The sequence below is a fragment of the Cohnella sp. GCM10027633 genome (assembly GCF_042675445.1).
Lineage (GTDB): Bacteria > Bacillota > Bacilli > Paenibacillales > Paenibacillaceae > Cohnella.
The window spans coordinates 1-115,343 of record NZ_JBHTGV010000006.1; the positions used below are offsets into that span (position 1 = coordinate 1).

Genomic DNA, 115,343 nt, shown 5'->3' on the forward strand with positions numbered 1-115,343 from the left:
ACCGCCTGTTCTTTAAACTCTTCGTTGTAATGCTGTCTTCTCTCACTCATGCCGGACACCTCTTAATTCTTGTTGAGTTTATTATCTGTTTGCGCTTATGAGGTGTCCACTTTTTATTCTAGTTGCAGTGACAGCGTTATTCCGACGATCGGCAGCCATTCGGCGATTTAGCGTTATGTGGCGGCGTTATTCCGACGATCGGCAGCCATTCGGCGATTTAGCGTTATGTGACAGCGTTATTCCGGCGATCGGCAGCCGCTCCGCGATTTAGCGGTATGTGGCGGCGTTATTCCGGCGATCGGCAACCATTCGGCGATTTAGCGTTATGTGGCAGCGTTAAGCGTGACTTTTCTTCATAAACGCCAAAAAAGCGGCGCGGGAGTCTCCCCCGCGCCGCATCTCGTCACTTGCCGCCATCGTTGTCCGCGAACTTCGCGCCGCCGGCTCCCGCATGGAGCACCGACCCCGCAGGCGCCGCGGCGAAGGCGTCCGCCGCGACCGGCAGCTCTCCGAACTGCCAATCCGCGTCCGCATGGATCATATGCTCGCCGAACACGTGGCGGAACACTTCCTCGATCCGGTCGACCGGGACGACGCGAACGCCTTCGAGTCCTTCGAAGATCGCCTGCCAATTTTCCTTCGGAATGAGCACCGTCTCTACGCCCGCCTGCAGCGCCGCTTCCACCTTCGCGATGACGCCGCCGACCGGCTTGACCGCGCCGTGAATACTAACTTCGCCGGTCATCGCCAGCTTGTTGTCCACCGGCTGCCGGATGAGCGCGGACGCGATCGCGACCGCCATCGCGACGCCCGCGGACGGTCCGTCCACCGGCGTTCCGCCGGGGAAGTTGATGTGCAGGTCGAAGTTCTCCGGTTGGAAGCCGTTGCGACGCAAGATCGTCAGCACGTTGTCGAGCGAGCCCTTCGCCATGCTCTTGCGGCGCAGCGTGCGTTGACCGCCCCCGAGCTCTTCTTCCTCCACGACGCCGGTAATGTTGTATTGCCCCCGCCCGTGATGCGCGGGAATGGCCGTTACTTCGATCTCGAGCAACGCGCCCATGCTCGGTCCGTAGACGGCGAGGCCGTTCACGAGGCCGATCTGCGGCTTCGCGGGCACTTTGCGTTCCGGACGCGGAGGCAGCTGGCTGCTGTTGACGACCCACTCGATGTCGGACGCGCCAAGCTCCTCGCGGCTTTCCGACAGCGCCAAGCCCGCGGCGAGTTGAATAATGTTTACCGCTTCCCGGCCGTTCGTTGCGTATCGTTTGACGACCTCGAGCGTCTCCTGGCGCGGTACGAAGCCGATTTTCTGAATCGCGTTCTCCGCGATCTGGCCGATTTCGTCGGGCAGCAACGGCCGGAAGAACACTTCCATGCAGCGGCTCCGAATCGCGGGAGGCAGCTCGGACGGCGAACGCGTCGTCGCTCCGACGAGCCTGAAGTCCGCGGGCAGTCCGTTCTGGAAAATATCGTGGATATACATCGGGATGTTCGTGTCTTCCGCGTGGTAATACGCGCTCTCCAGAAACACTTTGCGATCCTCGAGCACCTTCAGCAGCTTGTTCAGCTGGATCGGATGCAGCTCGCCGATCTCGTCGATGAACAGAATGCCGCCGTGCGCCTTCGTTACCGCGCCCGGCTTCGGCTGCGGAATGCCGGCGACGCCCATCGCGCCGGCTCCTTGATAGATCGGATCGTGCACCGATCCGATGAGCGGATCGGCGATTCCGCGCTCGTCGAACCGCGCCGTCGTCGCGTCGATCTCGGTGAACTTCGCTTCCATGCGAAAGGGAGACAGCTTGTTCTTCTTCGCTTCCTCGAGAATGACGCGGGCCGCCGCGGTTTTGCCGACGCCCGGAGGGCCGTAGACGAGCACGTGCTGCGGATTGCTGCTGCACAGCGCCGCCTTGAGAGCGCGGAGCCCTTCCTTCTGTCCGACGATGTCCGAGATCGATACCGGTCTCGTCTTCTCGGCGAGAGGCTTGGTCAGAGAGATCGAACGCAGCTTGCGAAGCTTGTCCATCTCTTTGCGCGACTCCCTGTCGACCGCGCTGCGATTGGTTTTCTGGTTACGCAGCAAATTCCAAAAATAAATGCCGATGACGACGGCGAAAAACACTTGAACGAGCATAAGAATGGTGCTTAATGTCATCTGAATCCGTCCTCCCCAATCGCGCCTTGCTTCGGTTCCATGGCGCCGCATGCGGTGTAATGGCAACAACAAAAAACCGGCCCCGGGCTATACTTGGTAGTATTGCCCGAATACCGGTTAATATAGTCATTCAGATTTCCAACAGCTCGCGGATATCTTCCTCCGTGAGCGACGAGATCGCCGCGTCTCCGGACTGGATTACCTCGTCGATCAAATCTTTTTTGCGTTGCTGCAGCTCCAGCATCTTCTCCTCGATCGTCCCTTGCGCCACGAGCTTGATCACCTGCACGACGTTCTTCTGTCCGATCCGGTGCGCCCGGTCCGCGGCTTGCTGCTCGACGGCCGGATTCCACCACAGATCGAACAGGACGACCGTGTCGGCCCCGGTCAAGTTCAGTCCCGTTCCGCCCGCCTTCAGCGAGATGAGGAACATATCCCTTTCCCCGTCGTTGAATTGCTGGCACATGTCGATGCGATTGTGCGTCGGCGTCGAGCCGTCGAGGTAAAAGTAAGAGAGCTCGCGTTCGTCCAACTGCTTCCGGATAATGTCCAGCATCGAAGTGAACTGCGAGAAGATGAGCATCCGCTTGCGGCTGCCTTGGCATTCCTCGACGATCTCGAGCAACTGCTCCAGCTTGCCGGACGTCCCTTCGTAGCCTTCGATGAACAAGGCGGGATGACAGCATAGCTGCCTGAGCCTCGTCAGCCCGGCCAATATCCTCATCCGGCTTCGCTGGAAGCCGTTGTCCGCCAAATCCCGCGCGATGTCGTTCTGGAGCTTCTCCAAGTAGACCATGTACAGCTGCTTCTGTTCCAGCGACAATTCCGACGGCTGCACGCTCTCGATCTTATCCGGCAGCTCCTTCAGCACCTCGCTCTTCAGGCGGCGGAGAATGAACGGCTTGATGATCCGCGCGATCTTCTCGCGGGGAAGATCCGCGAACGCCTTCCTCCCCCCGAACAAGCCCGGGAATACGACGTCGAAGATCGACCACAGCTCGTCGAGGGAATTCTCGATCGGCGTCCCGGTGAGGGCGAACCGCTGCGCGGCGCGCAAGCGGCGAACCGCGTGAGCCGTCAACGACGCATGGTTCTTGATCGCCTGGGCTTCGTCGAGGAACAGCGCTCGGAACCGCTGCTTCTCGTACCATTCGATATCTCTTCGCAGCAGCGGATACGACGTGATCCAGACGTCCGCGGAAGACAGATCGACCATCCTCTCGCTGCGTTCCTGCCTGTCTCCGGCGGCGACGACCGTGCGGACGCCCGGCGCGAACTTCTTGAACTCGCGCTCCCAGTTGTAGATGAGGGACGCAGGCGAGACGATGAGGACCGGAGCATGCTTCGGCGTCTCCCGGAGCTCCGCGGTTTCCTCCGATTGATCGGAGTCCGCGCGCTTCCGCTCTTGCAGTTCTGCCACGACGTAGGCGATGCTCTGAATCGTCTTGCCGAGTCCCATATCGTCGGCGAGAATGCCGCCAAGCCCGTAATAGGACAACGTCTTCAGCCATTGGTAGCCGTACTTCTGGTAATCCCGAAGAATCGGATCCAGCTCGGCGGGCAACTCGAAATCCAAGTTGTCCGGGTTGCGCAGATTGTCCCACAGCTTGCGCAGCGAGCGACCGAGCTGCACGCCCGGCGTCGCCCCGAATTGATCCATGAGCTGGAATCCCCGCACGGCGGGCATCCGTAGCCGGTTGCCGTTCATATCCGGCTTCGTCAGATCGAGCTCGTCGAACAGACGGTGGATTTCCTTGAAGCTGTCTTGCTCCAACGACAAGAACGCGCCGTTCGAAGTGCGGTAATACTTCTTCTTCTCGACCAGGTTCCGCAGCAACTTCTGAATCTCTTCCGTATCCATGCCTTCCATGTCGAACGACACTTCGAGCCATTCCGTATGCGGATCGACGTCGAGTCGGGCTTTGGGCCGGTATTCTTCGGCTCGCGTGATGTCCTTCACCGACGCGGTCGAATAGATCGCGACGTCGTTCGCGAGCAGAGGCAACAAGCCGAACAGGAAGTCGTAGATGTCGTCCTCTTGATCGAGATAGACGTCCTTGCCGTTAAACTTGAAGGCTGCTCTCTCGATGAGCGACATGATCCGGTGCTCCCGTTCGACGTCCCGCATCAGAATGACGTCCGGACGCGAAGTCTGCGTATCGGACCTCGGCAGCGGACGGATGACAATGTCGTCGTAGACGTATTCGAGGCTGGCTTGCAGCTTGTGATCCTGATAATCCAGGTGCATCCGGGCTTGCAACGGCGGATTGACGATCCGATCGGCGATCTGCGGCGAGATCTCCACGTCCATGAACGGCTTCAAGCCGCGAACGACGCGCTCGAGGAACGGCTCGAGCTGATCCGGCTGAATGAGCAGCCGAGTCCGATTCTCGTAGTGGAACATGCGCTTCACTTCCGACATTCGCTTCAGTTGCTCGCCGTCCGCCAAGAACAGCATGCCGTTCACGACGGCCGTGCCGTAGTTGTCGAGGAAGATCGCGTTCTTGAGCCCTTCGAACTCCAGCTGATACCCCGAATCTCCCGCCCTGTCGAGCTGCGCGAAGATCGGAAGCGTCCCCTCCATGACTCGCATCCGGTGGCTGTTGCCCGCCTTGTCTTCGTAACGCATGTTAACGTGCTCGATTAGAGGCAACATCCGCTCCCAGATCGCCGGAGGAATCATGAGGATCCTCTCCTCGCGGTGCGAGTAAGAGGAGAACGAGTGGAACAGGTCCTTGTAGATCTCCTCGGCGCGCATCGCTTCGATCATTAGCCGAATGAACCGGTCGTCGGCTTCCTTGAAGACATGCTCGAGCGGGTCGTATGCGAAATGCTTCGCGAACGTCATCGGGTTGCGCCCTTCGACGTTGTTCAGGAAGTCTTTCATTCGTTGCACGATATAAAGCCGGGTGACGCCCAGCTTCATCGTCACCGCGAACATCGGACGACTCGAGAAGCCCTGCATCACCCTGCAATTGAACTCCACTTCAAGCTCCTGCGTCAGCTCGGGAATGGCTTCTTCTTCAAGCATAAGCTCCGACTGACGGGTAATATCCCGGTCGAACAAGTAGATGACTTGCTTCGTCAGCTGCGCGTCCTTATCGGATATCTCGACCGGCTGCGAAGATTCGGCCTGCTGCTCATCCTCCGCCAACGCCAGCAGCGCCGCCGCGATATGCGGACAGAAAGCCTCGGTCGCTCCGTAAGCGTCGCAAGTGCACGATGCTTCAATCTTCTCCGGTCCTTGGATCGAGATCTCGACCTCGAACCGGCCGTTCGGGTTCGTCTTCACGACCGCGGCGAATACGCCGCCGGCCGTCTCCTGCTTCAAGGAAGACACCTGACCTCCCCGCAGCATCGCTTCGCCTTGCTTCGCTATCGATTCGGCGCACAATCGTTCGACGGTCGCCCGGTCGAGCAATCGCTTCACTTGTTCCTTGTTGCTAGCCATTACGTATCAACCCGCATTTCCTTCTGACGATTGAATACCAAGGTGAACTCGCTTTTAATGCTTCCGCCCCGGAATCTCGCCGGTTTCGGTATAGACCGCGACGATATGGTCGATTTCCTTCTTCAGCTCGCCGACAAGCTCCGCCTCCGGCACTTTGCGGATCATTTCGCCGTAGCGGAACAGCATGCCTTCCCCGCGAGCACCGGCGATTCCGATGTCGGCTTCGCGCGCTTCGCCCGGTCCGTTGACCGCGCAGCCCAGTACGGACACCTTGATCGGCACCTTCAGCTTCGATATATATTCTTCAACCTCGTTCGCTACCGAGAACAAGTCGATATCCAGTCTTCCGCAAGTCGGGCAGGAGATCAACGTCGGCGCGTCCGTTATGAGATGGAATACCTTAAGCAATTCGCGGGCGGCTTTAATCTCCTCGACCGGGTCCGCGCTGAGCGAGATGCGCATCGTATTGCCGATGCCCTGCGCGAGCAGCACGCCAAGACCGGCCGCGCTCTTCACGGTGCCGGAGAACAGCGTTCCGGCTTCGGTAATGCCGAGATGCAGCGGATAACGGATGACTTCCGCCGCCTTCTGATACGCTTCGATAGCCATCGGTACGTCGGATGCTTTAAGAGAGACGATAATATCGTGAAAATCGAGTTCTTCCAAAATGCCGATATGGAACAGCGCGCTCTCGACCATCGCATCCGCCGTCGGGTACCCGTACTTCTCCAGCAAATGGTTCTCTAGCGAGCCCGCATTAACGCCGATCCGGATCGGGATGCCCCGCTCCTTGCATGCTTTGACGACCGCCTCCACCTTCTCGCGGCGGCCGATATTGCCCGGATTGATACGGACTTTATCGATGCCGTTCTCGATCGCGAGCAACGCGAGCCGATAGTCGAAGTGAATGTCCGCGACGAGCGGAATGCTGATCTGCCGTTTGATTTCCTTGATCGCTTCCGCGGCTTCCTTGTTGTTGACGGTTACCCGGACGATCTGGCAGCCCGCTTCCTCCAGACGCTTGATCTCCGCGACCGTGGCGTCGACGTCCGCCGTCTTCGTCGTGCACATGCTTTGCAAGATTACTTGGTTGTTGCCGCCGATCGTTAAATTTCCCACGCGAACGGCGACGGTATCGGTACGTTTGTACATCTGCGTCATTCTCCCCTGTATAAGCCAAAGTCCACCCCGATGGCTTCGGGGTGGAACCGGCAATTAAGGCGAAACCCGAGCGGCCGAAAGACCATTCGGCTCTCATCCTGCTCCCGTTTACGCGCTCTCTTCTTTTTTCTTGCCTTTCTTCGTCGTCAGCTCCGGCGCCAGCTTATCCTTGATGACCTTCTCGGTCACGAGGCAGTTGACGACGTCGTCGCGCGAAGGCACTTCGTACATGACGTCGAGCATGACGCCTTCGATGATCGCCCGAAGTCCGCGCGCTCCCGTGTTGCGCTTGATCGCTTCGCGAGCAATCGCCTCGAGCGCGCCGCCGTCGAATTCCAGCTTGACGTTGTCCATCTCGAGCAGCTTCTGATATTGCTTGATCAGAGCGTTCTTCGGTTCGGACAAGATGCGAACGAGCGCTGCTTCGTCGAGCGGCTCCAACGTGGAGATGACGGGAAGACGTCCGACGAACTCCGGAATAAGACCGAACTTGAGCAGGTCTTCCGGTTGCGCGAGCGACAAGTATTCGCCGGCCTTCATATCCTTCTGCCCTTCGAGCACGGAGCTGAAGCCGATGACTTTCTTGCCGATCCGGCGTTTGATGATCTGCTCGAGACCGTCGAACGCGCCGCCGCAAATGAACAGAATGTTCGTCGTATCGATCTGGATGAACTCTTGGTGCGGATGCTTCCGTCCGCCTTGCGGAGGAACGGACGCGACCGTGCCCTCGAGAATTTTGAGCAACGCTTGCTGCACGCCTTCGCCCGATACGTCGCGGGTAATCGAAGGATTCTCGGATTTGCGGGCGACTTTATCGATTTCGTCGATGTAGATAATGCCGCGTTCGGCTTTCTCTACGTCGTAATCGGCTGCTTGAATCAGCTTAAGCAAGATGTTCTCGACGTCTTCGCCGACGTAACCGGCTTCCGTCAAGGACGTCGCGTCCGCGATCGCGAACGGAACGTTCAGGATCTTCGCCATCGTCTGAGCGAGGAGCGTCTTGCCGGAGCCGGTAGGTCCTACGAGCATGATGTTGCTCTTCTGGAGCTCTACGTCCTCGATCTTCGCTTGGGAATTGATCCGCTTGTAGTGGTTATATACCGCGACGGACAGCGACTTCTTCGCTTGCTCCTGGCCGATGACGTATTGGTCGAGAATGTTGCGGATGTCTTTCGGCTTCGGAATATCCTTCATATCGAGTTCTTCTTCGTGGCCCAGCTCTTCCTCCACGATCTCGGTACACAGCTCGATACACTCATCGCATATATAGACACCCGGACCGGCGACCAGCTTGCGCACCTGATCCTGGGATTTGCCGCAGAACGAGCATTTCAGTTGACCTTTTTCGTCGCTAAATTTAAACATGTAAACCCTCCTTTGTGAAACAGCTTGAAGTGCGCTTCTTAAGCGCTGGCAGGCGATGCGATCGGCGTCGTGATGACGCGATCGACAAGCCCGTATGCGACGGCTTCTTCCGCGCTCATGAAGTTGTCGCGATCGGTATCGCGCTCGATCTTCTCGTACGGTTGGCCGGTGCGTGCGACGTAGATATTGTTCAGCTTTTCCTTCGTCTTCACGATCCAATCCGCGTGAATCTTAATGTCGGATGCCTGACCTCTTACCCCGCCTAGCGGCTGGTGAATCATGATCTCGCTGTTCGGAAGCGCGAACCGTTTGCCTGGCGCGCCGGCCGTCAGCAGAAGCGAACCCATGCTTGCGGCCATGCCTACGCAGATCGTGGACACGTCCGGCTTGATGAATTGCATCGTATCGTAGATTCCCATGCCGGCCGTTACCGAACCGCCTGGGGAGTTAATGTACAGATGGATGTCTTTCTCGGGATCCTCGGCAGCCAAGAAAAGCAGTTGGGCAATAACGAGATTGGCAACATCGTCGTCAATCGCGCTACCCAGAAATATAATCCTGTCTTTCAAGAGCCTAGAGTAAATGTCGTACGACCGCTCTCCGCGATTCGTCTGCTCGACGACCATAGGTACCAACATGCAACCAACCTCTTTTCTTATTGGACTTCAAATCTCGGTAATATTCTAACACGTTCAAAACCGAATGTCATGTTGACAAGCGCCTGCCGTCGCGGACGCCCTTATTGCTGCGTTGCGTTATGTAAGAGGGGTGAAAAATAAGGCACGCGGGTTACACGTGCCTTATCGTATCGCTTGATGCTGTAGATTTACGCGGTTTTGCTTTGTTCGACGAGGAATTTCACGGCTTTGCGGACTTTCAGGTCGGAGCCCAGGTTGTCCAGATAGCCGTTCGAAGCGAAGATGCCGCGAAGCTCTTCAGCCGGACGGTTGTAAAGCTTGGAAAGGTTCTCCAGCTCTTCCTCGATGTCCGTTTCCGAGACTTCAAGGCCTTCCGCCTTCGCGATTTCTTCGAGAACAAGGTTGTTGCGAACGCGCTTCTCCGCGTCGGTTTTCATTTGTTCCTTCAACGCAGCTTCGTCTTGACCGCTGAATTGGTAGTACATGTCGAGGTTCATGCCTTGCATGCGAAGACGGTTCTCGAAATCCTTCAGCATGTGGGTGATCTCGCTGTCCACGAGTACCGCAGGCACTTCGAGTTCGGCGCCTTCCGCTGCTTTGTCGACGATCGCGAGCTCGCGCGCGCCTTCGAGGTCTTTGGATTTGCGTTCTTGCAGTTTGCTCGTCAAATCCGCTTTGTATTCGTCCAGCGTGTCGAACTCGCTGACGTCTTTCGCGAACTCGTCGTCAAGCGCGGGAACGTTCTTCCGCTTGATCTCGTGCAATTTCACTTTGAACACGACAGGCTTTCCCGCCAAGTTCTCGGCATGATAATTTTCCGGGAAAGCAACTTCGATGTCCTTCTCTTCGGCGATGTTCAGGCCGACGACTTGGTCTTCGAAGCCCGGAATGAACGAGCCGGACCCCAGCTCGAGCGCGTATTGCTCGCCTTTGCCGCCTTCGAACGGCACGCCGTCCAGGAAGCCTTCGAAGTCGATAACCGTGTGGTCGCCCAATTGCGCGGGGCCTTCGTCCACGACCGCGAGCTCCGCATGGCGTTGTTGCAAGCGGTTCAGCTCGGCATTGATCTCTTCGTCGGACACGGATGCGTCTTCTGCAGGCACGACGAGGCCTTTGTACTCGCCGAGCTTCACTTCCGGCTTAACGGTAACTTTCGCTTTGAACTTGAACGCTTGTCCTCTGCCGAATTGCTCGACGTCCACGTCGGGACGGTCGATCGGCTCGATGCCTGCTTCTTCAACGGCTTTCGTATACGCTTCCGGCAGCAAGATGTCGATCGCGTCTTGGTACAGGCTTTCGATGCCGAAACGGGCTTCGAAGATGCCGCGCGGCACTTTGCCTTTGCGGAATCCAGGCACGTTCACCTTTTGAACGACTTTGCGGAACGCTTTGTCCAGAGCGACGGTGACTTGATCCGCGTCGATCTCGACGTCAAGGACGCCGATGTTCTTCTCTATTTTTTCCCAGTTTGCTTTCATATTATGCTTTCCCCTCCGTAACTTCTTGCGCGCGTAATCGCGGCCTTTACATAAACCACTCTATTATAGAACAACATCGAGCGCCATTCAAGATGAACCTTCGCGTCATGAATTTCTCGGCTCCACCGCGTACTGGCGAAGCCACCTGAGCGCCTGTTCGTAACGGAATCGGAGCTCGGCGGTTATGCCGTACTGCTCCCTGATCCATTCGTCGTTCTGCTTGCCGTGCAGCTTCTCCAGCAATAACTGGTGAAGCGCGGCCGCCCACAGGTCGGACACGCTGTCGCTGCCGTCGATCATGCTCCGGTAAGTCGCGGTGCCGTACGCGGATTGGACGCAATCCTTCCACATCTCTTCCGCGAAGTAGCTGAGCGTCGGATCGGACACTTCCGCGGCTTGATGGACGCGATCGAGCACCTCGTGAATGCCCGCGGGAAAATCCGCGAACGCGAGCGGCGTATCGCCCGCTTCGACCGTCAAGCTCTCCCCGTCGCGCCATAGGGCGACCGGTCCGCTGGAGCCTTGCTTGCGCAGCGCCTGCAACGCCTTGAACTGGACGGAAGGCAGGTAAGGTTGCCTTGCCAGCCATTGCTTGAGCGCGTTCTCGATATCCGGGTGCTCCACGTGCATCAGTTGCCCGAGCGCGAGCATCTGTTGTTCCGGATCGTCTCCGTTGTAGAGAGTAGCCAACAACTTCGGTATGTATTCGGTGTCCGTCTGCGCCCGATCGGCGACCTTACGCCTGAGCCAGCCGTCTTCTTCCTGCTCGTCCTCCTCGCCTGCGTCCTCGTCCGCCATCCTGTCCGGACCGAAGTCCGAGGATGCGTCCGGGAACGCCGCGTCCAGCCAGCCGAGCAGCGCCTGCCATTCGGTATGATGGCGCTCGGCGTCGCCGCGGCACTGCAGCAGAAATTCGAGCAAGCCTTTGGCATCGCCGTATCGTTCCGTCTCCAACATCTTCGTCAGCTGGATCTGGTAGTAATCGAGCGTCTTCGGGAACAGGACGAGATTGTCTTTATGTTGTTCCGTCATGGGGAATCCCCCTTCCAAGCCGTTCAACGCGGCATGTTCCGTATCACCGCATTATAGCATGAACGGCATGTCAAATGGAAAATTCCCCGATCGGACGATGCCTCGCGATCGTTGGAAGCGCTTGCCGACCGTTGCCTATTCGGATGGCGGCGTGCTATCATCGACGTAGTCGCATAACGCGCGGGTGTAGTTCAATGGCAGAACGCCAGCTTCCCAAGCTTGAGGCGTGGGTTCGATTCCCATCACCCGCTCCATAATGAATAACTTCTCGCGTGATGGGAAGACGAACCCGAATCCGGGTTCGACCGTCCGTGAAGACTCCTCGAACTACCCGAGTAGGACGCGCGTCGACATCTACCTTATCCGTTCCCGCAGGGGAACCTTTCAATCAAGATGTCGAGTATTCCCATCACCCGCTCCATACTGAAATCGCTTCTCGCGTAACCCGATATTTCCGCGCTATTTTCGCCCACGACGCCGATTTTGCCCCCGTAACACGATACTTCCGCGCTATTCCGCCACGCGAACGATCTCCGCCACGCCCATCCTACGCCCGACCTACCGGCATCGACGCCAAAATCCGCTCCAACGCGAACGTCCGGTACGCCCCTTTGACCGTGTCGAACCCTTTCACCGTGTTCCGATCGACCTTCCGCACGCGGATCTGCCGCTTCGTGATGTTCCCCTTGCTGTCCTCGTAGATCAGTTCGACGATCGCTCCGACGCACTTCTCGATCGGCATTGGATCCGCCTCCTGCAGGAACATTTGTTCCCATTATATAACGAACGTACGTTCTTATCAATAGCCTTTCCGTTTCTCCGCTCCTTAAACCCCTTCCGTTGTCCCTATGCCCTTAAGACCTATTTTTAATCAAAATATGTGGCGCAGGTTACAGAAATCGCCACAACCCCGGTGCTACACTTCGTTGTAGACAAGACAGATAGGATGGATGGAGGGGTACTATGCTCATCGTGCCCGTGGAACAACTGGTCGAAGGAGATTTGCTCGGACGGGGGATCTACGCCGCGGACGGGCGCCTGATGCTGAAGGAAGGCGCTACCTTAAACGACAGGCTGATCGAAGGAATCAAGCGGCTCGGCCAACGCTATATTTTCGTCGCCATGACGGAACACCGGGCGGCCGGAAACGACCGTCTCGATAAAATGGGCAACCTGATCCATTTGACGCAAGAGATGCTGCAACATATTTTCCAATCGATCCGTCAAATGAACGGTTTCCCGATTCGTCCGCTGCTGGAATGGGCCGACCACGTAACCGAGGTCGTCGCCGGGGACCCGGAGCTGACGATCGGCAGCAACGATCTGTACGCTTCCGGCGATTCCGAGCTGGTCTCGCACAGTCTTAACGTCTGCTTCCTGTCGTTGATGACCGCCAAGGCGCTCGGCTACAAGAAAGCGCGGCTCGAAGAAGTCGCCATCGGCAGCCTGCTGCACGACGTCGGACTCGTCCTGCCGCATGACCATACGCTGCTCATGCATCACCCGATGGTCGGCTACGATATGCTGCGCAAAGTGAAAGGCATCCCCGACGGGGCGCTCAGAATCGTTCTTCAGCATCACGAGCAGATCGACGGCCGCGGATTCCCGTACGGCATCCGCGAGGCGCAGCTCGAAGAAGCCGCCCAAATATGCGGAATCGCGAGCGAATTCGATTACTTCTTGAACGATCGGACGGCCGATCGCCTTCCGTCGGAAGGAATCGACATGGTCATGTCGAAGATAGATACATTCTGTTCCTACGCGGTCGCGAGGGCGTTCATCCGATCGTTCCAGCCGTATCCGGTCGGCACGAACGTCATGCTGAACGGCGGCTTGACCGGAGAAGTGCGCGCGGTCAACAAAGCGAACGCCTGCCGGCCCGTCGTGCAGCTCGACAACTCCGACGCGCGGATCGATCTGATGTCGAGCACGACGTTCAAGATCGAGAAGGTTCTTCAACAACGCTAGACCTAAGGGGGTGAGAGGATGCCGATCGATCGACGGAAGCTTCAGGCGTCGATTCCTTTTTTTCGCGATATCGACCCCGTACTTCTGGACCGCATGGCGCCTTACATTCACCAGAAGACGTACCGCAAGGGCGAATTGATTTTCCTCGAGGGCGACTACGGCAACGAGATCTTCTTCATCGGGAGCGGTTCCGTCAGCATCTATACGTTCGACAAGTCGAAAAAGGTCATTCTCGCGTTCCTGCGCGAGGGCGAGTATTTCGGAGAAATGGCTTTGATGAAGCCGGGGCTCGTGCGCTCCGCGACCGCGGAATGCCTCATGCAGACGAAGCTGTACATCCTGCGCAGGGGTGACTTCCAGCTGCTCATCGAGCAAGACCGCAATATCGCCTTCCTACTGCTCGACTATACGATGGAACGGCTGCGGCGCGCGAACCAACAAATCTACGATCTGACGTTCCTGAACGTCAGGACGCGCATGCTCAAGCGCCTGCTCGCCTTGGCCGAGCACGGAGGCCCGATCGAAGGGAACGAATGCACGATCCCGCTGAAGATCACTCACCAGCAGCTGGCCGAGATGGTCGGCGCGGTACGCGAGACCGTATCGAAGGTGCTCCAGGAGCTGCAGGACGAAGGTTTGATCGTCATTCAGGACCGGTTCATCCGCCTCATGAACGTTCAGGAGCTTCGCGATCGTATCGAAGCCGACGCGTAACAATCGAATTCGCGAATTGACAATATAAGCCTTGCGAAGCCAAAACGTTCTGTGATACAATAGCTCTCGCGTGTCCCAGTAGCTCAGCTGGATAGAGCACTCGCCTTCTAAGCGAGTTGTCGGGGGTTCGAGTCCCTCCTGGGACGCGCTTAACCGATCGAATCCTATGAATGAATCGATAGAAACCCCGAGAATCCGCTTAGCGGACCTCGGGGTTTTGGCTTTACCAGGCATTATTATCGGCATGACTCCGGCATTACTCGAACGGATACTTCAAGTTCCATTGCCATCTGATGCTGTCCAGCGTATGCATGAGCTGCGCCGTCTCGTCCTGCGTCATCCCCGCGCTCTCCTTGCGTCCTTCGCGCAGGCAAGCCATCGCTTCTTCCGCCTCGAATACGTAGCCGTGCGCTTGGCGATCATGGGCGAACGCCACCGGCTCTTCGCCGGACACGTGCAGCGTCGCCGATCTCGCAGCCAGAAATTCGGGAACCCGAATGTGCCCCTTCGTTCCGTAGATGACGGCATCGTTCATCATGCCGAGCTGGACCGCGCCGTGGAGCGAAGCGGTGCGCCCGCCGGCGTACTCGAACAGCAGCGAGAATTGCTCGTCCACGCCCGTCTCTCCGATGCGCACGGTGCTCATGATCTTATCGGGCTGCGCCCCGTACACCATCGAGGCGAACGACACCGGATAGATGCCGGCGTCGAGCAACGTTCCTCCGCCGAGCGCGGGGTTGAGCAAACGGCCTTCCGGCTGCCAACCGACGTTGAAGCCGAACTCCGCCTTCACGAGCCGAACTTCCCCGATCTTCCCTTCCGCGAGCCACTCCCGCACTTGGCGGATCGCCGGCAAGTACCGGGTCCACATCGCTTCCATGAGGAAGACGCCGTTCTCCTTCGCGCACGCGATCGCTTCTTCGGCTTCCGCCGCGTTCATCGTGAACGGCTTCTCGCACAGCACCGCCTTGCCCGCCCGAAGGAACGTCAACATGTTCTCCTTATGGATCGGATGCAGCGTCCCTATGTACACGATATCGACTTCGGGGTCCCGCGCCAGCTCCTCCATGCTCCCGTACGCTCTCCGAGCGCCGTAATCCTGCGCGAACTTGCGCGCCTTGTCCAAGTCGCGGCCCGCGACGGCGGCCAATTCCGCGCCCTCCGCATAAGCCAGGTCCTTGGCGAACATGGACGAGATCCATCCCGGTCCCGCGATTCCCCATCTGATCTTTGTTGCCGCCATTCTCCCATCGTTCCTTTCGCGGTTCGTCTATGGCTTTCCTCGTTTATTATCTCATATCGGCCGGTTAACGGGCGCCTGACTCGGTAAAATAAGTGAATAGTCGCTCGGCCAATAGGAACGGAGGCACGAATCTAATGGGAATGTGGCTCATTTACGCGTTATTGTCGGCGGCAACCGCCGCTCTCGTCGCAATATTCGGCAAAATCGGACTCAAGGACGTCGACGCGAATTCCGCCACCGCGATCCGGGCCGTCGTCATGGCCGTCTTCCTGCTCGGCGTCGTCGCCGCGCAGGGCAAGTTCGGACAGCTCGGAGAACTGTTCGCGCAGCGCAAGGCGATGCTGTTCATCTTGCTAAGCGGGGCGGCCGGCGCGCTATCCTGGCTGTTCTACTTCTTGGCGTTGAAGTCGGGCAAAGTGTCGCAGGTCGGTCCGATCGACAAGCTGAGCGTCGTGCTCGCCGTCGTGCTCGCCTACTTCTTCCTCGGCGAACGCATCAGCTACCTGAACGCGGCGGGCGTCGCGTTGATCGCCGTCGGCGTCTTCCTGACGGCGATTAAATAGAAGCGAAAAGGTCGCCCAAGAGAGATGATCTCTCCGGGCGACCCTTTTCTCATGCGGCTATCTCCTTTTTACCGGTTATGCGGCCTTGCCGGACTGTTCTGCGCGGGGTGGAGCTCGTCGCGATTTTTTATGACGTTTTGCGCGAAAGCGTCCCCTTGGTTGGAGTACTTGTTGCCGTTCGTCTTCTTGTACTTCTGCGCCACGCCGCTCGCTCCTCTCGGACTCGGTTAATCGTTCGTGCTTCGCTTAAGATGCCTCCCGAGCGCCTCCGAGATTCCTTCCATGGCGAGCAGACGGGAAGTGAATTGTTCCCTGTCGATCAATCCCAGGTGGTCCGGCCCCGAGAACATCTGCGTCCCGACGTCGGCGTACGCGCTGTGCAGGTTGTTGTCGAACCAATCGATCTCCGCGTCCGCGTCGTTCGCCAGCACGTTCGCCAGCTTGTACGATCCGTCGGCGCCGACGGTGAAATACGCGAAAAATTGCGGGTCTCTCGGGTGTCCCGTGAACACCTCGACCTCGGCGATCCGATGTCCCCCGCGGTCCAATACCCGGCTATAGCGGGCGTCCCGAACCGTCATCATCTCGCTGTTCTCCCCCGATCCTCATCGTAAAATATCCATCGATTCGATATGATGCTTCGTCTCGTCGGTTCCAAGTTCGTGCAGCATTCTGTAAATGTCGTGGATGAGCCCGTCGTAGGTGTCGTCCTCCACGGGATCGCTTACCGTCGGGCTGCCCGAGAACGTGAACGCCGCCGCTTCGTCCGTGCTGGACGTCTCCTCGAACAGCTCCTGCAGCTTGTTCAGCTCCTCCTCGTTCGCGCGAATGACGAGCTCGAACGGAGCCGCTTCCTTGTCCTCGAGCACTTGTCCCGCTCCGACCGAGACATAGTACGTCTTCCTTCCGTGATCCGGTTCATGGGCTTCGGTCATAAGGGCATGGAACCTCCTTTCCCGGTTTCGCTTGCTTGTCCGTAATGTATTTTCTCCCGACGGACATACATTTTATGCCTTATTTCGCATATCATCTGGTGAGGTGAAGTCTCATGTGTGGAATAACCGGCTGGATCGACTGGAACTACGATCTTACGAAGCAGGCGGACACGATCGAGAAAATGACCGAGACGTTGGAATTGCGAGGTCCGGACGCGTCCGGCACCTGGCTGTCGCGGCACTGCGCGTTCGGGCATCGCCGGCTGTCCGTCATGGATCCCGCCAATGGGGCTCAGCCGATGGTGCGAAGGGCCAAGCAAGCCGAGGATCAGGATTGCGTCGTCGTCTACAACGGCGAACTGTATAACGCGCCGGAATTGAAGAAGGAACTGGAGGCGACCGGCTACCGCTTCCGAACGACTTGCGATACCGAAGTGCTGCTGCAAGCTTACGTCGAATGGGGACCCGCGTGCGTCGAGAAGTTCAACGGAATATTCGCGTTCGCGATCTGGCGGACCGACGAGGAGAAGCTATTCATGGCGCGCGACCGGCTTGGCGTCAAGCCGCTTTTTTATCGGCGGGAAGAAGGACGGCTGCTGTTCGGGTCGGAAGCGAAGTCGATATTGGCGCACCCTGACGTGCCCGCGGAGATCGACGCCGAAGGGCTCGCCGAGCTGTTCGTCATCGGGCCGGCCAGAACGCCGGGACACGGCGTATGGCGCGACTTCTTCGAACTGAAGCCCGGACATTGCTTGCAGTACGATCGCAACGGCATGCGAATCTCGGCGTATTGGCAGCTCGAGAGCTCGCCGCACGAGCATGACGAGCAAGAGACGGCCGAGCGCGTCGGGGAACTGCTGGCCGACACCGTGGAGCGCCAGCTCGTATCAGACGTGCCGGTGTGCACCTTGCTGTCCGGCGGACTCGATTCCAGCGCGCTGACCGCGCTTGCCGTCTCGTATTACGAGCGGGAAGGACAAGGCAACGTCCATACGTTCTCCGTCGACTACGTCGACAACGACAAGCATTTCAAATCGCATGATTTTCAACCGAACGCCGACGCGCCTTGGATTACGAGAATGAGCCAACATCTGAGCACCGTGCACCATCCCGTTCAATTCGACACGCCGGAGCTCGTGGACGCGCTGGAAGCGGCCGTGTTGGCCAAGGATCTGCCCGGCATGGCGGACATCGACGCCTCGCTCTACTTGTTCTGCCGGGAAATCAAGAAGGAAGCGACCGTCGCGATATCCGGCGAAGCCGCGGACGAAATCTTCGGGGGCTATCCTTGGTTCCATCGGGAAGAGGCGCTCAAAGCCGAGACGTTTCCCTGGTCGCTCGCCACCGGCATGCGCGCCGGACTGCTGTCGCCCGAGCTTCGCGAGAAGCTGCAGCCGCACGTCTACTTAGCGGATCGCTACTCGCAAGCGGTCGCCGAAGTACCGAACTTGCCCGGCGAAGATGAAGCGCGCGGCCGAATGCGAAGAATGAGCTATTTGAACATCACGCGGTTCATGCCTACGCTGCTCGACCGCAAAGACCGGATGAGCATGGCGGTCGGTCTCGAGGTTCGCGTGCCGTATTGCGATCATCGGCTCGTCGAGTACGTTTGGAACATTCCTTGGGAGATCAAGACCGCGGGCAACCGGGAAAAAGGGATCTTGAGGAAAGCGCTGGAAGGCGTTCTCCCGCACGACGTGCTCTACCGCAAGAAGAGTCCGTACCCGAAGACGCACAATCCGAACTACTTGTCCGCCGTAAGCTCGCGGCTGCTCGACCGGCTCGACGATCCGTCTTGCCCGCTCCTGCCGCTCATCAACGTCGCGCGGGTACGCGAATTGGCGAGCAACGCGGACGCCAGCTCGCATCTGCCATGGTTCGGCCAGCTCATGTCCGGCCCGCAGCTGTTCGCGTACTTGCTGCAAATGGACTTCTGGCTGCGGCACTATAAGGTAAGGCTCGTGTTATGAGGTTCTCGAGGCGCGCTCAAGTCGATACGTCGGCAGGCGCGCCTCTTATCGTCACTATCCCTTCGGGTCAGGAGGTGCTCCCTGACCGAAAGGGATAGTGATCATAAGGAACGCGAAAGGACCGCGGCCCGAGCACATTCGTGCCCGCCGCGGTCCTTCGTTTGTCCAACTTACCTCGACGATCGCAACAGCTCGACCAGCTTCCGAAGCGCCTCGCCGCGATGGCTGATCGCGTTCTTCTCGGCGATCGTCAGCTCCGCCATGCTCTTGCCGTGCGCCGGCACCCAGAACAGCGGATCGTAGCCGAAGCCGCCCTCGCCCCGCGATTCCCGAAGAATGTAACCCTCCGCCGCTCCTTCCGCACGCACGACGCTGCCGTCCGCCGGATCGTACAACGCGAGCGAACAAACGAATCGCCCCGCGCTCAGCGCGTCCGGTCCGCCGCCGGCCACCTCAACGGAAGCGCCGATCGCGGCCAACTCCCGAAGCAGCTTCGCGTTGTTCGACGCGTCCGTCGCGCCCTCTCCGGAATATCGCGCCGAATACACGCCCGGCGCCCCGTCCAGCGCGTCCACGCACAGCCCCGAATCGTCCGCGAGTACGGGAAGCCCGACGATATCGGCGACCGCGCGAGCTTTAATCAGCGCGTTGTCCGCGAACGTCGTCCCCGTCTCTTCGATATCCGGCACGCCCTCGACCTCGCGCAAGTCGCGAACCTCGATCCCGAGCGCGCCGAACGCCTCGCGGAACTCCTTCGTCTTGCCGGCGTTGCACGTCGCGATAACGAGCGTGCCGCCATGCCCGATCATACCTTGCCCCCGCCGATCCGCGCTCCCGCTTCGCCGAGCGTGTCCCGTTGCAGTTCGATGAGCCGCAGAATGCTCTCTTCCGCGAGCGACAGCATGCCGTCCAGCTCCGCCCGCGAGAACGGAGATTCCTCTCCCGTGCCTTGCACTTCCACGAACGCCCGCGCCCCGGTCATGACGACGTTCATGTCGACCTTCGCTTTGGAGTCTTCCTCGTAGTTCAAGTCGACGATCGGCCGCTCCTGCATGACGCCGACGCTGATCGAAGCCAAATAATCGGTGAGCGGATAAGTGCCGAACTTCACATTAGCGTCCAGCTTATGTATCGCCAGCGCGAGCGCGATGTAAGCGCCGGTGATCGAAGTCGTCCGCGTGCCTCCGTCCGCTTGCAGGACGTCGCAATCGAGCGTGATCGTCCGCTCGCCGAGCGCGTGCAAGTTCACGACCGAACGAAGCGCGCGCCCGATCAACCGCTGGATTTCCATCGTGCGGCCGGTCAGCTTGCCTTTGGCCGATTCCCGCTGGTTGCGGGAATGCGTGGCGCGCGGCAGCATCGAATATTCCGCCGTAACCCAGCCTTTGCCTTGCCCTTTCAGGAACGGCGGCACCCGCTCTTCGACGCTCGCGGTGCACAGCACCTTCGTGTCGCCGGCTTCGATAAGCACCGAGCCTTCCGCGTATTTATTCGGATGAAGGGTGACGGAGAAAGATCTCAAGTCACCGGGCTGTCTTCCATCGGATCTCATTATCGTTATATGCCTCCCAGGTACTGAATCTTTCCCATTCTACCAAAGTATCCGCGCAAAAGCACCCCGGAGCGTCTTCTCCCGGTCTGCATGATTCGAGGCGCGCCGGGTAATATATAACCATGGAAACAATTGGTTCAACGCGCGAAGAAGCGCCTCCGCGGCCGGCAGGCTGGGCGGAGGCGCTTGCGGTCCCGTCTTACGGGATCAGCTCTTCAGCGCGTTAATGACCGTCGGGCGCACGACCGGCTGATCGTACGGGCGATCCTTGGAATCGAGGAAGGAGTCGTCGCCGTTCATCACGACTCGCACTTGCGGCGCCCCCGTCGTTTCCGTCATCGTCAGCACGAGAGCTTCCATCATATCGGCGGGAACGCCGGCATTCGCTTGGTGCGCGTCGTCCCTCAGGGAGACGTTCACGGTGTCGGCCAGCCGGTCCAGCTGTTCGATCGTCATCTTCGCGTCCATGACGGGCTTCAGCGCCTTCGCGTCCGACGGGCCCTTGATCAGTTGCTCCAACGCGGCCCGCGCCCGGTCCTGCGATCTGTCGACGACGCGCGTCACCGGAACGAAGTAGCCTTCGCCCGCTTCGGATTGCGCCGAGAAGTACAAGGTAACCGCCATGGAACGGTTCGCAGCGACTCCCTTCGCCTGCTCGACGTTAATGCCGATAGACCGGGTCAGTACGTCGTACACGGGCAATCCGGACGTCGGCAACGCGCGCAGCGGTTGTCCGTCGACCGTGAGCTTCACTTGGTCGATGCCCGGCAGCTCGGTCATCGTCCAGACGAGCGCCTCGAGCAGATGGCGTTCGTCCGCGGCGGCCATGGTCGGCAGAGGAGACGCGATATCGATCGTCATCGCTCCCGCGGCTTCGTCGACTTGGATGCCGCTCACCTGCAAGCCTTCGGGCAACGCGCCCGCGAAACCTTCGGGAAGCTGTTCCTTCAACTGCTCGTCCGCCGTCATCCAATCGATCGCCTGCTGTGCCGCGGCGACCGCAGACTTGTTCTCCATGTCGACGCCCAGCGTCATCGGTGCCAAATACCCGTTCCGGTCCATAAGATATACGGTCAACTGGTCTTTGTTCAGCAAGACGCCTTGCGCCGTTCCGTCCGCTTCACCGAGCATCGACTCTTCCAAGCCGGACGGAATCGGGTCGATGGACGCCCGCGGCTCGTCGTTGCCGTTCTGCGCGCAAGCCGCAAGGACAGGGAGCAGCAGCAGGACGGACGCCGCCATTTTCCGCCTCACGATTCGATCGAATTTCGCTTTCATCTTTTTTCCTCCCGCAGGGACCGCCGTAACATCGCATCCCGATTTGTAGTACTATGTATACGAGCCCTTCGGACAAATATGTATGGTTTGTCCTTCCAGGGTTCGCGATTCGCCCGCGGGCGCATTGACTGCCAAGAAGAGAGGTGTTGTTCATGTCTGAACCGAACGTCTATCGTCTGAACAGCAAGTTCGTCGCCGAGTCGACGGAAGAGTGGCTTACGAAACGCGGCGTTACCAAAGAGCAGATCGGACAGCTCGTCATGCTGCTGCAGAAGGATTACTTCCCGGAGCTGACGCTAGCCGAGTGCGTCGTCAACGTCGAAGCGGTATTGTCCAAACGCGAGGTGCAGAACGCCGTGCTGACCGGCATCCAGCTCGACATGCTCGCCGAAGAAGGCAAGCTGCTGCCGCCGTTGCAGGATATGATCAAATACGACGAAGGGCTGTACGGCTGCGACGAGATACTCGCCCTCAGCATCGTCAACGTATATGGCAGCATCGGATTCACGAACTTCGGCTATATCGACAAATTCAAGCCAGGCGTGCTCAAGAAGCTGAACGACAAGAGCAGCGGGCAGATTCATACGTTCCTAGACGACATCGTCGGCGCGATCGCGGCGTCGGCATCGAGCCGCCTCGCGCATCGGAAGCAAGCCGAACGCGAAGCGGCGAACGGCCCGGTGGACGTCTCCGGAGACTGATCCGACTCGTCGGACCGATCGCCGGTCGGGGATCATGCATCCTAGCGATGTTATTCATCGCAAGCATACAAGAACGGCGGCTAGGGGGTTCGCTCCCCCATAGCCGCCGTTCTTGTTACGCCCGCTCGTATCGAATGATGCCCGCTTCCTCCGCCCGCCGCAGCAATCCGCGCTTCTCGAGCACGATCAAATGCGCGATCGTCTCCGCGAGGGCGAACCGCAGCTGGTGCGCGTTGCTCCGCAGCCGCGAGCCGAACAGCATCTCGCACATTGCGAACGCGGTGACGGAGCCGTCCGAGACGAGCTCGGCCATTCTCGCCAAGCGACGTTCGTGATGCTCGAGCAGCTCCTCTATCCGCTTCGCGAAGTCCGGGAACGGATTCCGGTGGCCCGGGTACGCCATCCCGACGTCGAGACCGCGCATCGCGGCAACGCTGTCCATGAACGACGTCAGCGGATCGGGATCCGCGCCGGGCATCCAGCCGATGTTCGGCGTAATGTCGGGCAGCACTTGGTCACCGCAGATGAGCCGCCGGCCGGACGCGTCGTAGAAGCTAATATGCCCCGGTCCATGGCCGTCTCCGCGAATCATGCGCCAGCTCGCCCCGCCCATTCGCAGTTCTCCTCCCGGCTCGAGGATGCGGACGTCCGCCGGGTGCGGCGCCACCTTGCTCCGGAACGAGACGAGATGCTCCCTCATGTCCGCTTCGAGCTCCGGAGCAAGCCCGTTCGCGAGCAACGCCTGCGTCAGCTCGTCCGAGAACGTCTCCCCTTCGCCCCACAGTCGCCGCGCCGCGTCGAGCGCGACCTGCGAAAGATATACGGCGGCACCGCCGCTCCGCATCTGGAACCATCCCGCCAGCCCGTAATGATCAGGGTGGTGATGGGTCAGCACGATGCGCCGAATCGACGTCCAAGGAATGCCGCATTCCGCGAGCGTATTCTCCCAATAGGCCGTCGTATCGTCCGTCATGAGACCCGGATCGATAACCGTCCAGCCTTGCCCGTCCTCGTCGGGCAGCAAGTAGCCGTTCACCCATTTCAGCGAGAACGGCAGCGGCACTTTCGCTTGCACCCAGCCGTTCTCCAGCCTCGTCCATCCGTTCCCGCCCGTTCGTTCCGTCATTTTCCTCCGCCCTTCCCGACGAGATCGCCGTTTGTCTTACGCCATCGTACCCGAATCGGCAACCGTTGCCAAGCGAACTCTCCCCGGCAGGACCGTCGCTACGTCCGCATCAGCCGATCCGTACCGCCGAGCGAGACGACGTCGGCCGCCCCGATCGCGAACATCGCCGTCCTCAACTCCTTCTCGACGCGGGACAGCCGGGCGACCAGCTTCTCGGCGGAATCGACCGCATCCCGCAGCAGCGCTCTGCCGAACCCGGCCATATTCGCGCCGAGCGCGATCGCCTTGGCCGCTTCGACGCCGGTATGCAAGCCGCCGCTCGCGATGACCGGATAGGACGAGCCGAGCGCAGCCCGGACTTCCCTCACGCATTCCGCCGTCGGTATGCCCCAATCGGCGAACGCGTCCGCCGCTTCGCGGGCGACGGCGTCGGGGTTGCGGAATTTCTCCACCTGGCTCCAGGACGTTCCTCCCGCGCCCGCCACGTCGATGAACGAGGCGCCTGCTTCCGCAAGCCTGCGCGCCGTCGAACCGTCGATGCCCCAGCCGACTTCCTTGACTCCCACCGGTACTTCCAGCCTGCTGCATACCTCCTCGATCCGCTTCATCAAGCCGCGAAAGTTCGTATTGCCTTCCGGTTGGAACGTCTCTTGCAGCGCGTTCAGATGCAGCACGAGCATGTCGGCTTCCGCCAGTTCGACCGCCCGCAGGCAATGGTCGACGCCCATGCCGTAATTCAGCTGCACCGCGCCGAGATTCGCGAGCAAGAGCGCGGTCGGAGCCTCGCGGCGAACCTGGAACGTCTCCGCCAATTGCTCCCGCTCCAGCGCCGAACGCGCCGACCCGAGTCCGATCGCCCAGCCTCGGGCTTCGGCCGCCGCGGCAAGCGTCCGATTGATCCGTCCCGTCGCCGGCGTCCCGCCCGTCATGCTGCTGACGAGAAGCGGCGCGCCGAGCTTGCGGCCCAGGAACGAAGTATCGAGCCGAACGTCCGCGTAATCGATCTCCGGCAACGCCGAGTGCTTGAAGCGATACCGTTCGAACCCGTTGGTCACCCCGCGCCCTTCGACCGATTCCTCCAGCGCGATTCGGATATGATCCGCCTTGCGGTCCGCCGTCCCGTGCCGTCCGTCGACGTTATCCGTCCGCCCGCCTTCGTCTTGTCGCCTCATCTTCTCGTTAGCCCCCGTCCTAATCCTTCTAGGTCAATCACCGATAGATATCTGTCCTCATACAATGGAGTATTCTCGCGAGCCCCCGGGAAGGAGCCTATCAAAGCCTTGCCATGGCAATCGAAACGGTGGAAGGAGTAAGAGAATGTCCACCCCGAAAATCGATGTCCACATCATCAGCTCCAGCATCTTGTCGGATGATGTCCTGATGCTGGCGGAGTCTTTGATGAAGACGTGGAAGATACCGGCCCAGCAGCAAGTCTACCTCCAGTTCGGGTCGTTCCGGCATGCCGTCACGCTCGTGCCCGTCCCCAAGTTCGAAGGCATGCGCATGAGCCAGACGTTGGCGAGACGAATGGGCATCTACGCGGGAACGCCGGTCCGGCTGCGCTACCAGGCGTCCTCGCGAACGTTGTCCATGGGTCCGCTGATCGGCGTGCTCGTTAGCCGAGACCATCCGAACCAGACCGATAAGCCGTTCGGAGACATTACGATGTTCTGCCGGGAGCTTACCGACGCCTGCCGGTCTCAAGGCGCCTACGTGTACTTCTTCACCCCCGGCGCGATCGGAGCGACGCTCTCCACGGTCGAAGGCTGGATCTACACGAAGGGCTGGCACCGCCTGACGCTTCCCGCCCCCGACGTCGTGAACAATCGCCTTACGTCGCGGAAGCTGGAGAATCAGCCGATCGTCCAGAGCTTCCTGAAGGAGATCCGGCACAAGTACAACGCCCACGTCTTCAACGAGAAGTTCCTCGACAAGTCCGAGGTGTTCGACGCGCTCAAGAAAGACGGCTCCCTTCTCAAGTATTTGCCCGAATCGCACTCTCTTCATAACGTGAACCAGCTCAAAAGCATGTGCGCCCGATACAGCTCCGTATTCCTGAAGCCGGTCAGAGGAAGCCTCGGCAAAGGCATCATCCGGATCACGCGAGTCGGTCCGGAAAGCTGGCTGGCGTCGTTCGCGACCGTGAACGGCACGAAACGGCAGTCGTTCAACAACTTGGCGAAGCTGTTCGCCGCCATTGCCTCCAACATGAAGGCGAACCGTTATCTCATTCAGCAAGGCTTGGGACTCATCGTGATCGGAGGCCGCCCCGTCGACTTCCGGGCATTGACGCAGAAGAACTTGACCGGCAAATGGGTCGTCACCTCCATCGTGGGCCGAACGGCGGGCAGCCATCACTTCGTCTCCAATCTCGCGCGGGGCGGCACGCTATCCACGGTCAGGGAGGCGGTCGGCAAATCGAATCTGCCCGCGATGTACCGGGGAGACGCTTCGGCGCGCCTGCAGAAGGCGGCTTTGGACATCGCCCGCGGCATCGACACGCATATCCCCGCCCATTTCGCGGAACTCGGCATCGACTTGGCATTGGACGCGTCCGGCAGAGTCTGGCTCATCGAGGTCAACTCCAAGCCGTCGAAGAACGATAATACGCCATTAACAGAGGGGAAAATCCGCCCGTCGGTGCGGATGATGATTCAATATGCTCGCTTTATCTCCGGATTCTAGAACGTTCGTCCCTACGAATACCCCGCCCGCGCTCGGCGTGCTCGTGTGCGAGCGGGAAGGCGCCGCGCCGTTCGCGGAGGGCGCGTACATTCGCCGGCTCAGCGCGGTCGCCGACCGGATCGGCTTCGCGCTCGTTGCTTTCGCGCCATGGACCTGGGATGCGCGCGGCAACTCCGTCAGAGGATGGGTCTGGAACAAGCGCGAGCAGCGCTGGACCGCGCGGGCGAGAAGCTTGCCCCGCGTCGTCTACGATCGCGCTTGGCCTGCTTCCGAAGCGGAGAGGCGGCGTTTTCAGGTTGCGCTTCGCCGCCTTCGCGAGGCGGTGCCGCTTACGTTCTTGAACGGCCGGTTGCCCCATAAAGGCAAAGTCGGCGAGTTGCTCGCCCGCGAGCCCGAATTCGCCGCCCTCGTTCCGCCGACCGCTCCGTATGCGGGAACGAAGCCGATGCTCGAATGGTTAAACCGCCACGGCGGATCCGCATTCCTGAAGCCCGCGGCGGGAAGCCAGGGCAGGCGCGCGATCGCCTGCTCGCGAGCCAGCGACGGAACGGTCGCGCTGGCGGGCAGAACGGGCGACAACCGGCCGTTCACGGTCAGGGCGGCATCCGAGACGGAAGCGCTCGGCCGCCTCCATCGGTGGATCGGCTCGCGCGCCTATATCATGCAGCCGCTGCTCTCGCTTCATACCGAGCGCGAAGAACCGTTCGACCTCAGGGCTCTTCTGCAGAAGAACGCGCGCGGGCGCTGGACGATTACCGGCATCGCCGCCCGCGTCGGCGCTTCCGGCACGATGACGGCGAACCTGCACGGCGGAGGCCGCGCGCACCCGGCTCGCCGCGTGTTGGAGCCGTTGCTCGGGGAAAAGCCAGCGCTTGCGGTAGAGCATCGCATACGCGAGACCTCGCTAAGGTTAGCCGGCTGGATCGAGGAAACGTTCGGCAGATTCGCGGAAATCGGCCTAGACTTCGGCGTCGACCGAAGCGGCCGTCTATGGTTCCTGGAAGCTAACTCCAAGCCGGGGCGAACGGCAATGGGCTCCGCCGGAGACGAAGCGGCGCGCAGAGCCGTAGAGCAGCCGATGTCATATGCCAGCACAATTCTGCTTCGACAATCTGGGAGGGTCTTTCATGAGTTTGACGATAGCTAACGTCCATTTCACGCAGCAGCCCGAGCGAATCGTATGGTTCTCGAGCCCGCTCGCGAAGCAGTTGAAGCTCGGTAGCCGCAGGTCGGTGAACGTGAAGCTCGGACACGATACCGTGCCGGCCACCGTCAGGACGATCAAGCGCAAGGGCAACCACGTCTATATGTCCGCGGGGCTCAGACGCTCCGTCCGGATACCGAAGTCCGGCAGCGTCTACCTCGCGAACGAAGACGGGGACGAAATCCAGCTTGGCCCGCTGATCGGGGTGCTTACCGACGGCGCGCGTTCCGCGGCGGCCCCGTTCGGCGACCGTACCGGCTTCGTCCGGCAATTGCTGCGACTCGGGCAGAAGCGCGCTTACTTCTTCGCCTTCACGCCGCGCGACATCAACTGGCAGCAAGAAACCGTCAACGCCTGGTTCCTCGACGGCGGAGGCGGCTGGATCCGCAGGGTCGTGCCGTTGCCCGACGTCGTCTATAACCGGTATCCGAGCAGGCGCGCGGAGACGACGATGCCGATCACCTCTCTGAGGGAACGATTCCTCAAGAAGCGAATTCCGTTCTTCAACTGGAGCTTCTTCAATAAATCCGACGTCTACAAGCTGCTCGACAACGACCCGGAAGGGCTGCGCCACTTGCCGGAATCGGTGAACAATCCGTCGCCCGAACGGATCCGGGAGCTGCTCGAGAAGCACCAATTCCTCTACTACAAGCCGACGGCGGGCAGCCTGGGCATCGGCATCTACCGGCTCACCTACCACCCGCGCAGAGGCTACTTCGTCCGATATCGGCGCAACGGGGGCAACGTGCTGCTGCGCTTCAGCAACTTCGCCAGCCTGATGAAGATGCTGCGCGCCAGACACGGCGCCGGCCTGAACAGCTACGTCGTTCAACAGGGCATCCGCCTCGTGGAAATCGACAACTGCCCGATCGACTTCCGCTTCCACATGCATAAGGACGGCAAGAACCAATGGGTCGTCGCGGGCATCGGAGCGAAGAAGGCGGGCCGGGGCAGCGTCACGACCCATATCAAGAACGGCGGCTCCCTGATGACGCCGGAGCAAGCGCTCGGCCGGACGTTCGGAGACCGCTCGGAGACGGTGCTGCAGGAAGCGAAGAACGCCGCCGTCAAGCTGTCCGAAGCGATCGAACGCAACTATTCCCATACGCTCGGCGAGCTCGGGCTCGATATCGGCATCGACCGCGACGGGGAAGTGTGGATGTTCGAGGCGAACGCCAAGCCGGGACGTTCCATCTTCAAGCACCCGGCGCTGCGGGATCAAGGCCGGGCTTCGCTGGAGTATATCTTGGAGCATTGCTTGTACTTGAGCAAGTTCCGGAGGAGGGATGAGGCTTGATCATTCCGAGATCCCTTGACGGACTGCCGCCGGTCGTGGATACGATAGCCGACTTGCCCGTCGTCGCCATTCTTACGATCGACGACGAGCTGCAGCTGTTCCGCGGCAATCGGAGCAACTTCGCGGACTTGCTAGAAACCGGCAAGAAGATGGGCATTACGACGTACGTCTTGACGACGAAGGATCTGAAGCTGAACGCGCCGCGCGTGCTCGGATACACCTACGAGCCGAAGGACGAATCATGGAGCGCCGCTTGGTTCCCTCGCCCGTCGGTTATCTATAACCGGATTCCGCAGCGGGAGGACGAACGCCTCCCGCGGGTGAAGCGCAAGCTTGCCGCGATTAGCCGGCATCCTGGCGTCAAGCTGTTCAACCGGCGGTTCTTCAACAAGTGGTCGCTGTTCCAATGGCTGAACCAAGCCCGCGCGACCCGCCCGTTCATTCCGGATACGAGACAACTTACGCGTCCGGCCGTGCTGACCGGGCTCCTTCGCAAGCATCGGCTTCTCTACTTGAAGCCGGTCCGGGGCAAAGCGGGCGTAGGCATCATGACAGTGAAGGTGCAGCCGGAGAAGAACATGCCCTACCGGCTGCAGATTCAAGAGGAGAAGGGCAGCTCTACCTACCATTGCACGACGTTAAGGCGGCTGTGGATCAAGGTGCTCAAGCAATCCGCCCTGCTCGGCGAGCCTTACATCGCGCAGCAAGGCATCGTGCTCGCGTCCGTCAAGGACCGTCCCTTCGATCTGCGTGCGCTCGTGCAGAAGAACGGGCAAGGCCGGTGGGAGCTGACCGGCATCGGCGCCAGGGTGGCGGGGGATTCCAGCATCACGACCCACGTCCCTCGCGGCGGTTATATCGAAGATCCGGAGCGGCTGCTTACGTCGATTTTCGGTCGCGAGCGATCGGTCAAGGTGCTGAGCAAAGTACGCGAGACGACGTTGACGCTGGCGCGCCAGATCGAGCGCGCCTCCCACACGCGGCTATGCGAGATGTCCATGGACCTCGGCATCGACGACACCGGGCACGTCTGGTTCTTCGAAGCGAATTCCAAGCCGATGAAATTCGACGAGCCGCACATTCGAAACAAGTCGCTTGAACGAATATTCCAATACAGCACATTCCTTCATCAGAAGAAGAAGGAGTCCAAAGGGGGCGCCGCCTTGTGAGCGTCATCTTGACCTACCGGCTGCTCGATCCGGCGGAATGGGAGAAGCAGCGGTTCCAACTGCTTCGGTTCGTTCGACGCCACGGCGAACGCCGGATATCCGGCCGCGCCTGGCAACGGCTGCTGCTCGCAGGCGAATCGGAGCTGTCTCGTCCAGGCGCGGCGATCGCCGTCGCGTACACGCAAGGCGGCTGCCCGGCGGGCGTCGCCTACGCCGATCAATACGGCGACGACGTCTGCCTCGTCGCCGTGCATCCCGCGCTGCGCGGACGCGGCGTCGGCCGCACGCTGCTACGCTCGCTCGCGGAGCCGTGGGAGCGGCTCGCGTGCAGCGTCGCCATCGACAACGCCGCCAGCGTGGCGATGTGCTTCGCCGCCGGACTCGTCGCCGTCGGCCTCGAGACCGGCCCGACCGGCAAGCCGACGCTACGCTTCGTCTGGCGGCAAGGCGAGAGCGACGGGCAATCGGCGGAACGCGAAGAGAGCGGCGGCGCCGCCCTTCGTTCGCCTAACGACGGCCCTCCTTCGCAGCCGGCTTCCAAGGCGCGGAGGTGACCGCGGTGGCGCAACCGGTTCTCGGCATTCTGACTTTGTACCTGAACGATAACAAGATGCTGGAAGAACGTCCCGTCTACGAGAAGATGATCGCCGCGGGCAAGCGGATCGGCCTGCACGTCTTCGTCTTCACGCCCCAAGACGTCGACGATGCCAACGGCAGGATCCACGCCCTCACGTTCAAGCCGGAGACGGGGAGCTGGAGCCGGAAGTGGGTGAAGTTCCCCCACGTCATCTACGACCGGTGCCGCATCCAGAAGAGCTATCGCTTCCAGCAACTGCTCGCCTTCCGCAAGCGGTACGGCCATCTCCTGTTCCTCAATCGGCCGCTGCGGAACAAGTGGACGATATACCGGACGCTTGCGAAGGTGTCCTCGTTCCGCAACCATCTGCCCTTGACGAAGCTGTACCAATCGACGGAAGACGTGACGTCGCTGCTTCGCAAATATCCGACCGTCTACGTGAAGCCGATCAACGGCACCGGCGGACGCGGCATTCTTCGCATCGACCGCAGGACGGACGGCTCGTTCCTGCTGCAAGGCCGCAATCACTCGCGCAGCATCGTGAAGCCCAGACAAGTGCCGGCGCAGAGCCTGCCCGGCGCGATACGGGGCTGGGATATGCGCGGGGATCGCTATATCGCGCAGCAGGGTCTTAACATTAAGCTGCCGAACGGACGCGTCCACGATTACCGGATGCTCGTGCAGAAGAACGGCTCCGGCGTATGGGAAGTGACGGGCTGCGCCGGCCGGATCGGTCCGTCGGGCAGCATCACCTCCAACCTGCACGGCGGAGGGCAAGCGGCTTCGATGAATTCCCTGCTGCGCCAGTGGGTAAGCGGCGAATCGACTGTCGCCCAGATTAAGGCTACCGCGGAGACGTTCGGCGTGAACGTCGCGCGGCACTTGGAATCGACGTTCGGCGCGCTCTGCGAGCTGGCGCTCGACCTGGCCATCGACCGTAGCGGCAAGATCTGGCTGCTCGAGGTCAATCCGAAGCCGTCCCGCGAAGTGTTCAGCAAGGCGGGAGAACGCGACGTCTACCGGAAGGCGATCTTGCGCCCGATCGAATACGGCCTATGGCTGTACCAACAGCGCAAGGGCTCGCAGAGCCACAAGTCGTCCCACTCATCGACGGAACATCGCACCGGACTCGTCTCTCCCGGCGCCGAGCACAAGACGGTCGGCGGGCGGACGCAAGGCGCGGGTCATCGGGCGACCGAAGCCGAACGCCTCGTCTATACGATGGGCGCGGAATACGGCGACGATATCTACTCCTAAACGCAACGAGGACTTACCGTCAGGTCGGATCAACGACCTGGGGTAAGCCCTCGTTATTACGCGTATGGCCCGAACTACTCCTCCAACAATTCCAGCAACTCCGGGATTGCGCCGATTACGGCGTCGGAGCCGTCCAGCTCGCCTTCCCGTTTGAACCCGGCGTAGTCGCAGCCGACGACGAACAGGCCGTTCTCCTTGCCCGCTTCGACGTCGGACGAGCGGTCTCCGACCATCCACGCCGACTCGATCTCGTACTTGTCGAGCAGCAAGCGGACCAAATCCACCTTCGACGCCGTCGCGAATTCACCGGCGCTGTACATCGCCTCGAACAGCTGGCCGATGCCCCGTCCGGCGGGCACGCCTTTGACGTACGGCTCCAGCCCGTTGCTGGCGATGAACAGCCGAACGCCGCGCCGATGCAGCTCGGTTAACGTCTCGGCCACTCCCGGGTACAGATGACCTACGCCGCCGGAGAGCTCCTCCAGCTCGTATTGCAGCATCAGCTCGTTCGCCCGCTCGTGGGCTTCCGGCGAGCCGTCCGGCATGACCTGCTTCCAGATGTCGGACAGCAGCATGCCGAGCGAGCCGAGCAGCCTGTCTATCGGCGGCGCTTCGGCTCCGTACAATCCTTCGGCGTGCAACTGCGCGAACAGGCGGCGATGCACCGGCCCCAGCAACGTCTCCGTCTGGAACAGCGTACCGTCCAAGTCGAAAATCATCGCTTCGGGCTGTTTGCGTTTTACCATATGTGCGACTCTCCCTCGATGCGGATATGCGTATATTCGGATATGCGGTTATAACCTCTCCCCATCATACCGGATTGTCATCCGCCGTCAAAGGGAAACAGCAGCTTCTGGTTCTCCTTCGCGTACATGTTCTCCTTCGTGATGACCTGCGAGCCGGTGTCGATCATCGGCTCGACCTTCTTGCCCTTGCTTGCGCTCACCGCCGTACGCACGGCGAGATAGCCCATATTGAACGGCTTCTGCACGACGATCGCCTGAATGATGCCTTCCTCGAGGAACGCGACCTCGTCCGTCGAGCTGTCGAAGCCGACCATCTTGATGCCCCTCGAAGCGGCATGCTCCCGCACCGCCTTCGCGGCGCCGACCGTCGTCGGCTCGTTCAGGCAGACGATGCCCTTCAGATCGGGCATGTCGGCCAGCAGTCGGCTCGCGATATCGAAGGCGACCGTCTCGGAGGAGTTCGAGTAGTACGTCTCCTCCGCGACGTTCGTCGCGCCCGCCGCCCGCAAGCTGTCGCGCGCCCCCCGCTCCCGCTCGATCGCGGTGGCGGACACTTTGACGACGCTGATGATCGCGATGCGGTCGTCCTTGCCGATCACTTGCATGAGCGCATCGCCCGCTTGCTTGCCCGCCTCGTAATTGTCCGTCGCGATGAAGCTCTCGGAGATGCCGCCGTTCAGCCCGGAATCGACCGTCACGAGCGGAATGCCCGCGGCCCTGATCTTCTCCGCGACGGGAACGATCCGATTGTAGTCCGAGGCTGCGAGCACGATCGCCTTCGGCTTCGTCTCGATCGCCTTCTCCAGCAGCGCGATCTGCCCGTCGATATCGGATTCCGACACGGTGCCGACCGTCTGGATCTCTTCGCCGAATTCCTTCGCCGCGGTTAGCGCCCCTTGCCCGAGCACCTGCCAGAAGTCGATTCGCCCGTCTATCGTCTTCGGGACGAGCAGGATCGGCTTATCCTTGTCCGAGTCCGGGACGACGAGCGCATACAGCCCGAACCCGATCGCCGCGCACAGCGCGAGCGCCGCGAGTCCCCACCTCATGAAATTGCGCATTCCCTGACGCCTCCCTAGACGATTTGCGGAATTCGAAGCGTTACGGTCGTTCCTTCTTCGAGCTCGCTCTCGATCTCGAGTCCGTAGCTTTCGCCGAAGTAGAGCCGGATGCGATGGTTCACGTTCGGCAGTCCGACCCCTTTGCCGCCGTCGCCCGTCCGGAAAGCGTTCGTCAACGCGAGCGCCTGTTCCTCGCTCATGCCGACGCCGTCGTCGATGACCTTCAGCACGATCGTGCCTTGCTCCAACCGGCCGGTAATTCGTATGCAGCCTACGACTGCCTGCTGCTTCAGCCCGTGATAGATGGCGTTCTCGACGAGCGGCTGCAGCACGATCTTCAGCGTCTTGCAAGCGTACAGTCCCGGATCGACGTCGATCTCGTACGTGAACTTGTTCTTGTAGCGAATGTTCTGGATCGTCAGGTAGTTCTGGATGTGCTCGAGCTCCGTCTCGATCGGAACGAGCTCTTCGCCTTTGCTGATGCTCGCGCGGAACAGCTTGGCGAGCGCCGTCGTCATCTTGACGACTTCGGCCATCTTGCCCATCTCCGCCATCCAGATGATCGAATCGAGCGTATTGTAGAGGAAGTGCGGATGGATCTGCGCTTGCATCGCCTTCAGCTCGCTGATCCGCTTCATCTCCTGCTCCTGGACGATCTGCTCCATCAGCTCCTTGATCTTGCCGATCATCAGGTTGAACGAGCGGGACAGCTTGCCGATCTCGTCCGCCCGCTCGACTTCGACGCGAATGCCGAAATCTCCCTTCTCGACCTTCTTCATCAAGCTCTCCAGCCGCTTGATCGGCTTCGTGAGCCGGAACGACAGCAACACCGAGATCGCGAGGGCGACGGCGAGGAACAGCAGCGCCGCGACGACCGACGTCGTCCGGATCTCCTTCTTGTTGCCGACGAGCTCGTCCGGATACGTCACGCCGATGACCTTCCAGCCGAATTCGTTCGTGCGGACGGTGTACAACTTGCCGTCCTGCTTGATCTGAGCCGCGTTATCGCTCGCCGCGAGCAGCTCCGGAATCGCTTCGGACTTGAGCCGGCTGTACAGCAATTGCTGCTGCGGATGATAGATGAGATCGCCCGCCGGATCGAGGATGAACACGTAGCCGCTCTTGCCGATCTGGATCTGCTTGCACAGGTTGTTGATGACGTTCAGGTTCAGATCGACCATGAGCACGCCGCTGCCCGGCTCCCCGGCCTTGCCCAGCTGCCTGCTGATCGACACGACCCACCGGTATTCCTTCTTGAAAATATGCTGAACGTGCGAAGAGCTGATGGCGACCTTGCCACCGGCTTTCATCGCGTTCGCGTACCAATCCTGCGTCTTCAGATCGGCGACCGGCTTGAAGTCGGACACTTCTCGGTCGGAGACGATATACCCGTTCTCGCCGACGAACACGATGGACGCGATATCTTCCCTCGAGCGGACGATCGAACGGAAGAATCGGCTGATGGCGGTCGCCGTCACGCCGCTGTCGGATATCGACGTGCCTTCGATCGCCGCCTTCTCGAGAGAAGCGTTGCTGAGCGCCAAGTCCGAGATGCTGACCATATTGTCCAGATACGTCTGGATGTTCGCGTTCACCTGTCCGATCAGCTGCTCGGTGTACGCGCTCGCGCTGTCCGTAACGGCTTCTTCCGAGAGCCTGTACGAATTGAAAGTGAGCAGCGCCGTCATCGCGGCGATCAGGCACGAGAACGCGATGGCGACGCTCGTATGAATGCTCTTGAACCGGAACAGCCGCTTGGCGCCCATATCAGGAAATCCCTTTCCGCTGCGTCCGGTATTCCTTCGGCGTCTTGCCCGTATGCCGTTTGAAAATAACGCTGAAATAATGCGGGTCGCCGTAACCGACGTGCGCCGCGATCTCGTACGTCTTGTGCGACGTGACGACGAGCAGCTCCTTCGCCTTGTCCATGCGGACGCGGGTCAAGTATTCGATGAAGGTCGCTCCCGTATGCTGCTTGAACAGCGTGCTGAAGTAGCTGATGCTCATGTACAGATGTCCGCAAACGTCTCCGAGCGACAACTCTTCGTTCATATATTGGCTGCCGATGTACAGCTCCGCTTCGCGCATCTGGGACTGCACGACGGTAGAGCGTTTCGCCTGCAGGTCGGACAGAATCCGCCCGCACCGATCCTCCAGCCAGCGCTGGATGCTGTCCAGCGTCTTCATCGCCTGCGCCTGCGCGAACGCGTCGTCCGTCAAGCTGCGCTCGTCTTCGAGTCCCGTCTCCGCCAGCCAGCCCATAATCGCCGCCAGCAGCTTGTGAACCGCGCCGTAGCCTTGGTCGACCGACGATCCTGAACGCCTAAGTTCGTCAAAGCCGACGCGCAGAGCCGACGTCACGCTCGCCGGATTGCCGGTGCGCATCGCCGAGACGACTTCCTTCTCCCAGCCGCCGTCGAAGCCCGCGTCGCCGCGGCTTCCGAACTCCATGTCCTGGATCGACAGCGTCCGGTTCGCGCCGAGCATGAACCGGTAATCGAGCGCCGAAAGCGCTTCCCGGAACGAGCGCGGCAATTCGCCCGCGGACGCGCAAGGCAATCCGATGCCGACGCATACGGTCAGCTTCAAGTACTTCTCCACGCTCTCGCGAATATAGGACGCGATCGTCTGGCTATGCAGCCGGAGGCGCGCCTCGTCGCCGGAGAGCAACGCCGCGACCTTGTGCTCGCGCGTCCGGAAGACGATGCCGCCGTGCTCCTTCTCGACGATCTCCTGCACGATATTGTATACGCCGAACCGAAGCAGCTCCAACTCGGCGTCCGTATGCTTCGCGATGTCGCCGGTCGCCTCGTCGACGTCCGCGACCATCGCGAGATGCGACGGCCCGCCGAACGTTAACCGATAGCCGGCAATGCCTTCGATCAGTTCGTCTTGAGGCAGCTGTCCGTACGCGAGCTTATCGAGGAACCGTTCCTTCAGCAGCGGCAAGCTCTGGTGGAGCTGGCTGCGCAGGCGGCTCAGATCGGCCTTGTTCGCCTGTTCCTCGTCGAGCTCGCGCTTCATTTTCATCAGGAAATCGGTAAATTCCTGCGCGTTAAGCGGCTTCAGCAAGTAATCGCTCACCTTGAGCCTGATCGCCCGCTTCGCGTATTCGAAATCCTCGAACCCCGTCACGATGACGACCTTCAGCGCCCGGTAATGGTCGAAGATGCGCTGCGCCAGCTCCAGTCCGTCCATGAACGGCATGCAGATATCGGTAATGACGGCGTCCGGCTTCAGGGCGTCCAGCGCTTCCCAGGCGTCGCGCCCGTTCTCGAAATCCCCGACGAGCTCGAAGCCGCATTCGGCCCAAGGCGTCTTCTCCTTGATCCCTTCCCGCACCTCGTCTTCGTCGTCGATCAGAATGACCTTGTACATCGTACGCGAGCCCCCTTGCCTCTGTAGGGATACACCAAGAGTATAAGCGATCGGCGATCCGGTTGAATACAACGAAAGACGAGGCTGCCCGAAATCCGGACAACCTCTCTTCGCTTGCTTGCAGACGACTCTTATTCGTAGAGCAACGCCTTAATATCGTCGTTATCGATGTTCGTCTTGTCGTACCAGTGGAAGCCGGTATCGATCGTCTTCGCGACGGACTCGCCGTTCTTCGCCTGCACGGCCGCCTTGACCGCCCAGTAACCGATGCCGATCGGGTCTTGCGTGATCGCGCCGGCCATCGCGCCGCTGCGGATCGCGTCCATCTGCAGCTTGCCGGAGTCGTAGCCGATGACCGTGATCGCGCCTTCCTTCTTCAATTCGGTGACCGCGTTGACGACGCCGACCGCCGAGCCTTCGTTCGTTCCGAAGATGCCTTTCAGATTCGGATGAGCTTGCATGATGGCTTTGGCCAAGTCGGTCGACTTCAGATGGTCGCCGCCGCCGTATTGAATGTCGACGATCTTGATGTCCGGATATTTCGCTTCGATCTGCTTCACGAACCCGTCGCGGCGGTCGACGCCGGTGCGGCTCGTCTGGTCGTGCGCCACGACGGCGACTTCGCCGGAGCCGCCGATCAGCTCGGCCATCTTATCCGCGGCGAGCGCGGCCGCGGCCACGTTGTCGGTCGCCGCCGTCGTGACCGGAATGTCGCTGTCTACGCCGGAGTCGAAGCCGACGACCGGAATGTCGGACGATTTCGCTTTCTCCAGCAGTGGCGTCGCGGCTTTGCTGTCCAGCGCGGCGAAAGCGATCGCGGCAGGCTTCTTGTCGAGCGCCGCTTGCAGCATCTCGATCTGCTTGTCGACTTGCTGCTCCGTCTCGGGACCTTCGAACGTGATCTCTACGCCGAGCTCCGTCGCCGCCTTCTCGGCTCCTTGCTTGACCGCTTGCCAGAATTGATGCTGGAACCCTTTGGAGATGACCGGAATGTACATTTTGCCGTCGCTTGCCTTGTCGTCGTCGTTGTTGCCGCATGCTCCGAGCACGGAGGCGGCGAGCACGAGGCTACCCGCGATAAGTCCCATCTTCTTCAACTTCATGACCAGATCTCCCCTTAGTGGTTGGTGGATGCGTATATCACTCCTGTACGGAGGTCATACCGAGGTTCAGGCTTTGCGTCTGCGCAGGATGTCGGCATACACGGCGCCGATGACGACGAGGCCGATGATGACCGTCTGCCATTCCTGAGGCACGGACAGAATGCGGAGTCCGTTCGTCAGCACGCTCATGATGAGCGCTCCGATGACGGTGCCGACAATGGTGCCCTGGCCGCCGCTGAGCGACGTGCCGCCGATGACGACCGCGGCGATCGCTTCGAGCTCGTAGCCCGCTCCAAGCGCGGGTTGGGCGGAATTCAGCCGGGAGGCGATGAGCACCCCCGCGATGCCGCTGAACGCGCCGGTAATCGTGTAGATCGTCACCTTCCAGAAGTTCACGTTGACGCCCGACAATCTCGTCGCTTCCTCGTTGCTGCCGAGCGCGAAGTTGTAGCGTCCGATGATCGTCTTCGCCAGGATGAGGCCGGCGACGATGGCGATGACGAAGAAGATGATGACCGCGTTCGGAATCTCGACGCCGAACAAGCTGTCCGTGATCGAGCCGAGCGAGATGTCCGAGAAGACGAAGCCGACGTCTTGGCCGGGATTGTCCTTGAGCAGCTCCGACTCCGTCGGAAAATAAATCGGCTTCGTCCCGGAGATGACGAGCGACAAGCCTTTCGTGATCATCATCATCGCCAGCGTCGCGATGAACGGCGGAATCTTCATCTTCGCGACCGCGAGACCGCTTAACGTTCCGCACAGCGCGCCGGTCAGAATGCCGCCGGCGATCCCGAACGGAATCGGCAGCTCCCAGAACGTGATGATGACGCCGGTCATGACCGCGCTGAACGTCATCACCGTGCCGACCGCGAGGTCGATGCCGCCCGTGACGATGACGAACGTCGAGCCGAGCGCCAGCACGCCGATGACGGCTGTGGAGAGCAGAATGCCCATGATGTTATCGAAGCGGAAGAAGTTCTCCGAGGCGAACGTGAATACGAGCACCAGCGCGATCAGGCTGGCGAACGCGAGCAATTGCTGAAGCATGCCCGACTTAAGACGAATCGGGTGTTTGACTGTCGTCTCGACTTTCATGGTTGTCCCCCTTCTCTATTCGACGGCGCGATGGGTCGCCAGCTTCATGATCTTCTCCTGGGTCGCTTCCGCGCGGGTGAGCTCGCCGGTAATGCGACCCTCGCACATGACGATGATCCGATGGCTCATGCGCAAAATTTCCGGAAGCTCGGAGGAGATCATGACGATCGATTTCCCTTGTTCGACGAGATCGTCGAGCAGCTTGTAGATTTCCGCCTTCGCGCCGACGTCGATGCCGCGCGTCGGTTCGTCGAAGATAAGAATGTCGCTGTCCCTCGTGAGCCACTTGCCGATGACGACCTTCTGTTGGTTGCCGCCGGACAGGAATTTCACCCGCTGGTGAACGGTCGGCGTCTTCACCTTGAGCGTGTCGACGACCCGCTCCGACGACTCTTCGATCCGTTCTCCCCGCATCCAGCCGAGCGCATTGCGGTATTGCTTATAGGAGGCGATGGCCACGTTCGTCTTGACGTCCATGTCGACGAGCAAGCCGAAGCGCTTCCGATCCTCCGACAAGTAGCCGATGCCGAGCTTCACCGCGTCGTACGGTTCTCGGATGATCGCTTGGCGGCCATGGACGTAGAGCTCGCCGCTATCTCGCGCATCCGCTCCGAAGATCAACCGCGCGACCTCGGTTCTTCCCGCGCCCATCAGTCCCGCGAAGCCGAGAATTTCGCCTTTCTTGAGCGTGAAGCTGACGTTCTTCACCGCCGCGCCGCGGTTCAAGCCGCATGCTTCGAGCACCGTCTCGGCGTTGTCGTCTCTTGGCTTCTCGTCGACGGAATGATAGATTTCGCGCCCGACCATCAGCGAGATGATGCGGTCGATCGACGTGTCCGCGGTTTGCACCGTGTCGATGTAGCAGCCATCCCTCATGACGGTGATGACGTCGGAGATGCGCTTCAATTCGTCCATGCGGTGAGAGATGTATACGATGCCTACGCCCGCCGCCTTCAGCTTCTCGATGATCCGGAACAGCTCCTCGATCTCGCTCGTCGTCAGCGCGGCCGTCGGTTCGTCCATGATCAGCACTTCGGCGTTGTAAGAGAGCGCCTTGGCGATCTCGACCATCTGCTGCTTCGCGACGGTGAGCTCGGACACTTTGGTTCGCGGATCGATGTTCAGGTTCATGAGCGCGAACAGCACTTCCACTTGCTTGTCGAGCTTCCTGTCGTCGAGCCACAACCCGCCCAAGCGGCGCGGCTCGCGGCCGATGTAGATGTTCTGCGCGACGGTCAGGTGCGGCATCAGGTTCAGCTCCTGGTGGATGATGCTGATGCCCAGCTTCTGCGCGGCGCGCGTATTCGGAATGTCGACTTCGGTTCCCTTGTATTCGATCCGGCCCGCATCCTTCTGGTACACGCCGGTCAGCACCTTCATCATCGTCGACTTGCCGGCCCCGTTCTCACCGACGAGCGCGTGGACTTCCCCGGCGTGCAGCAGAAACTTGCACTGATCGAGCGCGCGTACGCCCGGGAACGATTTGTCGATGCCTTCCATTCGCACGAGTACTTGTCGTTCGTTCATTCGGCACCCCCTGTCTCGTGTCGTATGGGCTCATTGTACCGGGGATCGCGCGAGGGATGAATTTATTATCTTCCACAAAAAAGGTGAGAATTTTACGGTGTTGGTAGAGGGAGGGGGCGGAGTAGTGAGGGGCAGCACGAGGCGCGGTAGCCCGACTTTTCCGGGTTACTGGAGGAAATCCGACTCTGCGGGGCGCGATAGCCCGACTTTTCCGGGTTACTGGAGGAAATCCGACGCTGTGTGGCGCGATAGCCCGACTTTTCCGGGTTACCGGAGGAAATCCGATGCAGCGGGGCGCGATAGCCCGACTTTTCCGGGTTACTGGAGGAAATCCGATGCTGCGTGGCGCGATAGCCCGACTTTTCCGGGCTAATGGAGGAAATCCGATGCTGCGTGGCGCGATAGCCCGACTTTTCCGGGTTACTGGAGAACTGCCGAATCTGAGACACGCAACAGCGCGACGCAATCGAGTTACTCCGACGATATTCCGAATTTCCCACGCAATAGCGCGACGCCACCGAGTTACTCCGCCGACCTTCCATATTTCCCACGCAATAGCGCGACACCACCGAGTTACTCCACCGATATTCCGTATTTCCCACGCAATAACGCGACACCGCCGAGTTACCAACAAGCGCCCGCCAACATCACCCATCCTGCTCCCCGAATCCCCCTCCCCGACTGACGCAAAGGGATAGTGGCGCAAAGGACGACAAAAAGAAGCGAGGGCACGCCCCCGCTTCCGATTCCGCCTATATCTGCTAACTAGTCGTTGAACGGACTCACCGTCAAGCCAGCCACGCTCGCCTCGCCATTGCCGCCCGTCAGCCGGATCGTGTTCGTCGCGCCCGCCTGCAGCGGAACGGTGAAGCTCGCATAGCCCGAGCCTTCGCCACCCGACTGCAGGAAGTTAAGCAACGACCAATCCTCACCGTTCACTTCCAGCCTTAGCTTCGCCAATCGCTCTTCGGTCGCGTACCGGAAATGAAGCTCCGCTCTTCCGCCGCCCGCGCCGTCCACTTGCTCGAACTGGCAGTACGCGTCGGCCGCTTGCAGACCGGATGCGATGCCTCCGCTTAGAATGGCGCCTCCGCCTACCGCGGTAACCGCGTATTCCTTCTCGTTCGCCCGCGGAGCCGGCGGCTCGCCGACCGGACCGAAGCCGCCGACCTTCGTCTGCTCGACCGTCCGAATCGTGCCGTCTTCGTTGAAGAACAGCTTGTCGATACAGACGCTTCTGAGATTGCCTTGGTTCGAGATCTCCTGGTTATGGTAGAACATATACCATTGACCTTGGAATTCCGCGACGGAGCCGTGCGAAGTTGAGCAGCCCGTCGGCTCGAGGAATACGCCGCGGTACGTCCACGGTCCGAGCGGCTGCTCGCTCGTCGCGTACTTCATCCGGTTGTTGTCGTGCAGATTATCCGAGTACGTCAAGTAGTAAGTGCCGTTCCGTTTGAACACCCACGCGGCTTCATGGAAGTCGTCCAATCCCGTCATGTCCCGCATGCCGTCCTTAAGCGACAGCATGTCGTCGTTCAACTCGCCGCCCGCGCATCTGCCGCCTCCACCGTAATACATATAGGCCCGGCCGTCGTCGTCCACGAGCACGCACGGATCGATCATCGCGAAGCCGCCCAACCCCTCGATATAGCCGCGGTCGACGAATCCTCTGGACGGATGATCGCTTGTCGCTACCCCCATTTTCCACGTGTCGTTCCATGCCGTACCGCTCGGATGCGGATAGTAGAAGTAATACGTGCCGTTCTTGTACGCGGCGTCCGGCGCCCACATGAAGCCGCCCTCCGGCCTGCCCCACGCAACGTCGTCCGAACGAAGGATCTCGCCCTCATCCGTCCAGTTCACCATATCTTCCGAAGAATAGACGTGGTATCTGTCCATCAGATCGCAGCCTCTCGCCGGATCCATATCGTGCGAAGCATAAATATACACTTTGCCGTCGCCCCATGCGTGCGCCGACGGGTCGGCCGTGAAGATCGCCGTGATCGCGGGGTTGTGCGAAGTTGTCTTGAGACGTGCTGTCATGAATGAGTTCCTCCTACGATAATGCTGAGATTTTACTTCAAGCATATCAAGGCGGGTTGTCACTCTCCATGGGACGATATTAAACAATACAGGCGATTCGTATCGTAAAAGAAAAAACCTCCGCGAAGGAGGTTCGTGCATAAACGCGAGGTACGGTTATCTCGTCTCGGCCTTGCGGATCGCCCGCTCGACGCGTTGGCGCTTGCTGTCCTGCTCGATCCCGATCAGCCGGTCCAGGAGCGTCTCACGATATATCTGCTTGTTGCCCGCATGAACGAGCGGCAACGCGTTCTCCGCGTACATCGGCAGCTGATTCGTCGGACAACGCTTCAACTGGTCGAGCAAGAGCGGAAACGCATGCTCCGCGTAGGCATGGGTCGAGCTCAGCCTAACGAGTATTCCGAACGCGCGATCCCTCGCGATTACCGACCCGCTGTCTTCCGCCGCTTCCAGAATTGCCGGCAACAGCTCGTATACGTCGTCCGGCGACGTGAGCGCGATCGCCTCGATCGCGTTAATCGCTCCCCAAACGAGGCGGTTGTTCTTATGATCCAGCAACGAGGCGAACGTCTGCAATTCGCCGGAGATGAGCGCCGGATCGATCGCCCCGATCTCGTATAGCACCTTGATGCAATCGCTCTGGATCGCCCGGTTGGAGCCGAACAGATGACCGACGAGCTCCCTCACCGCGTTCGCGTCGCCTTCCGCCGCGATCTCCCGCGCCAAATCGATATTCGGCTCTTCGTCGTTTCGTCCGATGGACGAAGCCAGCTTCCTGATGACACCCATGTCGTCGGACTCCTCTCCGGTTAACCGGATTTCGCTTCCAAGCGATTCTCGCTCGCCACGACGACCCGGTTGCGTCCGCCACGTTTCGCTTCGTATAACGCGTCGTCCGCCGATCGGAACAGTTGCTCGGCGGCTTGCGCGTGCACGGGATAATTCGCGACGCCGATCGAGATCGTGACGCTCTGTCCCGTCGGGCTCGTCGTATCCATCATGTACGCGCGAACTTGCTCCGCGTCGTACGCTGCCGCATCGATATCGCCGTTCGGCACGAGGACGACGAATTCCTCTCCGCCCATTCTGCAGACGACGCAATCTTGGCCGAGCATGTCCTTCAACGCGCTCGCCAGGAACCGCAGCACTTCGTCTCCGACATCGTGTCCGAACGTGTCGTTGACCTTCTTGAAGTTATCCAAGTCCATGAGCAGAATCGAGAAGGGCTCCTGCTGCTCGATATGATGCGTCACGAATCGATCCAACGTCCGCCGATTGTACAGCCCCGTCAGCGGATCGGTCTGGGCTTCGCTGGTCAAATGCTCGAATTGATACCTGAAGTGTCTGACCGCCCTGCCGAACGCCTTGCTCAATTCGTTAGCCTCGTAGTTCCAGGAATGAATCCGAGGCAACTGGTCCTTATTGACTTGCGAGGGCGACAGCTGACTCGCGAATTGCGCCAGGGCGGCGAACGGAGATGCCAGCTTGCCGACGATCCAATAGATGAGGGCGATGAAGACGAGCAGCGCGGGCAGCATGTAGAGAACCAGCTTCTTGACGAGCTCTCTCGCCGACGCGAGCACCGTATCGTTAGGCGTCTGGGAGACGATGCCCCAATTCGCGGTTTCGATATAGGCGTAACTGGCGAGCATCTTCACGTCCCGCGAGTTGACGAACCGCAACTGCCCGCTAGACCGAGTCTTGACGGCTTCGATAATCGGACTGTTGGTAACGTCTTCCCCGATCCGACCGGCGTCCGGATGATAGAGCAAGACCCCCGACTCGCTCGTCACGTACGCGTACGTACCGTTCTCTTGCAAGGTCGTGTTGCCGAGAATCGTCTGGAAAATGCTCGTCTCATGCAGCCGAATCGAACCGCCGATGAAGCCTATATATTCGCCGGCGGCGTCATAGAGCGGCTGGCTAACCATAATAATCAGCTTGTTCGTCGTCTTGGACACGTACGGCTCGGAGATGAGCGGGCGGCGCTCCTTGAGCGCTTGCACCGTTCCTGCCGTATCGATCTTCGACCTGATGTTTTTAGGCGCGACGTTCGAACCTTCCACCAGATAACCGTCGCGGTCGATGACGAACACCGCGTTGAAGCTTCTATGCGTGCGTTGGAAGAGATCGAAGCGCTCGTGCAAATCCGGCCGCTTCAAATCACCGGCGATATAGCGGCCGAATTCGTTCAAGCTGTCGAACATATTGGCGAACAGCCCGTTCACGGTATCGGATATTTTGTCTACGTATACTTGGTTCAGTTGGAACGTCGTCCGCGTCAAGGAGCTTTTCTCGCTCCGGTAGCCGACGATCGCGCTGATCGTGAGCGTTACGACGACGCTTATAAGAACGATCGCGTTGACCGCGAATCTGAGCGTAAACCCTTTCTGTCCCCTCATCGTGATTACCCCTTGCTTCTAGTCTGAATGTCCTATTCGACGGCGAACGACATTTTCCCTGCCAATGCCCGATGAAATAACTTTAACTTTTCCTAGGTTTGGAAATTTGGTCTGAACGCCTTCCGAGACCGCATACAATAACGGTGACAATTGTCGTCCGACTGGAGCAACCGCGACCGACAAGAGGAGGATGCCAGCTTATGTACGACGCGCAATGGCGGGATTGGAAGCCATATGTTAGTCCTAACGACCCATGTCCGCCGATTAGAGTGAAGTGGTACGTCGTCCCGCCCAATCTATTCATTAATTATCAGCCGATGAATCTTCCGCAGTTCCCGCTGGAGGAAGCGCTGCGCAAAGGCACGTTATGGCCGGCGCTCTATAGCCCTTACCCTGCGCGCCGTAGCCCCAAAGGAGGGAAGACGAGTGGCTGAACGCCCCGAGCAAGGCGAGCGTCCCGATCCGCAGCGCAACAAGCGGGCGGAGGGAAGCGAGCGAGGGAACGCCGAATACTGCAGGGAGCTCGAGGAACTGCAGGCGGTAGACTTCGCGCTAGTCGAGCTGTCGCTCTACCTCGATACTCACCCGATGGATATGCAAGCCGTTCAGCAATTCAACCAGCTGGCGCAAAGAAGGCAACAGATCGCCGGCGCGTTCGAGTTGAAGCACGGCCCGCTCATGCAATTCGGGCATAGTTTCAGTCGGTTTCCGTGGCAATGGGTGGATACCCCGTGGCCATGGCAAGTGTAAGGGGGGCCGAGAATGTGGATCTATGAGAAAAAGCTGCAGTATCCCGTGCGTGTCAGCAAGTGCGATCCCCGCATGGCGAAATACCTGGTCGAGCAATACGGGGGAGCCGACGGCGAATTGTCCGCCGCGCTAAGGTACTTGAATCAGCGGTATTCGATACCGGATAAGGTCATTGGATTACTGACAGATATAGGAACGGAAGAATTCGCCCATCTCGAGATGATCGCCACGATGATCTACAAGCTGACGAAGGACGCGACGCCCGAGCAGCTCGAAGCCGCCGGACTCGGCCCACACTTCGTCAATCACGATCACGCGCTATATTACAACAATGCAGCCGGCGTCCCCTGGACAGCCGCTTATATTCAGGCCAAAGGCGATCCGATCGCCGACCTGTACGAGGATATCGCCGCGGAAGAGAAGGCGCGGGCGACGTACCAGTGGTTGATCGATTACACCGACGACGTCGATATTCAGGACAGCCTGAAGTTTCTCCGCGAGCGGGAGATCGTCCATTCGCTCCGCTTCAAGGAAGCGGTCGAGATTCTGAAGGCGGACCGGGAGCAGAAGAAGGTGTACTGATAGAGGTGCCGATGAATGAGAACCATTATGCGATAGTCAAACAACGGACACACCGGACCTTATTAAGCCGAATAATTACAAATGTCGAAATGTACGGACACACGTGATCTTATTTTCGTTCATCGCGAACAATTAATGGTCCGAATTGACTAATAACGACTTCTGTGTCCGCAACTGCGACTTTAAGTGGGTATTTCATCGAAATAGCTTCCCGTAGGTCCGCATCAACGTAATAAAGACCATGCATCGTCCTGCTCACGGCCGGCTGCATGGTCTTTCGTTCGTCTATCAAGTGCCACTTACGCCCGCTCCGGCGCCGAAGGCGTCTGCTGGCACGTCTCGCACACGCCGTACACCTCGAACCGGTGATTCAAGATGCGATAGTCGCCGGGAAGCTGCAGTTGCTGTTCCATCGGACAATATTCGAACGTCAGCGTCTTCTCGCAATTGACGCAAATCAGATGGTGATGATGATGGTCGAGACAGCTCCCCTTGAACTTCAGACCGCCGTCCATGAAGTAGAACTGTTCGAGCACGCCCATCTCGCTTAGCATCCTCAGATTGCGGTATACCGTCTCGAAGCTGACGCTCGGGTATATCCGGCTCATCTCGTCGTAGACGTCCTTCGGCGACAAGTACCCTTCGTTGCCGGCGAATATGTGCGCGAGCGTCTTGCGCTGATCCGTAATCCGCCAGCCGGATCGCGTCATCGCGGCGAGCATTTCCTGTTCCAAGTTCGGGTTAGACACGATGCTGCCCATCCTCTCCGGCTCGTTTCATTGAAACTTGATTTTGAAGTCGAACAGCCCGGCTTTGCGCATCGCCGAGAAGACGATGACGATGATCGGTCCGAGGAACACGCCGATGATGCCGACGAGCTCATAGCCGACGTACAAGCTGATCAAAGCTGACAACGCGCCGATGCCCACCGCGTCCCCGAGAATTTTCGGTTCGATGATGCGGCGCACGACCGTGATGACCAGGAACAGAACGATCAACCCGACTCCGATGAAGATATCGCCTACCACGAGCTGATAGATCGCCCATGGCACGAGCACCGAGCCCGTTCCGAGCACGGGCAGAATGTCGACGACGACGATCAAGAGCGCGATCGCGAGCGGGTACCCCGTACCGATAATGAGCAGCCCGATGAACGAAATGATATACGTTACGACGCTCAGCAGCAATTGGGCTCGCAAGAAGCCGAATACCGATTTCCGAAGGCTGACGAGCACTTCCTCGACCTGGCCCTTCGATTTGTCCTCGAACAGGTTGAGGAACGAGGTTTTCATCATCGGCATGCTGAGCGTGAACAGGTACACGGCAACGAGATAGACGATGAAGAAAATGAAGATATCCGGAACGCCGGAAACGAAGCCTACCAACCCCGCGGATACGTTCGTCGCAAGCGAGCCGAGCGCGTCCGTCAGATTGGTTAGCCAATCTTCCAATTGATCGGGAACCGGAGCTGCTCCTCCGCTCGTGTAGCTCTGCAGGTCTTCCAGCAAGTCTTTGATGTATGTACTGGCGTTATCGAGAATATCCGGCGTCTTCTTCAGGAAGTCGGCGAACTCGTTCACGAGCTTGATGCCGATGAGCGCCATTAAGCCGAGCAGGACGATGGTGAAGATCGTGCTGCTGATCGTCGATGCCACGAGGCGGTTCATCTTCGCCTTCCTGATCATCAACGTCGTTAACGGCTCTAGGAAAATAGCGGTGACGAGCGCGAGCAGGAATGGCGCCCCCACCGTGAATAATAGATACAAGAATACGACCGACGAAGCTAACAAGGCTATCGTTCTAATCGGCATTTCCGTTCCCCTCTCTCGAACCGGCTCTCCCCGCCGGTTACTCCCGTTCCTGGCTCGGTACGGCTTCATCCGCCGCAACGGGCGTTTTCGCGCGATAAATATGGACCCTGACGACGCGAAGCCGTTCCGTCTGCGCGATTTCGAACGTGAACCCCTGATAGGTCACTTTCTGCCCCTTATCGACGTTGCCCTCCAGATGGTTGAACATCCAGCCGCCGATCGAATCGACTTCTTCGTCCTCGATCGATAAGCCGAGCAGATCGTTGACTTCCTCTATGAGCATACGCCCGTCCACCGACGTTAATTCCCCTTTGACGACGACGCTCGGAAGCTCGTCGTCGAATTCGTCGTGGATCTCGCCGACGATCTCTTCCATGATCGTCTCCGCGGTCAGCATGCCCGCGGTTCCGCCGTATTCGTCGATGACGATGGCGAGCTGGGACTTCTTCCGTTGCATCAGCTTGAGCACCTTGCTGATCTCCATCGATTCGGGAACGCTCAGGATCGGCCGAAGCAGCTTGCTCAGGTCCTGCCCTTGCTCCGGGGATGCCATGAGGAGATCCGTAATGTGGACGAACCCGATAATCTGGTCTTTGTCCTCTACCCCGACCGGGTACCTCGTATGCTTCGTCGCATGCACGAGCTTCAAGTTGTCCTCTAACGATTGGCTCACGAACAGGCAGTCCATGTCCGTGCGCGGCAACATCACCTCGCGGGCAACCCGGTCGGCGAATTCGAACACGTTATCGAACAGCGTCATCTCGTCCTTGTCGATAATGCCCGTCTTGGCGCTCTGGTTCATCAGAATGCGGATCTCTTCCTCCGTATGCGCCGCGTCGTGCTCGCTGGCGGGTTCTACGCCGACCAACTTGAGCAGCCGGTTCGCCGTTCCGTTCAGGAACCAGATGACCGGTTGGAACAGCCGATAGAAGAGGTGCAGCGGCCAGGACAGCCATAGCGATACGCCGACGGACCGTTGAATGGCCAGCGACTTCGGAGCCAGCTCGCCGAGCACGATATGCAGGAACGTAATGATGCAGAAGGCGAACGCGAACGCGATCGGGTGGATGATGTCCGGATTCGTCACGCCGAAATCGTGCATGATCGGCTCGATGATCAGGTCGGCGAGCGCCGGCTCCCCGACCCAGCCTAATCCGAGCGAAGCCAGCGTAATGCCGAGCTGGGTCGCCGACAAATACGCGTCGAGCTTCCGATTGACCTTAAGCGCGTATTTGGCGCGAACGTTGCCTTCGTTGCTTAGTTGCGTAAGCCGCGTTTGCCGCACCTTAACGAGCGCGAATTCGGACGCGACGAAGAACCCGTTCAAAAATACGAGGAAAATAACGAGAAGCATATTCCATACGATCGGTCCCCATTGCAACTCTTCCAACTTATATCCAACTCCTCGTCAGCTTGCGTCCCATCGGACGATGTTCATCTTCAGAGAATCGCTCTCCTGCTCATGAAGTCGGCGCCTTTGTAATACATGTCGCCTACGAGCAGATTCGGTCCGCAGCAGCTCGCTTCCGGACAGTGGCAATTGATCGCGCGTTGCATCGGATGGTTCTGCCATTGTTCGAACACGTCGTCCAACCGGTTCGACTTGATATTGCCGAACGGCGGGATCGACGCGAAATCCGTAACGTAGACGTCTCCGCTGAACAAATTCACGTTCACCCGGTTGCGTCCGTCCGGATCGTTGCGGACGGTTACGTTAGGTTCTGCCATTAACCGCTTTACTAGTCCGCGTTCTTCCGGATTGTCCGAGCAAGCGAAGAACGGAAGCGTGCCGAACAGCATCCAGACGTCCTTGTCGCGACGATCGAGCAGCGCCTGTACGGATGCCCGCATCTGATCTCGCGTAATGGCCGGTAGACCGGACGCGAACGAGCTCGGATACATCGGGTGAACCTCGTGACGCTTGCATCCCATCCCGACGATCAGATCGTGAATGTCGGCGATTCGCTCATGCGTGCGGTAATTGATCATCGATTCGGCGGATACGAACAAGCCGCCCTCCGACAGTCTGCGCGCGTTGTCAATCATTCGTTCGTACAGCTTCGAAGTCGTCTCCGCCCTGACGTTGCGACCGGACTTCGCGAAGCCGATCCGGTGAAAGTCTTCCGCCTCTGTATAATTGAAAGAGATATGCATGACGTCAAGATACGGCGCGATCATCTCGTAACGTTCGTAATCGAGCGTTACGTTGGAGTTCAATTGCGACCGGATGCCCCGTTGTCGCGCGTATTTCAATAACGGCAGCATAATGCCGGTAATCGTCTCCATGCGGAACGTCGGCTCGCCGCCGGTCAGGCTGATCGTCTCCAGATGCTCCAGCTCGTCCAATCTGCGGAACACGAGATCCATCGGGATATGCGGCGCTTCTACCATCGTCAAGCTATCGCCTACCGCGCAATGCTCGCATCTCATATTGCACAGATGGGTAACCGTGAATTCGACGCTCGTCAATCGATGCCTCCCGTGCTGGCGCAGCGACCGGATCGGATCCCACGGATCGTATTCCGGCGAGAGCGGCTTCCAACCGGACGGCGGCGCGAATCGGGCCGACGCGGAAGGATAGGTGAAACCTTGCATGTTCAGTGCTCCTGTCTACAATGTCGTTACTCGTATTGTACCGGGCGGAAGGCTCCCAATGCAAACCGACTTTCCCTTGAACAGCTTGAACTGTAAGGGAAAGTCGGTTATCGGGGTTTATGCGGGCAACGAATCGGCGCCTTGTCCTCCCAATTCGATCGAGACGATCAGCACGTTCAGATGCTTGGACAGGTCCATGTCGAACGGAGCGGCCAGGTCCGCGCCGTCTTCGTCCGTAATGACCCGAACGATCGGCCGATGGGCGACGGCGGAATTAATATCGACGACGACGGCGATTTGACCCGTGTTCAGCTTCACGGTAATGCCGATCGGGTAGATCGCGACCTTATCGCGGAACAGCTTAAGCATGTCGGTGTCGTACAGCGTATCGCTGCCGGTATACAGCACCTCGACGGCTTGATGCGGCAGCATCGCGTCCTTGTAGATCCGGTGGCTGGTCATTGCGTCGTACGAATCCACGATGCCGATCAGCTTGGCGAAATCGTGAATGTCGCCGCCTTTCAGACCGCGCGGATAACCGCTGCCGTTAATACGCTCGTGGTGTTGGTAGGCGCAATGCGCGGCGATGAGAGGAATGTTCGGCTCGTCCTTGAGCAGATAGTACCCTCTCTCCGTATGGCGTTTCATCTCGTCGTACTCTTGCTTCGAGAGCGCGCCGGGCTTCAGCAGCACCTGCATCGAGATTTGCGTCTTCCCGACGTCGTGCAGCATCGCGCCGATGCCGAGGGTCATGAGCTGCTCGTGATCGTAACCGTTCGCGATGCCTAGCAATGAAGTGTATACGCAGACGTTCAAAGAGTGCGTGAACAAATAATGGTCGACCGTGTGCATGTTCATCAGCATGATCATCGCGTCGCGATTGCTTCCGAGCTCGTCCATGATGGCGTTCATCGATTGGCGTATGGCGCGTCCCACGTAGGGATACGTGACCGACTTGCGTCTGGCGGGCTGATCGACGAACTCCCGGAAGGCGAGGCGGATCGCTTGCATCGATTGACGCTGCGTCTCCTCCGAGATGAGCTCGGGCACCGACACGCCTTCCGTCCGGGCATCTTGCACGTACAAGAAATGAATGCCGCAACTGCCTAATCTTCGGATCAGCGCGCTCGTTAACTCGACGCCTTCCGCCAACAGCACGATGCCATCGTCAGAGTAAATTTTTTTGGCCAGCTTCATGCCCGGCCGGCATAACGAAATCGGCACCATGCGCATTCGTAACGATTCCCCCTTTGCCTCGAAGTCGTGTCTAATGTGAATGTAAGATATTTCCGACGTCAAGACAAGGCTTTATGGAAAATTATTCGACGCTTTTCGTCAAAATCCCCGTTTATCTGAGAACGAACCAGTAGAAAAAAGCAGCGAGAGCGAACCGATACCAGGCGAAATAGCGGAGCTTGATCTTCTGAAGCATTCTAAGGAAAGCGACGACGACTAGCCACGCCACGACGAACGATACGACGAAGCCGGTCGCCAGGAACCCGAGGTCGATCGCGCCGGAACGGAATTGATCGATGTTCGACAGCAGCTCGTACCCGGTCGCGACCGTCATGATCGGAATGGCGACGAAAAACGAGAAGTCCGCCGACGCCCGGTAGCTAAGACCGGACAGCATGCCCGCCGCCATCGTCGAACCCGAACGCGAGAAGCCCGGCCACAGCGCGGATACGCACTGGACGATGCCGATGATGAGCGCTTGCTTGTAAGTGATGTCGTCCATCGTCTCGGACGTCCGCTTGATTCGGCCGGAATCGTAGAGCGCCTCGGAAATCCACATGTAGATACCGCCGACGACGAGCGCCCAGAGTACCGGCGCCGCATGGAAGGCGTCGTCCTTTACGTAGTCGCGGAACAGGAAAGCCGCGCCGAGCGGGGGCACGATCGCGAGCGCGACGTGCAGCAGGTTAAGCCGGCGCGCCGGGAAGGCGTCTACCGACAGTCCCTTGACCGCTTCCTTGCGTCCGATGCCGAACACTTGCAAGATCTTGTTCCGGTAGACGAGCGAGATCGCCAGAATCGCCGCGAACTGGATAATGATCTCGAACGTCTTCAGTTCCTCCGGCGCAACGTCGTAACCGAGCAACTTGTTCGTCAGGATCATATGGCCCGTGGAAGATACGGGCAGGAACTCGGTCAAGCCTTCTACGATGCCTAGAATGATGGAATCGAACCAATGCAGCATGTTGCCTTGTCACTCCTCTGAATAGGTATATCCGTAACGACTACTTCGCGAAACGCCTTCGCGGGCGTCGGCAGTCGCGGACGAGCGCTTCGTCGTTAAGAGCCAGCGATAACGCATCCCGGATGAAATCCGGAAGATAGTAGCGAACGTCGGTGCCTTCCTTCAAGCCGAGGTATCCGACTCCGAACGTGAACATGTCGAGCGTGCCGACGACGTACGTCCGATCTTCCCGCAACGGTTCTCCGTCGATGCTCGCGGAGACGACGCGTTGATACGGGGGGCGCCCTTCGTCGATCGTTGCTTCGATTCCGTCCATGCACAGCGTTCCGAGCACTTTGCCCCGGAAGCCGAAGCCGCGGATTTCCAGCCCGTAATAGTCCGGGAGCAGGCTTTCCTCCAGCGTCCGTACGATCTGCCGTCCGCTAAGCTTGATCGTGCACGGATTAACGGGGGACGGACATAGCGCGTGAATCGTCTCCGCCGTCACGGGTCCGGCGGGCAAGCCGTCCAGCAACTGGCCGGCGTTCACGAGGCTAAGCTGGGCGCCCGTCGCCCGCCGCACCGCGCAGGCGAGAAGCGTCGCGAGCGGAGATTCCTCGAACGGATGATGCGGAAGCGGCTCGGATAGGTTCGCGATGCTCCGATTCATCCGCTCGCGGGCCGCCGCGCGATGATCGGCGACGATCCGCTCCGCAATCGGATCCGAAGGATAATCGTCCGTCGGCAAGCTGCCTCCCGCTACGGAGACGCGCCCGTCATCCAACCCGACCGTAAGCTCGAGATGTCCGATGTATTGGCCGTACTTCCCGGCCGCGCAGATCGCCGTTGCGCCCACTTGCGCGGGCGTCTCCAGCAAATGATGCGTATGGCCGCCGAGAATGAGATCGATGCCTTCGATCTCCGCGGCGAGACGCTCGTCGTACTTGAGTCCGAGATGGGAGAGCACGATCAGGACGTCGACGTTCGGACGAAGCTCGGTGACGCGGAAACGAGCGACGGAAATCGGGTCAAGCGATTCCCAACCGAGCAGCCGGTAATAGTCGTGGTACGCGGCGGTTAAGCCGACGACGCCGATACGCACACCCGCTTTGACGGTCGTCCACGTCGGTTGCATCCATGCCGGCGGTGTACCGGTCTCCTTCAGGATCATGTTCGCGCAGACGACGGGAATTCGGAAATCCGCGTACAACGCGGCAAGCTGCCCCGTCGTATAGGTCAATCCTTCGTTATTGCCGATGAGCACGGCGTCGTAACCGATGCGCTCGAGCAAGCCGCGGTTCACGAATCCGTCCGTGCCTTCCGTCTCCAAGCTGAAGCGGTCCAGGAAATCTCCGCAGTCGAGCAACAGCAGCCGATCTTCGCCTACGCTCGACCTCACGCCGTCGACGTAAGCGGCGATTCGCGAAGCGGCTTCGAAATGGCTATGGATATCGTTCGTGTGCAGCAGCGTCAACGTCGTCTCCCGAGCCCTCATCGAACCCTCCTCGGCATATGGCGATGGCCGTAGCTCGCGTCGTCCCCGAGCGCGGCGTCGGAGACGAAGACGATGGCCGCGACGCTCTTGACGTTCAGGCAAGCGCTCGTTCCGTCGGGTACGTATAGCCTGAGCGGCCCGCCCTTCGCGAGCGGTTGTCCGTCGATCGCGTATTGGAATAGCGCGCCTTCCAGCTGCGAAGCGGGAATGACCGCTTCAAAACCGTCTTCGGCGCGCACGAGCAGATGCGTGATGGCAGGTTGCCGGAAGGACGCATACCATGCCCGCAGTCCGAAAGCTTCGCCCGGCGCGTTCGGCACCCGGGTCGAAGCGGCGAACGACTCGCCCGCGCTCTCGCGCATCGATAGCGGGTTCGTCGTCATCTGACGACCGTCTATGAAGGTAACGATAACTTTATCGGACGACATCTTCTCTCCTAACCGCCGATCTGCGACATTCGCCGCTCCGTCGGCACGTGGCTCAGTTTCTCTCCGGCAAGCAGCGCGGCCATCTCGTGGTTCTCCGGCTTAATGTCCATCGCCTTCAGGAACAACCGGTCCATCGCTTCCGCCGATCCTAGCGCTTGCCGAACGTTCAATTCGTCGACCCAATAGAGGCAAGGCTTGATGTTGCCGTCCGCCGTCAACCGCAGCCGATTGCAGCTCTTGCAGAATTGGTCGCTGATCGGGTGAATGAGACCGAACGTGCCCGCGCCCCCTTCGATCCGCCAATTCTCGGACGGGCCGCTGCCCTGCGGACCCTCGACCTGCCGAAGCTCGTAGCCGAGACGCTCGGCTTCCTCCAACACGCGAGTGAGCGGCAAGTAATGGTTGCGCCAACTCGCATCGTCGTGTCCGATGGGCATATATTCGATGAAGCGGATGTGGAGCGGCTGTTCCTTCGCCAGCTTCAAGAACGTGCCGATCTCGTCTTCGTTGACGCCTTTCAGTAATACGCAATTCAGCTTGATCGGCGTCAATCCGGCTTCGGCTGCCGCTTCTACGCCTTCGAGCACTCTATTCAGGTCGCCTCGGCGGGCGATGAATTTAAACCGGGTCGCGTCTAGCGTATCCAAGCTGATGTTGACGCGGCGCAAGCCCGCTTCCTTCAGCTTCCTCGCTTGCGGCGCGAGCAATATGCCGTTCGTCGTGAGGGAGATGTCCTCTACGCCGGGCAACGCGGACAAGCCCGCGATCAATTCGTCCAAGTTCGGTCTGACGAGCGGTTCTCCGCCCGTAATGCGGAATTTGCGAATGCCGCTGCGCGCGGCGGACGCGGCGACTTCTACGATCTGGGCGTAAGAGAGCAGCTTCTCTTGCTCCATGAACACCATGCCCTCCTCGGGCATGCAGTAGAGACATCGCAAATTGCAACGATCCGTAACCGATATTCGCAAATAGGTGTGCGTTCTTCCGAATCGGTCGACCAAAGCCGGCATCTCATCCACTCCTTCATGCCATCTCGATCAGGCAGTCGCTATGCCTATAGCATAACATTTTCACGGTCGATATGGTATGCTTGGGTGAAGCAAAGTCTACCGATTACGGAAGGAAGTAGAACATAGAGATGACACAACATTGGTCGATCGCGCTGTTCGCCGGAATCGCCGATCGCATGGGCGAACGCGTCCTCCGCTTGGAATGGGAGGAATCCGTTCTCAGCGTCGCCGAAGTCAAACGGCGCCTGATGGAGCTGCACGGCGAGCATGCCGACCTGATCTCCCTCTGCTTCATGGCGCGCAACCGCGCTTACGTGAACGACGACGCGACCGTCGGCGTCTTCGACGAGCTCGCCCTGCTCCCGCCCGTGTCCGGCGGAAGCGACGAACAGCCGTCGGCCGCCGCTTCGCGCGCGCGACGGTACGTCGTCCAGCAGGACCCCATCGACGTGAACGAGGCGACGTCCGGCGTCTATCATCCCGACCATGGCGCGACGATCGCGTTCATCGGAACGACGCGGGAATGGACGCGCGGCAAACGCACCGTCACGCTCGAATACGAGGCGTACGAGCCGATGGCCGTGTCCGCCATGGAGAGCATCGGCGAGGAGATCGGCGAACGTTGGCCGGGTACGCTGACGGCGATCTTCCATCGCATCGGTACCGTTGGTATCAAAGAGATCAGCGTCGTCATCGCGGTATCCTCCCCTCACCGCGCGGATGCCTACGAGGCGAGCCGTTACGCGATCGAACGGCTGAAGATGACCGTTCCGATCTGGAAGAAGGAAATTTACGAGGACGGCACGGAATGGAAAGGCCATCAACTCGGCCCTTGGGATCCGCTGGCCGCTTACGAAGGATAGGAGGCGACCGTTCCGATGCAGCAGCCCTTGCTCCCGCCGGAGCAGCGTTACGCCCGCCAAATCCGGTTCCCGGCGATCGGCCCTAACGGTCAGCGCCTGTTGGGCGAAGCCCACGTCGCCATCGTCGGCGTCGGCGCGCTCGGCTGCGTGACCGCGAACCATCTCGCTCGAGCCGGAATCGGCAAGCTGACGCTCATCGACCGCGACGTCGTCGATCTGAGCAACTTGCAGCGCCAGTTGCTGTATGACGAATCCGACGCCATCGCGGGCAAGCCCAAAGCGGCAGCGGCGGCCGCGCGGCTCGCCGCCGTCAATCGCGATATTCGGATCGAAGCGCATATCGCCCATCTGTCCGCGGACAACGCGGAGACGCTGCTGCGGCACGCGAACCTCATCATCGACGGCAGCGATAATTTCGCCGTTCGCTACCTGGTCAACGAAGCGAGCGTCAAGCACGGAATCCCTTGGATCTACGGGGGAGCGGTTGCGAGCTCCGGGATGACGATGACCGTTATTCCCGGCGAGACGCCGTGCCTCTCTTGCTTGTTCCCCGAGCCTCCGGCCGGCGGTTCGCTCGATACGTGCGAGACGGCCGGCGTGCTGGCGCCGATCGTCGATACGATCTCGTCGATTCAGGCGATGGAAGCGATCAAGCTGCTGAGCGGCAACGCGAAGGCGTTGCACGGCGATCTGCTGCAGATCGACTTGTGGCATTCGCAGTGGCAATCGTTGTCCGTTCGCGACGCCAGGAGAACGGATTGCCCCGTATGCGGGCAACGCCGATTCGAGTCGTTGGACGGCGAGCGCGAGGAGTCGGCCGCCGTATCGTTATGCGGCAGGAACACGATCCAGATCCAACCGACGCGGCCGCTCGCCTATTCCTTGGCCCGATTCGCGGCTAGATGGGAAGCGATCGGCGACGTGGAGCACAACGAATATCTCGTTAAGCTACGGCGCGCAGGCACGCCGGATTTCGTTCTTTTCGCCGACGGGCGGGCATTGATCATGGGTACCGACGACGCGACGCTCGCACGTAGGTTATATACGGAACTGTTAGGAGAATGATGCCAAAACCTATTGCAAGTAAACGCTTTAGTTGGTAGCATAGAGACGAAACACCTATTAGCGAATTTTGTCAATCGATCGAAACTACTGTCGAGGTGCGACATGCGGGTACATATCACGGACGTACGATCAGGCGACCGGTTAACGGAAGATATATTCAATTCGTTCGGTTTGCATGTCCTCTCCAAGGGAGCTACCCTCAACGAGAGAGAGCTATCCCGTCTTTTCCAGCATCAGGTCGACTTCGTCGAGATCGAACACAGGGCGGGGGCCCAGGCCGCACCGGAGCCTTCCGGATACAATCCGCTGTTAAGGCCTTTATATCACGATGCGGTCGCGGGCGCCGAGCAATTGTTCGAACGCGCGCTGACCGACGGCAAGATCTACGAGGAAGACGTCAAGGAGAGCTTCCAGCCGCTCGTCGAGAACTTCAAGACGGAACGCGACGTCGTGTCGCTGCTGCTCCTCTTGAACAGCCAAGACGACTATACGTACCAACATTCCGTCCAGGTCGGCATGCTCAGCTATTATATCGCCAGATGGATCGGCTGGGACGAGGAAGATACCGTACGCGCGGGCAAAGCCGGCTTCCTTCACGATATCGGCAAATGCAAAATTTCCGACGCGATCTTGAACAAGCCGGAGAGGTTGACGAACGAAGAATTCTCCGAAGTGAAAAACCACCCGAAATACGGGTACGACATTCTGAAGTCGTCCATCGAAGACGCCGGTATCGCGCTAGCCGCGCTGCAGCATCACGAGCGGATGGACGGAACGGGCTACCCGCTCGGCCTGAAAGGCGACCAGATTCATCCGATCGCGAGAATCGTCGCCGTAGCCGACGTCTATAGCGCGATGATCTCTTCCCGCGTATACAGCGAGAAGCGCGACCTGCTCATCGTCTTGAAGGAAATGCACGAGTTGAGCTTCCAAGCGCTCGATCCAGAGATCACGCATACGTTCATTCGCCACATGATTCCGAACTTCATCGGCAAGAAGGTCGAGCTGACGAACGGGGAAATCGGCACGATCGTCATGTCCAATCCGACCGATTACTTCCGTCCGTTGATCAAGTTGGACGACGACAGTTTCTGCGACCTTTCCGCGGAGCGGAAGCAAGAAATCAAACAAATCTATATGTAACCGGCAAGGGCGGCGCCATCGCATGGCACCGCCCTTTTTTTGTGCCGAACTCCATCTAGAACAACCGTTTGGCGTACAGGAACGTGTCTTTCCAATACGGTTTGTTAATATCGGTCAGCTGCACGCCGTCCTCGGGTTTCGGACTCGCGTGAATCATCTGGCCGTCGCCGTAATACATGCCGACGTGTCCGACCGTCTCGTTGCTCTTGAATCGGCCCGGCACGTAGAAGAACAGCAGGTCCCCTTGCCTGAGCTGGTCGCGGTCGATCTGCTTCCCTCGTTCCGCCTGCTGTCTGGCCAATCTAGGCAAGTCCATTCCGTACTTATCGTAGACGTATCGGACGAACGTCGAACAATCGAACGTGCCGGACTCGCCGTACGACTCCGCTCCGAATTCGTATTTAACGCCCATATACTTCTTGGCGAACGAGATCATGTCTTCGCGGTCGGATTCGGCGATAGCGGCTTTCGCTCGCATATGGCCCGGCTTCGGCATGACGTTCGTAGGAGCCGCCGCTGGCTCGTCCTTGAAGTCCAAGTCCCCGCCTCGGACGCCCGTCTCTTCAGGAGTCGGCTTCGGGAAGAAAGCGACCTGCTCGGATTCCACGGCGAATACCGTGACGTCGCCGAATAGCGGCTTCAACCCGTCTACGGGAACGTAGAGGGCATTGCCCTCCTTAACCGCCGGCGCCGGCAACTTGATGTTCTTATCGGCCAGATCCACGTTGCTCTCGCCCGTGCGGAACTTCCACGCCGGATCGTTGTCTCCGACGCCGTAGCTTCCGTCGCGAAGCCATGCCCCATGATAGCCCGTAGCCTTAGCGAAATCGTCGAGCGAGACGTACGGCGCGTTCTGAATCGTCTTGATCGGCACGATGTGGCGACCTTCCGTTAAATCCTCGGGAGCTCCGCCGTTCGACTGCACCTTGACCGGTCCGGAATGTTGCTTCAGATCTTTCGTATCCCCCGGATTGTCCGTGCAGCCCGACAATAACAGGGCTCCTATGGCGATCGTAAGCAGCTTGCTTGTCCTCATACGGCGTTCGTCGCCTCCCTAATCGTTCATGCTCCATTAGGATGCGGCGGGCGATTCGGATTTATTCCGCGGGGCTCGCGGGCCGGATGTGGTGCGTCAAGAGATTCAGTCTCCTTACGCTGCTGTTACGGTCCCGAATTCTGAATGGTTAACCCTTAATAAGGTGAATTCGGGACCGTAAAGGCAGGCACTTCGTTCTTCAGGAGACTGATCTCTTTCCTTCCATCTTCCGCCCGCTCGCTTAATGGGTGTAAAAAAGCTCCCGGCGTTAATTCACCGGGAGCCCAATCTAAACATTAAATTAACCGATCGAGCCTTCCATCTCCAGCTTGATGAGACGGTTCATCTCTACCGCGTACTCCATCGGAAGTTCCTTCGTGAACGGCTCGATGAAGCCCATGACGATCATCTGAGTCGCTTCGGCGTCCGTCAATCCGCGGCTCATCAAGTAGAAGAGCTGGTCCTCGGATACTTTGGAGACGGTCGCTTCATGCTCGAGCACGATGTTGTCGTTGAAAATCTCGTTGTACGGAATCGTGTCGCTCGTCGACTCGTTGTCGAGGATGAGCGTGTCGCACTTGATGTTCGCCTTCGCGCCTTCCGCCTGACGGCCGAAGGATGCGAGACCGCGGTAAGTGACTTTGCCGCCGTGCTTGGAGATCGACTTCGATACGATCGTCGACGTCGTGTCCGGAGCGAGGTGGATCATCTTGGCGCCCGCGTCTTGGTGCTGGCCTTTGCCCGCGACGGCGATGGAGAGTACCATGCCTTTCGCGCCGCGGCCTTTAAGAATGACCGCAGGGTATTTCATCGTCAGCTTGGAGCCGATGTTGCCGTCGACCCATTCCATCGTCGCGTTCTCTTCCGCGACCGCGCGCTTCGTGACGAGGTTGTAAATGTTCGGAGCCCAGTTCTGGATCGTCGTGTAACGGACGCGCGCGTCCTTCTTCACGATGATCTCGACGACCGCGCTATGCAGCGAGTTCGTGCTGTAGATCGGCGCCGTGCAGCCTTCGACGTAGTGGACGAAGCTGCCTTCGTCGGCGATGATCAGCGTGCGCTCGAATTGGCCCATGTTCTCGGAGTTGATGCGGAAGTACGCCTGCAACGGAATTTCGCATTTGACGCCCTTCGGCACGTAGATGAAGCTGCCGCCGGACCATACCGCGCTGTTCAGAGCGGCGAACTTGTTGTCCGTCGTCGGAACGACGGTCGAGAAGTATTCCTTGACGATCTCGGGATATTCGCGAAGCGCCGTGTCCATGTCCGTGAACAGAACGCCTTGCTTCTCGAGATCTTCCTGCATGCTGTGGTAGACGACCTCGGACTCGTACTGAGCCGATACGCCGGCGAGGAACTTCTGCTCCGCTTCCGGAATGCCCAGCTTATCGAACGTCGCCTTGATCTCTTCAGGCACTTCTTCCCACGTCTTGCCTTGCTTCTCGGACGGTCTAACGTAGTACTGGATGTCTTCGAAATCCAGATCGTCCATGTTGCCGCCCCAACGAGGCATCTCCATCTTGCGGAATTGCTCCAGCGCCTTCAGGCGGAACTTGAGCATCCACTCCGGTTCGCCCTTGATTTCCGAGATCGTGCGGACGACTTCCTCCGTCAATCCTTTACCGGATTGGAAAATCGCCTTGTGCTCGTCGCGGAAGCCGTATTTATACTCTTCGAACTCCATCTCTTTCGCCATTTGCGCTCACTCCTTTGTTTACCCGTATGATTCGCTTTATTGTTCGATGCCTTCGTGCTTGCCGTGCCCGTGCTCCACGCCTTTGCGGAGCGCGTTCCATGCAAGCGTCGCGCATTTGATTCTGGCAGGAAATTTATTGACGCCCGACAACGCTTCGATATCTTCGTATTCCTCGAACTCGACGTTCTCGCCCTTCATGAGCGAGGAGAACTTGTCGGCCATCTTCAATGCTTCGTCTGCGGTCTTGCCCTTCACCGCGTCCGTCATCATCGAAGCCGACGACATGCTGATCGAACAGCCTTCTCCCGTGAACTTCGCGCCTTTGACGATGCCGTCCTCGATCTGCAGCTGCAGCGAGATGCGGTCGCCGCAAGTCGGATTGTTCAAGTTCACCGTTACCGAGCCTTCGTCGAGCTCGCCGCGATTGCGAGGGGTTTTGTAATGGTCCATGATGACGCGGCGGTACAGATCGTCTAGTTGGCTCATACGAAAAACTCCTTTGTCCGGATGAGCGATTGCGCGAGCCGGTCGATATCTTCTTCGGAATTGTACAGATAAATGCTCGCTCTCGCCGTCGCGCTCACCTTCAGCCAGCGCATCAGCGGTTGGCAGCAGTGGTGACCAGCCCGTACGGCGATTCCCTCGGTGTCGAGCACCGTGGCGACGTCGTGCGGATGCACGTCGCCGAGATTGAACGTCACGAGTCCGGCTCGCTCTTCGCGCGGTCCGTAGATCGTAATGCCGTCGATGGCGGACAGACTGTCGAGCGCGTAACGGGTCAGCTTCTTCTCGTGCTTGTCGATGTTATCGAGCCCGATCTCCTCGAGGAAATCGATCGCGGCGCCCAATCCTACCGCGCCGGCGATAATCGGAGTGCCGCCTTCGAACTTCCAAGGCAGCTCCTTCCAAGTCGAATCGTGCAGCTCGACGAAATCGATCATCTCGCCGCCGAATTCGACCGGCTCCATCCGCTCGAGCAGCTGCGCCTTGCCGTACAATGCGCCGATGCCGGTCGGGGCGCACATTTTATGGCCCGACAGCGCATAGAAATCAACGTCTAGCGCCTGCACGTCGACCTTCAGGTGCGGCGTGCTCTGCGCGCCGTCGACGACGATGATCGCGCCGTTCTTGTGAGCGATCTTGGCGACTTCGGCGATCGGGTTGATTGTCCCGAGCACGTTCGAGATGAACGTCATCGAGACGATCTTCGTCCGCTCCGTCACCGTGCTCTCGACGTCCGCCAAGCTGATCGTGCCGTCCGGCTGCAGCGGGATGTACTTGAGCGTCGCTCCCGTCGCCTTGGCGGCTTGCTGCCAAGGAATCAGGTTGCTATGGTGCTCCATCGGCGTGATGACGATCTCGTCGCCTTCGCGAAGCGTCTGGCGCGCATAGCCCGATGCCACGATGTTGAGCGCGGTCGTCGTTCCCCGGGTGAAAATAATCTGCCGGGAGGCCGGCGCGTTAATGAACCGCGCGACTTTCTCCCTGGCGCCCTCGTAAGCGTCCGTCGCCCGGGAGCCGAGCGTGTGGACGCCGCGGTGCACATTGGCGTTATCCCACTCGTAGTAACGTTTGACCGCTTCGATGACGGCACGGGGCTTCTGCGTCGTCGCCGCGTTATCCAAATAAACGAGCGGATGTCCGTTAATGTCCTGATTCAGGATCGGAAATTCCGCCTTGAGCGCCTTGGCATCCATCCTTATCCCAGCTTTCTTTCGAGAATGCGGTGAAGCTGCTCGCGCAACCCTTCGAGCGGAATTTCGGAGACGACCGGGTCGAGGAAACCGTGAATGATGAGGCGTTCCGCTTCCGTCCGGGTAATGCCGCGGGACATCAGGTAGTAGACCATGTCCGGGTTCACTTGTCCGACGCTGGCCGCGTGGCCCGCCTTGACGTCGTCTTCGTCGATGAGAAGAATCGGATTGGCGTCGCCGCGCGCTTTCGGGCTGAGCATGAGCACCTTCTCCGTCTGTTGACCGTTCGCCTTGGTCGCGCCGTGTTCGATCTTCGTCACGCCGTTAATGATCGCGCTCGCTTCTTCCTTCATGACGGCGCGCGTAATCATGTCGCTCTCGGAAGAGCGGCCGAAGTGCACCGCTTGCGTCGTGATGCTCATGCGCTGGCTGCCTCTGCCGACCGTGATGATCTTGGAGTCGGACGTGGAGCCGTTGCCTTTCAGAACCGACTTCGTATCGGTGACCGTATTGCCGTTGTGCAAGTCGCCGATAATCCATTCCACGCGCGAATCGTTATCGAGCGTCGCGCGGCGGTATGCGATGTCGATCGCGCTCGCGTCCATGTGGTGAACGGAGGCGTAACGGACTTGCGCGCCAGCCTTGGCGAACACTTCGACCGCGCTGTTGTGCAGCAAAGTCGACTCGGTCTGCGGCAGCAGCGTAGCGACTTGCTCGACGAACGAGACGTTGCTGTGTTGGTCGGCGATGACCAGGATATGCGGCATGAACGTCGCTTCCGCGTCGTCGGCGAACAAGAGCGCTTGAATCGGCTCTTCGATGACGACGTCCTTCGGCACGTAGAGGAATACCCCGCCGTTCCAGAGCGCCGCGTGAAGCGCGGCAAGCTTATGTTCGTCCTTCGCGTACAACGTCATGAAATGTTTGCGGAGCAAATCCTCGTGCGTGCGAGCCGCTTCTTCCAGGCTCGACAAGACGACGCCTTTCGCCTTCAGCTCGTCGGACAGACGGGTGAAGACCACGGAAGAATTGTGCTGTACGATCAGCGCGCCCGTCTGTTCCTGCGGCAGCAATTCGGTAATCGCGGCCGGCAAGTCCGCGGCGGACGAGACGACGGTACCCGGACGGTTCGAACCGTATTGGTCGAGCGTCCAGCGTTGCAACGGCATCTTCTCCGGTTTCGGCAGCTCCAGCTTCGCGGCCAGGTCGGCTGCGGCTTCGCGCCATTCGATCAGCCACGCGGGCTCGTTCTTGCTGCGGGCGATCGCGGCCGCGGCTTCGCGGCCGAAAGAGGTGGTAGGCGTACTCATGATTGCATTAACCTCCCCGTCCCATTAAGCTTGGCCGACGGTTTCGTCGACGATGCCCAGTTCTTCTTTAACCCAATCGTAGCCTTCGGCTTCGAGGCGTTGCGCCAGCTCCGGACCGCCGGATTTCACGATGCGGCCTTGCATCATGACGTGCACGTAATCCGGAGTAATGTAATTCAGCAACCGCTGATAGTGCGTAATGATCAGGAAGCCGCGATCTTCCGAACGCATCGCGTTAACGCCTTCGGCGACGATGCGCAGGGCATCGATATCGAGACCGGAGTCGATCTCGTCGAGAATGACCAACTTCGGCTCGAGCAGCATCATTTGCAAAATTTCGTTGCGTTTCTTCTCGCCGCCGGAGAAGCCTTCGTTCAAGTAACGGTGCATGAACTCCGGGTTCATCTCGAGCTGCTTCATTTTGCCTTCCATCTGGCGAACGAACTTGATCAACGAAATCTCGTTGCCTTCGTCGCGGCGCGCGTTGATGGCGCTGCGCAGGAAGTCGGCGTTCGTGACGCCGGTAATTTCGCTCGGGTATTGCATCGCGAGGAACAAGCCCGCGCGCGCGCGCTCGTCGACGCCCATCTCCAGCACGTCTTCGCCGTTCAGTTCGACTTCGCCTTCGGTTACTTCGTATTTAGGATGGCCCATCAGAGCGGATGCGAGCGTGCTCTTGCCCGTACCGTTCGGGCCCATGATCGCGTGGACTTCCCCGCCGTTGATTTTAAGATCGATGCCCTTCAAGATTTCTTTGTCTTCGATGGTCGCTTTCAGACCGCGAATTTCGAATTGAGTCGACATGCTTCCCATAACCTCCAGGTTTCTGCGGACACGATACGACGGGAGAATCTCCGTGCGTACGATATCCTTATTTATAATTATTTTAATTTGATTCTCACTGATTCTCAACCCTTAGTTTATGAAAAGAATATGAAAAAAGCAAACAATGCGCACCGTTACGCCATTCCGAGCGATATGCGGCTTTTTCCGGTCAGCCGTTCACGCACTCGAGCACCTCGCGAACGCGCTCCTCGAACCGTTCGTCCGACAGCACCGGGCGCCTCGCGTCCGAATCGATCGCCGGTATGTTCAGCCACGATTTGCAGCCGCCGTACCGTTCGTCCACCGGAAGCATGACGGGCTCATCCAGCGCGTAGACGCGCAACACGAGCACGTGCAGCGGCTTCGTCTTCTTCCACTTCAGCCTCTCCGCGGCATAATCGTGCGTCCACACGTGAAGCGCGTCGAGGCGCAGCAGCGTCTCCTCGTCCGTCACCTCGAGATCGTGCGTCGCTTCCGCGTAATAAGCGATTCTCACCGTATCCGGGTCCGCGAGCGCCTCGGCCTGCGTCGACAGCACCGCCGCCCTGGCTTCTTCCTTCATCAGATGCGGCTTCTGATGCTCGTAAGACGGAAACAAGAAGAAGCGCGGGCTTTCCAGCTTGAACTCCTTCGTCTCCTCGGCGATCCCGCCCTTGCGCAGGACGATGACCTGCCTGCCGGACGCCAGCGCGTCGACGGCAACCGCCCATTCCCTTAACGCGATTCGTTCCTCCATAGTCTGATCCGCTCCCCTCCGCGACATCCCTCTATTATAACATATTCGCCGATGCGCCGACGTGCTCGTCCGAAGGCTTCCCATATCGCCGCGCAGCGTTTATAATAAGGTCTAATCGAAAGGCCATGCTGCCCTTGCCGACAAACGGAAGGCACAACCTCGGAGCGTACGACGCCGGGGCTGTGCCTTTTTTGCGTTGCTATGGCGCATGCTATTCGAGAACCGCACGAAGGGAGCATTCGATTCATGCTTAGAGAAGCCGTCTACCACCGTCCCAAGAGCAACTGGGCATACGCCTACGATCGCGATACCGTTCATTTGCGGCTGCGCACGAAGCGCGGCGACGTCGATCGCGTCGTCCTGATTCACGGGGATAAATACAATTGGCCCGTTGCCGGACCGAAGCGCGCGGACATGGACTTGTTCGCGCAAGATTCTTTGTTCGATTATTGGCAGGCAGCGGTCCGCCCGGAATACCGCAGGCTCAAATACGGTTTCAAGCTCGTCGGCGGCGACGAGACGCTATGGCTCGACGAGCAAGGCTTCCATGAAGCGGAGCCGGCCAGCCCGAACTTGTACTTCGAGTTTCCGTTTCTGAACCCTGCCGACGTGTTCGAGCCGCCCGCCTGGGTCAAGGACGCTGTGTTCTATCAAATTTTCCCGGAACGATTCGCGAACGGGGACAAGACGCTCGATCCCGATGGCGTCGAGCCATGGGGCGGCGAGCCAACGCCAGACAACTTTTTCGGAGGCGATCTGCAGGGCGTAATCGATCATCTGGATCACTTGTCGGCGCTCGGCGTGAACGCGATCTACTTCAACCCGTTGTTCGAGGCGCCGACCAACCATAAGTACGATACGCTGGACTATCTGAAGGTCGATCCGCACTTCGGCACGAACGAGCTGCTGAAGACGCTTGTGGAAGCATGCCATGAGCGCGGCATCCGCGTGCTGCTCGACGCGGTGTTCAACCATAGCGGCAAAGAGTGGGCGCCGTTCGTCGACGTCGCGGAGAACGGTCAGAGCTCCCGTTATGCCGACTGGTTCCACGTACGCGAGTTCCCGATCGGCGTCAAGGACGGCATCCCGACGTACGACACGTTCTCGTTCGAGCGACATATGCCGAAGCTGAACACCGAGAATCCCGAGGTACAAGCCCACTTGCTGGAGGTCGCGAGATACTGGATCGAAGAAATCGGGGTGGACGGCTGGCGCCTCGACGTCGCCAACGAGGTCGACCATCGGTTCTGGCGCTCGTTCCGCGACGTCGTGAAGCGAGCGAATCCCGATGCGTACATCCTGGGAGAGATATGGCACGATTCGTTGCCGTGGCTAAGCGGGGACCAATTCGATGCGGTCATGAATTACCCGTTCACCGAAGCGGTGCTCGACTTCGCCGTCAGAGGCAAGCGAGACGGCAAGCAATTCGCGGACTTGGCCGGTTATCTGCTCGCCGCGTACCCGCAGCAAGCGACGGAAGCCGCCTTCAACCTGCTAGGCAGCCACGATACGCCGCGCCTGCTCACCCTATGCGGCGAAGATAAGCGCCGGATGAAGCTGGCGACGGCGATCCAATTCACGTTCTCCGGCACGCCGTGCATCTATTACGGAGACGAAGTCGGGCTGAACGGCGGACAGGATCCCGGCTGCCGCAAGTGCATGCCTTGGGATGAGCAAGAACAAGACCGCGAATTGTTCTCGTTCTTCACGGAGCTCGTCCGGCTGCGCCGCGGCCATCGCGCCTTCAGGGACGGCGCCTACCGCGTCCTGAATGCGGAGTCGGGCATTCCTACGCTCGCGTATGCCCGGGAAGCGGACGGAGAGACCTTCGTCGTGGCGCTGAACGCCGGCGAACGCCAAGAGACCGTGTCGTTGCCTTTCGGCAGCGACACGGTCCTGAGCGTCGTATTCGGCGAAGGAACCGTCGTGGCGGGAGAGAGCGGGCCGGAAGCCTCGCTTCCTCCTTACGGGTTCGCGATCATTCGCGCCGATCGATAAGTTATCCTTGCGTGGCAGGCGCTCCTTGGCGGAGCGTCTGCCACTTCAATTCCTCGGACAATTGCCCCGCCGTGTTCGACAGCCGTTCAGCCAGCTCCTCGGACAGCTTGAAGCCTCCGCCATCCACGCGCTCCACCCATTGATCGATCGCGTAAACGCCGTTCAGGATTAGCGTCGCGCCAAGCGCCGCGGCGACCGGCTTGAGCGAATATTCGATCGACAGCAGATGGGCGATCGTGCCGCCTATGAACAGCGGAACGATCGTTTTGTTCTGGAACCCCTTCTGCGGGATCAAGTCCAAGAACGTCTTCAGCACGCCGGTGAACGACGCCTTGTATACCGGGCTGGCGATAATTACTGCGTCGGCAGCCGCCACGCGCGCCGTCGCCGCGACGATCGCCGGACTTCCGAAGTTCGCCTTGATCAAGTCCTCGGCCGGCAGATCCGCCACCTGCAGATGGTCGACCGCGTGTCCGAGCTCCTTGAGCTTCTCCTCGCTGAATTGGATTAATCCGTTCAGGCGCGAGCCCGGCGTCGGGCTGCCGGATATGATGATGACGTTCGCCATTGCGAGCCACTCTCCTTGAATACTAGGTATTTGTTTATCCGTCTTTAATTCTTACTATTCCAATGCGAATTTAAAATACGATAATTGAATCGTACCATCCCATAGTCCGAACCGTCAACAACATTGCTTCGGCAACGGCGGCACCTCACTCATTATATCGCATCCTCGCGATTGCCGCATTTTACCGTTTATCGCCCCTAGGATTGCATTCATTCAGATTTGTCCGGCGCCCCGCGAGCAGCCGTTTCGTTTAGTGCTGTCTGGTAACGTTAAATGGTGCTCGCGAGCGACCGTGGTGATTTAGCGCTGTCTGGTAACGTTAAATGCTGCTCGCGAGCAACTGCGACGGTTTAGCGCTGCCTGGTAACGTTAAACGAAATAACCCCCGCGCCTGAAGGGGGTTCAGGTTCGGGGGTTATCGCCGGCGTTAAGGCCGGAGCACGACGCTCGTATAAGGAGGAAGCGATACGGTCCGGTCTTCAAGACCGGCGCCGTCGCTCGTCGTCAATATAATCTTAGAGAACTTCTCCGGCTGCGCCGGCGTCTCCGCGAGCGATACCGTCTGCGGCTCGCCCGACAGATTGTGCAGCACGAGAAGCGTCTGATCGGCATCCGAACGAACATAGGAAACGATCGCGTCGTTATCCGTCTCGTAAGAACCGATCGTGCCGCCGCGAAGTGCGGCGTACTGCGCCCGCCAAGAGATCAGCGTCCGGTAGTGATTCAGAAGCGAGCGGGGGGTCTCGTCTTCCGCTTCTACCGATACTTGGCCGTCTCCTCGGCCGGTGGCCGCCTCCCATGTCGTCTCGGCCGGATCTCCCGGCGCGATCGTCCAAGGGAAGGGCTCGCGAAGTCGTTCATCCGGCTTCACGCCCGTCATGCCCAATTCTTCGCCGTAATAGATGAAGGCGTTGCCCGGCAGCGTCAGCAGCATCGCCGCCGCCGTCCGCGCATGGTCGACGTTCCCTTTCAGAGCGGACATGACGCGGTTCTGGTCGTGGTTGGACAGGAACACCGCGTCGACGGCTTGGCCGCCGGATTGCTTGGCGTAATAATCGTGCACGCGGGACAGCGTGAACCCGAAGTCCGATGCCTTCTCCGAGTCGGCCGCGCTAAGCAGGTTGGCCGCCAGGTCGAAGTTGAACGCGGAGTCCAGCGCATCGTTCAAGTACGGTCCGATGACGGCGGTCGCGTCCCACACTTCGCCGACGAGATACGCCTCCGGATTGACCTCGTTCATCCCTCTCCGGAACTCCTGCCACCAAACCTGATTGGCGTCCTTGACCCTCTTCGTCTTCAACGTCGAGTTGAAGTCGCCGTAAATATGCTTCGCGGCATCGAGCCGGAAGCCGTCGACGCCTTGCTTCAGCCAATACTGGCCGATGGCGACGATCTCCTTGCGAACGTCGGGGTTGTCGAAGTTCAGGTCGGGCATGCCTTCCCAGAAGATGCCCAAGTACTCGTCCCCGAGCCTGGAGTGCCAGGGGGCGGCACCCGTCGCGCCGTCGGAGGGGCTAGCCCCTCCGATGTCGCTTGCCCACGTGTACCAATCGCGGCGTTCGCTCGCCTTGCCCGACGCGGAGTCGACGAACCACGGGTGCTCCACGCTCGTATGGTTGACGACAAGATCCATGATGATTTTGATACCCCTCTTATGGGCCTCGTCGATCAGCTTCTTGAAGTCTTCCGGCGTGCCGTAGTCCGGCTCGATTCCGTAATAGTCGGTGACGTCGTATCCGTGATAGCTCGGCGACGGCTGGATCGGCATGAGCCATATCCCGTCGACGCCCAGCTTATGAATGTAATCGAGCTTGTTCGTGACGCCGTTCAGATCGCCGACGCCGTCGCCGTTCGAATCCGCGAACGAGCGGACGAAAATTTCGTAATACGCGTTGCTAGGCCCTGCGGTCTTGTCGGATCCGCCGTTCTGGCAGCCGGAGAGCAGCAAGCCGCAGCCGGCAAGCATGACCGCTCCCGCGCGCAGCCTTCGGATCATCCTTTGGACGCTCCGGCCGTCAATCCGTCGACGAGGAACCGCTGCGTGTACATGAACAGAATCGTGATCGGAACGGCGACGAGCACGCAACCGGCGGCGAACAGCGTGAACTCCGTGCTGTTGTAAGAATCGATCAGGCTCCATAGGCCGACGGCCAGCGTCCACTCGTCGCGCGACGTCAGGATCGCCCGGGCGAAAATAAAGTCGACCCACGCGCCCGCGAACGTCGTCAGCGAAATGTACGTGATGATCGGACGGGATAACGGCAAGATGATCTTCACGAAGATCGACATATGGTTCGCTCCGTCGATGCGCGCCGCCTCTTCCAAGCTCCGCGGAATCGTATCGAAGAAGCCTTTGGCGACGAACATGCCGAGCGCGGATCCCGCGGAATACACGAGGACGAGCGCCCATTTCGAATCGAGCAGCTCCAGCCTTTGCAGAATGGAGAAAATCGCGATAATGCTCAGGAAGCCCGGGAACATCCCGAGAATGAGCACGACCATCATCATCGGCTTGCGCCCTTTGAAGCGGAACCGGGAGAACGCGTAAGCGGTCAAAAGCTGAATGATCGTGCCGACGACCATGCTGGCCGCCGCGACCTGCAGCGTGTTCCAGTACCACTTCGCGTATTGAATGTCGCGCGTGTCCCGGCTTCTGAACAGATCGAGGTAATGATCGAGCGTCCATTGCTTCGGCAAGAACGTATCGCTGAAGAGAGAATTGCCCGCGCGGAAGGAGGACAATACCGTCCAGAGCGCCGGGTAGATCGACGCTATGCCGATCAGCGCGAGAAGCGCGTAACTAATAATCAGCTTGGGCTTCATTGGATCATGTCCTCCTCTTTGTAGGATTTCGTTCTCGTGAACAGCAGCACCGACATCGTAGCGATGAACAGGAAGATCAGGATCGCGACGGCAGCGGCGATATTATACTGCTTGAAGTCGATCGTCAGCTTGAACAGCCACGTCACGAGCAGATCCGTCTCGCCCGCGTTGTTGTACTTGATCGTAGCCGGACCGCCGCCGGTCAGCAGATAGATGACGTTGAAGTTGTTGATATTGCCGGTGAACTGCGTAATCAAGATCGGCGCCGTGGCGAACAGGACGTACGGCATCGTGATATTGCGGAACTTCATCCATGCGGACGCGCCGTCGACGTCGGCCGCTTCGTATAAGTCCTTCGGAATCGTCGTCAGGATGCCCATGACGAGAACCATCGTGACCGGGATGCCGATCCACATGTTCACGACGATGACCGATACTTTCGCCCAGAACGGATCGTTCAGCCACGGCAAGCCTTCGAGGCCGAACCAACGGAAATACTGGTTAATCGGTCCGAACTGCTCGTTCAGCAAGTTTCTCATGATGAGCAACGAGACGAATTGAGGGATGGCATAAGGAATAATGAACAGCATGCGCCAGAATCCCTTGAACTTGATCCCTTGCTGGCTAATGATCAGCGCAACGATAATGCCGCCGAAGTAGCAAGTCACGGTGGCCAGTATCGCCCATATGATCGTCCATAGCAGGATTGAGCCGAACGTGCCGCTCCATCCGCTCATGTTGAACAGATTATGGAACGTGTCGAAGCCGACCCAGTCGACAAGGTTCTTCGCCGGAATATGATTAGGCGACGAATAGTTGGTGAAAGCGATCAAAGAGGTGAACACAATCGGCATGACCGTGAAGAACAATACCCCGAGGAACGGAAGCGCAAGGAGCATCCACGGGAACAAGCCGTTGTCCAGCTTTGCAGGGTCTTGGCCCTGAGCGCGTCTGCGCCCTACCGTCACCGCGTCGCGAATGTTCATTACATATAGGAATACGTAGACGAGCAGCACGAACAGTGCCAGAACGCCGTTGATCATCATGAAGATCGAGTGGTCGCCCGGCACGAGCTTCGAGATTTTGCCCACCTTCTCCAGGTGAACGCCTTTGTCTCCGAGCGAGACGAGTCCTTTCAAATACGGCGGCAGCACGGCAATGGCCAAATATAAGCCCGTCGCATGCAAGAGAACGAACAGCAGCCCTTTGGCGTATTGCCGGTTATACCATTGTCCAAGTCCCATGCATAACGCAGATAACCATCCCGCGGTCATCGCAGATCCCTTCAAGCACAACCCTCTCCTTCCTGTAAGGACCATACACCCGCCGTCAACCGGCGGGTGTAGGTCTTCTCGCTTATGCGTTAGCGCAATTATTGCGCAGCAAGTGATCGCTTCTTTCTCGCATATGCGATTGCTCGATTATTGCGCGGCCGCGTTCGCGTCTTTTACTTTTTTAGCCCACTCGTCCATCGTCTTTTGAGCGTCGGCGCCGTCGTTCCAGAGCGATGCGAGAACGGCTTCGTGCGTCGACCAGAACGCGTTCATTTCCGCGATCTTAGGCATTGGCGTGGAGTTGTCGAATTGTTTCAGGAATACGCTGGCGAATGCATCTCCGCTTACTTTGTCGCCTGCGGCTACGTTCTTGTTGGAAGGCAGGCTTCCGAACAATTCGAAGTTGCGCAGTTGCGACGCTTCGTTGGAGACGAGCTCCGCGAACATTTTCGCCGCGATCGGATATTGCGAGTACGCGTTGACGAGGAATCCTTTGACGCCGGAGAACGGCATCATCGGCTTGCCGTTAGGCAGCGTCGGGTATTCCATGACGCCCAGGTTTTTCACGCTTGCTTGGAATTCTTTCGTCTGCCAAGGACCGCTGACGTTCAACGCGAGTTTGCCTTCGTTGAACAAGCTCGTTTTGATGTCGGACTTGATGTCGCCAGCTTTGATCGGAAGAACTTGGTCTTTCAGGCTTTGGAAGAACTTCGCGCCTTCGACCGCGCCGGCGGAATTCAGGCCGATGTCGTTAGGATCCGTGCCGCCGTTGCCGAATACGTACGCGTCGTATCCGCCGAAGAAGCCCCAGCTCCAGTAACCGTTGCCGACTTCCCACATGTAGGCGTATTTTTGGTTTTTAACGTCGTTGAAGTCTTTCGCGAACGCGATGACTTCGTCCCACGTTTTCGGAGGCGTAGGCACGAGGTCTTTGTTATAGAATACGGCCGTCGTCTCTACGGACATCGGGTAGCCGTACAGCGTGTCGTCGATCGTGAACGCCTCGACCGACTTGTCGGAGTTGTTCGCTTTGGATTCCGCCTCGTGAAGGTCGTTCGGAAGAACGACGCCCGCTTGAACGGCCGCGCCGAGACGGTCGTGAACCGCGAGGAACACGTCCGCGCCTACGCCGGCAGGACCGTCGTTGATGATTTTCTCGATCGATTTGTCGGGACCTACGTCTTGGATTTCAACGTCGATGCCGTATTTGTCTTTGAACGTTTTGGCCGCTTCTTCGACAAGCGCTTTCTCGCTTGCGGAGTACCATACGACCAGCTTGGCGCCGGCTTCAGGCGCGAGATCTTCCGCCGGAGCTTCCGTGGAAGCCGCAGGCGCGCTTCCCGTAGCCGCGGGCGCGCTCGCGCTCGGCGAAGCGTTATTGTTGTTGTCGTTGCTTCCGCATGCCGCCAAGGATACGACGGTCGTCAATGCCAGGGACGTGATCAGTAATTTCTTTTTGTTCATGGAATTGTAGAACCCCTCTCTGATTGCCACTGAATTTGGCGCGCTTCGCGATCGGCCCGTGCAAGTAACGAGGCATAACGCTCGATAAGTTGTGCAAACGTTTGTACAACCAAGCACCATCTCGAGAATACCGTTGAATTTCCCTTCGTTACAAGCATTTCGGCTGATATGAAAGCGCTTTTTGAATACAACTCTATGATACGCCATTTCTCGAATAAGTAAATCGTTTGCACAGATTGTATTCGCTCGTTTTTGACTAAAATACATACATAATCGTTGATTATCTCGTCATATCTAACAATCCCTCAACTTGTTGATCTGTGCCACACATGGCACAATGTAATCGGATTTACATGCATGAAATGCGCACGAATTGCACATGATGGCATGCCCACCCCTCATACCTTCTATACAATAGAACTTCCAGTTTACACGATCGGACGTTTTGGATACGATTAAACTCAAATGTGAATAAAGGACGATCCCCCCTATGGCTGTAACGATCAAGGAAGTCGCGAAAATCGCCGGCGTTTCCCCTTCCACCGTATCCCGCGTCATCTCGAACCACCCTCGCATCAGCGCGGAGACGAGCGCGCGCGTTCGGGAGGTCATGGAGGAACTCGGCTACCATCCGAATATCATGGCCAAGAGTCTCGTCTCGAAGACGACGCGCACGATCGGCGTCGTGCTCCCGCGGCCCGCCGAAGAGCTGCTGCTCAACTTCTTCTTCTATGAACTGATCCGCGGCGTGCTCGCGCAGTTGACTCGCGCCGGATACGATTTGCTCATGGCCGGCGGCAGCAACGAGCAGGAAGAACTCGAGACGGTGACGCGCCTCGTGCGAAGCGGCCGCGTCGACGGCTTGCTCCTGCTGTACTCCCGCGCGTCCGACCCGGTCATCCGCTTATTGCGCGAGGAGAAGATGCCGTTCGTGCTGCTCGGACGAAGCCTCGATTACGAGGACGTCCCTTCCGTCGACAACGACAACGTTCAAGCCGCGTACGACGCGACGAAGCATCTGATCGCCCAAGGCCAGCGGCGCATCGGTTTCGTGAGCGGACCGGCCAAGCTCGCGATGACGCAAGACCGGATGACCGGGTACGCGAAGGCGCTGTCCGAAGCCGGATTGCCGTCCAAGGACGGCTGGGTCGTCGAAGGCGAGTTCCTGCTCGAGAGCGGCTATCGCGCGATGGCCTCGATCATGTCTCAACCGGAACCGCCGACCGCCCTCGTCATCATCGACGACGTCGTCGCTTTCGGCGTGCTGAAGGGCTTGACCGAGCTCGGCTACCGCATCCCGCAGGACGTCGCGATCGTCAGCTTCAACAATATCGCGCTGACGGAACTGACGATGCCCCCGATCACCAGCATGGACGTCGGTACGTACCAGCTCGGCTATACCGCGTCCCAGATGGTATTGCGCATGATTCAGCAGGTCGAGATCACGGCGCGGCAGATCATTCCGCACCGGCTCGTCGTACGGGAATCGTCGCTCCGCACGTTGTCTCTCACGTAATAAGGATGCGAAGAGAGCGTTGCAATCATACACGGTTTCCTGCGAAGGGAAGATCAAGAAGCCTGCACGGGGCTTGCGATCTTCCCTTTTTTGCGCGACCGCGCCATGGACTTTCAACCTCGCATGAATTCCTTTATACTTAACATCTAGCTTCTTACTGGCCTATTCACGACCGATCATACCGATAAGTCCGTTGGAGGAGTATATAATGAGCCCTTACCATCCGTTAACCGAGACCGAGGCGATTCGGGTCGCGAGATCGATCGACGGCGTGTTCAGCCCCGAAGGCGAGCTTGCTTGCCGCGAAATCGGCGATGGCAACTTGAATCTCGTCTTCCGCGTGACGCAGCCGTCGACAGGCGCGGGCGTCATCGTGAAGCAGGCGCTCCCGTACGCCAAGGTGGTCGGGGAATCTTGGCCGCTGACGCTCGACCGCGCCAGAATCGAGAGCGATGCGCTTCGCGTCGAAGGACGGCTCGCGCCGGGGCTCGTCCCGCAAGTGTATTACGCGGACAACGCGCTGGCGCTTACCGTTATGGAAGACTTGAGCAGCCACGTCATCATGCGCCGCGGCTTGATCGAAGGCGGCGTCTATCCGAAGTTCGCGGACGACATCTCGGAATTTCTAGCCCGCACGTTGTTCTTCACTTCCGATCTCGGCATGAATCAACAAGAGAAGAAGACGCTCGCGGCCTCCTTCTCGAATCCCGAGCTATGTAAAATCACGGAGGATCTGATCTTCGACCATCCGTACGCCGACGCGGACACGAACAGCTTCGACGATCACCTGAAGGAAGCCGCCGCTCAGCTGTGGACCGACGACGCGCTTCATCTGGAAGTCGCGCGGCTGCGCGAAAAATTCTTGACCCACGCCCAAGCATTGTTGCACGGCGATCTTCATACGGGCAGCATCTTCGTTACGCCGGAATCGACGAAGGTCATCGATCCCGAATTCGCATACTACGGCCCGATGGGATTCGATATCGGCGCCGTGATCGCGAACCTGCTGCTCCATTACGCGGCGCAAGAGCATTGGTCCGCGGACGCTTCCTCGAGACAAGCGCGCAGAGCTTATCTCTCCGGGAGCGTCCGCGATGTCTGGACCGGATTCGAGCGTAAATTCCGCGCGTTATGGGATGCGCACGGCGTCGATCGCATCGCGAGCACCGCGGGTTACCAAGACGATTACCTGAAGCGTCTGCTTCAGGATACGGCCGGTTTCGCCGGCGCGAAGATGGTCCGCCGGATCGTCGGGCTCGCGCACGTAGCGGACATCGACAACATTCCGAACGCGAACGTGCGCAAGCAAGCCCAGACGATCGCGCTAGCGATCGGCACGACTCTTATCAAGCGCAATCGCCGGCTGACCTCGATTGAACAATTGATCGACATCGCGGAATCCGAGACCGCAGACCGCGGCTGATCGCGGCCATGGCTTACATGCAAAGGAGCATCATCATGACGACCGACACGAAACCTAACGAGGCATTGCGATCGCTGAAATGGGAAGACAATGCCCTGCTCATGCTCGATCAGCGTTTGTTGCCGGAAGAAACAGTCTACTTGCGGCTAACGACGCCGCAAGAAGTATGGGAGGGAATTCGCGAACTGAAAGTGCGCGGCGCGCCCGCGATCGGCATATCGGCGGCGTACGGCGTCGTGCTCGGTGCCATCGGCTTCGAAGGCGACGTCCGGGAATTCGCGGCGCATACGACCAAGCATGCCGAGTATTTGGCGACCTCTCGCCCGACGGCCGTGAATTTGTTCTGGGCGCTCGATCGCATGAAGGCGCGTGCGAACGCGCTGGCCGCCGAAGGCGTGCCGGCATCCGCGGCGATCGAAGCTTTGTTGGAAGAAGCGAAGCGGATTCATGCGGAGGACGAGGAGACGAACCGGTTGATCGGGGAGCATGCCTTGACGCTGTTCGAGGACGGCATGGGCGTACTTACCCACTGCAACGCCGGAGGGCTCGCGACGTCGAAATACGGCACCGCGTTAGCGCCGTTCTACTTGGCGCTCGAGCAAGGCATTCATCTTAAGGTATTCGCGGACGAGACGCGGCCCGTCCTGCAGGGAGCCCGCCTTACCGCCTTCGAGCTGCAGCAAGCCGGCGTCGACGTGACGTTGATCTGCGACAACATGGCCGGCCACGTCATGTCCAAAGGCTGGGTGCAAGCGGTCATCGTCGGAACCGACCGGGTCGCGGCCAACGGCGACGTGGCGAACAAGATCGGCACGTACGGCGTTGCCGTCATGGCCAAGGCGCATAACATCCCGTTCTACGTCGCTTGTCCGCTCTCGACGATCGACCTGTCGACGCCGACGGGCGACGACATTCCGATCGAAGAGCGGCATCCGGACGAAGTATCGCACGGGTTCGGCAAGCGTACGGCTCCCGAGGGCGTCGCGATCTATAATCCTGCCTTCGACGTGACTCCCAGCGAGCTCGTCACCGCGATCATCACGGAGAAAGGCATCGTCAGAGCCCCGTATTCGGACAGCCTTAAGCGGTTGTTCGCGGCGGAATAGTCGTTCAAGAAGCGGATTTCGCCAATAGGCGAACCGCTTCTTTGCCGCTCATGCCGACGGTGATGCCCATCGCGACCGCCGCGTCGGTGACCGATTCAAGCGGCGCGTCGAGCAACTGCTCGAAGTTCCGCACGCCGACGGCGCGTCCCGCGATAATCGCCCTATCCTTCAGCTTGTCGTTGAGCAGCTGTACGTCCAGCGCTCCGCACATGATATAACCGCCGCCGGCGGCGATCGCGATGAGCGTCGTCTTAGGCAACAGGACCTCGATTCCGATCGCCGTCCATTCGTCGATCGAGATCGGTACGACCTTGACCATGTGTACCACCTCCAGCACCGCCATCGCGGTTACGATTGCGATTGCACGCCTTATACCATATGCGGCGGAAGTCTCGATCATTAAGGCCTTTTGTCCCTGCCGGCACTATATTGGGCGATCGAAACATGTTATATTAGGAATTAAGAACCCGGTCTACAAGCATGTCATCCATGGAGGCCTTCGCATGTCCAAACAAAAACCGACGACTGACGGCTCTTACCTGTTCCAGGTGGAAGTGATGGTGAACGCGCCGAGCAACGGCGCCGCATTGGAACAATTGCTTCACGCGCTGAACAACGGCAATTTCGCGGATTATCGAATCGGCTCCGGCATTCAGCTGGGCTCCGCCATCGAGCAAGCGCTGGCGGCGACCATCAAAGCGAAAGCCGCAACCGCTCCCGCCAAAGAATCGGTCAAGTCCCCCGTCAAGGAATCGCCCAAAGTCGACCCGCTCGAAATTCGAATTCGCCACTATATACAGAGCAATCAACTCATTCGTCTGAACATCAACAAAGGCCGGGGCGTGAAGATGAATATTCCGTGCCGCGTCATTAATTTCGAACCGGACTCGCAGTTGCTTACCGTATATCACGTGGACGAGAAACAAGTGTATACGGTGCGCATGAACGAAATCGACGATTTTATCGAGTAAAAGATTTAATTCCTACAAAAACGATAGGAAATAATAGTTTGAGCATTGACAGCGCCGCTCCGGAAGAATAAGATGAACATAGATGCAGCATGCGCCGCACGGCATGCCGCGCTTGGAGTACGGAACACCCTCACACGAAGCAATCTACTGGACCGCCAGAGATTCAATGGGACGCGAACGCCGCGCCTCGTTGGGTCTCTTTTTTGTAGTCCGGTCAACCCCATCCGCCTAGGAGGAATCATGCCATGATCAAACGCAACATTCCGAAGCTTGCTATCTTGTCCGCTGCCGGACTCTTAACGTTCGGAGCGTTAACCTACGCCGCCGTGTCGGCGAACCAGTCCGGTTCCGGCGCTAAACCGGCCGCGGTCGTTGCATCGGCCGGCGCGCCGGCGCCTGCCCCTGCCGCTTCCGACGTCAGGACCGAACCCCGTTCCGAAGTCGCGACGGCTTCCGTCGAAGTCGCCGTGCCGCAACCGCAATCGCAGACGCAAGAGAAGACGAACGCGGCTTCGCAGGAGGAACCTGCGGTCGCGCTTGCTTCGTCCGCCGGCGGCGAACAATCCGATCGGAAGAAACCGTCGAATCAAGCATCCGCTTCCGATAACGGGAAGGCCGCAACCGAAGCTCCGAAGACATCGAACGCCGATCAGAAGAAACCGGCGGCGGACGTTTCTAAGCAAGATGCCAAGCAACCGGACGCGGTCGTCGCTTCCGTTACCGCCCCGAGCAAGGAGCAACCGCAACCGGCCGCTGCGACCGATACGCCGGCAGCTGCGCAACCGGACGCTGCCGCAGTCGAGCAGCCGGCCAAATCCGGCAAGAAATCAGTCAATTTCACGTCCAAAGAAACGGTAGCGCCTAAAACCGTCGTCGTTCCGCAGCCCGTTGCTCCTACGTCGTCTTCCTCCTCCGCTTCTTCCTCTTCGTCGGACGGTTCCTCGTCCTCCGAAGAGGAATATTGCGAAGAAGGCTGCTGATCGTCGGCGCTACTCGCGCCGTTAACGTCCGGCCGAACGGCAACCGCACCGCAATCGTCCCCCGGGGAGAACGGGTCTCGCGTCGCGAGCTCCGTTCTCCCCGTTTCTGAATGCTAGCCTCCCAGACGAAAAGGAGTACCATCATGGACTACGCCATCGCCTTAGCCGCAGGACTGCTCTCCTTCCTGTCGCCCTGCATCCTGCCTCTGATTCCCGCTTATTTCAGCTATATGATCGGCTCCTCCGCCGCCGATGCGCGCGCCGAGTCGAAGCGCTCGGACGCGCTCGCGAAAGCCTCGTTCTTCGTATTGGGCTTCTCCGTCGTATTCGTATTGCTCGGCATCTCCGTCAGCTCGATCAGCCGATTGTTCTCCGACCATCTCGATCTGATCCAACGGATCGGCGGGGTGCTCATCGTGGCGTTCGGCATCCATATGACGGGATTGATACGCCTGCGTTGGCTGTACAAGGAGAAGAGGCTGCAGATGCCGGCGAAATTCGCGGGCAACGGCTTCGCGCCGCTGCTCATGGGAATGGCGTTCGCCATCGGTTGGACGCCTTGCATCGGACCGGTGTTATCTTCGATCCTGATCTACGCCGGCAGCCTGGGCACCTTGGACAAAGGCGTGCTGCTGCTCGCGCTCTACGCGCTCGGCATGGGCATGCCGTTCCTACTGTCCGCGCTGCTCGTCGACCGGTTGTCGCGGCTCCTGAAGCGCGTGAATAAGTATCTCCCCGCGATCGCCGTGGCGAGCGGCGCGATCGTCATCCTCATGGGCGTCCTCGTCTACACGAATCGCTTGGAAGCGCTCGGACAATACGATGGAATATTCAATCTATAAGCGAGGAGTATACCTATGGCTAGAAAAACGATTCTCTGGGGCGGCGTCCTCGCGCTCGTCCTGTTATCCGTCTACGTGACGAGCCATTACAGCATCAGCGAACCCGAAACGACGGATGCGGCTCCGCTCCGGGCCGCCGGCGCCGAAGCTCCCGCTAGCGCGACCGGCTCGGAAAGTCCGGCGAGCCCGGCTGCGGATCCCGATGCGACCGCAAGCCCCCAAGACTCCGCAAGCGCGGAACAACCGGCAAGCCCCGCCGCCGAAGAGCTTGAGCTGGCAAGCGACTTCACGCTGACGGATCTGCAAGGCAATACAGTATCGTTATCGGATTTCAAAGGAAAGGCCGTCTATCTGAACTTCTGGGCTACCTGGTGCAAGTGGTGCAAGAAGGAAATGCCGGAGATGGACAAGTTCGGCGAAGCTTACAAAGACCAAGGGCTCGTCATTCTCGCGATCAGCGTAGGGGAAGATCGGGATACCGTCGCGCAGTATATCGAAGAGTACGGCTACAAGTTCGGCGTCCTGTTAGACCCGGACAAGAGCATCGCCCAGCAGTACGGCGTCAAGCCGATTCCCGTCTCGATCTTCATCGACAGGGAAGGACGCATCGTTCACCGGAAGCTCGGGTACTTGAGAGAGGCGGAAATGCAGAAGCAAATTGAACGGATTGTAGGATAAGATAACATTCGATTGAAAACAGTTCGGGACATGTAACTCCTTACGCTGCAATTACGGTCGAGAAACTCTGAATTGGCAACCCCGCAACGCGGAGATTTCTCGACCGTAAAATGCCGCCGCTTCGCTCTTCAGGAGATACATGTCCCTTCCTTTTTCATCGAATACTTAAAGGAACAGAAAAGGCGGCGTAAGGGATATCTCCCTTACGCCGCCTTCTAATGTGTCCGATTACGCCGGGGTAACGACAAGCTCTTCATCGTCGTCGTTGTTATTGAACGCTTCGCGATCGAACTCGCCTTCGGAGTTCGCCACGAGCAACGAAGTTACCGTCGTGCCCGTCGCGTTGACTGCCGTACGGCCCATGTCGATCAGCGCTTCGACGCCCGCCACGATCGCCATGCCTTCGAGAGGCAAGCCGAGCGCTGTCAGTACGACCGTCGTCGAGATGGTAGCCGGTCCAGGCACGCCCGCGACGCCGATCGAAGAGATGATGCTTACGAATACGAGAACGATATAATCCGTCGCGCTAAGATCGATGCCGTAGATCTGGGCGGTGAATACCGCCACGATCGCCGGCCAGATGCCTCCGCAAGCATTGAAGTTGACCGACGCGCCCAGAGGAGCGACGAAGCTTGCGATGCGCGGCGACACGTGCAACCGCTTCGTGATCACTTCGAGATTGATCGGCAGCGTCGCGAAGCTGCTTCTCGTCGTGAACGCGACCGCGATCGTCGGATAGATTTTACGGAAGAACTTGATCGGATTCACCTTCGCCACGAACAGCACGAGACCGCCGAAGATAACGACGAAGTGGATGATCATCGCGACGTACGAAGTGACGATGACGCTGCCCAGCTCTTCGAGCGTCTCCCAGCCGTACTTGGCCGTGATGCCCGCGATGAGCGCGAATACGCCGTACGGCGTCAGACGAATGACGAATTTCACCACTTGGTGAAGCACTTGCGAGAGCGACTGGATCAGATCGCGAACCGGCTTCACCGAATCCGGCTTCTTGGCGCCGAGCTTAATGATCGCTACCGCCAGGAAGATCGCGAAGATGAGCACCGGCACGACTTTGCCTTCCGCGGCTTCGTTCACCGGGTTGGCGGGCACGAGAGCGAGGATAACCTCGGAGATCGTCGGAATCTCGCGCGCCTCGAAGCCTTCCGGTATGACTTGCTGAATGCCTGCGCCCGGATTGAACAAGAGCGCGATGCCAAGGCCGATCAAGGAAGCGATGCCCGTCGTTCCGAGGAACCAAGCGAACGTCTTGAACCCGATCTTGCGAAGGTAATCCAAGCTCGTCAGCGACGAGATGCTGTTGAGCACGAGCACGAACACGAGCGGAACGACGAGCATGCGAATCAAGCTGATATAGATGCTGCCGAACGTCGTAATGCCTTTCGTCTCGAATTCCAGGTTCTGGAACGCGATGCCGACCACGAGGCCGAGTCCCAACCCGATCAGCACCCTCGTGCCGAAGCCGACGCGCTTGCGCGCGAGCGCGTATAGAATCGCGAAGACGAATATCGCCGTCACGAAGCTGTACCAGTTCGTCTCGAACGCGTTAAGCAGATTGTTATTGATGTTGTCCATTTTACCCACCCTCTTGTCGACTATTAATTCCAATTACGTTGATCGGAATAATAGATATAATGTACTGCGGAAACTACGAACTGTCAATCGTATTTTGTGCTTCGTCTACGAATAATAAACGGGACGTATCGGCGTCACTCGCCAATACGTCCCTCTATGAACGCTATAGTACCCGCTGCTCGTCTACGATGATCGGAAGAGCCGACCGGTTCGAATGCTCCCCGAGCATCCGCTCGATCCGATCGCCGGCGAGCGGAGGACTGCCGAAGTATCCTTGCATCTCGTCGCACCGGTGCCGGCGCAGGAAGTGCACTTGGTCCTCCGTCTCTACCCCTTCGGCGATGACCTGCAGCTGCAGGTTGTGCGCCATCGCGATAATGGCTGCGACGATCGCGGCGTCGTTCGGATCCTGCTGGATGTCCCTCACGAACGACCGATCGATCTTCAGCCTCGCGATCGGAAGCTTCTTCAAGTAATGGAACGAGCTGTACCCCGTGCCGAAGTCGTCGATGCTGATGTTGACCCCGAGATCTGTCAGTTCCTTCAGGCTCGAGGAAGCCCGATCGACGTCCATCGTCATGCTCTCCGTAATCTCCAGCTCGAGATATCTGGCTTCGAGACCGGTCTTCGCCAGTACTTCGGCCACCTTCTCGGTCAAGTTCTTATGCGCGAATTGCCGGATCGACAAGTTAACCGACACCGGAATGCGCGGCAATCCGGACTGCTGCCACGCCTTGTTCTGGCGGCACGCTTCCTCGATGACCCAATCGCCCAGCGGCACGATCATGCCGCTCTCTTCCGCGGCCGGGATGAATTCGCCGGGCGGCACGAGCCCCCGTTCGGGATGTTGCCATCGAACGAGCGCCTCTAGTCCGACGATCCGGCCGGAAGCCAGATCGTACTGGGGTTGGTAATACAGCCGGAATTCTCGATGATTCATCGCCCGGCGCATCTCGTGTTGGATCGTCAGCTTCTGCATGGCGACCGGATCCATATCCTGCGAGAACAGCAAGTAGTGGTTCTTCCCGTTCTCCTTCACCCGGTGAAGCGCCGTATCCGCCCGCCTCAGCAGCGTACCGGCTTCCGTATCCGCATCGTCCAACATCGCTACGCCTATGCTTACCGTAATATGCACGGGCAGGTCGCCGAGCTCGAACGGTTCTACCAATACGTCCATGATGGCGTCCAGCCTTCGCGCCGCGTCTTTGTCGTCTTCAAGCCGATCGAGCAGCGCGATGTACTCGTCGCCCTCCATCCGGGCGATGTCGCCCGTCTCCGGCAAGCATCTCGTTAACCGTTCGGCGATCTGCAGCAGCAGCATGTCCCCGAATTCGCGGCCGAACGAAGCGTTGACGAGCTTGAACCGGTCCACGTCGATGTAACAGACCGCCAGCTTCGTTCCGGACGCTCGTGCGCCCTTCAGCTTCTCGTCCAGCCGGGTCGTGAAGAAGCGCCGGTTCGGGAGTCCCGTCATGTCGTCGTAGTACGCCATGTAGCGAATCTTCTCCAGCGATCGCTTCCGATCGCTGATATCCTGAATGAACGCCACGATGCCGACGGGCTTGCCTCTGCGTACGAGTGGAGACGTCGAGATGTTGAGATCGACCGGGTGACCTTGCTTATGGATGACGCGAATTTCCTGCGAGACGCTTCGACCCTTCAGCGTATGATGAAAAGCCTTAAGCGTCGCATCGTAGAAGTCTTCGTCGACGATCTTGGCGAATGGCTCTCCCGCCATCTCTTCCTTCGAATAACCGATTAACTCCGAAGGATCCCGATTGATATCGAGGAACCTTCCGTGCTTGTCGATGACCGCGAACACGATCGGGCTGCTGTCATAGAGCGATTCCAGCAGCTCGGGTTGATAAGACGGCGCATTTCCCTTCCGGGAGCTTCCCCGGCGTCCGAACCACCAGCCGAGCGTCGCCGCGCCGGCTACCGCGATCGTGCCGGCCAACATCCATGCAGGCCCTATATCGTCCACGCATCGACTTCCTTCCTCCGCATTCGGGGAAACGTGAGAACTCTCTACTTCTTCCATTATAAGCGCTAGTCGATAGATGTATAGAGAAATCCCAATATTTTCATTTCTTAGGACGCGCCGCGAGCGCCAGGCAGATCCAGCCGGCGATGAAGGCCGCGCCCCCCAGCGGCGTGATTGCCCCGAGGATCTCGACGTCGCTTAACGCAAGCACGTACAGGCTTCCGGAGAACAGCACGATTCCGACGAGCAGCAGCCTTGCCGCCCACAGGGCTAGATGCTGTCTCGGCAAACGTTCGATCAAGAGCGCGACGAGCAGAATGCCGATCGCATGGAACATATGGTATTGCACGCCGGTCTCGTAGACGTCCATCATGTCCGCGGACAGCTTGTCCTCTAACGCATGCGCGCCGAAAGCGCCCAGCACGACCGACAGCATCGCCGCCAGCGCGCCGATTTTCACGTATTTAATCAATCGAATCCCTCTCCCGTTCCGTCATGGTCAAGCTTCCGAATTACCCAAACCTTCCTTATCATAACCGCTCCGCGACCAAATGTCGAAACTAGAAGAGCCGATCCCGCGCGCTTGCCGCGGAAGTCGGCCCTTCTAACGTTAACGCTCGATTCGATAGGCGGCGTACGCGCCCGGCATCAGCTTGAATTCGTACACGTCCGACTTCGCGCGCGCGTCCGTGCGGTAATGGCTTACCCCCGGCGCCTTGCCGAGCAGCCGGAGGGTGGACCCTTGCGGAATCGCGACCCGCCAATGCCCGGGATCTTCCCGGTACGACTGGACGACGAACGTATCGTTGTCGTAGACGAACAGCGACGCGGCGCTCTTCCCTTCCAGCCTAACCGGCAGATGGCCGGCCAAAACGAGCCGGATCTCGTTCAGGACGTCTTCCGGCAGCTTGGCGAGATCCGCGAAGTTGTCGGGAACGACGAGCGTGTACAGCGTGCCCTTGCCGTAATGGTCGTACATGAGGATCGGAATGTTATTGTCGCCGTTAAACCCGACGATGCGTTGCCACGTTCCGTTCGTCGCGTAGTCGAAAACGGGGAACGCAATCGGCGCGCCGTCGGCGAAATCCCGGAACGTGCAGCTGTCTGTGTTCGCTCCGTACCGGCCGATCGGCATCTTCTTCCCGGCGGGACGCAGCGTCGTCAGATGCTCAGCGCCTCTGCCCTGCATCGCTTCCACGAAACCGGAAGTCATGACGACGCGACCTCCTAGACGAACGAACGATTGGATTCGCGCCAGAATATCCGCGTCGTGAGCCGATGCAGCCGTAACGAGCACCTGCTCTTCCTCTCCGAACGCGGGAAAATTCGGGGACGGCTCTAGCGGAATGCCGAGATTGCCGAGATAATTGCCGAGATGGTCTTCGCCGCTCGCATGGTGCGGGTTGTACTCCCGAAGTCCCCGCGGATGACCGAGCTGACCGGCTACGACGTCGAGCTTGTCGAGCTGAAAACCGAGCGCCGGCACGTGCACGGAATCCTTGAGCAGTCCGTAACAGAACAGCGTCAGCTCGCGGGCCCGGCCGAATACCGTCAGGTTCGCCTGCTGCAAGTAATAATCGATGAACGTGCAGTCCAGATTATCGAACCACCCGCCGCCGTTAGCGCCCGGTTTCAGATGGTCCATCCAGCGAAGGAGCGAATAGGAAGCGTATCTCGGAATGCGTTGCTGGCTGTTGCCCGGGTTGCGCGTCTCCGTGCCCGTGTAAATGCCGTCGAACAGATCCGGCTGCAGCTCGGTATTGTAACCCGTCGCTTGATAAGATTCGATCCAGTTCGGATATTTGATCACGAGCTTCACGTTCGGATTGATCGCCTTGGCGGGACGGCGAATCAAATTCTCGGATACGTCCGTCATCAGCTCCAGCCGGTACTCGGCCCACGTCCGATGACCCTTCGCCTCGATGTCCGCGTCGCTCGCGCTGTTCGTGAAGAAGAAGTCGTCGAAGATGATCTCGTCGAATACCGACGCCGCGATCTCCACCTGTTCTTGAAATTTAGCCCGCGACTCCGGGTCCGCGTAGCAGATCGAGCCGAACAGGCGCGGATATCCCGGCGCGTAGGAAGCGGGCAGCGTCGGCGTAATGCCGCCGGCCGTCTCGATGCCTCTTCGCTCGAAGAACGCCTTCAGCTGGCGAAGGCGTACGGGGGACAGGCTGACTTCGCCGCGATGATTCTCCAAGTAGACTTTGGTTACCTTCAGGTGTTTCTCAAAAAAGGCGAGATCCCGCTCGAGCGCTTCCTCCGTAATGTCGGCGATGTCCGGCGCGGGACAATAGATGGCGAGCGTAAAGTCGTCATATCGTCGGTTCGTCATTGGCGCAGCTCCTTCATGTAGAATCCGATGCTTCTACAAGTATAAACGCGCGTTCACGATCCTTCTATATACTGCGGTGACCTCTATGGCACTCTGATGACGTCGTTAGCTTCCGGACTCGGTTCGCGCGCGGATTCGGCGGCGCGCATCGCGCGTTGCGGTGTGTGGCGCCGTTATAGCGGGCGAGTCCGCGTTGGCGAGCGTGCAGCGGTGCGTGGCACCGTTACAGCGTGCGGCGCCGCGACTTCGGGCGTGCAGCGGTGCATGGCACCGTTACAGCGCGCGAGTCCGCGATTTCGAGCGTGCAACGGTGCGTGGCGCCGTTACAGCGCGCGAGTCCGCGATTTCGAGCGTGCAGCGGTGCGTGGCACCGTTACAGCGCGAGATTCCGCGTTGGCGAGCGTACAACGGTGCGTGGCACCGTTACAGCGCGAGACTCCGCGTTAGCGAGCGTGCAGCGGTGCGTGGCACCGTTACAGCGTGCGGCTCCGCGACTTCGGGCGTGCAACGGTGCGTGGCGCCGTTATAGCGCGAGACTCCGCGACTTTGGGCGTGCAGCGGTGCGTGGCGCCGTTACAGCGTGCGGCTCCACGACTTCTGGTTAATACTTATCGCTGAATAATCCGCGCCCGATCAAGTCCGCCGTAACCGGCTTCAGGCCGATCTCGCGGGACCATACCGACAACTGGCCGACGTGGTGGATCTCGTGGGCGATCACGTGCCGCATCACCTCGCCGTAAGTATGGGGTTCCCGCTCCCCTTCGTCCGTAATATCGATCATGATGCGGTCTTCCAGACTATCGTTCCAAGCACGGACGAACGGAGCGAGCTCCGCGTGGCAGGCGGCGGACCACTCGCGAATTCGCCGGAAGCTCGCCACTTCCTCGAACGGAGGGACGACGATCGCCTTCTCTTGAATGCCGCCGCAGATCCACCCGTACTCGACCGCCACGATGTGATAGAGAGTCGGCAGAATGTAGCCGATGCCGCCGGTCCGTCTCTTCATGAGTTCTTCGTCGCTCACGCCCTCGCACCAGTCGAACCAGTCCTCGCGAACTTGCCAGTTATACTCGAATAGCTTGATCATACGGATTCCTCCATTCGAATGTCCGGAGCTCTACTTCAGCATGAACGACGTTCGGCTGTAGCCTTCCTTCGTTTTGCTAACTTCGAGGATCGCCGGAAAAGCTTGCTTCAGCTCCTGCACGTGGGAGATGACGCCGATCATGCGGCCGGCGCGCTGCAGGTCGACGAGCGCCTGGATCGCCTTGCCGAGCGACTCCTCGTCGAGCGAACCGAAGCCCTCGTCGATGAACATCATCTCGATCGAGACGCCGCCTTGGTACGCTTGGATGACATCGGTCATCCCGAGCGCGAGGCACAGCGACGCGTTGAACTTCTCGCCGCCGGACATCGACTTGACGTCGCGATTCTGTCCCGTGTAAGCGTCGTACACGTCGAGGCCGAGGCCGCTCTGCTTGCCGCGTGTCTCGAGCCGATCGCTGCGCTGCAGCAAGAATTGTCCGCCGGACAGCTCCTGCAATCGGACGTTCGCAGCCCGCAAAATCTGCTCGAGGAACTCGATCAGAATGTAGCGCTCGAACGAAATCTTCAGCGCATTGTCGCCTTTCAGCATCTGATACACGTCGGCGACGCTCTGATGCCGGCGCTCCAGCTCAGCGAGCTGGTCGGCCGACTTCCCGATCGCGGCCAGCAGCCGCTCCGCCTCCTGCTTGAACCGCTGAATGCCGTGCAGCTCGGCCGTCGCGCCTTCGATCCGCGACTTCAGCTCCGCGATCGCGGCATGCATGGCCTCAAGCTCGGGAACCGATCTTCCGTCCAGTTCGCGTTCCAGCTCCTCTATCTGCTGAAGGGTCGCCGCCCATGCCGATTTGAACGCCTCGATCTGCCGTTGCAGATTCGCCCGTTCCGGCTCCGGAAGCTTCGCCGACGCGTACGCAGCCGTATCTTCCGCGAACCCGCTCTTCGCGAGCGCATCCGCGAAACGCCGCGAGGCTTCCGCCCGCTGCAGCTCCGCCTCATCGAGCTGGCTCTTCTGCTGCGCGGCGTTCGTCCGCTCGACGGCGACGCGCGTCTGGGCGGCCGAGTGCGTCCGCTGCGCTTCTTCCCACGCGTCGTTCAAGCGCTTCAGCAGCGCCGACTTCTCGCTCGTGCGCCCGGCTAACAGCGCCGGCGTCCGAACGTCCTCCGGCACGCGATCGCGTTCGCTTACGAGCAGCGTCATCTTCGTGCTTCGCTCCAACGTGACCCGCTGAAGTTGCTCGAGCAGACGTTCGCGATCGGATTGCAGTTGCTCCAGCTGCCGATCCAGCTGCTCCAACGCCGTCTTGAGCGGTTCGACCTCGCGCTCCAGCCCTTCCAGCATGTCCTTGTCCGCGCGCAGCGCCTTGCCGTTCGTCTCGGCTTGCGCCAGCTGCGCGGACCACGGCTCGTCTGCCGACAATCCCAGCGCTTCCATCGCCGCCTTCTTGTCTCCTTGGACCGCGGAAGCCGCCGCGGCCTGAGCCGTCGCGTCGCCTAGTTCCTGCTCGGCGACGCGAAGCTGCTCCTTCAACGTTTGGATTTGCTCCCGCGACGGGATGCTGCCGACCGCCGAAGCCTTATGCGGGTGCTCCGCGCTTCCGCATACCGGACACGGCGCTCCGTCGTGCAAGTGCATCGCCAGCAGGCCCGCCTGGCCTTCCAGCCATAGCGCCTCCTGCTCGTCGTGCCGCTTGCGGGCTGCTTCCGCCGCTGCTCCGAGCGCCGTCCGATGACGGACGAGATCGCCGAGCTTCGCCTCGACGCCGATCATTTCTTTCAGCCACTTGTACTGATCGACGGCAAGCCGGTATTGCTCCCTGACCGCGTTCAAGCGGGCAAGCTCCGTCTCCGTCCCCTTCAACCGCTCCAGCTTCACGCGGCGCGTTTCCCGCAGCTCGCCAAGCTGCTTATCGCCGGCATCGCGCGCCGCGACTAGCCGCAGCTCATCCTGCTGCAGCCGAGCCAGCTCTTGCTCGCGTTGCTCCAGCGTCCGCACGACTTCGGCGTACTCGCCGAGCTTCTGCAACGCTTGCTGCGCCTCGGCCCGCTCCGGCTCGCGCGCTTGCTCCGCGCGCAGCCGCTCCTCCGCCGCCAATAACGCGCGCTCCGCCTCGGCGACGACAGCGACCGTCCGCCCGAGCTGCGCTCCCTTCGTCTCGGCGAGACGCGCGGTCGCGACCGCTTGCTCCTCGTAAGGCTCGATCTTAGCCGCTTGCTCCGCCAGCTGCACCGTGCGCGATAGCGCGTCGATCTCGCCTTGCCGCACGGCCATCTGCTCGCGCTGCGCCCGCTTGTCCGCCAGCTGCGCGAATCGCCCGGCTAACGCGAGACCGCCCTGCAACGCCGTCTCCGCATCTCCGAGCCGCGCGCTAAGCTCATCGCGACGCGCCGACACGACGGACGCCGATTCGCCGTAATAAGCCGCTTCTTGCGATAGCCCCTCCATCACCTGCGCCGAGCTGCGGAACGGTTGGGCCAGCGCCGTCCAGAGCGCGCCTTCCTCCCGGCGAGGCAACGTCTCCTCCGCCTGCTTCACGTAGACGTCCTGCGTCGCCTTCTCTTGCCTCAGCGTATCCTGCAGCTCGCGATACTTGCGTTGGAACCGTTCCTCCAGCTTCTCGTACAGCCCCGTACGGAAAATACGCCGAAGGATCTCTTCTTTATTATCCGTATCCGAAGTGAGCAGCTTGCGGAACTCGCCCTGCGGCAGCATGACGATCTGGCTGAATTGCTCCTTCGTCAGCCCGAGTATCGATTCGAGCTTCGCGTTCACGTCCGAGACGATGAATCGGTCGACGCACGGAACGTCTTGTCCGGACGTCGTCTCGTACAACTCGGCTTTGCCGCCGGTCTCGTTCTTGTTGCCGCTCCGCCGGTGCGGCATCTGCCGCACGACCCGGTACGTGCGCGAGCCGACGCCGAACTCGTAATCGATCGCCGTATGTACGTCGTCGGCCGCGAAGTGACTTCGCAGCATGCGCGTCTCCGCCCGGTCTTCCCCGCTCGCGCTCCCGTACAGCGCGAAGCAGATCGCATCGAAGATCGTCGTCTTGCCCGCGCCGGTGTTGCCCGAGATGACGAACAACCGGCGATCCTCCAGCAGCCGGAAGTCGACCGTCTCCGCGTCGCGATACGGCCCGAACGCCGTCATCTGTATTCGTATCGGCCTCATACCGCGCCCTCCTCCTCGCGAACGACTTCCGCGTAAGTCTCGGCGAACAGCGTCCTTCGATCCTCGCTAAGCGGCTGTCCCTTCACTTCTTCGTAGAACGCCGCGAACAGCGCCACCGGATCGGCTTCGCGGCGCGAACCGACGCCGCCGGCGTCCGCTCCCGCTTCCCCCGTCCCCTCGGCGACTGTCGCCGGCTTCACTTCCACGTGCATGGCGTTCGGATAGACGGCGCGCGCCTTCTCCATCGGGAACAGCACCGGATCGTCGCTTAGCAGCGTCACGAACACGTAGTCGTCCGAAGCCACGGAGGCCGCTCCCACGATATCCGCGACCGGTGCGACGACCCGTCTCATGTCTCGAAGCGGCGAGAACGTACGCTGCTCGACCGAAACCTCCCCCGAACCGTCTATCTCCACGATGTAATAGCCTTTGCGGTGATGCTCCTCGGAGATCGAATACTTGAGCGGCGAGCCGGCGTACCGGATCCGTTCGTCGCCGACGTGATGCGCTTGGTGCAGATGCCCGAGCGCCGTATAGTGGAACGCGCGGAAGTATTCCGCGTGTACGTGTTCGGCGCCGCCGACCGACAAAGGCCGCTCCGACTGGCTCGTGTTCTCTTGCGGCGCCGCGCCCGGAGTAACGAACGCATGGCCGACGAACACTTGCCTCGCACCAGGGACCATCCGCCCCTCGATTCGCGAGACGATCGCCTTCATCGCGTCGTCGTGCGTGCGGATCGACTCGTCCTCCAGCGCGAACCTCGCCTGCGCCGGATCCGCGTACGGCACCAAGTGAAATTGAACTTCCCCTTCGGCATCTCTCAATAAGACGGACTTAACGTCCGCCGAGAACTGACCTGCCAAGTGCAAGCCCCGCGCTTCCATGATGCGCGTTCCGAACGCGAGCCGGTCCGGGCTGTCGTGGTTGCCCGATATCGCGAGCACGGGCACGCCGATGCGCAGAACGAGCTCGGCTAACAGCTCGTCCAACAGCTCGACCGCCTCCGTCGGAGGTACCGCCCGGTCGTACAGATCGCCCGCGACGACGACCGCGTCCGGGCGCTCCCGCTCTACCGTCTCTATCAATTGCCGTAACGCGAACCGTTGGTCCTCCGTCATATAGACGCCCTGAACCAGCTTCCCCAGATGCCAATCCGCCGTATGTATGAATTTCATGAAGGCTCGTCCTCCTGCCTGCTTATCCGATATTCGAAGACACTCTCTTCTCTATATTAATCGAATACCGGGACATCTGTCAGGAGAACAGGCCTGCGAGTTGTTTCCATAGGCTCCGCGTATAAACGAAAAACCGACCGGATCGGTCGGTTCGACTTTCGGTGTTCGATTATCGCCGTTCGGCTTACTTGCGGGAATGTCCATCCCGATAATCCTTGGGCGTCATGCCCGCGTCGTTCTTGAATACCCGGTTGAAGTGGCGAATGTTCGCGAACCCGGTCAGCTCCGCGATGTTGGTGATCTTCTCGTCCGTCATCGTCAGTCTTCGCTTCGCTTCCTCCAACCGAATGCCGGACAAGTATTCGACGAACGCGGTTCCCGTCTTCTGCTTGAACAACGTGCTGAAATACGCGGTGTTCAAGAAGACGTGGTCCGCGATGTCCTTCAGCGAGATTTGCTCGGCGTAATGGCGTTCCACGTAGCGGATCGCCTTCTGTATCGGATCCCGCTCCAACGATTGTCTCCCCGACGCGATGCTGGCGGTCAAATCTCCGAATACTTTGCGGCAGTAATCGATCAGCTCGTCTTGGGAGGATACGGCGCACGCTTCGAGAATGAGCGCGCGAATGTCGTCCGTCCCCAACCAGTCCTTCGTGATGCCCAGATCTTCCGAAAGCTCGTAGTAATGGAGAAGCAGCTTGCAGATTTGCTGATGCACCGTTTCCGGCGTCGTGGCCTTGTCGCATAAGTCGGAGACGACGGTCTCGACGAGTCCGTCGATCTCGTCCGTCTTGCCCGCGTTGATCGCTTGCTCCAGCGCCTCCCACGTCCACTTCTTCAATCCCGAAGCGACCTGGACGTTCGTAACGAGCTTCTCGTATTCGAGCACCTTGTCTCCTCCGACGACGAGACGGTACAACAGCGCGATCCTCGCTTCGTTGAACGATTCGGGGACGTTCTCGAAGCTCTTCACGCATCGCCCGACTCCGATCGTCACGGTCAAGTTGGATAGCGACTTGATCTGGCGGCCTATCGATTCGGCCAGCTCCGACAGCTTCCCGCGGGAACGATCCGGATCCGGCAGGTTGATCAGCGCGGCGACTTCCGAGTCGGAATAGACGAAACAGAACCCCTTGCCCCGATTGTCGATCATCTCCTGCACGAATTGACGAATGTACAGCTGGAACAACGACGGGTCGGAATTCCGGTAACGTTCGCCGTCTACCGATTGCTTATCCAGCTTGATCGCGAAGCTCGCGAAATACGGCTCTTCGAGATTCACGCCGAGCCTGGCGAGCGCATCCAAGTGCTGCTGCCCCACGCTGCGGCGGTTCATGCCCGCGACGAGCAGATCTTCGGCTTGCCTTCGAACACGAGGTTCGTCCGGCGCGTCCTCGTGCTCCCTTGTTTTCAGGAAACCCGCCTTCAGGTCCTCCTCCAGCTTATCGAGAACCCGGAGCAGCTCCTCCCTCTCGATCGGCTTCATCAAATAATCGATGGAGCCGTGACGCATCGACTGCCGCACGTACGTGAAATCCTCGTACCCGCTGATGACGACGCTGAGCAATTCCGGAAACCGCTCGCGCGCGATTTTTTGCAGCTGAATGCCGTCCATCCGGGGCATCCGGATATCGGTCAGCAGGACGTCCGGCTTGAGCTGTTCGATCATTTCCAGCGCCTCGTAGCCGTCCTTGGCGGCGCCGACGACTTCCCAATCGCTTCGCGCGGAGACGATGATGGAATGAAGCCCTTTCCGGAATATCGCTTCGTCGTCCACGATCAATAGTTTAGGCATGCTATCCCTCCGTCTGGCTTCGTTCGAATTGGGCCGGCAGGGACAGCGTCACTTTCAACCCTTGGTACGGCATGCTCTCCAGCGCGATGCCGTAGCCCTCCCCGAAGTTGAGGACGATTCGGCGATGAACGTTAAGCAGTCCGTTGCCGGATCGGCCGCCTAGATCCTTGGAATGAAGCAGCTTGCTCCGAAGCTGCTCGAGCTCGTCGTTCGTCAAACCGATGCCGTCGTCCTCGACGACGATCTTCAGAACCCCGTCCGCGACCGCCCCGGACAACCGGATCAGTCCCGTGCCGATCCCCTTGTCCAAGCCGTGGTTGATCGCGTTCTCCACGACCGGCTGGATCATGAGCGGGATGACTTTGCAGGCAAGAGCGTCGGGCTCGATCGCTTGCTCGAACCGGAGCCGGTCGTCGTACCGGATTTTCTGAATGCTCATGTAGCCGTTCACGTGCTCGAGTTCGTCCGCGAGCAACGCCGTTTCTTTGCGGTTGCTTAAGCTGTAACGGAGCAGGCGGCCCAGGTTGTTCGCCATCGTGACGATTTCCCGGTTGCCCGCAAGTTCCGCGTACATGCTGATCGATCCTAGCGTGTTGTATAGAAAATGAGGATTGATCTTGCTCTGCAGCGCGGCGATCTGGGCGTCCTTCTCGCGGATTTCGGTCTCGTACAGCAAATAACCGAGCTCGCTCAGCTTGGACACCATCTTGTTGAACGCGTTGCCGAGCCGGCCGACCTCGTCTTGCGTCGTGACGGGAAGCATGACGTGCAGCTCGCCTTGTTCGACCTTGCGCATCAACCTGCTCAGCTTGCGGAGAGGATTCGTGATCCGGAACGCGATGAAGACGGACAGCAGCGTCGCCAGCCCGATGGACGTCAAGATCGCGATCGTGATGGAATTGCGAACGACGACGCTGTCCTTCATGAGCTCGCTGACGGGGACGGCGCTGAGCGTCGTCCAACCGGTGACGGGAGAGGCGACGTGAGCGACGAGCAGCTTGCCTTGTCCGCCGCCTCCCGAGACGCGGGCGACGCCTTCTCCCTCCATCGCTTCCCATTCGATGGCCGCGGCCGATATGTCCCTCCGGATGACGGGCTGTCCGGTCCGGTCGACGATCTCGAGCGATTCCTTCTCGCCGATGGTGACCTGGGCCAATATTTTGCGTACCGATTCCGGATCGATATCGAGGACGATATAACCGATCGTCTCGCCGGTATCGAAGCTCTTGAGCTCGCGGGCGATCGAGAACACCTCGTATTTCGTCCCGCTCGTCGCTTGAATTTCGTGCGTGGCGATGAACGTCGGCTGCCCGAACCGGGATTTCGTCTGCTTCAGCCATTCCGCGCTTTCGTCCAGCTTGTACGTCGTTAAGTACTGGCTCTCGGGAAGCACGACGTAGGAAGCGCCCTTCTCCCCATATAGGGATACGCCCATAATGTCAACGCGTCCGTTGATGAAAATTTTCGATACGAAGTCGTTCAGGTTCGATATCTCGTCCAACGTCAGCGGCTGTCCGGGTTCGCGCTTGGAACCGACGAAGTCGAGAATGTCCTGGTATTGGTAAGGGGACAGCGTGAGACGGTTCAGCTCGTTCATGTACGTATCGATGTTCAGCGTAACCTGCTTCGTCGCCTGCAGCTGATAGCCGCCGACGTTCTTCTCCATCGTGCCCTCGAAGCTGGAGAACGTATAGAAGCCCATGACGGCGAGCGGAACGAACACGAGCACGAAGTTGACCCAGATCAGTTTGCGGGCGAGCCCCTGGTCGCGGAACCACTGTCCCGGCGCGCGGAGCCGCCTCATGAGCCTTGGCGCAGCGCCGCGTTGACTTTCGCTTGGGCATTGCGCAACGCTTGCTCGGGCGTCTGCTGGTTATAGTTCATCTTCTCGAATTCCCGGATCAGCACCTCGATCAGCGACCACATCTTCGCGTTGCGCGGCCAATAGGCCACGTAGTTGGCGACGGCCGCGTATTCGCTGCGGACGTTCCCGCTGTCCGCCGCCTCTCCGTTCGCTACCGTCGTCACGCTAGGCACGTGGCCCGCTTCCGCCCACATGTCCTCGTGCTCGACCATCCATTTGACGAACGTCATGATCGCGCGCTGCTTGCTCTCGGTCATGTCCCGCTTGCTAGGCATGGCGAGCGTATGGGAATCTCCCCATGCGGACGGTCGGTCGTACAAGGTCGGAATCGGCACGACGCCGAAGTCGAGGCCGGGCGCGTCCTCGAGCGCTCCCGTCGCCCACATGCCTAGCGGAAGGACGGCGGCCTTGCCCTCGTAGAACAGCTTGAAGGCGTCGTTGATGTTCGGCGGGATCAAGCCTTCCGAGGTCAGGCCGTGCATGAAGGAGAGCGCCTCCAGCGCTCGCGGATTATCGAACACGGCCGTCGTCCCTTGCTCGTCGAAGAACGCGCCCCCGTCCGCCATCTGGTTGTACAAGCTCCACCACAGCCAGACGGTATCGATGCGCGTGCTCGGCTGCGCGAGAGGCGCGACGTCCGCCGGAACCGCTCGCCGGATCTGCTCCAAGAACGACTTGAACCCCTCCGGCCCTTGCCGGATAACGGGACGGTCGGAGGAGTCCAGCAAGCCGGCTTGCCCGAGATGCTTCTTGTTGTAGTATAAGACGAGCGCATGGGTGTCGAGAGGCACGGAATACGAATGCCCGCCGTACATCGTCGACGCCAGGATGTTCGGGTTGAACCGTTTCCAGTCGAGGCCGACTTTCTCGGCCGGCTCCGTCAAATCCTCGATGTAGCCGTTCTGCACGAATTGCGGCAGGCTCGTCGAGTGGACGATCGCCACGTCGGGAGCGTTGCCGGACAGAATGGCGGTGCGCAGACGCGAGTAGTAGTCGTCCAGCCTCGAATTCGTCTGAACGACTTGAATGGCGGATTGCTCCTTGTTGAACCGATCGACCATCTGCGCCATGAATTGGTTGTCCCCGCCGCTGAACGGCGTCCAGTACTGAATGCGAACGACGGGAGCCGGCTTCGGCTCCGCTTCTTCGGAAGACGGCTTGCCCGTGCATCCGGCCAGACTCGAACATACCGCCAATAGAAGAAGCGTCGCTATCGCCGTTCGTCGCCTTCCGCCGCGTTTCCCGTTCCCGTATCCCGTCATCTGCGCATGCCTCCGTTGTCGCCGTTATCCGCGAATGTCCATGTAATCTACGTTAAGTTTGCCTTTGACTGTCGTTAGCTTGAACTCGTGCTTGCCCGCGCCGAGCTCGACTTCCAACTCGAGCGGTACGAATTCGTTCCTTGCGGACTTCGGCGCTTCTACTCTCTTAGGCTTGCCCCCGTCAACCGAGAGCAGAAGCTCGCCCGCTTGTTCCGACGGATTGGACAAGGCGACCCGGACGACGTAAGTCCCGGCAAGCGGAACGACGACGTTCGGGAAGCGGACCGCGGATTCGCCGTCCGCGAGCGACGCAATCCCCCAACCGGAAGCGAACGGATTGTCCTCCGCTTCGGCGGTTCCTTCCGCTTGGGCGTTCTCCGCTTCGTAACGCGGAATTTCGATCGCTTCGATTCGAACGCCGGAACCTCCTGCCGCCAGAGCGATTTCGTTCATGCCTTGCTTGAGCGCAACCGTCGCGTACGCGTATCCCGTCGCGTCCGGCTTCGTTGCCGGCAAGGAGATCGCGCGCTCCTGGCCTCCGTTCGCAGACAGGCCGATCATGCGCTCCTCGCCGGAATCGTTCCGATAATGGATCAACAGCGGCGCCTCGGCGTCTTGGGACGACGGAATCGCGCCGAACGTCAGCTTGCCTTCGGCAAGGACGGCGCTATCCGCCTTCATGACGCCCGTGCCCGCCGGCGCTTCGATCGCCGTGTCCAGGGACAGCGGCTTGCCGAATGCCGGCGTGCCATCCTCCTGCCATGTTACGAGCTGGGCGCGGGCTTTGCGGTTGGCCCAGCCGTCGTTCATGCCGGACGTCCCATGGTAGACGATCCAGTCCTCCGTCCCGTCCGGGGACCGGACGAACGAATTGTGCCCCGGGCCGTATACGCCCGCCGAGTCGTCCATCTGCATGAGCGGCTGCCCGGCTTTGCGCCACGCTGCCGCATCGAGCGGGTCCGCGTCTTGCGCAAGCGACAGCAAGCCCAGACTGTAGTAAGGCGTCCAGCTGCCCGCTCCCGAATAGACGAGATGCACGCGGCCGTCCTTCTTCAGAATCGATTGGCCTTCGTTAATGTAAGGCGGTCCGCCGGCCCTCTCCCATTCCTCCGTCGGTTCGTTCAACAGCACGCGCGGGCCGCTGATCGCGAGCGGATCGCTCATCGGGGCGATGTACGTGTTCTGCTGAACGTTCGCGTCGCCTTCCCAACCGGACCATATAAAGTACAGCTTGCCTTCGTGCTCCATCGCCAATCCGTCGATCGCCCATTTATTCGTGGAATCGGTAATTTGGCCCTTGAACGTATAGTCGCCCATAGGATCATTGGAGTCCGCCTGCAGCGCGTACATGCGGTGATTCTCGTTCAGTCCGTCGTCCGCGGCGAAATAAATATACCACTTGCCTTGGATATATTGAATTTCCGGCGCCCATAGATTCGAGGAATAGGCTTCTCCCGCCGGCGGATACCAGACGGTTCGGCGCTCGGCGTTCCGGAAGTCGATCGTCCGCGATTTCAAGACCATGACGTCCGTGCCGTTGTGGGTGAACGTCATGTAATAGTAGCCGTCTTGGTAGACGACGCTCGGATCGGGCGTTTCCATCTCGGACAACGTATTCTTGAACGTACCGCCGTGGCCCCGATAGTCGAACCGTTGTTCCGATGTTGTTCTCTTGTTGTCCATAACCACGCTTCCTATCCATCCGGCGGCACCTATGCCCGCGATCAGGCAAGCCGCGATCATTGTTCGTTTCACGTTCGGTCCTCCCCTATCCGTCCGTCACTTGATGCCGGATTGCGTAATCGCTTTGACGAATGAGCGCTGGCCGACGATGAAGACGAGCAGCACCGGCAGCGTCGCGATGACCGTCATCGCCATCAGCTTGCCGTAGGCTTGCGTGTAGCTGCCTTGCGCCATCAAGGCGATGCCCGCGGTGATCGTGCGCATTTCCGGCGAAGTGGTCACGTAGAGCGGCCAGACGAAATCGTTGTACACGGACATGAACGTGAAGATGCCGAGCGTGACCATGACCGGCACCGTGGAGGGCATCAGAATGCTTGCGTATATTTTCCACTTGTTCGCCCCGTCCATGCGCGCCGCTTCTTCGATCTCCCGAGGGAACGACCTGAAGAACTGATAGAGCAGGAACACGCCGAACGCGCCGCCCGAATAAGGCAGAATGAGCGCGTAATAGGTATTGATGAACCCGAAGGAGCTGAATTCCATGTACATCGGGAGGAACGTCAGAATGCCAGGGATCATGAGCGAGGCGACGAACATGGCGAACATCGTCTTGCGAAAAGGCAAATCGGTTAAGCGCGCGAGCGCGTAAGCAGCCAACGAGTCGACCAACAGAACGATAGCCGTCCCGGCTACGCCTGTCAACAGCGAGTTGGTGATCCAGCGGATGATCGGTACGTTCATCAGCTCTCCGTTCAACCCTTGCGCGTAATTGTCCCACGTCGGTTTCTTCGGAATGAAATTCATCTGGCCGGCAAGCGCCTCGAAATCGTTTTTGAACGACGTGGACAGCATCCAGACGAGAGGCACCAGGAAGACGGCGGCGACGACGATCGCAAGCGCCACGAGAAGCATCGATTTGGGATTACGCATCTTGTTGCTCCTTCCCCGCGTTGGTCAAGCGGTATTGAATGACCGAGATCAGCATGATCCCCAGCGCCATCAGAATGGCCATCGCCGATGCCGAACCGACGGCTCTTCCTTTGAAAGCCTCGTCCAGCACGTTCATGAGCAGCACCTTCGTGCTGTCCCCCGGTCCGCCGCGCGTCAGAAGGAACGGCTGCGCGTAGATGTTGAAGGACGCGATGGTAGACGTGATCATGACGAACAGCATCACGGGGCGAATCGAAGGCAGCGTAATGCCGACGAACTTCTGGAACGCGCCGGCTCCGTCGATCGAGGCGGCCTCGTAATAATCTTCGGGCACTTCGTTCAAAGCGTTGACGAAAATAACCATATTGAAGCCTACCGTCCACCAGATCGTCGTCGATACGAGCGCGAGCCACGACCACGGCAAGTCCGTCAGCCACGGGATGGGCGCGACTTGGAACTTCTGCAGGAGCCCGTTAATGAACCCGGCGTTGGTGTCGTACATCATCAGCCATATGACCGCCATGACGGACGCCGAAATGGCGAAGGGCATGAAGTAAAAGGTGCGGAACAAGCCGCGGATTTTCGCTGGGAGATTGTTAACCAAGAGCGCCAGCCCGAGACCGACGGCGATCAGGAACGGGACCGAGTAAATGACGAATTGCGCCGTCGTCCATAAGCCGTTGAAAAACTGGGAGTTCAAATAGGTGCCCGGCGTAAAAATCGTAACGTAATTGCTGAACCCTACGAACTTCTGATGATCGGACAGCAGGTCGAAATCGTGCAGGCTGATGTATACGCCGTATCCGATCGGAAACAGCATGAATAACGCGAAGCATACCGCGTACGGCAACGCGAACAACGATGAACTTAGCCGGGATTGCCAGGTCGTTTTCATAGTCGGTTCCTCCCCCTTCTTGATGAGGAAAAGACGGAGAGCGCCTCGCTCCCCGTCTGCTCCTCCATGCGATTACTTGTTCAATACTTGCTTGGATTTGGAGGCCGCGTCGTCCAACGCCTTCTGAATGTCCTTCTTGCCGAGAAGCGCGCTGCTCAGCTCGCCCCAGATCGGATCGGAAATCTGGCCCCAGTTCAATACGTTCGGCGCGAATTGCACGTAGGAGAAGCTGTCCGCGATCGAACTTTGCGGCAGAGCCTTGAAGTCCGCGCTGTCGAGCATCGGCTTGGAAGCGAGCGCTTGACCGGATACCGCCCAGTCGAGGGAGTTGGACGCGACGTACTTCAGGAAGTCGCCGATGCCGCCGAGCTTCGCCGGGTCCGTCGTGTCTTTCGGTACGACGAAGTTGTGGGAGCCCGCGAATACGGCTTGCTTCGCTTTGCCGATCTGCGGAACCGGAGCGATACCGTAATTCAAGCCCGCTTCGTCGAATTGGCTCTTCATCCAAGGACCGTTGAATTGGATGGCGTTCTTGCCTTGCAGGAACAGCGTGTTCTCGCCGTCCTGTTGCACGTTGCCCGGGGAGAAGCCTTTATCCACGAGGCCGCGCAGCCATTGCACCATCTCGACCGCTTCCGGAGAGTTGTAAGCGACGTCGGTACCGTTCCACAGCTCGCCGCCGTTCTGCCAGACGAGCGTCGGGAAGATGAATTGCTGCGGCCATAGCGTCGGTACGACGTAGCCGTAAGTGCCTTTGCTCTTGTCCGTCAGCTTCTCGACGGCGGCGTCGAACTCGGCGCGGTTCGTCGGCGCGGAAGCGATGCCCGCCTTCTCGAACAAGTCTTTGTTGTAGTACATCACGAGCGGATGAATATCGAGCGGAATGCCGTACCATTTGCCGTCGATCGTCGAGTATTGGACCGGCGCGTCTACGTAATCCGTTTTGTTGATACCGGATTGGGCCGCGAGGTCGTCGATCGCTTGCAGCTGGCCTTTGTTCTGGTACGTCGGAATTTGGTCCACGTGCATGATCATCAGGTCCGGGCGATCCTTGGCCGTGCCGAGCGCGACGTCCAGCATTTTGTAATATTCGCCGTTCGGCTGAATGACGAATTTGACTTTGACGTTGTCTTGGGAGGCGTTGTACTGATCGACGATCTTCTTCATGAACGCGCCGTCCGCACCGGAGAACGGGGACCAGAACAGCAGCTCGGACTTCTCGACCTTCGCCGGCTGCTCGCTCGCTTGCCCGCTGGCCGCGGGAGACGCGCTGCCCGAATTGTTGCCCGCGTTGTCGTTGTTGCCGTTGTTGCTTCCGCAGCCCGCCAGAGCGAGCGATGCGACCGTAAGCGTCATGCCGAGCGTGGTCAAGCCTTTAATTGTTTTATTCAAAGCTGATTCCCCCTGATCGATGAGTGCGTTTCCCTTGCTGAGTCTCATCTTACCGGGAAGCGGGCGGCATAAATACGACGTCGCTTTGGACGTAGTGGACATATTTTTGGGTTATGCAACGAAATGTCCGAACCCCCGCAACGCGCACACATTGTTTGGCTAGAGATGAATATATTGATTACGATCAACCGTTTTTGACATTAGCGAGAGGGGGTTGCCCATGAACCATACCTCGTTCATTCTGTCCCGCGAGGACTGGTCGCTCCACCGCAAGGGCTACCAGGATCAAGCGCGTCATCAGCAGAAGGTACGCGAAGCGATCAAGCAGAACTTGCCCGACCTGATCAGCGAAGAGAATATCGTGCTATCGGATGGGCGCCAGATTATAAAGATCCCGATCCGCAGTCTGGATGAATACCGGTTCGTCTTCAATATGAATAAGAAGAAGCACGTTGGTCAGGGCAAAGGGGACAGCAAGGTCGGGGACGTGCTCGGCGTGGACCCGACGCCTCAAGGCGGCAAAGGGCAGGACGCGGGCTCCGATCCGGGAGAGGACGTCGTCGAAGCGGAAATCTCGATGGCGGAGCTGGAGACGATGCTGTTCGAGGAGCTCGAGTTGCCTTACCTGCAGCGCAAGGAACGCGAACAAATCGATTCGAGGGAAGTACGGTTCACCGACGTCAGGCGCAAGGGCATCATGTCCAACATCGACAAGAAAAGGACGATTCTCGAGAACCTGCGCCGCAATTCGCGCGAAGGCCATCCGGAAATCCACGGCATCTCGCCAGACGATCTGAGGTTCAAGACGTGGGAAGAAATCGTGAAGCCGCATAACAACGCGGTCATTCTGGCCATGATGGATACTTCGGGGTCGATGGGCTCCTTCGAGAAGTATTGCGCCCGCTCGTTCTTCTTCTGGATGAGCCGCTTCCTGCGCAAGCAATACGAGAAGGTCGAGATCGTGTTCATCGCGCACCATACCGAGGCGAAGGAAGTAACTGAGGAAGAGTTCTTCACCCGCGGCGAGAGCGGCGGCACGATCTGCTCCTCCGCCTACGTGAAGGCGCTCGAGATTATCGACAGCCGCTACCCGCCTTCCCAATACAACATCTACCCGTTCCACTTCTCCGACGGCGACAACCTGACGAGCGACAACGAAAGGTGCGTCCGGCTCATTCAGGAAATGCTGAAGAAGTCGAATATTTTCGGCTACGGAGAAGTGAACCAATACAACCGTTCCAGCACGCTGATGTCGGCCTACAAGCATCTGGAGCATCAGCAGTTCCTGTATTACGTGATTAAAGAGAAGGCCGAGATTTACTCGGCGCTGAAGACGTTCTTCAAGAAACGCGAAGCGGCGGTTTGAACTTGTGGGAAGCGAGGATTAAAGATATAATCAGGTTAGAAAAAGGACGGCGCGCCAAACGCCATCCCCTGCACAACGCTTGAGTGGGAAACCTCCGACCGTAATACGAATGAAGCCGAAATAACCCGTCCCATTGGCGCTAACCTGAGGGCGGGTTATTTTCGTTTTAAGTAATTTAGGAGAGCAAGTAAAAACGTCCCCAACATAATTACTTCAACCAACGAAAATTGCATAGGCATCACCTCCTCACGAAGGAGGCGAGTCTAATCCCACCCAAGGCGGTTGTACAATTTCATTTTACCATTGATCAAATAGAATGGGAACGTACGTTTGTAATCGTCAAAGCGCTGGAAATCATCGATTCACGATACCCGCAAAATGAGTACAACATTTACCCAATTCATTTTTCCGACAATTTGACTTCGAACAACGAACGGTGCGTGAAGCTTATTGCTGAACTGACCAAACGTTGCAATATGTTCGGGTAAGTTGAAGTTAACCATTATAACCGCTCTAGTACGTTGATGGCTGCCTACAAGCACATCGAAGATCAAAACTTCCTATATTATGTGATAAAGGATAAATATGACATATTATTGGCATTGAAACAGTTTTTTCAATACGACTAGTAAAAAAAGGATGTAGAGGCTTGATAAGCCCTACATCCCTGTCTTATTCAATAGAAGTTATACGTTAATCAACTTGGATAAAGGTGTAATACCAAGTTGATTGTCCGGTTCCTGCAAGACTAATATAGGCCGTAGTCGGCGTCACGGACCAATGATCGTTGATTATTGCAAAATTTTCAATATACGAATAATAAGCTCCTTGAGCAGACCACCAATAAACAGAATAATTTTGAACGCCTTTAATGGTTAAAGTATGGTTATTATACGGGCTTTGATCAAGGCTGATATACCCTGGACCATATGTTTGTAATTTATTTTTCAGTGTATTATATGGATCTTGTACCGCGAATAATTCATCATCATTGGAACTATTTTGTGTATTCCATGGGTTTCCGACTGCATCAACGGCAATTTTAAATATGTTGTTGTTATCGTTGTACCATACACCGCTGCTGCTAGAATAATAGGAAGAATTCTTCATTGCATTATATGCTGTATTCCTTTGAGTCTGAGTTATTGCCGGATATTGATAATATCCCATGATCTCTAATGTTGCAACCAACGCACAATCATTTGACCCAGAATAGGTGCTAGAATTCTGATCAAGCTCCGGTACGGTTAAGGAATATTGATCATTTAAAATAACGCCTTTGCCAGATCCATAATAATTTTGAAGCCATACAACTGGATCTGTTATGTAGTTATTTCTAGAAGTACCTTCATTAGCTCCATAGCCTTGTAATACTGTATCTTCCATTATTTTATCTAATTTTTTCCATTTATAGTTGGATGTTTCCTTCTTTGTTTTTACTATTTTTTTTGCTTCAGCTTTTACTTCATCAATATTTTTTCCTTGTTTGTTACCGTCATCAACTATACCGTTTGTTACGGAGAAATGTTCAATACCTTCAACATAAACGGCATCATTTTTTGCGAAATATTCCTCATCAACCTGCCCATAAGAATATTGAACTATGTTTCCGCTATCTGCATCCACAATTATGTACCCAGTACCATAAACCAACATCACTTCCGAAAGGTTATCATCAGTATCTAATATTGGAACTATTTTTTTAATATCAAGTTTTCCATTCTTAAAGAGATTAGCCCATTCGCTATCCTTATCTGCAATTACACGTAACACCGTATCAAGAATTCCATAAGCCACGGCTGTTTTTAATTTTTCGTATTCTTTCGTAGAGTTCGCTAAATTTTTAGGTACCAATTTCGAGACATCAAATCGCTCGATACTTTCATTTCCGATTGAAGGTGCTGCAATTGCGTTAAGAGAAGAAGAGAAAATAAATGTTGTAGAAATTGTAGCCACCATTAGTTTTTTTCCTAAGTTTGAATATTTACTTTTAATTTTCATATTTTCACTCCTATTGATTGTTTGGATTAATAATTTATTTGTTGTTCGTTACCGCTGAATTTCTCCATACTTTATTGCCATTGTGTACGTTTTTTGTTGATCCGTAATTTTAATACCTATCCCCTCGGACAACATTTCGCGTGTGAGCTTACTATGTGTTTTATACTTTCGTTGAAAAACAGTTTCATTGAAAGAAATTAAATGGAATGGCGATGTATTATTTCTGTCATCTGTTTTCAATTGTTCGGTTTCTAACCCCACAGCTTCTTTTAGTTTTTCATCAAGAAATATTAACGATGCTTGAAATGAAACATCATGCTTTGTGGAGTTAGATACCACTACATATACTTCTAATTCATTTTCTTTTTCGTACCACTTCACATAACTCTCTTGGGCTACATTAATTTCGTTTTTTTCAGAACACGCTGTGCAACAATAAACTAGTGTTAGTGCGATAATAATGAATAGTCCTCGTAAATGTAGCATAATTCATCTCCTAACAACCCTAGTCTACGCAGACCCCAATATCAGAAATACTTACTTCGCATTCCACCCCCATTCTCTAAAAATAGTTTTTTAAAATGTCAAGATAAATTAAAATTTTCAATTTATCTCAACAACCAAACAATACCATTTTTGGGTTCATCTGTAAATGGTTCTTTTGTCACAATCCTCGATGGTAACCTCTTTTGAATACCTGAAGAAGTTGAGTTCGTCACTAATGTTTTTATTTCTTCACTATGTAACACAATTGAAAAAGTATTTAGTTTCAGTACTTAAATAAAATTCACGGAATTTAATATTTCTTGAAAGCTATCTGTGTTTTTTGAATGGGATTTGAATCGTCGCAAAGCCCCGCCGGTTTCGGCGGAGCTTTCGTCATTGATGGTCAATTATAGCTCACTTCAAGGTGGCGGTCCGTATAAACGATTCTCTTAATTAGCTCGTGAAAGATAGTTCTTAATTGCGTCTCCTTCACATTCAATTCCCGAAATCCCTCAAAGAGATCGCGTAATATCGAGCCTTGATCATCCGTCTTCCTTAGATTATCGTCTAGTCTAGTTAATGTATCAATCTCTTCGTTCGCCGCCCGAATCTGCTGTTTGAACGCAAACATCTTCCGTGTATAGACCCCTACGGTAAAGAGCTCCCTTTGCTGAAAAAGCGCCATCTGATCCTTCGTGACTTTCTGGATTCTGCTTTTTACGGATCGCGACCACGCGAACTCCGTACTGTTCAAACATGCCGATAATCGCAGGGTTTTCTTGCTTATCTCTCCCTACGCGACTGACTTCCTTAAAAACAAGAAGTTTGAACTTATTGTCGCGTGCATTCTTAATGGCTTGCTTCATTTCCGTACGATTAAAGACGCTCGTGTAATAACCCGAAGCGGCCTCATCACAATAGATGAGAAGATCCTCCGAGTCGTAAAGAGGACCTTGGGTGGAAGACAAAACTCACGCCTCCCCCTATGATCGTCTTCTTGCAGGTGAACGAAGATTTCGATTCCATAGGTTTTGAGCGCGTATTCCTTTACTTTCTCGACCAACCACTCCTCAATCGGAGTTTCGCCTTCCCGTTCCGTATAGGTAAACTTCATCGCCTCTCCATCCCATACCTCCGTTCCTTCAACGTATGTTGGCGACGACTTGTCACATTCGTTTATTATGAGACACACACCTCGATGGGCTCCTTCGAAAAATATTGCGCCCGCTCGTTCTTCTTCTAGATGAGCCGCTTCCTGCGCAAGCAATACGAGAAGGTCGAAATAGTGTTCTGTATTACGTGATTAAAGAGAAGGCCGAGATTTACTCGGCGCTGAAGACGTTCTTTAAGAAACGCGAAGCGGCGGTATGAGATTGCGGAGAAAGAGATCATGATTTATAATTACAATAAGAAAAAAAGACGTCGCGCCGACGCCGTCCCTTGCAAAACGCTTTAAGTGAGATAGCTCAGATTATTAATGAATAAATCCGAAATAACCCGTCACCTGGCGCGAACCTGGGCGGGTTATTTTCGTTTTAAGTGGGCATCCGGTTCGATGATCTCCTTATATAGAAGAAAAAACGCCCGCCAGGACGGTCCAGAGGACCGGCCCGGCGGGCGCAACCGACTACATTAATTACCGTAAACTTTCCAAGATTCGATGCCTGTAGACGTGGTAGATTTAGCCGTTATGCTCAGCCGGATCTGATTCGTCGTAACCGGCGTGAACGTCGTCGTGTTGTACTGGTTCGCCAGCAAGCCGAGACCCGATGGGCTAGCGACGTTCGTCCAGGCGCTGCCATTCCAGTATTGAATCGTATACGAAGCCGGCAAGTCGATGCCTCCGTTATCGTCGAACCAATAGACGTCGACCGAGGAAATCGTTTTGTTCGCGCTGAACGTATACTGCACCCATTGCGTCGTACCCGGATTATCCCAGTTCCCGTACACCGGATGGCCGCGATCGTTCGAGCTCGTCGGCGTATAGCCGTCGTTCAAGCCCGCCAAGCTTTCCCACGAGGAGACGAAGGATGTCGATGCCGTCGCTTGCGACGCGATGTCCGTAGGAGTCGTGCCTCCGCCCATGAGTGCGCTGATCTCCGAAGCGCTAAGCGCTCTGCTGTAGATACGGAAGTCGTCTACCGAACCGTTGAAGTAAGCATCGCCGGAAAATTGCGATCTGCCGATCCAGTTGTTCGTCGTCGTGCCAAGGCTGGACGGATTGAGCGTCATGCTCGTATTGGTCGCGACTTGCACGCCGTCTACGTACAATCTGCCCGTCGATCCGGAGATCGTGACCGCGACGTGCTTCCATACGCCCGTCGGGAATGCGGTCGTCGAGCTGATCTGCTGCTCGGAACCGTTGCCGTTGTTCGTGATGGCGAAGCGGAGACCCGCGGCGCCCGGTTGAGGCGACAAGAACATATAGTTGGTCGTGCTGGAGCCGATATCGAAGATGCGCGTCCAGTTGCTTAAGCTGTTCGCCTTCACCCACGCGGCGATCGTCACGCTCGCTGAACCGCTGGCGATGCCGCTCGGCATGCTGACGTATCCGTTCGTACCGTTCAAGGCAACCGCGTTGCCCGTCTGCCCTGCCGCGAACGTCGCGCCGCCGTTCAGCGTGCCCGTCTTGCTATTACCGGACGAATCCGCTGCGGATGTTCCGCTCGTCTCGCCGAACTCATAGCGAACGAGTTGGTCAGGCAGCGTACCTTGGACCGTCTTCGTTACCGTATCCGTCGATTGCAAAGCGGAATCGCTCGCGGTCAGCAAGAATACGTATGTTCCCGGAACGGTGACCGTTGCCGTCGTATTCAGCGCGCTCGCGTTCGCGATCGAAGCCGTGCCAGGACCGCTTTGCAGACTCCAAGTCGTCGTTACCGAGCTGCCGCTAGGCAGGCCGTCGTCGGTAGCCGTACCGGACAAGGTAATCGCGGAAGGCAAGTTAACCGTCGCATTAGCCCCTGCATCCACGATCGGAGCATTGTTGCCGCCACCGCCGCCTCCGAGCGTGAAGCTCAGCAAGCTAGAGGTGCTGAGTGCACCGTCGTTAGCGGTAAGCCTAGCCGTATAGGAGCCTGCTACCGTTCCGGTGGCATTGGTGACTGCCGCTTTATTGTTGGTGAAGCTAAGTGCACCGCCTGCAGGAGTGCTGACGACTTCCCATAGGTAAGTCGTTGCGCCGTTCGGCGCGCCGTCGTCGGTCACGATTCCGTTCAACAGAATCGGAGTATTGACCGGGCGATTTACGTTCACCACTTCCGTAGTCACCTGCGGAGCTTGATTGGATCCTGTAGTTGCCTTCTCGATGATCACTTCTGCGGTCGTTAGCGCGCTGCTCATCTGGAACATCGCAACGCCTTTATTGTTCTGCACATAGAACTGTCCGACATTGGCGCCGTTCAGCTTGATCGTATAATAGCCATTCGCTACGCCTGGCCCATCGAGCGTAATTCTGGATGCGTGCGTTTTTTGAGACAGATTCGCGATTTGAAGGGTAATCGCCGTGCCGTCTTTTTGAATCAGCGCATTCGTCATCTCGTCGCTTTCCGAAGTCAGGTAGATTTTCTCCTTGATCAGGTTGATCCGCTTGCCGAACCCGTCCTTAGGCGTGATATTGTAGGCGTTGCCCGCGTCGGAGACCGTTGCTCCATACCCGAATAGCCCGAATACCGGATCGACGGCAATATCAGAGCTGATACGGAGTAGCGAGCCGTAGAATCCTTCCTCCGATTCTCCGGAGAAGTCCTGCCAGCCGTTGTTCATGACGCGCGTACCGCCATCGTATACGTTCTTGGTGCCGGTACCGCCCTTGTGAGCATTGAATCTCCAAGCGCTGCTGCCTACGGACTGAGCGGAGATCTGCCCCATATTGATGGCGTTGAAGTTCGATATCTTCGCCGCGTAGTTGCGTTGCTGCGCGACGGCCGTCTGATCCGCGGTTCTGCCGTCAGCCTGATAACGAAGCATATCGTCCATGATGGAGCCTGCCAGAGACGCGGTATATTGGAAGTTCCACCAGCCTTCGCCGGCGCGGAATACCGGTACGGAATAGAAGTACCAGTTAGGCTGGATGCCGCGCATTGCTCGCGTCTTCAAGTCGGCTGCCTTCATGGCCGACAAGGCGCTGGCTACCTTCGAGTCGGTCGGGTAGTAGGTGCGCAATGCCTTCGCCGCCGCATACGCGCCTTCTTCGCCCGTATTGTCGTATTCGAATTCCGAGCCGTAAGGATAACGAGCGTTCAATACGCTTGTCGCTTTATTCTGAGCGAACTTCGTTCTGAGATTATTATATTGAGTCGTCATTCCTTCTTCTTTCAACGCCTCGATCAGATCCGGAATTTGCTGTTCGCCATAGAATCCGGTTGCCCCTGCGCCGACGCGGTTATAGTAGATGCCATAGGCCTTCTCCAGATAGAATTGCGGAGATTCGCGATACTGGATCATATTCGGATACGCCTTCTGGATCCGGTACATGTTGAAGAATGCGGTCGCTTCCATCGCTTCGGAGAATGTCCGCACGTAAGGCGCGCTCGACGTCGTGTATATACCGGAAGCATTGAGATAGTTCGCGACCGTGAAGGACGATTGCGTATATTTCATATAGTTCTTCCACATGAAGTCGATCAGGTAGTTCTCAATGGATTGGAGTTCGCCGGCATTCGGATCGAGATAATTCTTCATCGTCATGAAGTTGATGTTATCGTGGCTCCAGTCGTCTCCCCAATGGCTCGTCACCGTATCAAGACCGGTCGTCAGGTACCAGTCGCGATAGATCCCGAAGGTCGGACTCGTCGTGACCTTATCCTGAGTGCTATTCACCATGAATTGGCTGTGAGCTTGCGAGGTTAGGTCAAGCTCGGCCAGAATGTTGAATTCGAACTGGGTGAATTTATTCACCCCAGGGTTGGAGTTCAAACTATAATTCACGCGGACGCTGTTATTGCCGATATTGTCGAACGTCAGCGCATAGATGTGATACTGTTCGCCGTTAACGACCTTGGTTTCCAAGAACGTCGCGGATTTCGTATATCCCGGGTTTCCGGAAGGCAACCCGCGTCCGGTACGCGAGTTGTTGACCATACCGGCTCTGTCATTATTTTTAACGACCGGGATATGCGCTGCATCGTAAGGATCGTTCTGGGTGACATTCTGGATCTGGATCGACTGCAGATCTACTTTGGTATCGTCGAAATGCAGAGCCAGCTTGACGGGCATATTGATCGCGGCCTGGAAGCCGGGCAACGCTACCGCGTCGATCATCCCTGATTTGTATAGAATGGAACGAAGGTTTTTCTCGCGGTCTTCCATCGAAGTAGAAGCGTTATTCGAGCTTGCGGCATTCGTTTGCGGCGTGTTGTCGCCTGCGCGTACCGCCGAGAACTTGAACTTATATGTTTTTTCCGCTTGAGGCGCCAGAACCAGGCTAGTGGCATCCGTGAAATAGCCGCGACCTGTCTTCGATATATCCTTGGAGTGAATATAGAGAACGCTCAGCCCAGGGAACCAGCCGCCGCTGTCGCCGACCCAGTTGGAGTACAGAGATCCGGAGCGAACTTCGCCCGTGTCGCCCAACCAATAATCGACGTATTCGATCCGCGCGCCGCTCTCCGGCACTGGGGTGAACATCATGAAGTTTCCTTCGCCGCTCGTGCGGATCGCATAGGAATACCCGCTATCGGCACCGGCGAAGTTATGCACGGTAACGCGGTTGTCATACGTATCCGATACATTCAGATATTTGTTATTCCACGGCATCGGCAACCCGATATCGCCGAATTCGATATATTTGGTGCTCTTGTTCTTCAAGGTGATTTCCCACTCCAACGAACCGTCGGTCGTATTCATATTGAATACGGACTTCGCGTCGAAGCCTTTCATCGTGCGGGCAGTCGTAGAAGTTAGGGGCTGTCCGATGAAATTGACTTCGACTCTCTTACCGTCCGAAGATGCCGTCTTCGTGAAATATTGGTTGCTCGCATTGATGGTGTTATATTTGGTCGATCCGCCCGCTGCTAGCGTTTTGTTCGTATCGACTTCTACGAAGCCAGTCCTGTCGTTAGGGAATGTAGCCGTGTCGCCGGTACGGTAGGAGAACAGCATTTCGCCCATCCATTGGTGCTGGACGTCATTCTGCGGCGATGTATTGTTCGGCAATACGAAATTGACTGTGGCATTGTTTTTGTTCAACGGGTTGTTCTTGATATTGAGCACTTCAATCTGACCTAAATCCCCGATCGTAGCGGAAAGACTATCATTGGCGATCACGTTCGCCGCGGCGGATACGGAAGGCGCCTCGTAAATCCCAAACGGCAGTAATCCGGAAATCAGTGAAAATCCGGCAATTAATGAAATCAATCTTTTATTAACCGTTTTCATAAAATCCTCCTGTTCGCATTTCAAAATTAGATGGGTAAAGATTCAATCCATTGCCTGTTAGCCATATACTGGCCTGATACCGTCCGGGTAGAAGTCCCCTCCTTTCAAAATGAAAGCGCTTTATACAAGTGTACTAGATTCGCATGTGACTGAAATTCAAATTTTCAACCTGTTTTTTTACATTTACAACCAAATAGATCCAGAGAAAAGGAAAGAGAATAGCACATATACCTACCGTATACTTAGTTTCAAAATTATTACATTTAATGAGAGCGTGGAGCATGTGACCTCGCCGCAAATTTATAGTATTTTCAACCTCTTCATCTAACGCGATGGAATTTTGACGTTCTCCCTGATCTGCAGCTATGGGACTTGCCAAAATGGTCATAGGGAGTCTATGATTCGAATTAGGCCTGTTGGATACAATCGTTTTTCTACGATTACTTTAGCTATTTCAACCTTGGGAGGAACGAGAATGGACACTGCGATTTTACACTTCATTTCTCCGCCAATACCCTACTTCGTAGACTGCGGTTATGCGAATTACAGAGTTGGAGATTCCCATATCGAACGAAATTGCATAAGAGTATTCGATCTGATCGTAGTCCGTAAAGGGGTACTCCATATCGGAGAAAACGGTCGTTCTTGGGAAGTCCATGCGGGAGAAGGATTCATTCTGCTTCCCAATGGCCACCATTATGGCAGCGCCCCATGCATTACCGATACGGAAATTATTTGGATTCATTTTCAAACCTTCGGAAGTTGGCAATTGTGCAGCAATATGAACGAATGCATGAGTAATCAGATGGTATTAATCGAGGAACACAAAAACTTAGCGTATCTTAACCATGCCGACGTTAACTCGATCTTCCTCCCGAAACACATGAAACTGTCTTCGAAAGCCTTAGAGGTACTCCAGATATTCTTCGAGCAGGAACGCGAGCCGCAATCGCTTCGGAACTGGAAGCGACAAGCATCGTTCCAATTGTTGCTGCAGTATTTGGATCGCGATTTAGCTTCGCCCATGAACGATACCGCGATTAATCTCGCCGATAAAATCGAGTTGTTCATTCGGCAGAACTATGCCAGTGAAATTACGAACTCCGTGCTGCAAGAGAAAATGAACTATCATCCCAATTATTTGGCTAAAGTAATGCTTAAGGTTTACGGTATGACCCCCATGACCTATCTTCAATATTACCGCCTCGAACAGTCCAAACGGCTTTTGTTGCAATCTCCCTTTCCCATCTCCCAGATCTCTGATATGGTGGGCTTCCAAAGCGTTTCGCATTATTCCGCCGTCTTTTCCAAGAAAGAAGGCCTCTCCCCTACGGACTTTCGCAGGAAATTCGCCAAGAATCGTTAGGTACATATAGAAAGAAATTAAAAAACTGGCGCCGCGGCTCTACCGGCGTCAGTTTTTCAATTTACGTGCTCTCTTCCTAACAAGAGCCTGCTGAACAACGGAAACATCCTACTCCCAAAGGATTTGAGGCCCTTTTTGTCGAATTCAACTGCATGGAAATACTCGGAAACAGCCAAAAACCCTGCAGATGAAAGAAGCGTATGAGGCCTGGTCGGCAGTTATACGCGGATCGAATCGATGGAATGGGAATTTTTCAATGTATCCGATCTTATACCGAGGGGTGAGCATCATCGCATCGAACATTCTTATTGTCGAGGATGATTTGGATATTCACGGCTTACTGGTCAACTGCTTACGCACGGAAGGCTATAATACAACCTCCGCTTATACAGGGGAGGAAGCCATGGGCTTTATCAAGCAAATGTCTTTCCAACTTCTGATATTGGATCTGATGTTGCCTGAGATTGACGGTTACGAGGTGCTCCGCCGCGTCCGAGAAACCCATAACATTCCCGTGCTGATCTTGTCCGCCAAAGGGCAAGAGGTGGATAAAATCATCGGTCTCGGACTCGGAGCGGACGATTATTTGACGAAGCCATTCGGCCTTGGTGAATTGTCCGCCAGAGTCAAGGCGATGCTTCGGCGCTACTTTTACTTCAATAACCATTTGAACAACCATTCTCCAACCGTGCTGATCCATGGCGAATTGGCGATCGACCTGCATTCCTATGAAGTCACTTCCCTTACCGGCAAAATGACGCTGACTGCCAAAGAGTTTGATATTTTAAAATTGTTTCTGAGCTATCCCACCCGGGTATTCACGAAATCTCAAATTTTTCAGGCTGTCTGGAATGAAGAAACGATCTCCGACGAGAATACCGTCA

Annotated in this window: 95 protein-coding genes, 2 tRNA genes and 1 pseudogene (1 of these 98 running past the window's edge); 31 read left to right on the top strand and 67 right to left on the bottom strand. The window is 58.2% G+C overall.

What is annotated here, in order from left to right; all coding sequences use genetic code 11:
• Positions 1-403: 403 nt before the first annotated feature.
• The 7 genes from lonB to ACFQZG_RS15630 form a co-directional block, all read right to left on the bottom strand.
• Positions 404-2,152, bottom strand: coding sequence for an ATP-dependent protease LonB (gene lonB, locus ACFQZG_RS15600; RefSeq protein ID WP_378154083.1), 1,749 nt, complete (start codon positions 2,150-2,152; stop codon positions 404-406).
• Between the two features lie 130 nt (positions 2,153-2,282).
• Positions 2,283-5,603, bottom strand: a complete 3,321-nt coding sequence (locus tag ACFQZG_RS15605; protein WP_378154085.1) for an SNF2 helicase associated domain-containing protein — start codon at positions 5,601-5,603, stop codon at positions 2,283-2,285.
• A gap of 54 nt (positions 5,604-5,657) precedes the next feature.
• Entirely contained in the window at positions 5,658-6,755 is a 1,098-nt protein-coding gene (gene ispG, locus ACFQZG_RS15610; RefSeq protein ID WP_378154087.1) for a flavodoxin-dependent (E)-4-hydroxy-3-methylbut-2-enyl-diphosphate synthase, read from the bottom strand.
• Positions 6,756-6,872: 117 nt separating this feature from the next.
• Positions 6,873-8,129, bottom strand: a complete 1,257-nt coding sequence (gene clpX, locus ACFQZG_RS15615; protein WP_378154089.1) for an ATP-dependent protease ATP-binding subunit ClpX — start codon at positions 8,127-8,129, stop codon at positions 6,873-6,875.
• A 38-nt stretch (positions 8,130-8,167) separates the two neighbouring features.
• Complete coding sequence (gene clpP, locus ACFQZG_RS15620) at positions 8,168-8,767, bottom strand: ATP-dependent Clp endopeptidase proteolytic subunit ClpP (protein WP_378154091.1); 600 nt, start codon at positions 8,765-8,767, stop codon at positions 8,168-8,170.
• 188 nt (positions 8,768-8,955) lie between these two features.
• Positions 8,956-10,245 carry a trigger factor gene (gene tig / locus ACFQZG_RS15625; RefSeq protein WP_378154093.1) on the bottom strand — a complete coding sequence of 430 codons (1,290 nt, stop codon included), beginning with the start codon at positions 10,243-10,245 and terminating at the stop codon, positions 8,956-8,958.
• Between the two features lie 105 nt (positions 10,246-10,350).
• Complete coding sequence (locus ACFQZG_RS15630; RefSeq protein ID WP_378154095.1) at positions 10,351-11,277, bottom strand: hypothetical protein; 927 nt, start codon at positions 11,275-11,277, stop codon at positions 10,351-10,353.
• Between the two features lie 180 nt (positions 11,278-11,457).
• Here ACFQZG_RS15630 and ACFQZG_RS15635 point away from each other — a divergent pair.
• Positions 11,458-11,531 (top strand) — tRNA-Gly (locus ACFQZG_RS15635).
• A 293-nt stretch (positions 11,532-11,824) separates the two neighbouring features.
• Here ACFQZG_RS15635 and ACFQZG_RS15640 read toward each other — a convergent pair.
• Complete coding sequence (locus ACFQZG_RS15640) at positions 11,825-12,019, bottom strand: hypothetical protein (protein WP_378154096.1); 195 nt, start codon at positions 12,017-12,019, stop codon at positions 11,825-11,827.
• Positions 12,020-12,240: 221 nt separating this feature from the next.
• Here ACFQZG_RS15640 and ACFQZG_RS15645 point away from each other — a divergent pair, with 221 nt between their 5' ends.
• The 3 genes from ACFQZG_RS15645 (at position 12,241) to ACFQZG_RS15655 (ending at position 14,105) form a co-directional block, all read left to right on the top strand.
• Entirely contained in the window at positions 12,241-13,245 is a 1,005-nt protein-coding gene (locus ACFQZG_RS15645) for an HD-GYP domain-containing protein (protein ID WP_378154098.1), read from the top strand.
• 18 nt (positions 13,246-13,263) lie between these two features.
• Complete coding sequence (locus tag ACFQZG_RS15650) at positions 13,264-13,959, top strand: Crp/Fnr family transcriptional regulator (RefSeq protein ID WP_378154100.1); 696 nt, start codon at positions 13,264-13,266, stop codon at positions 13,957-13,959.
• A 72-nt stretch (positions 13,960-14,031) separates the two neighbouring features.
• Positions 14,032-14,105, top strand: a tRNA-Arg gene (locus ACFQZG_RS15655).
• A 110-nt stretch (positions 14,106-14,215) separates the two neighbouring features.
• Here ACFQZG_RS15655 and ACFQZG_RS15660 read toward each other — a convergent pair.
• Positions 14,216-15,202 (bottom strand): Gfo/Idh/MocA family protein, encoded by a 987-nt coding sequence (locus tag ACFQZG_RS15660; protein WP_378154102.1) that lies wholly within the window; start codon positions 15,200-15,202, stop codon positions 14,216-14,218.
• 134 nt (positions 15,203-15,336) lie between these two features.
• On the opposite strand from ACFQZG_RS15660, the gene ACFQZG_RS15665 reads away from it, so the two are divergent.
• Entirely contained in the window at positions 15,337-15,765 is a 429-nt protein-coding gene (locus tag ACFQZG_RS15665; protein WP_378154104.1) for an EamA family transporter, read from the top strand.
• 68 nt (positions 15,766-15,833) lie between these two features.
• Here the strand turns inward: ACFQZG_RS15665 and ACFQZG_RS15670 are convergent, their stop codons facing one another.
• Genes ACFQZG_RS15670 through ACFQZG_RS15680 form a run of 3 tightly spaced genes read right to left on the bottom strand, consistent with a single transcriptional unit; the run spans position 15,834 to position 16,700 of the window.
• Positions 15,834-15,968 (bottom strand): hypothetical protein, encoded by a 135-nt coding sequence (locus ACFQZG_RS15670; protein ID WP_378154106.1) that lies wholly within the window; start codon positions 15,966-15,968, stop codon positions 15,834-15,836.
• Between the two features lie 24 nt (positions 15,969-15,992).
• The gene (locus tag ACFQZG_RS15675; protein WP_378154108.1) at positions 15,993-16,349 is read right to left on the bottom strand and encodes a hypothetical protein; all 357 of its coding nucleotides are present in this window, start codon (positions 16,347-16,349) and stop codon (positions 15,993-15,995) included.
• A 21-nt stretch (positions 16,350-16,370) separates the two neighbouring features.
• A complete protein-coding gene (locus tag ACFQZG_RS15680; protein WP_378154110.1) occupies positions 16,371-16,700 on the bottom strand; it encodes a hypothetical protein in 330 nt (109 codons plus the stop codon).
• A gap of 113 nt (positions 16,701-16,813) precedes the next feature.
• On the opposite strand from ACFQZG_RS15680, the gene asnB reads away from it, so the two are divergent.
• Positions 16,814-18,670 carry an asparagine synthase (glutamine-hydrolyzing) gene (gene asnB / locus ACFQZG_RS15685; protein ID WP_378154111.1) on the top strand — a complete coding sequence of 619 codons (1,857 nt, stop codon included), beginning with the start codon at positions 16,814-16,816 and terminating at the stop codon, positions 18,668-18,670.
• A 170-nt stretch (positions 18,671-18,840) separates the two neighbouring features.
• On the opposite strand, the gene rdgB is transcribed toward asnB, so the two are convergent.
• From rdgB to ACFQZG_RS15700, 3 genes are all read right to left on the bottom strand, one after another.
• The gene (gene rdgB / locus ACFQZG_RS15690) at positions 18,841-19,479 is read right to left on the bottom strand and encodes an RdgB/HAM1 family non-canonical purine NTP pyrophosphatase (protein ID WP_378154113.1); all 639 of its coding nucleotides are present in this window, start codon (positions 19,477-19,479) and stop codon (positions 18,841-18,843) included.
• On the bottom strand, positions 19,476-20,222 hold the full coding sequence (gene rph / locus ACFQZG_RS15695) for a ribonuclease PH (protein ID WP_378154115.1): 747 nt from the start codon (positions 20,220-20,222) through the stop codon (positions 19,476-19,478). The genes rdgB and rph overlap by 4 nt, the downstream gene beginning before the upstream one ends.
• 207 nt (positions 20,223-20,429) lie before the next feature.
• Entirely contained in the window at positions 20,430-21,500 is a 1,071-nt protein-coding gene (locus tag ACFQZG_RS15700; protein ID WP_378154117.1) for a GerMN domain-containing protein, read from the bottom strand.
• Between the two features lie 152 nt (positions 21,501-21,652).
• On the opposite strand from ACFQZG_RS15700, the gene ACFQZG_RS15705 reads away from it, so the two are divergent.
• The gene (locus ACFQZG_RS15705; protein ID WP_378154119.1) at positions 21,653-22,201 is read left to right on the top strand and encodes a phosphatidylglycerophosphatase A family protein; all 549 of its coding nucleotides are present in this window, start codon (positions 21,653-21,655) and stop codon (positions 22,199-22,201) included.
• 115 nt (positions 22,202-22,316) lie between these two features.
• On the opposite strand, the gene ACFQZG_RS15710 is transcribed toward ACFQZG_RS15705, so the two are convergent.
• Entirely contained in the window at positions 22,317-23,327 is a 1,011-nt protein-coding gene (locus ACFQZG_RS15710) for an MBL fold metallo-hydrolase (RefSeq protein ID WP_378154121.1), read from the bottom strand.
• A 98-nt stretch (positions 23,328-23,425) separates the two neighbouring features.
• The gene (gene fni / locus ACFQZG_RS15715) at positions 23,426-24,499 is read right to left on the bottom strand and encodes a type 2 isopentenyl-diphosphate Delta-isomerase (RefSeq protein ID WP_378154123.1); all 1,074 of its coding nucleotides are present in this window, start codon (positions 24,497-24,499) and stop codon (positions 23,426-23,428) included.
• Positions 24,500-24,644: 145 nt separating this feature from the next.
• Here fni and ACFQZG_RS15720 point away from each other — a divergent pair, with 145 nt between their 5' ends.
• The 6 genes from ACFQZG_RS15720 to ACFQZG_RS15745 are packed head-to-tail and all read left to right on the top strand — an operon-like array spanning position 24,645 to position 31,516.
• Positions 24,645-26,012 (top strand): YheC/YheD family endospore coat-associated protein, encoded by a 1,368-nt coding sequence (locus ACFQZG_RS15720; protein ID WP_378154125.1) that lies wholly within the window; start codon positions 24,645-24,647, stop codon positions 26,010-26,012.
• Complete coding sequence (locus tag ACFQZG_RS15725) at positions 25,987-27,159, top strand: YheC/YheD family endospore coat-associated protein (RefSeq protein ID WP_378154127.1); 1,173 nt, start codon at positions 25,987-25,989, stop codon at positions 27,157-27,159. The genes ACFQZG_RS15720 and ACFQZG_RS15725 overlap by 26 nt, the downstream gene beginning before the upstream one ends.
• On the top strand, positions 27,140-28,513 hold the full coding sequence (locus tag ACFQZG_RS15730) for a YheC/YheD family protein (RefSeq protein WP_378154129.1): 1,374 nt from the start codon (positions 27,140-27,142) through the stop codon (positions 28,511-28,513). Before ACFQZG_RS15725 ends, ACFQZG_RS15730 begins: the two co-directional genes overlap by 20 nt.
• The gene (locus tag ACFQZG_RS15735) at positions 28,510-29,682 is read left to right on the top strand and encodes a YheC/YheD family endospore coat-associated protein (protein ID WP_378154131.1); all 1,173 of its coding nucleotides are present in this window, start codon (positions 28,510-28,512) and stop codon (positions 29,680-29,682) included. The genes ACFQZG_RS15730 and ACFQZG_RS15735 overlap by 4 nt, the downstream gene beginning before the upstream one ends.
• Positions 29,679-30,236: a GNAT family N-acetyltransferase gene (locus tag ACFQZG_RS15740; RefSeq protein WP_378154133.1), complete on the top strand. Its 558-nt coding sequence runs from the start codon at positions 29,679-29,681 to the stop codon at positions 30,234-30,236. The genes ACFQZG_RS15735 and ACFQZG_RS15740 overlap by 4 nt, the downstream gene beginning before the upstream one ends.
• 5 nt (positions 30,237-30,241) lie before the next feature.
• On the top strand, positions 30,242-31,516 hold the full coding sequence (locus ACFQZG_RS15745) for a YheC/YheD family endospore coat-associated protein (RefSeq protein ID WP_378154135.1): 1,275 nt from the start codon (positions 30,242-30,244) through the stop codon (positions 31,514-31,516).
• Between the two features lie 74 nt (positions 31,517-31,590).
• On the opposite strand, the gene ACFQZG_RS15750 is transcribed toward ACFQZG_RS15745, so the two are convergent.
• The 10 genes from ACFQZG_RS15750 to ACFQZG_RS15795 form a co-directional block, all read right to left on the bottom strand.
• Positions 31,591-32,262 carry an HAD family hydrolase gene (locus tag ACFQZG_RS15750; RefSeq protein ID WP_378154137.1) on the bottom strand — a complete coding sequence of 224 codons (672 nt, stop codon included), beginning with the start codon at positions 32,260-32,262 and terminating at the stop codon, positions 31,591-31,593.
• A 77-nt stretch (positions 32,263-32,339) separates the two neighbouring features.
• A complete protein-coding gene (locus ACFQZG_RS15755; protein WP_378154139.1) occupies positions 32,340-33,323 on the bottom strand; it encodes a substrate-binding domain-containing protein in 984 nt (327 codons plus the stop codon).
• A 14-nt stretch (positions 33,324-33,337) separates the two neighbouring features.
• On the bottom strand, positions 33,338-35,089 hold the full coding sequence (locus tag ACFQZG_RS15760) for a cache domain-containing protein (protein WP_378154141.1): 1,752 nt from the start codon (positions 35,087-35,089) through the stop codon (positions 33,338-33,340).
• Position 35,090: 1 nt separating this feature from the next.
• The gene (locus ACFQZG_RS15765; RefSeq protein WP_378154142.1) at positions 35,091-36,701 is read right to left on the bottom strand and encodes a helix-turn-helix domain-containing protein; all 1,611 of its coding nucleotides are present in this window, start codon (positions 36,699-36,701) and stop codon (positions 35,091-35,093) included.
• A gap of 131 nt (positions 36,702-36,832) precedes the next feature.
• On the bottom strand, positions 36,833-37,804 hold the full coding sequence (locus ACFQZG_RS15770; RefSeq protein ID WP_378154144.1) for an ABC transporter substrate-binding protein: 972 nt from the start codon (positions 37,802-37,804) through the stop codon (positions 36,833-36,835).
• A gap of 66 nt (positions 37,805-37,870) precedes the next feature.
• On the bottom strand, positions 37,871-38,899 hold the full coding sequence (locus ACFQZG_RS15775; RefSeq protein WP_378154146.1) for an ABC transporter permease: 1,029 nt from the start codon (positions 38,897-38,899) through the stop codon (positions 37,871-37,873).
• A gap of 15 nt (positions 38,900-38,914) precedes the next feature.
• A complete protein-coding gene (locus ACFQZG_RS15780) occupies positions 38,915-40,426 on the bottom strand; it encodes a sugar ABC transporter ATP-binding protein (RefSeq protein WP_378154148.1) in 1,512 nt (503 codons plus the stop codon).
• Positions 40,427-41,191: 765 nt separating this feature from the next.
• Complete coding sequence (locus tag ACFQZG_RS15785; protein WP_378154150.1) at positions 41,192-42,472, bottom strand: family 43 glycosylhydrolase; 1,281 nt, start codon at positions 42,470-42,472, stop codon at positions 41,192-41,194.
• Positions 42,473-42,628: 156 nt separating this feature from the next.
• Complete coding sequence (locus ACFQZG_RS15790) at positions 42,629-43,261, bottom strand: hypothetical protein (RefSeq protein ID WP_378154152.1); 633 nt, start codon at positions 43,259-43,261, stop codon at positions 42,629-42,631.
• A gap of 20 nt (positions 43,262-43,281) precedes the next feature.
• The gene (locus ACFQZG_RS15795) at positions 43,282-44,874 is read right to left on the bottom strand and encodes a sensor domain-containing diguanylate cyclase (RefSeq protein ID WP_378154154.1); all 1,593 of its coding nucleotides are present in this window, start codon (positions 44,872-44,874) and stop codon (positions 43,282-43,284) included.
• 200 nt (positions 44,875-45,074) lie between these two features.
• On the opposite strand from ACFQZG_RS15795, the gene ACFQZG_RS15800 reads away from it, so the two are divergent.
• The 3 genes from ACFQZG_RS15800 to ACFQZG_RS15810 all read left to right on the top strand — a co-directional run bounded on the left by ACFQZG_RS15800 (position 45,075) and on the right by ACFQZG_RS15810 (position 46,206).
• Positions 45,075-45,308, top strand: coding sequence for a spore coat associated protein CotJA (locus tag ACFQZG_RS15800; RefSeq protein WP_378154156.1), 234 nt, complete (start codon positions 45,075-45,077; stop codon positions 45,306-45,308).
• A 97-nt stretch (positions 45,309-45,405) separates the two neighbouring features.
• The gene (locus ACFQZG_RS15805; protein WP_378154495.1) at positions 45,406-45,624 is read left to right on the top strand and encodes a spore coat protein CotJB; all 219 of its coding nucleotides are present in this window, start codon (positions 45,406-45,408) and stop codon (positions 45,622-45,624) included.
• A 12-nt stretch (positions 45,625-45,636) separates the two neighbouring features.
• On the top strand, positions 45,637-46,206 hold the full coding sequence (locus ACFQZG_RS15810; RefSeq protein ID WP_378154158.1) for a manganese catalase family protein: 570 nt from the start codon (positions 45,637-45,639) through the stop codon (positions 46,204-46,206).
• 299 nt (positions 46,207-46,505) lie between these two features.
• On the opposite strand, the gene ACFQZG_RS15815 is transcribed toward ACFQZG_RS15810, so the two are convergent.
• The 9 genes from ACFQZG_RS15815 to moaA form a co-directional block, all read right to left on the bottom strand.
• Positions 46,506-46,928 carry a Fur family transcriptional regulator gene (locus ACFQZG_RS15815; protein WP_378154497.1) on the bottom strand — a complete coding sequence of 141 codons (423 nt, stop codon included), beginning with the start codon at positions 46,926-46,928 and terminating at the stop codon, positions 46,506-46,508.
• Positions 46,929-46,982: 54 nt separating this feature from the next.
• On the bottom strand, positions 46,983-48,017 hold the full coding sequence (ytvI, locus tag ACFQZG_RS15820) for a sporulation integral membrane protein YtvI (RefSeq protein WP_378154160.1): 1,035 nt from the start codon (positions 48,015-48,017) through the stop codon (positions 46,983-46,985).
• 37 nt (positions 48,018-48,054) lie between these two features.
• On the bottom strand, positions 48,055-49,371 hold the full coding sequence (locus ACFQZG_RS15825; RefSeq protein ID WP_378154499.1) for a hemolysin family protein: 1,317 nt from the start codon (positions 49,369-49,371) through the stop codon (positions 48,055-48,057).
• 86 nt (positions 49,372-49,457) lie between these two features.
• Positions 49,458-50,612: a radical SAM/CxCxxxxC motif protein YfkAB gene (yfkAB, locus tag ACFQZG_RS15830; protein ID WP_378154162.1), complete on the bottom strand. Its 1,155-nt coding sequence runs from the start codon at positions 50,610-50,612 to the stop codon at positions 49,458-49,460.
• Between the two features lie 117 nt (positions 50,613-50,729).
• Positions 50,730-51,845: an HD-GYP domain-containing protein gene (locus tag ACFQZG_RS15835; protein WP_378154164.1), complete on the bottom strand. Its 1,116-nt coding sequence runs from the start codon at positions 51,843-51,845 to the stop codon at positions 50,730-50,732.
• Between the two features lie 115 nt (positions 51,846-51,960).
• Positions 51,961-52,812, bottom strand: a complete 852-nt coding sequence (locus ACFQZG_RS15840; RefSeq protein ID WP_378154166.1) for an undecaprenyl-diphosphate phosphatase — start codon at positions 52,810-52,812, stop codon at positions 51,961-51,963.
• Between the two features lie 40 nt (positions 52,813-52,852).
• On the bottom strand, positions 52,853-54,286 hold the full coding sequence (locus ACFQZG_RS15845; protein ID WP_378154168.1) for a bifunctional metallophosphatase/5'-nucleotidase: 1,434 nt from the start codon (positions 54,284-54,286) through the stop codon (positions 52,853-52,855).
• Entirely contained in the window at positions 54,283-54,714 is a 432-nt protein-coding gene (locus ACFQZG_RS15850; protein ID WP_378154170.1) for a molybdopterin-binding protein, read from the bottom strand. The genes ACFQZG_RS15845 and ACFQZG_RS15850 overlap by 4 nt, the downstream gene beginning before the upstream one ends.
• Positions 54,715-54,722: 8 nt before the next feature.
• The gene (moaA, locus tag ACFQZG_RS15855) at positions 54,723-55,724 is read right to left on the bottom strand and encodes a GTP 3',8-cyclase MoaA (RefSeq protein ID WP_378154172.1); all 1,002 of its coding nucleotides are present in this window, start codon (positions 55,722-55,724) and stop codon (positions 54,723-54,725) included.
• Positions 55,725-55,852: 128 nt separating this feature from the next.
• Here moaA and ACFQZG_RS15860 point away from each other — a divergent pair, with 128 nt between their 5' ends.
• From ACFQZG_RS15860 to ACFQZG_RS15870, 3 genes are all read left to right on the top strand, one after another.
• A complete protein-coding gene (locus ACFQZG_RS15860; RefSeq protein ID WP_378154173.1) occupies positions 55,853-56,587 on the top strand; it encodes a molybdenum cofactor biosynthesis protein in 735 nt (244 codons plus the stop codon).
• Positions 56,588-56,602: 15 nt separating this feature from the next.
• Positions 56,603-57,652 (top strand): ThiF family adenylyltransferase, encoded by a 1,050-nt coding sequence (locus ACFQZG_RS15865; RefSeq protein ID WP_378154175.1) that lies wholly within the window; start codon positions 56,603-56,605, stop codon positions 57,650-57,652.
• A gap of 102 nt (positions 57,653-57,754) precedes the next feature.
• Positions 57,755-58,795, top strand: a complete 1,041-nt coding sequence (locus ACFQZG_RS15870; protein WP_378154177.1) for an HD-GYP domain-containing protein — start codon at positions 57,755-57,757, stop codon at positions 58,793-58,795.
• Positions 58,796-58,850: 55 nt separating this feature from the next.
• On the opposite strand, the gene ACFQZG_RS15875 is transcribed toward ACFQZG_RS15870, so the two are convergent.
• The 7 genes from ACFQZG_RS15875 to ACFQZG_RS15905 all read right to left on the bottom strand — a co-directional run bounded on the left by ACFQZG_RS15875 (position 58,851) and on the right by ACFQZG_RS15905 (position 66,092).
• Positions 58,851-59,831, bottom strand: coding sequence for a C40 family peptidase (locus ACFQZG_RS15875; protein ID WP_378154179.1), 981 nt, complete (start codon positions 59,829-59,831; stop codon positions 58,851-58,853).
• Positions 59,832-60,132: 301 nt separating this feature from the next.
• Positions 60,133-61,527, bottom strand: coding sequence for a Fe-S cluster assembly protein SufB (gene sufB / locus ACFQZG_RS15880; RefSeq protein ID WP_378154180.1), 1,395 nt, complete (start codon positions 61,525-61,527; stop codon positions 60,133-60,135).
• Between the two features lie 36 nt (positions 61,528-61,563).
• On the bottom strand, positions 61,564-62,013 hold the full coding sequence (sufU, locus tag ACFQZG_RS15885; protein WP_378154182.1) for a Fe-S cluster assembly sulfur transfer protein SufU: 450 nt from the start codon (positions 62,011-62,013) through the stop codon (positions 61,564-61,566).
• On the bottom strand, positions 62,010-63,224 hold the full coding sequence (locus ACFQZG_RS15890; RefSeq protein WP_378154184.1) for a cysteine desulfurase: 1,215 nt from the start codon (positions 63,222-63,224) through the stop codon (positions 62,010-62,012). The genes sufU and ACFQZG_RS15890 overlap by 4 nt, the downstream gene beginning before the upstream one ends.
• A 2-nt stretch (positions 63,225-63,226) precedes the next feature.
• Positions 63,227-64,531 (bottom strand): Fe-S cluster assembly protein SufD, encoded by a 1,305-nt coding sequence (sufD, locus tag ACFQZG_RS15895; protein ID WP_378154185.1) that lies wholly within the window; start codon positions 64,529-64,531, stop codon positions 63,227-63,229.
• 24 nt (positions 64,532-64,555) lie between these two features.
• A complete protein-coding gene (sufC, locus tag ACFQZG_RS15900; RefSeq protein ID WP_378154187.1) occupies positions 64,556-65,335 on the bottom strand; it encodes a Fe-S cluster assembly ATPase SufC in 780 nt (259 codons plus the stop codon).
• 190 nt (positions 65,336-65,525) lie between these two features.
• On the bottom strand, positions 65,526-66,092 hold the full coding sequence (locus ACFQZG_RS15905) for a DUF1802 family protein (protein ID WP_378154189.1): 567 nt from the start codon (positions 66,090-66,092) through the stop codon (positions 65,526-65,528).
• Between the two features lie 246 nt (positions 66,093-66,338).
• On the opposite strand from ACFQZG_RS15905, the gene ACFQZG_RS15910 reads away from it, so the two are divergent.
• Positions 66,339-68,090, top strand: coding sequence for an alpha-glycosidase (locus ACFQZG_RS15910; protein ID WP_378154191.1), 1,752 nt, complete (start codon positions 66,339-66,341; stop codon positions 68,088-68,090).
• Position 68,091: 1 nt separating this feature from the next.
• Here ACFQZG_RS15910 and ssuE read toward each other — a convergent pair whose 3' ends face one another.
• From ssuE to ACFQZG_RS15935, 5 genes are all read right to left on the bottom strand, one after another.
• Positions 68,092-68,658 carry an NADPH-dependent FMN reductase gene (ssuE, locus tag ACFQZG_RS15915; protein WP_378154193.1) on the bottom strand — a complete coding sequence of 189 codons (567 nt, stop codon included), beginning with the start codon at positions 68,656-68,658 and terminating at the stop codon, positions 68,092-68,094.
• 427 nt (positions 68,659-69,085) lie between these two features.
• Complete coding sequence (locus ACFQZG_RS15920) at positions 69,086-70,654, bottom strand: alpha-amylase family glycosyl hydrolase (protein ID WP_378154195.1); 1,569 nt, start codon at positions 70,652-70,654, stop codon at positions 69,086-69,088.
• Positions 70,651-71,481, bottom strand: coding sequence for a sugar ABC transporter permease (locus ACFQZG_RS15925; RefSeq protein WP_378154197.1), 831 nt, complete (start codon positions 71,479-71,481; stop codon positions 70,651-70,653). The genes ACFQZG_RS15920 and ACFQZG_RS15925 overlap by 4 nt, the downstream gene beginning before the upstream one ends.
• Positions 71,478-72,770 (bottom strand): carbohydrate ABC transporter permease, encoded by a 1,293-nt coding sequence (locus ACFQZG_RS15930; protein ID WP_378154199.1) that lies wholly within the window; start codon positions 72,768-72,770, stop codon positions 71,478-71,480. Before ACFQZG_RS15930 ends, ACFQZG_RS15925 begins: the two co-directional genes overlap by 4 nt.
• Positions 72,771-72,902: 132 nt before the next feature.
• On the bottom strand, positions 72,903-74,219 hold the full coding sequence (locus tag ACFQZG_RS15935) for a sugar ABC transporter substrate-binding protein (protein ID WP_378154201.1): 1,317 nt from the start codon (positions 74,217-74,219) through the stop codon (positions 72,903-72,905).
• A gap of 490 nt (positions 74,220-74,709) precedes the next feature.
• Between ACFQZG_RS15935 and ACFQZG_RS15940 the strand changes: the two genes are divergently transcribed.
• From ACFQZG_RS15940 to mtnA, 3 genes are all read left to right on the top strand, one after another.
• Positions 74,710-75,735 carry a LacI family DNA-binding transcriptional regulator gene (locus tag ACFQZG_RS15940; protein ID WP_378154203.1) on the top strand — a complete coding sequence of 342 codons (1,026 nt, stop codon included), beginning with the start codon at positions 74,710-74,712 and terminating at the stop codon, positions 75,733-75,735.
• Positions 75,736-75,943: 208 nt separating this feature from the next.
• Positions 75,944-77,158 carry an S-methyl-5-thioribose kinase gene (gene mtnK / locus ACFQZG_RS15945; protein WP_378154205.1) on the top strand — a complete coding sequence of 405 codons (1,215 nt, stop codon included), beginning with the start codon at positions 75,944-75,946 and terminating at the stop codon, positions 77,156-77,158.
• Positions 77,159-77,193: 35 nt separating this feature from the next.
• Complete coding sequence (gene mtnA / locus ACFQZG_RS15950; RefSeq protein ID WP_378154206.1) at positions 77,194-78,264, top strand: S-methyl-5-thioribose-1-phosphate isomerase; 1,071 nt, start codon at positions 77,194-77,196, stop codon at positions 78,262-78,264.
• 4 nt (positions 78,265-78,268) lie between these two features.
• Here mtnA and ACFQZG_RS15955 read toward each other — a convergent pair whose 3' ends face one another.
• Positions 78,269-78,583 (bottom strand): YunC family protein, encoded by a 315-nt coding sequence (locus tag ACFQZG_RS15955; RefSeq protein WP_378154208.1) that lies wholly within the window; start codon positions 78,581-78,583, stop codon positions 78,269-78,271.
• 184 nt (positions 78,584-78,767) lie between these two features.
• On the opposite strand from ACFQZG_RS15955, the gene ACFQZG_RS15960 reads away from it, so the two are divergent.
• The 4 genes from ACFQZG_RS15960 (at position 78,768) to ACFQZG_RS15975 (ending at position 81,735) form a co-directional block, all read left to right on the top strand.
• Positions 78,768-79,235, top strand: a complete 468-nt coding sequence (locus ACFQZG_RS15960; protein ID WP_378154210.1) for a hypothetical protein — start codon at positions 78,768-78,770, stop codon at positions 79,233-79,235.
• A 245-nt stretch (positions 79,236-79,480) separates the two neighbouring features.
• Complete coding sequence (locus ACFQZG_RS15965) at positions 79,481-80,215, top strand: hypothetical protein (protein WP_378154212.1); 735 nt, start codon at positions 79,481-79,483, stop codon at positions 80,213-80,215.
• 143 nt (positions 80,216-80,358) lie between these two features.
• Entirely contained in the window at positions 80,359-81,057 is a 699-nt protein-coding gene (locus tag ACFQZG_RS15970) for a cytochrome c biogenesis CcdA family protein (protein ID WP_378154214.1), read from the top strand.
• 15 nt (positions 81,058-81,072) lie between these two features.
• A complete protein-coding gene (locus tag ACFQZG_RS15975) occupies positions 81,073-81,735 on the top strand; it encodes a TlpA disulfide reductase family protein (RefSeq protein ID WP_378154216.1) in 663 nt (220 codons plus the stop codon).
• Between the two features lie 228 nt (positions 81,736-81,963).
• Here the strand turns inward: ACFQZG_RS15975 and ACFQZG_RS15980 are convergent, their stop codons facing one another.
• The 14 genes from ACFQZG_RS15980 to ACFQZG_RS16045 form a co-directional block, all read right to left on the bottom strand.
• Positions 81,964-83,331, bottom strand: a complete 1,368-nt coding sequence (locus tag ACFQZG_RS15980; RefSeq protein ID WP_378154218.1) for a dicarboxylate/amino acid:cation symporter — start codon at positions 83,329-83,331, stop codon at positions 81,964-81,966.
• A 163-nt stretch (positions 83,332-83,494) separates the two neighbouring features.
• The gene (locus ACFQZG_RS15985; RefSeq protein ID WP_378154220.1) at positions 83,495-85,315 is read right to left on the bottom strand and encodes a putative bifunctional diguanylate cyclase/phosphodiesterase; all 1,821 of its coding nucleotides are present in this window, start codon (positions 85,313-85,315) and stop codon (positions 83,495-83,497) included.
• Between the two features lie 100 nt (positions 85,316-85,415).
• Positions 85,416-85,751 carry a DUF423 domain-containing protein gene (locus tag ACFQZG_RS15990; RefSeq protein WP_378154501.1) on the bottom strand — a complete coding sequence of 112 codons (336 nt, stop codon included), beginning with the start codon at positions 85,749-85,751 and terminating at the stop codon, positions 85,416-85,418.
• 174 nt (positions 85,752-85,925) lie between these two features.
• Positions 85,926-87,650, bottom strand: coding sequence for a permease (locus ACFQZG_RS15995; protein WP_378154222.1), 1,725 nt, complete (start codon positions 87,648-87,650; stop codon positions 85,926-85,928).
• A 601-nt stretch (positions 87,651-88,251) separates the two neighbouring features.
• Positions 88,252-88,737, bottom strand: coding sequence for a DinB family protein (locus ACFQZG_RS16000; protein ID WP_378154224.1), 486 nt, complete (start codon positions 88,735-88,737; stop codon positions 88,252-88,254).
• Positions 88,738-88,767: 30 nt separating this feature from the next.
• Positions 88,768-91,866: an AAA family ATPase gene (locus ACFQZG_RS16005; RefSeq protein WP_378154226.1), complete on the bottom strand. Its 3,099-nt coding sequence runs from the start codon at positions 91,864-91,866 to the stop codon at positions 88,768-88,770.
• Positions 91,863-93,041, bottom strand: coding sequence for an exonuclease SbcCD subunit D (locus tag ACFQZG_RS16010; protein ID WP_378154228.1), 1,179 nt, complete (start codon positions 93,039-93,041; stop codon positions 91,863-91,865). Before ACFQZG_RS16010 ends, ACFQZG_RS16005 begins: the two co-directional genes overlap by 4 nt.
• A gap of 184 nt (positions 93,042-93,225) precedes the next feature.
• Positions 93,226-94,836 (bottom strand): response regulator, encoded by a 1,611-nt coding sequence (locus ACFQZG_RS16015; protein WP_378154230.1) that lies wholly within the window; start codon positions 94,834-94,836, stop codon positions 93,226-93,228.
• Between the two features lies 1 nt (position 94,837).
• Positions 94,838-96,640 (bottom strand): sensor histidine kinase, encoded by a 1,803-nt coding sequence (locus tag ACFQZG_RS16020; RefSeq protein ID WP_378154232.1) that lies wholly within the window; start codon positions 96,638-96,640, stop codon positions 94,838-94,840.
• Positions 96,637-97,962: an ABC transporter substrate-binding protein gene (locus ACFQZG_RS16025; protein WP_378154234.1), complete on the bottom strand. Its 1,326-nt coding sequence runs from the start codon at positions 97,960-97,962 to the stop codon at positions 96,637-96,639. Before ACFQZG_RS16025 ends, ACFQZG_RS16020 begins: the two co-directional genes overlap by 4 nt.
• Positions 97,963-97,986: 24 nt before the next feature.
• Positions 97,987-99,717 carry a family 43 glycosylhydrolase gene (locus tag ACFQZG_RS16030; protein ID WP_378154237.1) on the bottom strand — a complete coding sequence of 577 codons (1,731 nt, stop codon included), beginning with the start codon at positions 99,715-99,717 and terminating at the stop codon, positions 97,987-97,989.
• A gap of 24 nt (positions 99,718-99,741) precedes the next feature.
• A complete protein-coding gene (locus tag ACFQZG_RS16035; RefSeq protein ID WP_378154239.1) occupies positions 99,742-100,575 on the bottom strand; it encodes a carbohydrate ABC transporter permease in 834 nt (277 codons plus the stop codon).
• On the bottom strand, positions 100,568-101,470 hold the full coding sequence (locus ACFQZG_RS16040; protein ID WP_378154241.1) for a carbohydrate ABC transporter permease: 903 nt from the start codon (positions 101,468-101,470) through the stop codon (positions 100,568-100,570). Before ACFQZG_RS16040 ends, ACFQZG_RS16035 begins: the two co-directional genes overlap by 8 nt.
• 72 nt (positions 101,471-101,542) lie before the next feature.
• The gene (locus ACFQZG_RS16045; protein WP_378154243.1) at positions 101,543-102,862 is read right to left on the bottom strand and encodes an ABC transporter substrate-binding protein; all 1,320 of its coding nucleotides are present in this window, start codon (positions 102,860-102,862) and stop codon (positions 101,543-101,545) included.
• 220 nt (positions 102,863-103,082) lie between these two features.
• On the opposite strand from ACFQZG_RS16045, the gene yhbH reads away from it, so the two are divergent.
• Both yhbH and ACFQZG_RS16055 read left to right on the top strand, forming a co-directional pair.
• Positions 103,083-104,228, top strand: coding sequence for a sporulation protein YhbH (yhbH, locus tag ACFQZG_RS16050; protein WP_378154245.1), 1,146 nt, complete (start codon positions 103,083-103,085; stop codon positions 104,226-104,228).
• A 332-nt stretch (positions 104,229-104,560) separates the two neighbouring features.
• Positions 104,561-104,857 (top strand): annotated as a pseudogene (locus ACFQZG_RS16055) (DUF444 family protein); the annotation flags it as partial.
• A gap of 64 nt (positions 104,858-104,921) precedes the next feature.
• Here the strand turns inward: ACFQZG_RS16055 and ACFQZG_RS16060 are convergent.
• The 4 genes from ACFQZG_RS16060 to ACFQZG_RS16075 all read right to left on the bottom strand — a co-directional run bounded on the left by ACFQZG_RS16060 (position 104,922) and on the right by ACFQZG_RS16075 (position 112,928).
• Positions 104,922-106,229 carry a hypothetical protein gene (locus tag ACFQZG_RS16060; protein ID WP_378154247.1) on the bottom strand — a complete coding sequence of 436 codons (1,308 nt, stop codon included), beginning with the start codon at positions 106,227-106,229 and terminating at the stop codon, positions 104,922-104,924.
• A 48-nt stretch (positions 106,230-106,277) separates the two neighbouring features.
• The gene (locus ACFQZG_RS16065; protein ID WP_378154249.1) at positions 106,278-106,715 is read right to left on the bottom strand and encodes a hypothetical protein; all 438 of its coding nucleotides are present in this window, start codon (positions 106,713-106,715) and stop codon (positions 106,278-106,280) included.
• Positions 106,716-107,299: 584 nt separating this feature from the next.
• Positions 107,300-107,683, bottom strand: coding sequence for a recombinase family protein (locus ACFQZG_RS16070; protein ID WP_378154251.1), 384 nt, complete (start codon positions 107,681-107,683; stop codon positions 107,300-107,302).
• A 664-nt stretch (positions 107,684-108,347) separates the two neighbouring features.
• On the bottom strand, positions 108,348-112,928 hold the full coding sequence (locus ACFQZG_RS16075) for a LamG-like jellyroll fold domain-containing protein (RefSeq protein WP_378154253.1): 4,581 nt from the start codon (positions 112,926-112,928) through the stop codon (positions 108,348-108,350).
• Positions 112,929-113,568: 640 nt separating this feature from the next.
• Here ACFQZG_RS16075 and ACFQZG_RS16080 point away from each other — a divergent pair.
• Positions 113,569-114,459, top strand: coding sequence for an AraC family transcriptional regulator (locus ACFQZG_RS16080; RefSeq protein ID WP_378154255.1), 891 nt, complete (start codon positions 113,569-113,571; stop codon positions 114,457-114,459).
• 256 nt (positions 114,460-114,715) lie between these two features.
• Positions 114,716-115,343 carry the 5' portion of a response regulator transcription factor gene (locus tag ACFQZG_RS16085; protein WP_378154257.1) on the top strand. The gene runs 110 nt beyond the window's last position, so 628 of the gene's 738 nt are visible here — the first part of the coding sequence; its start codon is at positions 114,716-114,718; its stop codon lies beyond the right edge, outside the window.

Bases quoted from the DNA above. Each gene is read 5' to 3' on its own strand.
- lonB (WP_378154083.1), bottom strand. From the start codon at position 2,152: ATGACATTAAGCACCATTCTTATGCTCGTTCAAGTGTTTTTCGCCGTC.
- ACFQZG_RS15605 (WP_378154085.1), bottom strand. From the start codon at position 5,603: ATGGCTAGCAACAAGGAACAAGTGAAGCGATTGCTCGACCGGGCGACC.
- ispG (WP_378154087.1), bottom strand. From the start codon at position 6,755: ATGTACAAACGTACCGATACCGTCGCCGTTCGCGTGGGAAATTTAACG.
- clpX (WP_378154089.1), bottom strand. From the start codon at position 8,129: ATGTTTAAATTTAGCGACGAAAAAGGTCAACTGAAATGCTCGTTCTGC.
- clpP (WP_378154091.1), bottom strand. From the start codon at position 8,767: ATGTTGGTACCTATGGTCGTCGAGCAGACGAATCGCGGAGAGCGGTCG.
- tig (WP_378154093.1), bottom strand. From the start codon at position 10,245: ATGAAAGCAAACTGGGAAAAAATAGAGAAGAACATCGGCGTCCTTGAC.
- ACFQZG_RS15630 (WP_378154095.1), bottom strand. From the start codon at position 11,277: ATGACGGAACAACATAAAGACAATCTCGTCCTGTTCCCGAAGACGCTC.
- ACFQZG_RS15640 (WP_378154096.1), bottom strand. From the start codon at position 12,019: ATGCCGATCGAGAAGTGCGTCGGAGCGATCGTCGAACTGATCTACGAG.
- ACFQZG_RS15645 (WP_378154098.1), top strand. From the start codon at position 12,241: ATGCTCATCGTGCCCGTGGAACAACTGGTCGAAGGAGATTTGCTCGGA.
- ACFQZG_RS15650 (WP_378154100.1), top strand. From the start codon at position 13,264: ATGCCGATCGATCGACGGAAGCTTCAGGCGTCGATTCCTTTTTTTCGC.
- ACFQZG_RS15660 (WP_378154102.1), bottom strand. From the start codon at position 15,202: ATGGCGGCAACAAAGATCAGATGGGGAATCGCGGGACCGGGATGGATC.
- ACFQZG_RS15665 (WP_378154104.1), top strand. From the start codon at position 15,337: ATGGGAATGTGGCTCATTTACGCGTTATTGTCGGCGGCAACCGCCGCT.
- ACFQZG_RS15675 (WP_378154108.1), bottom strand. From the start codon at position 16,349: ATGATGACGGTTCGGGACGCCCGCTATAGCCGGGTATTGGACCGCGGG.
- ACFQZG_RS15680 (WP_378154110.1), bottom strand. From the start codon at position 16,700: ATGACCGAAGCCCATGAACCGGATCACGGAAGGAAGACGTACTATGTC.
- asnB (WP_378154111.1), top strand. From the start codon at position 16,814: ATGTGTGGAATAACCGGCTGGATCGACTGGAACTACGATCTTACGAAG.
- rdgB (WP_378154113.1), bottom strand. From the start codon at position 19,479: ATGATCGGGCATGGCGGCACGCTCGTTATCGCGACGTGCAACGCCGGC.
- rph (WP_378154115.1), bottom strand. From the start codon at position 20,222: ATGAGATCCGATGGAAGACAGCCCGGTGACTTGAGATCTTTCTCCGTC.
- ACFQZG_RS15700 (WP_378154117.1), bottom strand. From the start codon at position 21,500: ATGAAAGCGAAATTCGATCGAATCGTGAGGCGGAAAATGGCGGCGTCC.
- ACFQZG_RS15705 (WP_378154119.1), top strand. From the start codon at position 21,653: ATGTCTGAACCGAACGTCTATCGTCTGAACAGCAAGTTCGTCGCCGAG.
- ACFQZG_RS15710 (WP_378154121.1), bottom strand. From the start codon at position 23,327: ATGACGGAACGAACGGGCGGGAACGGATGGACGAGGCTGGAGAACGGC.
- fni (WP_378154123.1), bottom strand. From the start codon at position 24,499: ATGAGGCGACAAGACGAAGGCGGGCGGACGGATAACGTCGACGGACGG.
- ACFQZG_RS15720 (WP_378154125.1), top strand. From the start codon at position 24,645: ATGTCCACCCCGAAAATCGATGTCCACATCATCAGCTCCAGCATCTTG.
- ACFQZG_RS15725 (WP_378154127.1), top strand. From the start codon at position 25,987: ATGCTCGCTTTATCTCCGGATTCTAGAACGTTCGTCCCTACGAATACC.
- ACFQZG_RS15730 (WP_378154129.1), top strand. From the start codon at position 27,140: ATGAGTTTGACGATAGCTAACGTCCATTTCACGCAGCAGCCCGAGCGA.
- ACFQZG_RS15750 (WP_378154137.1), bottom strand. From the start codon at position 32,262: ATGGTAAAACGCAAACAGCCCGAAGCGATGATTTTCGACTTGGACGGT.
- ACFQZG_RS15755 (WP_378154139.1), bottom strand. From the start codon at position 33,323: ATGCGCAATTTCATGAGGTGGGGACTCGCGGCGCTCGCGCTGTGCGCG.
- ACFQZG_RS15760 (WP_378154141.1), bottom strand. From the start codon at position 35,089: ATGGGCGCCAAGCGGCTGTTCCGGTTCAAGAGCATTCATACGAGCGTC.
- ACFQZG_RS15765 (WP_378154142.1), bottom strand. From the start codon at position 36,701: ATGTACAAGGTCATTCTGATCGACGACGAAGACGAGGTGCGGGAAGGG.
- ACFQZG_RS15770 (WP_378154144.1), bottom strand. From the start codon at position 37,804: ATGAAGTTGAAGAAGATGGGACTTATCGCGGGTAGCCTCGTGCTCGCC.
- ACFQZG_RS15775 (WP_378154146.1), bottom strand. From the start codon at position 38,899: ATGAAAGTCGAGACGACAGTCAAACACCCGATTCGTCTTAAGTCGGGC.
- ACFQZG_RS15780 (WP_378154148.1), bottom strand. From the start codon at position 40,426: ATGAACGAACGACAAGTACTCGTGCGAATGGAAGGCATCGACAAATCG.
- ACFQZG_RS15785 (WP_378154150.1), bottom strand. From the start codon at position 42,472: ATGACAGCACGTCTCAAGACAACTTCGCACAACCCCGCGATCACGGCG.
- ACFQZG_RS15790 (WP_378154152.1), bottom strand. From the start codon at position 43,261: ATGGGTGTCATCAGGAAGCTGGCTTCGTCCATCGGACGAAACGACGAA.
- ACFQZG_RS15795 (WP_378154154.1), bottom strand. From the start codon at position 44,874: ATGAGGGGACAGAAAGGGTTTACGCTCAGATTCGCGGTCAACGCGATC.
- ACFQZG_RS15800 (WP_378154156.1), top strand. From the start codon at position 45,075: ATGTACGACGCGCAATGGCGGGATTGGAAGCCATATGTTAGTCCTAAC.
- ACFQZG_RS15810 (WP_378154158.1), top strand. From the start codon at position 45,637: ATGTGGATCTATGAGAAAAAGCTGCAGTATCCCGTGCGTGTCAGCAAG.
- ACFQZG_RS15815 (WP_378154497.1), bottom strand. From the start codon at position 46,928: ATGCTCGCCGCGATGACGCGATCCGGCTGGCGGATTACGGATCAGCGC.
- ytvI (WP_378154160.1), bottom strand. From the start codon at position 48,017: ATGCCGATTAGAACGATAGCCTTGTTAGCTTCGTCGGTCGTATTCTTG.
- ACFQZG_RS15825 (WP_378154499.1), bottom strand. From the start codon at position 49,371: ATGCTTCTCGTTATTTTCCTCGTATTTTTGAACGGGTTCTTCGTCGCG.
- yfkAB (WP_378154162.1), bottom strand. From the start codon at position 50,612: ATGCAAGGTTTCACCTATCCTTCCGCGTCGGCCCGATTCGCGCCGCCG.
- ACFQZG_RS15835 (WP_378154164.1), bottom strand. From the start codon at position 51,845: ATGCGCATGGTGCCGATTTCGTTATGCCGGCCGGGCATGAAGCTGGCC.
- ACFQZG_RS15840 (WP_378154166.1), bottom strand. From the start codon at position 52,812: ATGCTGCATTGGTTCGATTCCATCATTCTAGGCATCGTAGAAGGCTTG.
- ACFQZG_RS15845 (WP_378154168.1), bottom strand. From the start codon at position 54,286: ATGAGGGCTCGGGAGACGACGTTGACGCTGCTGCACACGAACGATATC.
- ACFQZG_RS15850 (WP_378154170.1), bottom strand. From the start codon at position 54,714: ATGTCGTCCGATAAAGTTATCGTTACCTTCATAGACGGTCGTCAGATG.
- moaA (WP_378154172.1), bottom strand. From the start codon at position 55,724: ATGCCGGCTTTGGTCGACCGATTCGGAAGAACGCACACCTATTTGCGA.
- ACFQZG_RS15860 (WP_378154173.1), top strand. From the start codon at position 55,853: ATGACACAACATTGGTCGATCGCGCTGTTCGCCGGAATCGCCGATCGC.
- ACFQZG_RS15865 (WP_378154175.1), top strand. From the start codon at position 56,603: ATGCAGCAGCCCTTGCTCCCGCCGGAGCAGCGTTACGCCCGCCAAATC.
- ACFQZG_RS15870 (WP_378154177.1), top strand. From the start codon at position 57,755: ATGCGGGTACATATCACGGACGTACGATCAGGCGACCGGTTAACGGAA.
- ACFQZG_RS15875 (WP_378154179.1), bottom strand. From the start codon at position 59,831: ATGAGGACAAGCAAGCTGCTTACGATCGCCATAGGAGCCCTGTTATTG.
- sufB (WP_378154180.1), bottom strand. From the start codon at position 61,527: ATGGCGAAAGAGATGGAGTTCGAAGAGTATAAATACGGCTTCCGCGAC.
- sufU (WP_378154182.1), bottom strand. From the start codon at position 62,013: ATGAGCCAACTAGACGATCTGTACCGCCGCGTCATCATGGACCATTAC.
- ACFQZG_RS15890 (WP_378154184.1), bottom strand. From the start codon at position 63,224: ATGGATGCCAAGGCGCTCAAGGCGGAATTTCCGATCCTGAATCAGGAC.
- sufD (WP_378154185.1), bottom strand. From the start codon at position 64,531: ATGAGTACGCCTACCACCTCTTTCGGCCGCGAAGCCGCGGCCGCGATC.
- sufC (WP_378154187.1), bottom strand. From the start codon at position 65,335: ATGTCGACTCAATTCGAAATTCGCGGTCTGAAAGCGACCATCGAAGAC.
- ACFQZG_RS15905 (WP_378154189.1), bottom strand. From the start codon at position 66,092: ATGGAGGAACGAATCGCGTTAAGGGAATGGGCGGTTGCCGTCGACGCG.
- ACFQZG_RS15910 (WP_378154191.1), top strand. From the start codon at position 66,339: ATGCTTAGAGAAGCCGTCTACCACCGTCCCAAGAGCAACTGGGCATAC.
- ssuE (WP_378154193.1), bottom strand. From the start codon at position 68,658: ATGGCGAACGTCATCATCATATCCGGCAGCCCGACGCCGGGCTCGCGC.
- ACFQZG_RS15920 (WP_378154195.1), bottom strand. From the start codon at position 70,654: ATGATCCGAAGGCTGCGCGCGGGAGCGGTCATGCTTGCCGGCTGCGGC.
- ACFQZG_RS15925 (WP_378154197.1), bottom strand. From the start codon at position 71,481: ATGAAGCCCAAGCTGATTATTAGTTACGCGCTTCTCGCGCTGATCGGC.
- ACFQZG_RS15935 (WP_378154201.1), bottom strand. From the start codon at position 74,219: ATGAACAAAAAGAAATTACTGATCACGTCCCTGGCATTGACGACCGTC.
- ACFQZG_RS15940 (WP_378154203.1), top strand. From the start codon at position 74,710: ATGGCTGTAACGATCAAGGAAGTCGCGAAAATCGCCGGCGTTTCCCCT.
- mtnK (WP_378154205.1), top strand. From the start codon at position 75,944: ATGAGCCCTTACCATCCGTTAACCGAGACCGAGGCGATTCGGGTCGCG.
- mtnA (WP_378154206.1), top strand. From the start codon at position 77,194: ATGACGACCGACACGAAACCTAACGAGGCATTGCGATCGCTGAAATGG.
- ACFQZG_RS15955 (WP_378154208.1), bottom strand. From the start codon at position 78,583: ATGGTCAAGGTCGTACCGATCTCGATCGACGAATGGACGGCGATCGGA.
- ACFQZG_RS15960 (WP_378154210.1), top strand. From the start codon at position 78,768: ATGTCCAAACAAAAACCGACGACTGACGGCTCTTACCTGTTCCAGGTG.
- ACFQZG_RS15965 (WP_378154212.1), top strand. From the start codon at position 79,481: ATGATCAAACGCAACATTCCGAAGCTTGCTATCTTGTCCGCTGCCGGA.
- ACFQZG_RS15970 (WP_378154214.1), top strand. From the start codon at position 80,359: ATGGACTACGCCATCGCCTTAGCCGCAGGACTGCTCTCCTTCCTGTCG.
- ACFQZG_RS15975 (WP_378154216.1), top strand. From the start codon at position 81,073: ATGGCTAGAAAAACGATTCTCTGGGGCGGCGTCCTCGCGCTCGTCCTG.
- ACFQZG_RS15980 (WP_378154218.1), bottom strand. From the start codon at position 83,331: ATGGACAACATCAATAACAATCTGCTTAACGCGTTCGAGACGAACTGG.
- ACFQZG_RS15990 (WP_378154501.1), bottom strand. From the start codon at position 85,751: ATGCTGTCGGTCGTGCTGGGCGCTTTCGGCGCGCATGCGTTAGAGGAC.
- ACFQZG_RS15995 (WP_378154222.1), bottom strand. From the start codon at position 87,650: ATGACGAACCGACGATATGACGACTTTACGCTCGCCATCTATTGTCCC.
- ACFQZG_RS16000 (WP_378154224.1), bottom strand. From the start codon at position 88,737: ATGATCAAGCTATTCGAGTATAACTGGCAAGTTCGCGAGGACTGGTTC.
- ACFQZG_RS16005 (WP_378154226.1), bottom strand. From the start codon at position 91,866: ATGAGGCCGATACGAATACAGATGACGGCGTTCGGGCCGTATCGCGAC.
- ACFQZG_RS16010 (WP_378154228.1), bottom strand. From the start codon at position 93,041: ATGAAATTCATACATACGGCGGATTGGCATCTGGGGAAGCTGGTTCAG.
- ACFQZG_RS16015 (WP_378154230.1), bottom strand. From the start codon at position 94,836: ATGCCTAAACTATTGATCGTGGACGACGAAGCGATATTCCGGAAAGGG.
- ACFQZG_RS16020 (WP_378154232.1), bottom strand. From the start codon at position 96,640: ATGAGGCGGCTCCGCGCGCCGGGACAGTGGTTCCGCGACCAGGGGCTC.
- ACFQZG_RS16025 (WP_378154234.1), bottom strand. From the start codon at position 97,962: ATGACGGGATACGGGAACGGGAAACGCGGCGGAAGGCGACGAACGGCG.
- ACFQZG_RS16035 (WP_378154239.1), bottom strand. From the start codon at position 100,575: ATGCGTAATCCCAAATCGATGCTTCTCGTGGCGCTTGCGATCGTCGTC.
- ACFQZG_RS16040 (WP_378154241.1), bottom strand. From the start codon at position 101,470: ATGAAAACGACCTGGCAATCCCGGCTAAGTTCATCGTTGTTCGCGTTG.
- yhbH (WP_378154245.1), top strand. From the start codon at position 103,083: ATGAACCATACCTCGTTCATTCTGTCCCGCGAGGACTGGTCGCTCCAC.
- ACFQZG_RS16060 (WP_378154247.1), bottom strand. From the start codon at position 106,229: ATGAAAATTAAAAGTAAATATTCAAACTTAGGAAAAAAACTAATGGTG.
- ACFQZG_RS16065 (WP_378154249.1), bottom strand. From the start codon at position 106,715: ATGCTACATTTACGAGGACTATTCATTATTATCGCACTAACACTAGTT.
- ACFQZG_RS16080 (WP_378154255.1), top strand. From the start codon at position 113,569: ATGGACACTGCGATTTTACACTTCATTTCTCCGCCAATACCCTACTTC.